The following is a 112,554-nucleotide window of genomic DNA, read 5'->3' as shown; positions in this document are numbered from 1 at the left end:
CCAGCCCCGTAAGGCGCTCTCCTCGGCGATAACGGCGTTCATCGGGCCCGGCGGCGCAGCGAGTGCGAGGCCAAACAGGACCCCGCCGAGGGCTGTCGGGACAAGCGAGAGCGCACCGAGCTGGAGCAAGCCGAGTGAGTGATGCATCTATGTTCAGTGAAAACAGAGAGAAAATCCTGCAGACTTACAGCTTGCCGGCCTTCTGGAGCTTCATCAGGTCCTCGGTGTCGAGGGTCTCGCCTTCCTTGAACTTCTGATAAATCTCCTCTGCTTCCTCGCGAGCGGCTTCCTGCTTCTCCTCGCGCTGGGAGCGCTCCTGCTCTTCTTCCTTCTTGTCGAGTTCGCGGAGGCGCTTCTGGACGCGGACGAAGTCCTCGTGGTGCTGGTCGGCCGCTTCCTGAGCATCCACGAACTCCTCGTGCTTCTCGTCGGCCTCGTCACGGATCTCGTCGGCCTCGCGGTAGGCCTCGATCATCTCGTTGTGGTGCTTCTGGGCCTCGTCGGCCAGTTCCGTGACCTTCTGGTGGTGCTTTGAGGCTTCAGAGCGGACCTCTTCTGCTTCCTCTTTGAGCTCTTCGAGGTCGCCGCCCTGATCGAGCTTCTCCTGTTTCTCCTGGAGCTTTTCGCGCTTGGTCTCGATCTTCTCGATGAGCTCCTTCTCGTCTTCCGAGGAGAGCACTTCGGTCTGTTGCTTGAACTCGAGGTCCTCGATTTCCTCTTTGAGTTGTTCGACTGACGTCCCCTCATCGAGTTCGAGGTCGTTTTTCAGGTTGTCGACCTTGTCGAACAGCTCGTTTGCTTCCGCATTGAGCTCGTTACGCTGGTCTTTGTGTTCTTGGACCTGCTCGTTGAGTTCGTCGCGCTTCTCGCGGTGTTCCTGCGCTTCGTCGACCTTCTCGCGAGTCTTCGCGTTCAGGTCGTCTCGGGCGGAGGCCCGCTCGGACGCCATCTGGTTCAGCTCGTTCCGTCGGTCACGAAGCTGGCCGGCGAGTTTGATAAGCTCGCCTTTCGATTTGTTTTCAAGATCCTCTTCTGTTACTGTAACGTTCTTTGATTCGTCTATCGAGTCTGCCATTGTTGAATCCTCTATGCCATCACCGCTTCAGCACAGACAGTTGACCCACTACTGAGGGGCTGACACCAATAACAAGGGTTCCCTCTCATGTTGGGCTGAAAGCGATACTGCCTGAACGCGGAAGCGTTCTGGTGTCTACAAATAGAGGTGGATATTGTTTAAACATTCCGGTGCATTGAATACCGCGTCAACGTCTCACACGCCATAATTCAGGGGGTGTGACGGTCACTATCGCACCGAGCTTCCATGGTATATCACGCACCTGTATTACTCGCTAATACGGTACTCATTCTTGACGACAGTCTGGCCGTCGGTGGCTGCAAGCGTCACATCGTCACCGGCTGAAAGGGTGAGTGTGTCGACGGTGACGCGGGCAAACGGGCCGACAGTGTGTTCGGCCTGTTCGCGGTCCCCGTTGCAGTCCCACTCCACAGTGAGGTCCGCTTTTTCTGGACGGTCGTGGAGGACAACAATATCTTGCTCGCCGGGCGCTGCATCCGAGAGTATCACCTGTGTGGGCTCGTAGCTGTCGGCAAGAACACTGAACGCCGCCTTTTCGGTCCCATCAGCGGTGAGCAGGCCCATGCCCGCATCACCGACATCTCGAAGGCTGTCAACGACAATGAGCGGCGCGTTGCGTCGCCGGAGCGACTCGGCAACCTCACGGACGACACCGGCCTGATACGCCTGCGATGCTTCGACTCCGCCGTCGACGTGGCGGTCGTGGCAGGCACTATCGAACCCAGGACTATCGCCTGAGCCCGGCGTTCCCAGCGCACCGGCGCCAAAGCCGGCAACGGCATCGCTGACGTTGAATCTGGAATAGAGCCACGGGAGGTCGGCTGCGTCGCCGTACCGCCACCCTGGGTACAGCGTGGTCGCGTCGGGGTCGATTCCGGGCGGGCCGACTACCGGGAACGTTGGGACGGAGTCAACAGCCGACGCCACCGATTCGGCGTCCGCGCTGTCGTAGCCGACTCGCCAGGCACGCCACCGGAATCGAAGCCTGTCGAGGAACCCAGAGCCCAGTCCGTCAGCATACGGCGACACTGGCTCGTCGTGAACACCGACCGCTGCGAAACTGGGATGCTGTGCGTAGGTCGCAGTGAGCCGCGCTGCGAGGGCAGTTCCTCGTTCGGTGTCGAACGAACCGGGGCCCGACAGGGGAAGGTCCTGCCAGAGCAGGACGCCGTGGTCGTCACAGGCGCGAGCCACCTCTGGCGACGTTCCCTGTGCTCGAACCCGGACGAGATTCGCGTTAGCGTCAACGGCCCGTGCGACATCCTCGACGGTCGGATCGCGCAGCGTCACACCGCGTACCGGCACGCTTTCGCCGTTGACCCGCAGGCCACCGTCGTACGAAACCGTCCGCAGTCCCGTCGTCACCGAGTGCTCGTCGTCCCCGAGCTTCGCCCTGAGAACGTAACGGGACTGCTCGCCGCGGTCGTGGGGCCACCACAGCGACGGGTCGCGCACGTCCATCGTGTAGGTCACTGTCGCCGTCTCCTCGTCGGTCGAGACGCGGGCTCGGTCCATCATCCCGCCCCCGCGAACGTCGCCCTCCGGCCGAAGCGAGAGCGTAATCCGGTCGTCGAGTGGCTCTTCAGTCAGGATGGTCGCCGACACGTCCACCGACGCGTCGGTTACGTCTGCTTCGGATAGCTGTGGCTGGACCGAGAGCTCGCTCACACACGGGTCCGGTCGGGTTTCGAGGGTCGCGTCCCACCAGATGCCCGGGACACAGCGCTCCGACGGAAGCTGGTCAGTCGCGTGCAACCCGCCGAAGCGGTCCTCGGGTGCGCGACACTCCACGACGATCCGGTACTCTTCGCTCTCGGGGAGTCGGACCCGGAGCGGTTCGAAGTAGGCGTCGTGGCTGGTGAGCAACTCACCGTTGCACCACACGCGTGTGTGCGCGTAGGTTCCACTCAGTACAAGCAGGGTGTGTGCGTCGCTCTCGTCCCGTGGGTCCGAGAACGTCGTTTCGTAGGCCACGGCCTCGGCACCGGCGAACTGTCCGGGCCGGCTGGGAACCGATACTGGTTCCCACGCCTCCGGGGACGGCATCTCGTCGTCCGGCGCAACCGCCGCGCCGCGCCACTCCAGCGACATACCTTGTGGCCCGTTCCGTGGGGGCATATCCTTTGCCCCACGCCTTCACTTTCACTTTCACTCCGGGGATGGCTCGCTTTGACATAGGTAGCCACCTACTATCCAGATATGTTCACCGAATTGCACGAGGCGGCGACACCGACCTGTGAGGCCCAGCACTGCGAGCGCTCGCTCGGAGAGCCGGCGCTGGTGTTCGAGACCGAGGCCGGCCGCCGCGAAGCCCACGAGTGTGCCTGCGGTGCGGTGACGGTTACTGTCGTCAGGCCGGAGTCGTCCCGCTGAAGTACGCCCGGCAGTGACCGGAAAGTATGACACTCGAGGAAGTGGTCCGTGCACAGGGCCACGAGAACGTCTCCGGCGAGCACGCCAGCACGCTGGAAGTGACGAGCGACGACTTTCTAACCCCTGCAGGTGACTGTATCCTCGCTATCGAGGCCGACCGTGTTCCTGCCGACTTCGACAGCGAGTTTGTAACGGCCTGCCAAGATGCCGACGCGACGATTACAGCGACTATCGAAGCCGGCGAGCAGACCGTTACTGTGACCGGAACCGGCCATCCCGACCTCTCCTTCGAGAACGACCGGAGCCACGTCCTGCGGACGAGCGACTACGTCGATGACCGGACCGTGATGGTGAACGCCGACGCGGCAGCCGGCGACGTGGACCGGGACCTCGTCGAAGCGCTCGCTGACGGCCACGATGCGACGCTGACGCTTTCTGTCGAACCCAGCGGCGACTGAGCGGTAGTTTCTACAGCGGTCGCGCCGCTCTCTGGCGCAGTCAAAAGAAAACAGATTGTGAACACTTGCGGCGATGCCGCTCGTGTCGAGGTCGCGTTGCGACCTCGCTTAGCTCGACGAGATAACGTCGTCGATACGGACGATCATCGTCGCCGCCTCGGTGGCGGAGTCGACCGCTTCGCGCTTGACCGCGGCGGGGTCGAGGATACCGTACTCGACTGGGTCACCGACGACGCCAGTCTGGCCTTCGCTGATGATGCCAGCGATGCCCTCGCTCTCGTGTTCTGCGCGGAGGTCGACGAGCGCGTCGATGGCGTCGAGGCCCGTGTTCTCCGCGAGGGTTCGGGGCAGCACGTCGACGGCGTCGGCGAACGCTTCGACGGCGAGCTGCTTGCGGCCCTCGATGGACGCCGCTTCGGAGCGGATGTGGTCGGCGATGGCGATTTCCGTCGCGCCTGCGCCGGGGACCACACCGCCGGCATCGAGCGCGGCGATGACGGTGTCGAGCGCGTCGTTGAGCGCGCGTTCGAGCTCATCGACGACGTGTTCGGTGGAGCCGCGGGCGATGACCGTGACGGACTCGGCGGTCGCGCCGCCGGTGATGAACGTCACGTCGTCGTCGCCCTGCTTCTCGACGTCGACGCTGTCGGCGTGGCCGAGCGAGTCCTCGTCGAGGGCTTCCAGCGAGCCGACGCGCTTCGCGCCGGTGGCCTCGACGATGTCCTTGGCGGTCGAGGAGCCGATGCTGTCGGCGACGAAGACGCCTTCCTTGGCGAGCTGGGAGGCGACGCGGTCGGCGACATCCTCGGTGACGAACGCGACGTCAGCGCCGCTTTCGAGGACATCCTCGGCGTAGCCCTGCAGTTCGCCCTCTTCGGCGTCGAGCGCGGCGTTGAGCTGGTCGACGCTAGAGACGTTGTACTCGGCGTCGATGTTGCTTTCGCGGACGTCGAGTTCGGTGTCGATGACCGCGATGGACGCGTCCTCGACCGAGGTCGGCATGTTGTCGTGGACGGCCGTCTCGTCGACGATGACGCCCTCGACAAGCTTGGTCGCGGAGGAAGCCGCACCCGTCTGGGTGTGGACTTCGATGTTGTCCCGTCGGACGCCGTTGTCGCTCTTGGCGTGGCGGACAGCGTCGACGACGACTTCGGCGAGTTTCTCGGCCTCAACGTCACCGGTGCCCTTACCGGTCATCGAGGATTCGGCGACTTCGACGAGTGTCTCGTCGTCGAGGTCGACGTCGAGGACGAGCTCGTTGATAGCGTCCTGTGCGAGTTCAGCCGCGGCAGAGTACCCCTCGACGATTGTTGTCGGGTGGACGTCGTCGTCGAGCAGGTCCTCGCCTTTCGTCAGCAGTTCCCCGGCCAGCACGGACGCCGTCGTCGTTCCGTCGCCCACTTCGTCCTCCTGAGTCTGAGCGACTTCGACGATCATCTGGGCCGCGGGGTGTTCGATGTCCATCTCGGAGAGGATGGTCGCCCCGTCGTTGGTGATGACCACATCACCGTCGTCGGAGACGAGCATCTTGTCCATGCCGCGGGGACCGAGCGTGGTCCGTACAGACTCGCTTACGGCCTTTCCGGCGGAGATGTTCGATGACTGTGCGTCCTTCCCGTGTGTGCGCTGGGCGTCCTCATCAAGGATGAAAAGAGGCTGGCCGCCCATGCGTCGCTGGCCAGATGACATATGTGTTGAACCTCACTTAAGACAAGGCAAGCGGTTCTATATAAATCTTTCTAACGGCGTAGACCGCTTGTCGGGCGACAGCGCCGTGCTGTCCCCGTAATCCGAGCCGGACCTGCACACCTTTTAATATGGGAGTATACACACCGTATAGTAGATGTTGGAGCTGGAGCACGGGTTTCGGGTCGTTGACGTGCACGCACGGTTGGAGCCCGACGAGCATCGCCGGCCCCGAGACGGCATGGGTGACCCAGAGCAACTGGAGCGGGAAATGCACCAGGCCGGTGTCGTCCGCTCCGTCGTCTTTCCCGGTGAGCGGGACGGTTCATATCTGAAAGCGAACAACGCTGTCGCCCGGATGACCGTCGAGCGACCGATGGTCGCCTTCGCCAGAGTCAACGGCGCTCGGGACCCGGGAAGCGGCCCCGGGTCGACCCTTCGCAACCTCGCAAGTAGTCGCACGGACGACCACACGTCCCCGGAAGACATCGAGCAGTACGCATACGACAACCGGTTCTACGGCTTCAAACTCCATCCGCCGACCGACGGGCTGCCAGACGAGGACGTGCTCGCAGAACTAGAGTCGGTGTCGCTGCCTGTCATCGTCCACGGTGGCGAAGGGTTCCGACCCGAAGCTGTTGCTGAGTCGCTGCTGGCGTATGACTTCCCGGTTATCCTCTCACATTTCGGCGCGCACCCGCTCCGGAAGGACCTGATGGAACGGGCTATCGACCTGCTGGAGACCCACGATAATCTGTATCTCGACACCAGCGCGGTCCGCTACCGCGGGCCGATGGAACGGGCGGTGTTAGAACATCCCGACCGCGTTCTCTTCGGGAGCGGCGTCCCTGGCGTCCACCCGAACGTGGCCGTGATGGAGATTCTGACACTGGACGTTCCCGAAGACGCGATGCGAAAGGTGTTTTCGAACAATCCCAACCGCGTCATTGAGGCGCTGGCCCCCTGACCACCGTACTCCTGCCCAGTCGAACGGTTGCGACCAGTACCAGTTATCGCCAGTCGTACACAGTCACCGCGCGGTTTGTGCGCGCAGAGCGACCGTTCGGGTTCCGACAGGGTGTCCGATCAGTTATACGTGCGCGGACGCCGTCGACGATTCCTGACCCGACGCCGCCGAACACGTCCTGCCCAGTGCCGAGCCACTGCGACGGCGTCGTCTCCCCCCGCACGACATCAAATAGCGCGTCCTTCGCGTCACCGACCGCGTGGCTGAGGATTCGCCGCACCACGGTCGGCCGGACGTTGTAGTTCTTCACCAGTCGGTAGGCGAGCGAGCGGTACTTCCAGTTCCAGTCGGTCTCTGCGATACCGCCGTCGGCCTCGAACTCGCGGCTGACGCACATTTCCGTGCTCCAGTCGACGCCGTACTCACCGGCGGCCATCCGGTGTGCGAAGTCCCGGGCGCTGCCGACGTTCAGGTACTCGTCAAACCCGTCGAGCGCTTCCACCACCTCGGCATCGAACGCGACGTTGCCGGGGTTGAAGTACGTCACGTCGCGGCCGGCGATTGTCCGCGTTTCCTCTGTTTCGGTCGTCATCCCGGCCCACAGTTGCTGGTGTGTGGGCCCGGTGATAGCCTGGGCAGCCCCAGAGAGCCCGTCTTTCACGGCGTCAGCCCAGCCGGACTCGACTGAGAGTGACTGATGAACGAGCGCGATAACGTCCCCTGTTGCCCGGTCGATTCCGGCGTTGCGGGCGACCGTAACGGAGCGGTCGGCGATTTCGACGAGAAGAGAAACGTCGTCCCGGTCGCGGACCATGCCAGTCGTGCCGTCAGCTGACGGGCCGTTGACGACAATCACTTCCGCATCGGGAACTTGCTCGGTGAGTGCGTCCAGACAGCCGGTCAGCTCTTCCCGGCCGTTCAACGTCGGGACCACTACCGAGATATCCATACCTCTGGGTAGGACGGCGAAGGCGCTTAAAAGTCGCGGGAGACGGACGGCGACGTTCCGATACAAGAAACGGGTCGTTCGAACAGCGCCACGCTAGACGTGAGTGTTCCAGTACGACACTGAGGCCAGCTTTTCGCAAAGTGGCGTGCCGCCAAGCGCCGTATCGAGCGACCGGAACGAGGCGGCCAGTTCGTTCGGAATCTTCCGGTAGAAGCCGTACGGAAGCAGCCAGTCGTGGTTCGCGTCAGTCAGTTCTAGTCCGGCTCCGTCTAACAGCCGGTCGATTTCCCAGCGCGAATAGAGCCGCGACCCCATCGGGAGCGCCCAGTTGTATATCGACCGGGTCGAAAACCGGTTGAACGTATCGAAGAAGACCTGTTCCTTCGAGACGCGGCGCATCTCCGCGAGAAACGCCGCCGGCGTGTCCGCCAGATGGAAAAAGCGCATCGCAAACACGGTGTCGAAATGGTCGTCCGGGAACGGGAGCCGGGCGGCGTCGCCCCGCATGAACTCGACGCGGTCGTCGACACCAGTCGCCTGTGCCTTCTCACGGCCCTGCTGGAGCATCGGTCCTGAGATGTCCAGCCCGGTGATGTTCGCGCCGCGCTCAGCCAGCATCACAGTGAACCGTCCAGTCCCGCAAGCTACCTCTAACACGTCTTTATCGGCCACAGGGCCGATTGCATTGAGGACGGCCTGTTTCTCACGTCGGTCGATCAGCCGCCCGCCACGGGAGAACCGCTTGGCCTCGTACTCTTCGGCCACGGTGTCGGCCTGATACCACTCCTGCCCTTTCACGGTCTATTGCTCACCCCGCGGGGGATAAAACGATACTGGAATCCCCTTTCGTCGGTCGGACTGTTTTCCCTACCAGACCGACTCCGGTCACGCTCGCTGCCCTGATAGGTCTGGGCGTGACTTTGTGATAGAGACAAGAACCACACGATGACGGCCATGTATAAGGACACATTAAACACTTCATAGAATCTGTATTGTTTGGTCATGCATATAGCCAAGTTTTACCAGTAAGTCTTGAATATCAGCCACTATGAGCGCATTAACTGAAAACGCTGCACCAGCACCTTTCACTGACGAGGAGTTCCGCGACACCCTGCGTGAACTCCCGCCGAGCGCGAAGCTCGTCGCGAAGGTACTGGAAGACGATGCCCCGTTGTCACAGGGCGACTTAGCCGAGAGTTCACTGCTCCCGGACCGCACTGTCAGATATGCACTGAACCGGCTGGAGGAGTCCGGTCTGGTCGATTCGCGGTACAGTTTCACCGACGCACGCAAACAGGTTTATTTCCTCACGGTCTGACCCATCGGCATGGACTGGCACCGGGCCGACGTGTCCGTCCCGACACGGGCACCGACCGGCAGCACGGCAGCATACGTTTGCGGCGATGAGGCCGCTCTTCTTGTGGACCCTCCGGACGCCGGGGATGCGCTCGATTCGCTTCTCAGCGACCGTTCCCTCGCTCACATTGCACTCACGCACCACCACCCTGACCACGCTGGTGCTGTTGCACACTACGCCAGAGAGACAGGCGCGACGGTCTGGGCGCGCCGCGGTCGGGCGAGCGCGTTCGAAGCCGCGACCGGCATTACCCCGGATAGACTGTTCAGCGGCGGGACGACGATTCCAACCGGTGCCGGCCCAGTGACTGTCATCGATACACCGGGGCACGCGCCGGAACACGTCGCCTTCGCCACGGATGGAGCCGTTGTCTCCGGTGACCTCGCCGTTGCTGAGGGTACCGTCGTCGTCGGCGCACCCGAGGGCGACGTTCGGGCCTATCTCGCGTCACTGCGGCGACTCCACGCCAGAAACCCCGACGTGCTGTTACCGGGCCATGGCCCGCGTATCGAGACGCCGCGGGAGACCTGTGCGCGCCTCATCGATCACCGACTGGCGCGCGAGCGGCGTGTTCGGGACGCTGTCCACGACGGGGCCGCCACGCTGGATGAAATCCTTGAGGCCGCCTACGAGAAGGACCTCACCGGCGTGCGCGATTTGGCCCGTGGGACAGTGCTGACCCATCTTGAAAAACTGGCTGTCGAGGGCGCTATTTCATGGGACAGCGAGCGGGCCGCACCGAATCCGGCGGAGTGACGCCTTTTTGCCCATCCGCCTGCTATCAGGGCTGTGGACTCTCTGGAAACCGAACTCGAACGGGCCCGTGCCCTTGAGGAGTCGGAACTGGCCGACGCAATCGAGACTATCGGGTTCGAATGCACCCGCTGTGGGGCCTGCTGCAAGGCCGAGTCGGCGTGTGGCGAAGGCGGAGAGAGTGCTGACGAGGCCGTCGATGCGCCCGACGAGAACGCTGACTCGGCCGAAACCGATGCCGAACCCCACACTGCGACGGTGTTTCCTGACGAGATTCGGCAGCTACAGGCGGCCGGGGAGTACGACTTCCGCGATGTCGCTCGGCCGATGCCGTACGGACTGGCCGACGGCCCTGAGGGCCCCGAAGGAGAGACCTTCGAGTGGGCGCTCCAGACCGACGACTGCGGCGACTGCACATTCTACGCTGAGGGCGATGACGGTACGGGTGCCTGCACGGTCCACGGCGACCGCCCGCTCATCTGTCAGACTTACCCCTTCAGCGTCGCGCTCGGTGGGACGAGCCAGCCGATGGGTGAAGCTGTCGACGAGGAAGGAGTCGTTCGGGCCCACGAGTGTGAGGGGCTCGGCCGGGATATCTCCAGAGCCGACGCCGAGGAGTTGGCTGCAGCGCTCAAAGAACGCGCCGTTCGAGAACTGACGGAAGCAATCGGCGTCCGCGACACCTATCGACCTGTCGACCCATCAGCCGGACAGGTCGTCGTCCACGACTCTGAAGGGGCAAAGCGCCCCGACGGCAGTCCCTATGAGTAGCGTCACACGTCGTCGATGATTTCGCCGACCGCGAAGTTCGACTTGACCTCTGTGACTTCGATCTTGACTCGTTCGTCGATTTCGGCTCCTGGGACAATAATGACGTAGCCGCGCTCGACCCGAGCGATGCCGTCACCCTGCTTCCCGATGTCTTCGATCTCGACGTAGCGCGTCTCACCCGGTTCGACCGGCGGCTGTGGCTGGTCCGGCGGCGTGTCTGACACCGTCTCCTCGTCCGTCTCTGTCTCCTCATCTGCGGAGATGAGCGCAACGCGATAGGTACTGCCTGAGTCGACTGCGCCGGTCTCGACCTCTCGACGCGGGACCTCCACGACGTACCGGTCCCCCTCGTCGCGGATATCGGCACTGAACAGACACAGCAGTTGATCCGAGATTTCCAATGTGATAGACCTCCGTTCGGCCACAAAACGGCCCATTATTAAAGAACTGCCGGAGCGAGCGATCGCTGTCGTTCAAACTGCGAGGCGACGACGAGCAGCGATGGTGTTTCCCGCCTGTACCAACCGGGCTCCGCGTGGCCCAACTCGCGGCAGTATCCCCGCTTCGAGTGAGGGAAAACCGCCAGAAGGCGAGCCGTTAACCGTCTGTACCAAATCCAATAAGGGTGTCTCGGTACTGTTGATAACTGTACAATGAGCGCCACCGCACAAACCCCCAACAGTCCGCTCTCGGACAAGCAGCGACGTATTCTGGAGTATCTCCGTTCCAATGCTGACGACCAGACGTATTTCAAATCGCGACTCATCGGCGACGAACTCGGCCTTTCGGCCAAAGAAGTGGGCACGAACATGACCGCCATCGCCGACGGCGACCACGATCTGGCCGTCGAGAAGTGGGGCTACTCTTCCTCGACGACATGGATGGTCGAGGCCTGAACCGGCGCTGACTCCGACGCGGATATATCGGGACTCCCACCTGACCGTCCCCACGGGCCCGTGATGTAGGGCTACGTAGAGAACAGTCGGTGTCGTCGCTCACTCTTCGTTTCAGCCCCTTCACGTTGATTTTTCAGGATATATTGGAAAAACCGAATGTCTATATTGATAACCGTTGAGGCCATAGTCAATCGCATCAATGGGCGAGGCTGGTTCCGCCATCCGGGTGCTTCACGTCGACGACGACCGGCAGTACGCAGAGACGACAGCGGCGTTCCTCAAGCGAGAGCGGGTTGCGTTCGATATCGAGATCGCAACGAGTGCCCGAAAGGGCTTGCGTCTGCTTGAAACGGCAGCAGTCGACTGTATCGTTTCTGACTACGAAATGCCCGGCCAGAACGGTATCGACTTCCTCGAATCTGTCCGCGAAGACTATCCTGACCTCCCGTTTATCCTGTACACAGGCCGTGGTAGCGAAGCTGTCGCCAGTGATGCTATCTCCGCAGGTGTCACTGACTATCTACAGAAAGCGCCCGACACCAGCCACTACGCCCTTCTTTCGAACCGAATCGTCAACGCCGTCAAACAGTACCGGTCACAGCGCGCCCTCGAAGCGAGTAAAGACCGGCTCTCGCTGTTTATCGACCAGTCGCCGCTCGGGTTCGTCGAATATAATCAGGACTTCGAGATCGTCCGCGTCAACGAAACTCTCACAGAGATATTCGGCTACACCGAAACGGAACTGCTCGGGGAAACGTGGGAGACATTCGTGAGCTCGGAGAGCTACGACGATGTCGATGCGGTTACGTCCGCTCTCAGCGAGGCCAGTGGCGGCTACCACAGCGTCAATGAGAACGTCCGGAAAGACGGCGAGCGCATCGTGGTCGAGTGGCACAACCGCCTCGTTACCGACGATTCGGGCGATGTTGTCACCATCTTCTCACACTGTCAGGACGTTACGGAGCGCATTGAGCACGAACAGAACCTTGCCCAGTTACGGGATTTCTTCGCCGAGGCGGAGGAACTCGGCGCCCTCGGCGCTTGGGAGTACGACGAGAGCGGAATGTCGACCTGGACAGCGGGTACCCGCCGCATCCACGAGGTCGACGACGACTTTGACCCGACAGTGGAGGACGGGCTGTCGTTCTACCATCCAGAGGACAGAGAGACAGTTTCGGACGCCGTCGACGCGGCCCTCAATGATGGAGATCCGTACGACCTCGAGGTCAGGCTCATCACCGCCAGAGGAAACCACCGGTGGGTCCGGACCCGCGGCAAACGCGTCGAGGGCGCGGAGAAGCCGACCGTTCGGGGGTTCATTCAGGACATCACCGAACAGAAGGAGCGTGAACGCAGGCTCCGCGTTCAGAACGAGCGGCTGGACTCCTTCGCCAGTGTCGTCAGCCACGACCTGCAGGGACCACTGACAGTCGCACAGGGGCACCTGGAACTGGCCCAGCAGGACGTGGCCAACGACCACCTCGACAGTATCGATGCCGCTCACGAGCGGATGCAGACGCTCATTGACGATATCCTGACGCTGGCACGAGAGGGACGCGAGGCAACGACTACCGAGCCCGTCAACCTACGGACCGCCGCGACTGCGTGCTGGGAGACTATGGAGACGGAGAGTGCGGCTCTAGAGACTGATACCGACAGCGTCGTTCTTGCTGACCTCGGCCGGTTGCAGCGCCTGTTTTCGAACCTGTTTCGGAACTGCGTGGCACACGGGTCAGAATCTTCGCCCTCTCAGGTGCAGCAAGACAGCATGGAGCATGGCCAGATGGGGCAGCCGGGACAGTCCGGCGAGGCTGTCGAGAACGGTGGCGGGGTAACGGTCACTCTCGGAGATATCGACGACGCAAGCGGCTTCTACGTCGCTGATGACGGTCCCGGCATCCCCGAAGACGAACGAAACACAGTGTTCGAAGCGGGCTACTCGACCGCATCTGAAGGCACCGGCTTCGGCCTCGCAATCGTGGCCGATATCGCCGCCGTCCACGGCTGGGATGTCAGTGTGACCGACAGCGAATCGGGTGGTGCCAGGTTTGAAATCACCGGTGTCGACAAAGAAATGTAACGGCGACACAGACCCAAGTGGACCAATAGCGAGCGATCACCGGCGCAAGCGTCACGGGTCGTATCGCAGCAGCGAATCGGCCTCGCCGGCCAGCGCGGCAACATCGTCACCGAACGAGTCGGCATACCGAATAAGCAGCGTCAGCACTGTCTCTGGCTCAGTAACTGCGTACCCGTTTTCTCTTGACAGGAGCCCGGCTGACTCCAGGTCAGCGGCGTAGTTGCTCACTGTCGGTCGTGAAACATCAAGCTCGCTTGCCAGTTCCGACGCCGTCACGTCCGGGCGGCGGAGGAGCGTGACGAGCATCCCGCGGGCCGTCGAGCGCCGCAGGTAACCAAGCGCCACCTGTTCGAACTCGGAGAACTGGTCGGCCGGGAAGTACCGTCGGTAGTCGCCGTCTTTCTGTGACGTGACAACGGCCTCGTTTTCCAGTCGGTGGAGGTGGTGCTGGGCCTCACCGGTCCCGAGTTTGAGGTCGTCACGAAGCTTCGAGAAGTGCGTTCCGGGGTGTGCCGAGACGTACCCGGCGATGGCATCGGGTGCATCGCTCTCGCTCCCGCTGTCGCCGAAGCGGGCAAACGGGCTCGCTGCACCGAGGGCGGCAAAGCGACGGAGCGTCGCTCGCTTGTCCTCGTCCACGTCGCCCTCACGTGTCATTGCTACCGAAAAGGTGGGTTGGTAATAAAACGTCTTCGCCTGATTCTCAGTTGGCTCTTACATAACTCAGCGAAACACGTTGACGACGAAGCAGTCAAGAAGGCCGTGTAGTGGTGCTCCAGCGAGGTTTAACGTCCGTACGAACCCGTAGGTTCGGACGGACTGCTCCAATCCAGGCTTGGAGAGGCCGCGGAACTTCTGTAGCCATGGATTCACTAGCGACCAGAGGCATTCGACTTGGTTGATGTGGACGCCGTCATCAGTGACAAATTCTTCGGAGTGAACAACGGTCTGCTCGTTCTTGTAGACGAGTGGCGCGTACCCGCGCCACCCGTCGTGCCAGACCTCATCCAGTTTCCCTGAGAGAATCTCTACCTCATCAAGTGCTGGTTTGAGTTCTTCCGGTTGAGCACCTGGCTCGGCGCGAATTACACGAAGTACATCACGACAGGCACCGATCAGCGTCATGGTATCGCCAGGTGCTCCTTCCCACCGTGATCGCCCCCCTTCCCCAGAGCCGCCGCGGGAAAGCCCATCCCGCGGCGGCGTCTGTCCCTTGTAACCAGAGCACTTGTGGCCGGTTTCGTCGATCTGAGTTGGGCCGTCGATAGCGTGTTGGATGCGCTCCCAGACGAGGTAGAAGCCGCGCTGGAAGGCGGCTTCTACCTCTCGAATCGTGGAATGAACCGTGTCGTAGACCGCTTCGAAGAGCTGGGTGATTTGGTGGATGCTGAGAAGTGTGTCGGCATAGAGGACGAACGCAATGACGATTTCGCCAGGAGAGAGAGTGCGGCCTTCGAAGGGCGTGTTGCGGGTGTAGGAGAAGACATAGCGGCAGTTGGTGCACCAGACCCGGGGACTGCCGTCCCCGGACTGGATGGCGGTTTCACCACACTCCGGGCAAGGAGCTTGTTCCCATGCCTGCTTACAGCGCCGCTCGATTTCCTCATCGAGCGGCTCTGGGCGCAACACTATTGACGTGAGCTCAACAATATCCTGTAGCATCCCGCCGAAGGCTGTTTGATTGTACATAGCAACTAGCCTACGGCGGGATGCTGTAATTCTCGGGGTACTGTTTCACTCAGTTCGGTAAGAGCCCTCAGTTAATTGTCCTTGTCGACTTCCGACGTTCGCGTCGTGTCGTCCGGACCGCCGGCCACGTCAGTCGTGCCCGGGTCGTCGTCTATCTCGGCGTCCATCTCTTCGATGACGTCGTCAGCGTTGTCGAGACCACTGTCCTGCCCCTGTTTGATTTTCTGGGCCTCCTCTTCCATCGCCTCGACATCGACCTCAGCTTCCTCATCGATCTGTCCGAGAATCTTCTCAATGTCGTCCAGACCGAGCATTTCGCGGGTCTCGTCGTCGAAGTCAAGCGCTTCCAGCGAGTGGCCGTTCTCCTTGACGTCCGACCCCTGGAGGTGCTTGCCGTAGCGGCCCACCAGCGAGGTGAGCTCCTGCGGGAGGATGAACTTCGTCGACTCGCCCTGCCCGATCTCGGCGAGCGTCTCCATTCCTTTGTCGATAACGGCGCGTTCACCCATCGATTCGGCGGATTTCGCACGCAGGACGGTCGAGATTGCGTCACCCTGGGCTTCCAGAATCTGGCTCTGCTTTTCACCCTGTGCGCGGATGATGTTCGATTGCTTGTCACCTTCCGCCGTCTCGATGGCGGAGCGCCGTTCACCCTGGGCTTCCAGAATCATGGCACGGCGTTTCCGCTCGGCGGAGGTCTGTTGCTCCATGGCCTGCTGGACGTCCTTGGACGGGTTGACCTCGCGGACCTCGACGCTCTCGACGCGGACACCCCACTCGTCGGTGGGTTCGTCGAGCTCTTTCCGGATGCGGGCGTTGATTTCGCCCCGCTTGTTCAGCGTGTCGTCCAGTTCCATGTCACCCAGCACGGCACGGAGGGTCGTCTGGGCGAGGTTGGAGACGGCACGCTCGTAGTTGTCGACTTCAAGGAACGCCTTCTTCGGGTCCATCACCTTGATGTAGACGACGGCGTCGGCGGTCACCGGCGAGTTGTCGCGGGTGATAGCCTCCTGCCGCGGCACGTCAAGCGTCTGGGTACGCATATCGAACCGCGTCACGTCGGAGACGAAGGGATAGATGAAATGAATCCCCTGGTCGAGGACGCCGCGATAGGTACCGAGGACCGTGTAGGCACCTTTCTGGTACGGGCGGATGATCACGACGCTGGAATACACCAGCGCGATGGCGATCAGGAGGAAGATGACGGTAACGAAACCGACGAGTCCTCCCAGACCTTGCAGCGGTGCTGTCGCGGGGAACATGACAATGAGAACTCCGGAGCGCGCAAAGAAAAGGCTTCGGTGTCCCTGTCACAAACTACCGAATTACACACCTACGCCCGCTCGGACTCTCGTTCTGGTTCAGTGTCCGCATCGCTCCGGTTTCGGTCACGTTCGAGCGCGCGGTCGATTTCATCAGCACCCGACTCAACCGCTTCGACTTCCAGAACGTTCCCACCGCCGGGGTCGATGACGATGACCTCCGCTCCCTCTTCGATGGGGTCGCCGGAACTGCGAGCCTGATAGTACGGATTGAACCCGCCGTCTTCCAGTTTGACCTCGCCGTCGCTCCGGGTCACGCGCTCGGTAACGGTTCCGAACTGGCCCGTAAGCGAGTCAGAACTGAGCGTCTGGCCGCGGCCCGGCGCAGCGAAATCGAGCTTTCGATATCCCCAGAGCGTGACCGCTGTCGTTGCAAGCACGACGACAGTAAGGATGAGTGGCGCGAGGATACCCAGGCTTGCAGGGATGAACAGCCCGACTAGCCCCGCCGTCAGCAGGGCCACGCCGAGCACGAAAAAGTGGGTCCCGGGAGCGAGCGCTTCGCCCACGATGAGGCCCGCGCCGGCCAGAAACAGCAGGATGGAGAGCGACATACCTAACAGTGGTTCGGCCTGCAGTGGGGCAACCGTCGCCAGCGGGTTTACCATGCACGGACTTAGTGTCGGAGCAGGATTAAGTGTCGGGGTGGAGAGCGCACCGCTTCCGTCATCGGTACAGCCTCACACGTCGCTCGTCCGGACGAAGAACCCGTACAGAACTGCGGTGCCGAGCGCAACGGACAGGACCACGCCGCCGAGTGTAGACGGCGTGTACATCTCCGCCCCAAGGAACATCCGCCCGAGCGCGAGAATCGCGATACAGACTCCCAGCGCAACGAAAATCACATTTTCGGGCTTTGGCGCGTCGGGTGTCACCTCAAGATCCGGAGCAAAGGAGCCGGCGACTGCGCCCTCCTCGTCGGCAGCCACGTCACCGTCGGGGTCGTCTTCGACCTGAATCACGTCGGCGTCCGTCGCCAGTTCGTACTCCTCAGTGAACGTATCACCCGTAGCGGCCGCATCGTCCTGTGCGGCCCCGTCGTCATCCATGTTTCGCGGTACGTGCCGTGACTACAAAAGCGCTGGCGACTGTGGTTACTTGATTCGCGTCCCCAGCGGAGCGTCCTCGTGGGTCGTCAGCAGGTCCGCCTCGTCGCCGGCGGCCAGCACCATCCCGTTGGATTCGATGCCGAACAGCTCGGCTTTCTCCATGTTTGCAAGGAGGATAACGCGCGTCCCGGGAAGCTTCTCGGCGTCGTGGAGCTGTCGCAGGCCGGCGACGACCTGTCGGACCTCGTGGCCGATATCGACTTCCAGGCGCAGGAGCTTGTCCGCGCCCTCGACCGGCTCGGCGCTGCGGATCTCGCCGACGCGCATGTCGACGCCCTCGAAGTCCTCGAAGCTGATGCGGTCCTCGACGAGTGGCTGGAGGTCGGCGGTGTCCACGTCGCCGTCGTCCACTTCGTCTCCGGCGGCTTCGCCGCCTTCATTCGAGGCTTCTGCCGAAGCCTCGCTGGCCTCCTCGACCCGTTCCTGCAGTTCCTCGTTCAGCGCCTCGATGTGGTCGTCCTCGACCTGTTCGAATAGCTCCGCGGGCTCGCCGAACTCGGCCGGCGGCGCTTCGAGCGCGCTGTCGAGGGTCACGTCAGCGACGGAGCCCTGTTCGCCGAGCTGGCCCCAGAGGCGCTCGGCCTTGCCCGGCAGGACGGGCTGCATGAGCACCGCAACGGCCTTGGTCAACTGAACGCAGTCGCGGATGACCTGTTCGGCGCGGTCGGGGTCGTCGTCGACGAGGTTCCACGGCTCGTTGCGCTGGATGTACTCGTTGCCGTAGTTCGAAAGCTCGATAGCGATTTCGGCCAGTTCGCGGATGTCGTACTCTCGGACGGCTGCCTCGAAGTCCGCAATCGCGTCCTCGATTCGCCCGCGCACGTCGTCGCTGACGGCAGCGTCGGGCGTCCCGTCGTAGTTGCGCTCGGCGAACAGCAGCGAGCGGTAGATGAAGTTGCCGACGTTACCGACGAGTTCGCCGTTGACCCGCTCCTGGAAGCGGTCCCACGAGAAGTCCACGTCGGTGTCGATCTGTGCGCCGGTGGCGATGTAGTACCGGAACAGGTCGGGATGGAACCCGGCGTCGAGGTACTCGTCGGCCCAGACGGCGCGGTTACGCGAGGTTGACAGCGCGTTGCCGTCGATGCCGACGAACCCGGTGGCCAGAATCGACCGGGGCTCGTTGTACCCCGCGCCGCGAAGCATCGCGGGCCAGAACACCGCGTGGTGCTGGATGATATCGCGCCCGATGACGTGGATTATCTCGCCGCTGTCGTCGGCCCACTCGTCGTCCCACTCGGTGCCGTGGCGCTCCTCACTGTCGATCTTCCAGACCGCTTCCCAGTCGTACTCGTCGTCACCGACGCGCTCGGTGTACTGTTTCGTCGAGGCGACGTACTCGATTGGCGCGTCGACCCAGACGTACAGCACCAGCTCGTCGCCGCCGTCAACGTCTTCGGGATAGTCCACGCCCCAGTCCATGTCCCGCGTGATACAGAGGTCCTGCAGTTCGCCCTCGATCCACTCGCGGGGCTGATTCTGGGCGTTGTCGGTCCCTTCTAGACGGTCAAGGAAGCCCTGAAGGTACTCCTGGAAGTCAGCAAGCCGGAGGAACTTGTGTTCGCGGGTGCGGTACTCGGCGGGGTTCCCGGTCAGCGTCGACACCGGGTCCTCGATTTCGCCGGGTTCGAGGTGGCGCTGGCACCCTTCGTCGCACTCGTCGCCGCGGGCCTGTTCCCCGCAGTAGGGACAGGTCCCTTCGACGTAGCGGTCGGGGAGGGGCTGGTCCTCCTCGGTGTCCCAGGCGACCTCGATCTCCTTCTCGTGGACGTGGTCGTTTTCGACCCACGAGCGGACGAACTCCTGGGTGAGTTCGACGTTGGTCTCGTCGTCGGTATGCCCGTAGTTGTCGAACTCGATGTTGAACTGCGGGAACGTCTCGGCGTAGGTTTCGTGGAAGTCGAGTGCGAACTCCCGCGGTGCGACGCCCTCTTCGGCGGCGTTGACCGCGACTGGCGTGCCGTGCATGTCCGACCCCGAAACGAACGCCGTCTGCTGGCCGATTCGTCGGAGGGCGCGCGACAGCGCGTCCCCGTCGACGTACGTCCGGAGGTGGCCGACGTGCAAGTCACCGTTCGCGTAGGGCAACCCACAGGTCACGACCGCCGGCTGGTCCGTCGGAAACTCGTCGTTGCTCATACCTGTTCGTGTGCCACCGACGGGTCAAAAGGGGGTTGGTTTCGGCGCGCTCGGCCACGCTCCGGGTTACAGCAATGCCAGTGTGCCACCGGCAAGCCCGAGTGTCACGACAAGCCGCCCGGCACTGCCGAAGAATGTCGCTGCGCCGAACCGATAGTAGTCGCGTTCGAGAACGGTAAACGCGTAAATAGAGATGGTGTCGGGGAAGAAGGGCACACAGAGCGCAAGCGCCAGTCCAACGTAGCCGTACTTCCGTGCAAGCTGTACCGTCTTTCTTTCAGACCACTCGATGAGATTGAACCGTGAGCGCTTGATCCAGCGCACGAGTGGGCCGTACTCCTTTGCCTCCTGACCGATATGGAAGGCAACGAGACTGCCGAACGCCTTCCCGAGACCACTGACGAGGATAATCGCCACCAGATTTCCGTTCGTTGATAGCCCGAGTCGAAGGGTTTCGGCCGGAACCAGTACGACTTCGCTCGGGAGCGGGAGAATAAACGCGATCAAAAACGAGTACACCGCGATAATACCCAGGCCGGTGGGACCGGTGGCCGTACAGACCCCCTCTTCCAGTGGTGACAGTGGTGTGCCGGCGGTTGTACAGTCGCCGAGGAAGGCAATGAACGATGCGGTCGGTACTACCAAGTCCACGCCTGCCTGTAGCAAACAGGCACTTCTAAACCTTCGTATGTCTTCTCGGGAGCGCTCAATACCAGTATGTTCGAGAGCGGAGACCGTGATTCAGTACTAACCGATATCTGCGACTCAGCGCCTGCCGAGGGCAGCGACTCAGTACCAGTCGAGATCCGCGACGAACGACCGTAGCATCGACCGCGTGACGTGGGGCATACACACGACGCGCATCTCGCCGGCACCGGTCTTTGAGACTCGCCAGCCGCGGTCCCTGAGTTCGTCTGTCATTGGCATCGAGAGGTCAGCCGCAACGAGGGGGAGTTCCGGGCCAACAACGTCGTGGCCCCGCGCAGATAGCTGGTCGGCCAGCCAGTCGGCGTTGGCCATTGACGTTTCGTACTGCTGTCTGTAGCCCGCCGGCCACAGCGACTCCATCGCCGCGACAGCCGAGGCCACGCCGGCACCCGACCGCGTGCCTGTCAGCGTAAGCTGGTCCGTCGATTCCAGATACGGCGTTTCGACAGCGAGCTCATCGAGCAGCGTGCGGTCACGAGCGAGTAGTCCGCCGGCAGGAACCGCCGCCTGCCCGACCTTGTGGGGGTCAATGGTCATCGTGTCGATGTCCGCGTGGCCGAAGTGCCAGTCGTGGTCGGTGAACGGGAGGTAGAAGCCGCCCCACGCGGCGTCGACGTGGCAGAGGGCATCGACCGTCTCGGCGAGGTCGGCGATGGCCGGAATCGGGTCGACGTAGCCGTACTCGGTCGAACCAGCGACGCCGACGACACACACCGTGTCCTCGTCGACGAGTTCCGCCATCGCCGCCATGTTGACGCGGTAATCCGCCGCCGGCGCGGTCCGGAGTTCCACGCCAAGCACGTCGGCGGCCTTGGTAAAGGAGAAATGCGCGTGAACGGGCGCAACCACGTTCGGGTCGTCCGTGTCGGCGCGGTTCCGAGCGATGCGTATCGCCTGTAAATTAGCCTCCGTCCCGCCCGAGGCGACGTAGCCCGCGGGGTCCGAGAGCCCGGTGATGTCGCCGAGATACTCGACGGCCTCACGTTCCAGACCGGCGATGGTCTCGTACGTGCCCGGGTCTCCGGGGTTCGTCGCGAGGAAGCGTTCTGCCGCTTCGCGTGCCGATGGATGCGGCACGGTACACATCGACGAGAGGACGCGCTCGAAATCCTGTGGCTCTGCCCGCTGAAGCATCTATCGGGTGTATAGCGGGGGAGTGGTTTAGCCGTTGTGCTCGTGCGTATCGTTGTCTGCTGTTTATTCGCTCCAGTGGCAGAAGACTGGCCAAGACGGGCTAGCTATCCGTACGCAGTCCGTTCACGTGCTCACCGACCGAATTACCAGTTCGATGGCCCGATCTTCTTCGTCGCTTTCGCACGAAAGCCCGTGGGACCGATCAGCGACTCGAAGACGGTCTGGCGCTCAGTGTCGAGCGCGCCGCCGAAGGAGCCGACCCGCATCGTTCGATACGTCTCGAACCCCTTGTCGTTGGAGTAGAAGTAGACGCTGCCGTGCAACAGGCCGTGGATGAGCTCGTCCGACCGCACGTCGCTCGCCGGGCGGTTGAGTTTGACGAAGGCCACGTTCCCCCAGTTGACGACTGCCTCTCGGAGCCCCATGAGGAATGCCACCTCGTGGTTCTGGGGTAGCCCGAACTCCGTCGCCCGTTCGAGATCGGTCAACGAATCGACGACGATGAGCGTCGCTGCGGCGTCGCTCACCCGGTCGCTGATGTCGGTAAGCAACTTTTCGAACGTCTCTTCGGGGGCCTCTCGCTCCGGTGGCTCCGCGTCGGGCTGTTCGATTTCGGTGTCGCTCCGTCGAGCATCGAACAGCGGCTCGGGGACGGGCAACAGCTCCATGAATCGCTGGGAGAAATCCGCGACGGTCATATGCTCCGTGAGTGCCTCGAACTGGTAGCCGTCGAGGACGGCGTCGAGTTCGCTGTAGACGTGCTCGCGGTCGTGCGAGAGCGTGATATAGGTCACCGAATCCGGAATTGCCTCGCTACGCCGGGCGATGCTGTTTGGGACCATCTCGGGGCGGTGTTTCGCAAGCATCAGCGTGGCGAGGCTGGTGTAGGTGAAGGCGTCGCCCCCCGCGTCGGAGGCCCCGGCCAGCAGGACTGTGCTCCCGGTTGGAATCCCCCGAACCTGTCCGTCCAGCCCGGGGATGCCGAAGGGGATGTACGACACACCGGAGCTGATACTCTTGGCTTCCGGTGTCGATTCGGGTGGCATACCGCAACGAGGCGAACAGCGCAAAAAAGTCTGCTGGCTACGTCAATCGGCCGCGGTCTCAGCGGACCGATTCCAGCAGCAGCCGCTGTTCGACGCGCTTGACCTCGTGTTGCACGTCACGGACGGCGTCGATGTTCGGCGAGATGGAGGTGACTCCTTCGTCGACGAGGAAGTCCACCATCTGTGGCTTCGAGGCGGCCTGCCCGCAGATACTCGTGGCGACGTCGTGCTCACGGCAGGTCCCGATGACCTGGCGCATGAGTTCGAGAACGGCCGGGTGGAGTTCGTCGAAGCGGTCGGCGACGTTCCCGTTGTTGCGGTCGACGGCCAGCGTGTACTGGGTGAGGTCGTTCGTCCCGAAGGAGACGAAGTCGATGCCGGCTTCGCAGATGCCCTCGATGGACAGCGCGCTCGCCGGCGTCTCGACCATGACACCCCAGTCGCGCTTCTCGGGGTCGATGCCGACCTCCTGCATCAGCGCCTTCGCCCGCAGGATGTCCTCGGCGTCGGTGACAAGCGGGAGCATCAGCTCGACGTTGTCATAGCCCAGGTCGTACAGGCGCTCGAACGCGCGGAGTTCGAGCTTGAACTCGCCGGGGCGGTCGAGCGACCGTCGGATGCCCCGGTAGCCCAGCATCGGATTGTGCTCGCTGGGCTCGTCTTCGCCACCCTGCAGCTGGCGGAACTCGTCGGAGGGAGCATCGAGTGTGCGGACGCGGACCGGGCGCGGGTAGAACGCTTCGGCCACCGAGCGGACGCCCTCGACAATTTCGTCGACGTACGCGCGCTCGCCGTGGTCTTCGACATAGCGCGAGGGCGTCTTGTCCGTCGAGAGAATCATGTGCTCGATGCGCAGCAGGCCGACGCCGTCGGCCCCCGTTGCGGCGGCCCGCTCGGCGGCTTCCGGGATGGAGACGTTGACCTTGACCTCCGTTCCGGTCATCGGCTTCACCGCCGAGTGTGTCTCGACTGGCCCGGCGTCCTTGTCTTCCTCAGTCGTCTCGGGGACATTGGCCCCTTTCTCGACTGTGCCCTTGTCGCCGTCCAGCGTTATCGTCTCGCCGTCCCGGAGCTTCTGTGTCGCGTCCTCGGCTCCGACAACAGCCGGGACGCCGAGTTCCCGGGAGACGATGGCGGCGTGACTGGTCATCCCACCCTCGTCGGTGATGATGCCGTTTGCGCGTTTCATCGCTGGTACCATATCCGGGGTGGTCATTTCGGCGACGATGATGTCGCCGTCCTCGACCTTATCGAGATTGTCGAGTTTGTCGACGATGCGGACGACGCCGGTGACCCGGCCCGGTGCGGAGCCGATTCCGGAGAGCCGAACCGCCTCGGACTGGCTCTCCATCGCCCCGCCGTCGGCGACACCCGATTTGGCTCCCGGCGGCTGACTCTCGGCTTCGTTGGCCGAACCGGCGCTTCCTTCGGGGTCGTCGATAGTCGTAATCGGGCGGGACTGGAGCAGATACACCTCGTCCTCGTAGACCGCCCACTCCACGTCCTGTGGCGTGTCGTAGTGCTCCTCGACGCGTTCGCCGACCTCTAGAAGTCGGTGAATCTCCTCGTCGGAGAGGACACGCTCGTTGCGCTTCTCCTCGGGGACGGAGCGTTCGATGGTCTCTCCGTCTTCACCCCGAACGCACATCACCTTCTTGTCGGCGACGGTCACCTCGTCGATGGTCTCCGTCTCGCGGTCGATAATGTAGTTATCGGGCGAGACTGCGCCGGAGACGACCGCTTCACCCAGCCCCCACGCGGCCTCGATGATGGCTGTCGGGCCACCGGTCGAGGGATGGCTGGTGAACATGACGCCGGATTTCTCCGCGTCGACCATCTGCTGGACGACGACAGCGATATCCACGGCGTCATGCGCGAAGTCGTTCTCGTTGCGGTAGTAGATGGCCCGCTGGGTGAACAGTGACGCCCAGCACTCCTTGACCCGCTGCAGGAGGTCCGTACGCGAGACGTTCAGGTACGTGTCCTGTTGGCCGGCGAAGGAGGCGTCCGGGAGGTCCTCGGCGGTCGCTGAGGACCGCACCGCAACGTCCTCGTCGCCCATCTCGTCGTAGGCGGCCAGCAGGTCCTCGCGGACTGACGGCGGGGTGTCCGTTTCCAGGATCAACTCCTGGGCGCGTTCGGCCGCCTCGGCCAGCGCCTGCGAGTCATCGCTGTCGACATCGACGGCCTCGAACAGCGGCTCGTCGATTCCAGTTGCTTCGATGAACGACCGATACGTGTCGGCGGTAACGACGAACGCCGACGGAACGGGCAGGCCCGCTCCGGTCAGTTCTCCGAGAGACGCCGCCTTGCCGCCGACCCGCGCCAGGTCGTCGGCACCGATTTCGTCGAGCCACAGTGTTGGCATGGACTCATTCGTACCATCTTCAACGACAATTAAGGAAGTTCCGGTTGCCATCAGTGAAAAACCGCTCTTCACTCGATTTCGAGTGAATTAGGCAGTCACGCCGCCGGTGCTGTTGTGCGGTCACGCCTCGATGATGTCGTCGTCGTCGACAGCAGGGACGGTCACTGTACCGTCCAGTGCAGTGACGGCGCGCCCGCCGACCCACACCTCGGTCCCGTCGGTATCAACTGACACCGTCCCGGGCCGGTCGCGGAAGTGCCCACCCTCGGCGATGATCTGTTCGATAGTGTCATCGAGCGCCCCGTAGCGACGAACGAACGCCGCGCAGGCCCCCGACGCCGCCGCGGTTACTGGTTCCTCGGTCCGGCTCCCGGCCCGGAAGGCGCGGCCGTGGAACGTCGACCGGCGCGTCGCGTCGGCACCGACGGTATCGAACGTGAACGGATATACGCCGGCCGCGTCCACGCGGTCACAGAGCGAGTCGACGGCAGCTACGTCCATGGTCAGCCCGCTCAGATGCTCGAAGTAGTTGACCGGGACCATGAGCCACGACTCGCCCACGCCGGCCGTCACGAGCGGGAGGTCAGCACCCACGTCTTTGAGTGTGGCCGCGTTGAGTCCGAGTGCGTCCGCAACATCGCTGTATGGGATATCTACTTCGGTGATGTCGGCCCGTCCTTGCTCGACCCAGACCATCCCGTTCTGTTTCGTCTCGACAGCGACGTCGCCCCTAGCGGTGGCGACCGTCCACTCGCTGTCGTCGATTTCACCACGCTCGTAGAGCGCCGCATGAGCCGCGACCGCGGCCGTCTCCGCCTGTGCCAGTTCCTTTGTTGGCGAGAAACAGCGAAGCCGGCGGTCGGCGTCTTCTGCCGGCAGGACGAACGCCGTCTCGGTGGCCCCCAGTTCGCTGGCGACAGCCTGCATCTGGTCGTCGGTCAGTCCGTCGGCTTCGGGCACGACGCCGGTCGGTGTGCCCGTCGTCGGCTCTGCGGCGAACGCGTCGACAAGCAACGCCTGTCGGGTATCCATGGCACGGAGTTGTGCTGACCCGCAGATAATCTTTTCCGGAGTCGTCGGTGGTGCCCGACGACGAGCTCCGATGAGATACGTGACGTTGACCGGGACACGCCCCTGACGGACGACTTTAGTACAGGGAGGTATCACTGGAACGTATGAGTGAGGACGTCGACCTCCCTGAAAGCCACCCTCGCTACGAGTCGCTTCTGACCCGCCACCGTATCGAAGCGGGCGTCGACCGCGGTATCACCTCCCGGCAGGGCCTCATCGCCCAGGGCCGCGGTGAGGCCTTCGACTACCTGCTGGGTGAGCGTACTATCGACAGCGCCGACGACGCCGAGCGCGCCGCTGCGGCACACCTTCTGTCCGCCGACCACGCCGTTGTCTCGGTCAACGGCAACGCTGCAGCCCTCGTCCCCGGCGAACTCGTCGAACTCGCCGAGGTGACCGGCGCAGACCTCGAAGTGAACCTGTTCAACCGGACCGAGGAGCGCATCGAGGCCATCGCCGAGTACCTCCGCGAACACGGCGCGACAGACGTGAAAGGGCTGACTGCTGACGGGCGCATTCCCGGCCTTGACCACGAGCGCGCGAAGGTCGACGCCGACGGCATCGGCGCAGCGGACGTGGTGCTGGTGCCGCTGGAGGACGGTGACCGCGCCGAGGCGCTCGGCGAGATGGGCAAGACGGAACTCGTCATCGACCTCAACCCTCGAAGCCGCTCGGCTGAGGTGGCAACAGTGCCCATCATCGACAACATCATTCGCGCGATACCGAACATTACCGAGCACGCCCGCGACCTCCGTGGCGACCCGGACGCCCAGCAGGATGCCATCGACACGTTCGACGCCGACAGCGCCCTGACCGCCGCCGAGCGGACGATTCGGGAGGGAGACCTCGAATGAGTCTGCCGCCGTACATCTACGCCGACCGCCGGGTACCAGACGAGGAAACCGTCAGAGAAACCCTTGACCAGCGGACGATGACGGCCTTCGGCGACACCGAGCAACTGGAACGCCTCCATCGGGTGTTCTATCCGGTGTTCAAGGTCGACTACGAGTACGAGACCGGGAAGGGGAAGCTGCTCGGGACGACGACGAAGTCTGAGACAGCGTTTCTCGACGGACTCTGGGCGGACAACGACCGGGCCGTCTCGCAGTACGTCGACGACACCGACGCGGTGGTCCGCCGAGCGACCAGCGACTACGATTTCGGCCGCAGCGACCCGGTGCTTGGCCGCTCTGTCCTGCTGCAGTTTCAGGTCACTGACGACGACGCCCGGTCGCTACTGCCCCAGCGCGTTGCGGAGTACCGCGACCAGCAACAGGACGCCGCCTCTGGCACGGCCAACGTATTCCTCCGGAAACTGCGTGAGTCCTACGGCCTGCCCGGAGATTTCGACCCCGACGGGTTCGACGGCGTGACCGGTGTCGACCGCCTGTATCTCCCCTTCTGGCTCGCCGAGTACCACTCGCCCGACAGCACGGACGTCAAGCTCGTCACGTTCCGGGACCCAGACGCCTCGACCGAGGAGCTACAGCGCCACGGCTGGCTCGCGGAGTTTTTGAGCGCCGAACCCCGCCGGCTGGCCGAGTACGGCTACGAGGTCAACCCGGACCGCCTCGAACGGAACATCCGGGAGCGGATCGACCAGTCCGACGAATCCGGCACGGCCGGGATGGGCGGCGATTCTGGCTCCGACAGCACCGACGGCGCGCCCTCGATAAACCGCGAGCGGCCCTCGGACGACGGGACGGTGGTCCAGCCCGACGGCGTCGACATGGAAGCCGACGGTCTGGTCGACCCGGACCCATCCCGGAGCTTCGCCGACGTGGGCGGGATGTCCGAGCTACTGGAGACGCTCAACCACAAGGTCGTCCGGCCGTTGCAGGACCCGAGCGCCTTCGAGGAGTACGGCATCGGCGTCGTCAACGGCGTCCTGTTGCACGGCCCGCCCGGCTGTGGGAAGACCCATGTCGCCGGCGCGCTCGCGGGTGAGGTCGACCACGCCTTCATCGAGGTCACGCCGGCCGACGTGACGAGCAAGTACATGGGCGAACCCGCACAGAAGGTCGAAGAACTGTTCCAGATCGCCCGCGCGAACGCGCCTTGTATCCTCTTTATCGACGAAATCGATGGCATCGCCGGCGCACGCGACGGTGACAGCAACATGAACAGCAGCGAGCAACAGCTGGTGAACCAGCTGCTCACCGAACTCGAAGGCATCGCAGACGAGGACGTGGTGGTGCTCGGGGCGACGAACCTCGTCGAAGACGTGGACGACGCCATCCGCCGCTCGGGCCGGTTCGACGAACGAGTCGAGGTCCCGCCACCGGACCCCCAAGCTCGCAAGCAGATTCTGGAGATTCACCTCGCTGGCCGACCCACTGCGGACGACATCAACCTTGACCCCGTCGTCGAGGAGACGGCCGGCTTCGCGGCCAGCGACATCGAACTTCTCGCCGAGGACGCCGCCCGAAAGGCGTTGCGGGCGGATGCCCCGATCGGGACGGACCATCTGCTGCAGGCTGCCACAGAGACCGACACCAGCATCCCGGACTGGGTGGACCCCGAGATGGTCGCCGAGAATGGCGTCGTCCAGCCCGACGGCGTCGACCTGCAGGCCAGTTCGCTGGTCGAGACTGACCCGGGACGCGACTTCGCCGACGTGGGCGGGATGGGCGAACTGAAGGACCGGCTCGAAGACACGGTCCTCGACCCACTGGAGAACGCCGACGCCTACGCCGAGTACGGTATCGACGTGCTCTCCGGGCTGTTGCTGTATGGCCCGCCCGGCTGTGGGAAGACCCATCTCGCCGGCGCGCTCGCGGGTGAACTCGGGCATAGCTTCGTCGAAATCAGCCCCGCGGACGTGACGAGCAAGTGGATGGGCGAGCCGGCCCGCAACGTCGCCGAGGTGTTCGAGGTGGCCCGCGCGAACGCCCCCTGCGTGCTGTTCATCGACGAGATCGACGGTATCGCCGGCTCTCGGCGCGGCTCGATGAACACAAGCGAGCAACAGTTGGTCAATCAGCTGCTCACCGAACTCGAAGGCGCGGCGGCCGACGACATCGTCGTGGTTGCGGCGACGAACTTCGTCGAGGACATCGACACGGCGCTACGGCGCTCGGGCCGCTTCGACGAGCGCGTGGAGGTCCCGCCGCCGGATGCCAAGGCTCGCAGGCAGATACTAGAGATCCACCTGCAGGACCGGCCCGTTGCCGGCGACATCGACTGGGATGCCATCGTCGAGCCGACGGCTGGCTACGCCGCCAGCGACCTCGAACTCGTCGCCGAGGACGCGGCTCGCCACGCCTTGCGAGACGGCTCGGAAATCACGCAGGAGCACCTCGAAATCGCCGTCCGGGAGACCCATTCGAGCATTGCCGACTGGGACGACCGCGACCGCTATCAGGGGGCTGAGGGCACCGCGGACCTGGGGCTCGGGCCCTGAGGACGGCTCACTCTAGCTCCTCGTCGAGGGCCACAGCAACCCGCTCGGTGAAGGCCGGTGACTCGACAAGCGCGCCCGCGGCCTCTATGTCCTCGTGGACCGGGCGGTCAGCCGTCAGCTTTGGGACCACCGCGCGGACAGCGTCGTAGGCCTCGGCCGACCCGACGCCCAGTTCGAGGTCGTTGTCGACGAAGTCGGCGGCCTGCGCCCCACAGCACAGCTCGACGCCGAGAATCGCGGCGGCGTTTCGCGCCGTTTTCCGGGCCAGATAGGCCGACTGCGCGCTCATGCTGACGTGGTCCTCCTGATTGCCGCTGACAGGGGTGTTGTCCATCGAGGGCCGGCCGAAGGACCGACATTCGTTCAACAGCGCCGCAGCGGTATACTGGGCAATCATGTAGCCCGAGCGGACGCCGCTTCGCTCGGTGAGAAACGGTGGGAGGTGTGGCTCCTGCAGAGTGGGGTTGAGCATCCGGTCGGTCCGGCGCTCCGAGATGGCTGCGAGTTCGGTGAGCGCGTTCGTCAGATAGTCGAGACGCATAGCGAGTACCGCGCCGTGGAAGTTCCCGCCGGACAGCACGCCCGCGCTATCGGAGCCGGAGGCCCGGTCGTCGACGCTCACAACGCCTGCCTCGCGGCCCGCCTCTCGTCGGTCGCTCCCGCTCGCTTGGTTCGAGGACTCACTACGCTCGGCCTCGCGGGGGAACACCAGCGGATTGTCGGTCGCGCTGTTGAGTTCCACCTCGACGGCCTCCCGGAGGTGGGCGACAGCGTCACGGACTGCGCCGTGGACCTGCGGCAGGCAGCGCATCGCATAGGCGTCTTGCACGCGGTCGCAGTTGCGGTGGGACTCGACCACATCGGAGTCGGCCGTCAGCCGCCGGATGTTTCGCGCACTCGCGGCCTGGCCGGCGTGGGGCCGGACGTCGGTGATGGCTTCGTGGGACGGTACTGTTGAGGAGAGGGTCACCTCCGTCGTGAGCGCGCCAGCGATGTCGGCGGCAGTGACCAGTCGCTCAGCGTCGTCGAGCAGGAGCGCGGCGACGCCGACGGTCAGTTGCGTCCCGTTGATGAGCGCCAGCCCCTCCTTTGCCCGGAGCGTCACCGGTTCGAGGCCGACTGCGTCGAGCGCCTCGTCGCCGGGGAGTCGGTCCCCTTCGACCTCGGCTTCCCCCTCCCCGATGAGCACCAGCGACATATGTGCGAGCGGGGCGAGGTCACCGCTCGCACCGAGGCTGCCCCGCGACGGGACGACCGGGTGGACACCCGCGTCGAGCATCGCCACCAGCAGATCGACGACGGACTCACGGATGCCTGAATACCCCTTCGCCAGCGTGTTCGCCCGTGTGACTATCATCGCCCGGACTTCCTCGGTCGTCAACTCCCGGCCGACCGCGGCGGCGTGGCTCCGCAGGAGGTTCCGCTGGAGGGCATCGAGGTCCTCGCGTGGGATGCGCTCGTCGACGAGGTCGCCGAAACCGGTGGTGACGCCGTACACCGCCTCGCCGCTGTCCAGCACGCTCTCGACGCGCTCGCGGGACTCGCGGATTCGCTCGCGGGCGGTGTCGGCAACGGTGACGGTCGCGCCGTTCCGGGCGACGGCGACCACGTCGGCGGGTGTGAGAGATTCGCCGTTGAGGACGACTTCGGCGGTCATGGTTGCACCTCCCGGTCGTATGACTCATGTGTTGGGGTGCTGACGACCGAGCCGTCTTTCAGGACGGCGTCGACGACGTTGGTCCCGTACTGGTAGGGAATGTGGACGTGACTCGGCGCGGCAAGGACTACGGCGTCTCCGGGCGCGCCCTCCCGGAGCGTCCCCAGTCCGTCGGTCCTGTCCAGCGCAAGCGCGGCGTGTTTCGTTCCAGCGATTAGCGCTTCGGCCGGCGTCAGTCCCATCTCGACGCAGGCCAGCGACAGCGCAAAGCCCATGCTGTGGCTGTGGCAGTTCGGATTGAAATCCGTCGCTACCGCGACGGGCGCACCCCGGTCGCGGAACGCCGTCGCGTCCGCGTACGCTGCGTCGAGACCGAACGCCGTTCCGGGGAGCAACACCGGCGTTACGGCAGCGTCGACAAGCGCGTCAATGTCTTCGCCGGTCGCGTGCAGGAGGTGGTCGGCACTGGCCGCGCCCACGTCCGCCGCCAACTGCGTCCCGCCGATGTGGGCCAGTTCTTCGGCGTGGACCTTCGGCGTCAGCCCGGCGGCTGCGCCTGCTTCGAGGACCCGTCGGGACTGCGCGACCGAGAAGACGCCCTCCTCACAGAACACGTCGCAGAACTCGGCGATGCCCTGTGACTCGACCGCTGGAACCTGCTCGTCGACGACCGCCGCGGTGTAGTCGTCTGTGTCCCACCCCTCGGGGACCGCGTGTGCGCCCATGAATGTCGGGACCACGTCGACGGGATGGACCGCGTCAGCGCTGTCGATAACCCGGAGCATCTGTAGCTCTGTCTCCGTGTCGAGCCCGTAGCCGGACTTCACCTCGACTGTCGTCGTCCCGTGGGCGAGCATTGTGTCGAGATGGGCCAGCAGGTTCGACAGCAGCGTTTCCTCGTCGGCGTCCCTGACCGCCCGGACCGTTCGGAGGATGCCGCCGCCTTCGGCGAGGATGTCCTGATAGGGCTGTGTTGAATCGCCATAAGGCGGTGGAATTCACTGTTTGACGGCACGTTTGATGTTATAGACGACACACATCAGGGCGATTTCTCGGAACTCACGAAACCAGGAACGCGCTCGCACGGCGAAGCCGAGCGAGCGCTTCACGGCCGAATTAACGGTCTCAGTCATAGAGCGCTGATTGTAGCGTTGTTTGTCGATTCTGGCGTTGTGAGCGTGGTCGTAGGGAGCGAAGATGCGGTGCTTGATGAGCGGTCTGATGCCGAGTTCACGCAGTGCTTTACGGAGCGCTTGCTTGTCGTAGCCTTTATCGGCCGCTAGAGACCGCAGATCGCCCGCGTTCCGGCGGACGATCTGCTCAGCGAGGTCTGCGTCGCTTCCTTCCCGAGTCGTTGAGCAGTGTACGTCAAGGATTGCTTGGGTCTCTGTATCGACGAGTTTCGTGACTTTCAGCTTCTGGACGCGGTAGCTTATGCGCTGGCAGTAGTGACGGCTCGCTGCTGAGCGTTCGTAGAATGTAGCGTCGATAGCAGCGTGTTTCGATGGGTCGTGCAGCTGCGCCGACTGGCGCAGCAACACTCGGCAGACGCTCATTTCGATTCGGTCGAACGCTTTACACAACGTAGATGGAGAGGGGAGATCGGCCGCGCTGAGGCCGATCTCCCCGATTATTTGTGGCATCTCTTTGAGCAGGTCAATCGTCATCCGGTAGGATGTATCAAGATAGATCCGCAGACAATGCAGGGAAACGATGGCATAGTCGGCGAATCCGCCGCCGCCTTCCGGGGCGGCGGATTCGTCTCCATCACCGGTAACAACTTGAGCAATCGGCACAATCTCACCAGTGAAGCGGGAGATTTGTGTCATAGGCAACCGAATCATCCCGCTTCAACTCCTTTGATTTAGCGACCTATCCCGACGCCGTCTAGTGATTCAACAGAGCCCCTGATAGGACTTCCCGCGCAGTTTGGCGGCGAACTCGTCCGAGCGGTCGCCGGCGAACAGCGCGTGGGTGTGGGGGTCGACAAAGCCCGGAACGACGGCCTGACCGCTGGCATCGATAGCGTGGCTAGCGCTCTCCGGCGGGTACTCGGCGGTTACGTCCGCCGTCGGGCCGACAGCCGCGACCGTGCCGTCCACGATAGCGACCGCGCCATCCTCGTAGGTCTCCAGTCCGCGGCCGTCTGCCGCCGGGCCCGCGACGAGTTCGGCCGCGCCGTAGACCACGGCATCGGGGGCTGTCATCGGTCACCTCCCAGGCCGCTGAGGAAGTGCGCGATGGCGCGGGCCCCGACACGCGCGGTCCGGTTCCCAGCGTCAAGCGGCGGCGCGCACTCAACCACCTCAAACCCGGCGACACGGTCGTCGGACGCGATGCGGCCCAGCATCCGGAACAGGTCTCGCGTCGAGAGGCCGCCCGGTGTCGGTGCGCTCACGCCCGGTGCGGCCGCGGCACTGAGCACGTCGAGGTCCAGACTGACATAGACGGCGTCGACGTCGCCGAGCGCGGCAAGCGCATCGTCCACCGCGCCGGCAGGGTCGCCGGCCACCGACTCCGGCGGCAGGACCGTCCCGCCCTGCTCGGCGAGGTAGTCGTGGTACGCTGTCGAGGTTTCGAAGTGGCGCGCGCCGACAACGGCCAGTGCGTCGAGGCCTGCATCGTGGAGCTGTCGGTACGGCGTCCCGCTCGTCGGCTCGTCCCGAACGGCGCGGCAATCGAGGTGGGCGTCGAAGCTGACTGCGCCGACCGTTTCGTGAGCCAACAGCGGCGCGGCGTTCGGGAACGTCAGTGAGTTGTCGCCACCGAGAAACACCGGCACTGCGCCTGTTGCGTGAATCTCGGCCGTCATCGAGCGGACAGCGCTCTGGACCCGTTCGACGCCGCCGGCCGGAATCTCGATGTCGCCGAGGTCGGCGACCGAGCGGACCGGTCCGCGTTCGATGTGATGCGTCTTCGTTCCGCCGAGTTCGCGCCGGAGGGCCGTCGGGCCGGCACGCGCGCCCGGCCGTCCGATGACGGCTCCGTCGTACGGCTCGCCCACCAGCACGACGTCGTACTCGTCAGCGGCCACGAGTGTGGCCGTTTCGACGACGTCACCGAACTGCTCGTCGTTCGGGTCGCCGGACGGCCCGGTCCACGGCGACGGGTCTGTCAGGTCGGTCATTGGTTGCGGTTGCGGTCACGCATCGGGACCGCGAGGTCGTTCTCGTCGGCCATCTCCCGTGCGATTTCGTAACCGGCGTCGGCGTGGCGAATGACGCCCATCCCGGGGTCGGTCGTGAACACGCGTCGTGCCTTCTCAGCCGCGAGGTCCGACCCGTCGAGGACGACGTGGTTGTTCGTGTGGAGGGAGTTGCCGATGCCGACGCCGCCGCCGTCGTGGACGCTGACGATGTCCGCGCCGGCGGCGCAGTTCAGCAGGGCGTTCAGAATCGGCCAGTCGGCGACGGCGTCGGTCCCGTCTTTCATCGCCTCGGTTTCGCGGTTCGGCGAGGCCACGCTCCCGGCGTCTAGGTGGTCCCGCGTGACGACGATGGGTGCCGTAATCTCGCCGTCGGCGACGAGTTCGTTGATGCGGAGCGCGAGGCGGGCGCGCTCGGTCAGCCCGTCTTCTGTCGCGTACCCAAGCCAGCACACTCGCGAGGGAAGCCCCTGGAAGGATACCTGCTCCTGGGCGAGGTCGATCCAGCGATGAAGGTCGTCTTTCTCCGGGAACAGCTCCTTGACCGCGTCGTCTGTCCGGTGGATGTCCGCGGGGTCGCCCGAGAGCGCGGCCCAGCGGAACGGTCCTTTGCCCTCACAGAACAGCGGGCGGATGTACGCGGGAACGAACCCCGGGAAGTCGAATGCTGTGTCGAGGTCGCGCTGGTCCTCGACCTGCCCCCGGATGTTGTTGCCGTACTCGAAGGCGATAGCACCCCTCTCCTGCAGTTCGAGAATGCCTTCGACGTGGCGCTTCATCGTATCGAGACTCTCCGCGACGTACGTCTCGGGGTCGCGTTCGCGGAGCCGGTCGGCTTCCTCGACAGTGTAGCCAGCGGGGTAGTACCCTTCGAGTTCGTCGTGAGCGCTCGTCTGGTCGGTCACTACATCGGGGACGAACCCCGTCTCTAACATCTCAGCGAGCATGTCAGCGGCGTTCATGTGGACGCCGACGCTGTAGGGCTCACCGTTCGCCGCGGCCGCCTGTGCGCGTTCGATGGCCGTCGCGAGGTCGTCGGTTTTCTCCTGGCAGTACCTCGTTTCGATGCGCCGGTCGATACGGTCTTCGTCGACTTCGGCCGCGATACAGACGCCGTGGTTCATTGTTACCGCGAGCGGTTGCGCACCGCTCATTCCGCCGAGGCCGCCGGTAACGACAATCTTCCCGCGGAGGCCGTCGTTGTCGGGGTAGTGTTCCCGGGCGAGCGCGGCCAGTGTCTCGTAGGTCCCCTGGATGATGCCCTGTGTGCCGATGTAGGCCCACGAGCCGGCAGTCATCTGGCCGTACATAATCTTCCCTTTCGCTTCGAGTTCGTGGAAGTGCTCCCAGGTGTCCCACTTGCCGACGAGGTTCGAGTTCGCGATGAGGACGCGCGGGGCCTTCTCGTGGGTCTCGAACCGACCGACTGGCTTGCCGCTCTGGACGAGGAGGGTTTCGGTGTCGCCGAGTTCACGGAGTTCGTCGACGATAGTATCGTAGGCGTCCCACGACCGGGCCGCACGCCCGGTCCCGCCGTACACGACCAACTCTTCCGGCTTTTCGGCGACTTCAGGGTCGAGGTTGTTGTTCAGCATCCGCAGCGCGGCCTCCTGTCGCCACCCTCCACATTCGATGTCGGTGCCGGTGGGCGCACCCTGGTATTCGCGCCACTGTTCTGAGGGCGTCCCGACGTCGTGGTCGGTGTCTGGGGCAGACTGCTGTGCCATACCCTCCTGTTCGCCCCCCGGCGTGATAGCGGAGACTTTCCGTGCGGAACTGTTTTTATATATGCATGTGAATTGGTTGCTATGTACGAGGCGGTGTTCCGGGTGGCCGGTGACGGGGCCTATGAGGCGGCGACCGACGGAACCGGCACGCGCATCGAACTGTGGTGTACCGACCACAGCGACCTCCTCCACCTCCGCGGTGGGGATGTCGAGCCGGTCGTCGAACAGGTCTGCGGGACTGTCGGCGTCGCCGAGCGCCTCGAAACGAATGACGGGCAGGTTCTGGTCACCGAGGCGTGTCTGAAGGCCCACATAGCGGACACCGTCGAGCGCTATTTGGCCGACGAGGGGTGTCTGCTCGTGCCGCCACTTCGGTACGCGGAGGGGCACAAACTCGTTCGGGCGCTGGGGCTCAGTTCCGACGCGCTGTCGGCAGTGTACCGGTCGTTAGCGTCGGATTTCGACGTCACTGTCGAGTCGAAACGCGAGGTTGGGTCAGTGACGCCCGACGCGCCGCTGGTGACTGTTGGAGACGTGGTACCGTCTCTCTCGCCACGCCAGCGCGAGGTGTTCCTGACAGCGCACGAGGAAGGGTACTACGAACTGCCGCGCGGGACGACGACGGCGGCTATCGCGGACCGCGTTGGTGTCCAGCGCCGAACCGCGGAGGACCACCTGCGGCGCGCCGAAAAGAAACTGGCTGACGCGCTGGTAGCGTACCTGTAGCTGCGGTGGTCGTGACTGGTACGCTGCCCTAACAGCACCCAGTTCGGGGCTGGTGTCGATGCCCGCAGTCCGGACACGTCGCACTGAACGCCGTCGCATCGTACTCGAACCCGGTGTCACACTGCTGGCAGACGAGTAGCTGTGCCATAGCGAGGACACAGGACTGCGCCCATATGAGTGTCCCGCCGCCGCTGGCGGGGTGTACTTCCGTGTCCGGGCTAAGGGCCGGGTATGGACCTCGACCGCTTTACCGACGACACACCGGCCGACGACGCACCCGGTGGGGCCCGGGTCTGTGTCGTCGCCGCACAGACGGAGACGTTTGAACGCTGTCGACAGGGCTTCTATCCGTCGCCGGAGTCGTATGACCGAACGACAGAACCGTTCGACTACATGGCGTTCTACCGGACTGCGCCGGTGTCGGCAGTCACGCACTACGCCCCGGTGACCGCCCGAACGGACCAGACCCGTGGCGGTCCGGGGCCGATGGACGCGGATGACTGGGCGGCCCTCATTGACCCGTTCTCGGAGACAGACAACGTCGTGGTGTTCGAACTGGACGACCTCGTGCCGCTCGAAGCTCCTGTCGAAAACGACCAGCACGGCCTCCGAGGCGCGTGGTACTGCACTATCGACGACCTTCGGACCGCCGATACGCTCTCGGCACTGGCCGCGACCGCGACTACCTGAACGGGGGCCGATAGCCCACGCAGCGTCCCGGTATCGGTGCCGAGGGTTCAAACGGGAAGCGCCCGTACAGATGACGAATGCCGATCTACCCCTCGGTCCGAGATCACGGCGTCTCGTTGTGCGAGCGGGCCGGCTACGATGTGGCGGTACATGACGACAGCGGCGGACCGTCTGCGCTCGCGACGCCGAACGACGACGCGGTCGGCCTCGTAGATGCGACAGACCCGCGGCCAGTCGCTGTCGAACCGCTGACCGAAGCCAACGTCGGCCCCGATGGACTCATCCCCCGGTTTGTCAACGCGGTTCGAGAGGGACGGGACTGCCTGTTCGTGGTCCCGTCGACGGAGGCGATGGGAACGACACTGACCCAGATGGTCGCCACCGTTCTGGGTGAGCCCGCCTGTCTGGCCGCCGACGGCCCCGACGGGCGACAGTTCTACAACGGCCCCGACCGCGTCCCGCTCTCTGATGGTACATACGCCTGTGCGCGAGCACCGGCAAGTGACCTCCAGTGGCGCGAGGTCAGAGTCGACCAGGGCCGACCCAGACTCGAACTCGGTGTCGGGACGGAGGTGGTCGCCGTTCTCGAACACGTCGACTCGCTCGCCGATGCCGGCCGCCACGCCTTCCAGCACGCCTATCGCCGAGCGGATAACGGGCAGTTCGAGGTGACAGCCGGCGGCGACGTAATCGAACGGTTCCCCGGCCCGACGGCCATGCGGCGCGGCGGCTACCCACCTGTGCCGATGCCGCTGGTCCCTGAGCACCTGTTTCCCGAAGACGCGGACCACTCGCGGTGGGCTGTCTGCCAACCCGATGGCGGCACGGACGTACTGACCGCCGATGGACTGAGCGCCTGGGGCTGACGGCCGTCATTTCTCCGTGATACTGTGCGAACAGCGACTGGTCTCTGCATCAGAACGACTATGTACCACCAAGAGATATTACTAGGTGGTATGAGCGATTCCGATTCATTCGAACAGTTCAGTGATGTCGGCGAAGCAGAGGTCACACGCGCAATTGGACAGGAATGGACCGAGGAGTTCATGGATTTCTCGGACTCCGATGTCATCATCGTCGGCGGTGGCCCATCGGGGCTGATGGCCGCGAAGGAACTCGCCGAGCGCGGTGTGCAGGTGATGGTCGTCGAGAAGAACAACTACCTCGGCGGCGGCTTCTGGCTTGGCGGCTTCCTGATGAACAAGGTTACCGTCCGCGACCCAGCACAGCAGGTGCTGGACGAACTCGAAGTCGACCACAAGCGGTCCAAAGACAGCGAGGGCCTCTACGTCGCTAACGGGCCGGAGGCCTGTTCCGGGCTCATCAAGGCCGCCTGCGACGCCGGCGCGAAGATGCAGAACATGACCGAGTTCACGGACATCGTCATCCGCGAGGACCACCGCGTCGGCGGCATCGTCATGAACTGGACGCCGGTCCATGCGCTACCCCGCGAAATCACCTGCGTCGACCCGATTGCCGTCGAGGCCGACCTCGTCATCGACGCGACGGGCCACGACGCGATGGCGGTCAAGAAACTCGACGAGCGCGGCGTTCTCAATGCGCCGGGCCTCGAAGACGAAGCCAGCGGCATGGACCAGACCGACGACGACACCTACGGCGCGCCCGGCCACGACTCGCCCGGCCACGACTCCATGTGGGTCGGCGAGAGCGAGGACGCTGTCGTCGAACACACCGGTCTCGCCCACGACGGCCTCGTCGTCACCGGCATGGCGACGGCGACCACCTACGGCCTCCCGCGCATGGGCCCGACGTTCGGTGCCATGCTCGTCTCCGGCAAGCGCGCCGCGCAGGTCGCGCTGGATGAACTCGAGGTCGACGCCGAGCCGGTCGACGTCACGAGTCGCGACGCAACCCCCGCTGACGACTGAACTCCTCCCCACATCCCTCTGGTTTTAGTCGACCGCTTTTTACCGCTTTAGCTGCTCATTCAGGCTAGAATATCGCACTAATACAAACAATTATACAAGAGTATGGTGGATATGTTAGTGATTTCCAACCAATGTCCGAAGAGATGCAGCGGAGCGACAACCACAGGTCCGACGAGTCAGTTGGCGGTGAAATTGCGGTCCACCTCTGGAGTCGGCGGCCGGTCTGTGGCCCCCGAACAACAGCCATTGACCGGTTCACCGAACTCGCCGCAACGGGCGTTATCGATGACTTTGATATCCAGACGTGGCCCGAGGAAATTCCCGTGTCCCAGCGAAGCGAGCACGGCGAGGTGCTGGCGACTGTCGACCGGTACGAACAGTTGGCAACGGAGCGCGGGCTGAGTCTCCGACCGCCGTTCGAGACGCGGACCTCGTCGCTACTCGTCGGCGGCAGTACGGAGGTGCTGCGACTCCCGATGATAGCCGTCGCCGTCTACGCGGACGACGACTTGGTCGGGGTGTACCCGTGTACAGACGGCACCACGACGTGGTCCGTCACCGATTGTATCGACGCACTCACGACGGAACCGGCTGGGCTTCCCCACCAGCCCGAGTCCTGACACACCCCTTCGGAAAACACACTCTGTCGCCGATGGCAGCCGATATCGCACTGCTTTGCCGATACCATCCCTGATTCTGGAGCGCCAGATTGACCCGCCTGTTTTGGTTCTCTACTCCGGCGACCTCTCAACAGGGAAGAGTCCCTGAGACACAAATTGTATTACCTGCCGATACCACTGACGAATACAATGGAGTCCGTGACGCTGTACCGCGCTCCGACAGCGGTCGCCGACACCGACGCCATCGCCGACTGGCTCGACGCGCGGATTGAGGCTACCGTCTCCGTCCGGGACCGGTTTCTCTCGCTGCACGGCGACTCGGAACTGGCGGAGTCGTTCGCCGAAGCGCGGGTACTCTCGCCGTACGACCGCGAGACCGGGAACACGATGCTGGGTATCGTCCGGTACGAGGAACGAGCGCTGGAGTCGCCCGAGCGGGCCGGCGGCGTCATCTACGACGGGCTGGCGGTCCAGCAGGCGCTCCACGAGCGAATCCCCGAATCCGAGCGGTCGCTGGACCACCTTCACGTCCCACTGCTGGACCGCGTCGTCGGAACCTGGGGCGACCACGACGGTCGCTGGCACAAGCGCGTGAACGTCCTCGGCCAGCCCGCTATCGTCTCGGTCCCGGGGCTGTACGAAGCGCCTGCAAAGCCCGAACAGTACTACAAGGAACAGCAGAAACACGCCCTGCTCGGCGGCGGCGCACCGCCCCGGGAAGTGCTAGAAAACGAGGTCGAAGGCGAGTTTCTCGTTGAGGACGACCCGCGGACGACCGAGGCTATCAAGGGGTACGTTCTGCAGGCGTACCACTACCTCGACACCGGCGAGGCGTTCTGCGACGAGGACACCTGTAGGCTCCACAATCCGCACCGCCAGCCCGGCGTGGTCGCCGCGCAGCTACGAGCGCCCGAATTCTGTCCTGAGCACGCCGAACGGTATTGCACATAGCAGCCCGACGCACCACTCCCGTTACCGCACAGTTCCACTCAGCAGGCCGACGAACCCGCCGGCCATCGTCTCGTAGCGCCGCGCGACCGTCCGCTCGGTAAGTCGCTCGCGGGCCGCCCGTACCCGCCGCTCGAACGCGCTGGCGTGTGACCGTCTGGACAGGCGCGTTCCCGGCGCGGAGAGGCGGACGAACCCCTCGAACGCGAGGTTCAGCGGTGCGGCGAGGGCGCTGGGGCTCCGCTGGAAGTTCAGCAGGGCGACGCGGCCGCCAGGGCCGACGCTGTCACACCACGCGTCCACCGCCGCCGCAGGGTCCTCGAAGATGCCGGCGACGAACGTCGCCAGAACGGCATCGGCCTCTCGAATCGGCGGACGGGCGGCGTCAGCTTGCACGTAGTGTACGGCTCCGCCGCTTCTGGCGGGCCGTTCGCGTGCACGATCGAGCATCTCCCGTGTCACGTCGATACCGACGACTTGACCCGACGGGCCGACTCGCTCGCGGAGCGCCGGCACATTCGCGCCAGTGCCACAGCCCATCTCGACGGCGGTGTTGCCGGGTGCAAGCGCCAGCGAGTCCACCGTTCGGTCGCGCCAGGACGCCACACCGGGCGCATTCGCTACCCAGTCGTACACCCGCGCCCACCGGCCGTAGAATGATTGCGCGTCGGTCACAGGATTTCGCGCGCCGTTTCAGCGACTGCGACGGCGTCGTCCCCGAGCAGGTACACCACTGGCTCGATCCCCATCGCGCCGGTGTGATAGAGCACGTCGACTGCCGGGTCGTCAGTCAGGGCGGCCGCAACGGCCGGCTCGACGCTCTCCTCGGCGTCGAACTCGACCACAGTCCGACCGGCATCTCGAAGTGCGGTCACGACGCCGTCGTCGTAGCGGACGTTCAACACTGCGCGGGCGTCGCTCCCGGCGGCCCGCGCCGCCAGCAACAGCGACGCGACGTGCTCGCTGACGCCGAACTCCGGGTCCGCCGGAATCGTTGCCCGTCCTTTCACGTCGAGAATCCGCCCCGGGACGGCGGCCACGTCCTCGATGCTATCGGCCTCGGGGAGACACTGGACGAGGTTCGACCCGACCGCCGGAATGAGCATCGCGAACCCGCTGGTGTTTTCCAGCACGCTGAGTCCGCGCCGCACCGACGCGAGCGTCCGCTCGGCCGACCGCAGCTGCGAGTCGGGGTCGTGGACGGCGAACTCGTCGTCGTAGTCGCCCAGTTCCGGGACCGCGTCCTCGTGTAACTGCGCGAGCACGCCGCCCTGTTCGAGTTCGCGGATGAACACCTCCGTTTCGACCAGCGCCTGAACGGGGCTCATATCGCCGTCTGCCAGCCCGTCGGCCAGTCGCTCGACGAGTTCTTCCAGCCCGCGATGGGCCAGCAGGTCCTCGTGGCGCGCCACGTCGCCGTGGACGTACTTCGACACCGCGCTCTGGCTGATACCGAGCAGGTCGGCGACCTCGGACTGTGTCAGCCCGCGCTCCCTGAGAGCGTCGGCCAGCAGCGAGCGAAACGTCGGCAAAAAGTCGTCGACGACGATCTCCTCGATGAACCGCATCTATTGGTCGCCTCCGAATTCTCTATCTCCCTGTATCTTGCTCGCCTGCGGCCCGGACTGACCCTGGTACTTTGAGCCGCGCTCGGCCCCGTACGGGCGGTCTGCAGCGGTCTTGAGTTCCGTGAACGTAAGCTGTGAGATTCGCATTCCGGGTGTGAGTGCAACGGGTGCGGTGCCGAGGTTCGACAGTTCGAGCGTGATCTGGCCCTCGTAACCGGGGTCACACAGGCCGGCCGTCGCGTGTACCACAATCGCCAGGCGGCCCAGCGATGAGCGGCCTTCGACGTGGGCGATGAGGTCGTCGGGGATGGCGACGCGCTCGTGGGTCGTCCCCAGCACGAAGTCGCCGGGGTGGAGGATGAACTCCCCGCCTTCCTCGATGACCGTCTCCTCAACGTAGTCAGAGACTTCGTCCTCGGAGTTCGGATGAATACAGGGGATGTTGGCGTGCTGGAACTCTAGGAACTCATGTCCGAGGCGGAGGTCGACGCTGGCGGGCTGAATCTGGATGTCCGGGTCGTCGAGCGGTTCGACGACGAGGTCACCCTGCTCCAGTCGTCGGAGAATATCCGCATCTGAGAGTATCATGAGAGTGGCGTGTGCGGCCGGAAGCCTAAACTCCCCGATTCTCATGCTGCTGGCTGTAACTGTTTTAAGATATTCGCGGTGGCACAATTCCTTACAGACAGACAGCCGACAGCGTCAGGCGGCTATCACAGGGAGCGTCGCGGCGATAACAGCGATGGCGACCGCCGCATACCTGCTAATCTCGTGGACGACCCGGAGGCCGCCAGCCCAGACGTACGCCTGCCAGGCTGCGGTTCCGACCTGTATTGCGAGAAAGACAAATCCTGAAAGCCCATTCTGTAGACGCCGAACCTGTTCGAGCAGCAGTTCCGGAGAGGACGCGGAGAGATCTGTGCTGGCCGCGAAAAAGACGAGCGCGGCACCGCCGGCGGCGACGCCGACGACGGACGGGAGCAGCCCCCAGGCAGCGACTTCCGCCGTCTCCCCGAACCGGCCGGAGCCACCGGCTACCTTTGCGCCGACATACAGGAGGACAAGCAGGCCGAGCCAGACGATGATAAAGCCGACGAACAGCCCCGGGAGGACCTCGGTCGCCTGGTCCCAGACGAGCGACCCGATTTCGACCGTTCTCGTCGCGGGTTCGTCACAGCCGGCGACGGTCATCTCGCCGACGCCGTCCTCGCACAGCTGGTCCGGCGGCCGTGCGGGGTTGTCTCGCTCTACAGTGCCGGTGAACTGGGCGGCGAACAGTCGGAGCGCGACGCCGAGAACGGCTGTCACGGCGACGGCGATACCGAGGGCGAGGCCGCCCCCACGGACGCCGCCCAGCCGGTCACGTCGCTGTTCGAAGAACGCGCCCGGTCGCAGGAGAAACGTTCGGATGGTGGAGGGCATCTCCGGGGTGTGCTCGGCCACGGCGTATGTACTCTGTGGTATGTGCAACCGTGGAGGGAGTCCGACGGGAGTTTAAGTACGGGTGGCCATGTAATTGTATGAAGCAGGCTATCGTCGCGCGGGCCGACATCGGTATGGGCGAGGGCAAACTCGCCGCCCAGGTTGCCCACGCCTCGCTGTCGGCCTACGAGGACGCCGGCCCGAAACCCCGCAAAGCCTGGAAGGGTGCGGGGCAGAAGAAAGTCGTCCTGAAGGCCACCAGCGAGTCCGAGCTGTTCGAACTCGCGGACGTGGCCGAGCGCGAAGGCCTGCCGCATGCGGTCGTCCGAGACGCCGGCCACACACAGCTCGACCCGGGAACCGTCACGGCCCTCGCCGTCGGTCCCGCCGAGGACGAGCTGGTGGACCGCGTCACCGGCGACCTGCCGCTGTTCTGAGGGCAGCGGCCCGCGATACGGTTATATAAGAGCAACCCTAACCTCAGGTGAACAACAACACGATACATTATGCAAGGAAACGAACAACAGGCCTACGACCGCGGGATTACCATCTTCTCCCCGGACGGACGCCTCTATCAGGTCGAGTACGCACGAGAAGCCGTCAAGCGCGGAACCGCCAGCGTGGGGGTCCGCACCGAGGACGGCGTGGTCATCGCCGCTGACCGCCACGCCCGGTCGCCGCTCATCGAGCGCGACAGCATCGAGAAGATCCACGAGATCGATTCCCATGTCGGTGTCGCTAGCGCGGGTCACGTGGCCGACGCGCGCCAGCTTATCGACGTGGCGCGCCGGCAGTCACAGGTCAACCGCCTGCGCTACGACGAGCCCGCCTCCGTCGAGTCCCTGACAAAGGAGATCACGGACTACATCCAGCAGTACACGCAGACCGGCGGCGCACGCCCGTTCGGTGTCGCGCTGCTGGTCGCCGGTATCGAGGACGGCGAACCGCGCCTCTTCGAGACGGACCCCTCGGGGACGCCCTACGAGTGGCAGGCAGTCGCCATCGGCGGCTCCCGCGAGGACATCCAGTCGTTCCTCGAAGAGGAGTACGCCGAGGGGATGGACCTCGAAGGCGGCATCGAACTCGCGCTCCGGGCGCTGGCCTCGGTCAACGAGGACGGCCTCGACGCGACCGGCGTCGACATCGCCACCATCGACGTGGAAAGCAAGCAGTTCGAAAAGCTCGCCGAGGACGACATCGCCGAGCGACTTGAAGAGTTCGAACTCGGAGGTGAGGAATAATGCACGACCCTGAGAACCGACTGACTGACGCGTATGAGCCCGAGGTCGGCAACCTGCCGAACGAGGACAGCGGCCGCGACGAGGAGAACGTCGTCAAGACCGGCACGACGACTGTCGGCCTCTCGACGGAGGACGGCGTCATCATCGCGACAGACCGGCGCGCCTCCCTCGGTGGCCGCTTCGTCTCGAATAAGCAGGTCCAGAAGGTTGAGCAGATTCACCCGACGGCCGCGATGACGCTGGTCGGCAGCGTCGGTGGGGCACAGTCGTTCATCCGCTCGCTGCGCGCCGAGGCTGACCTCTACGAGGTCCGCCGCGACGAACCGCTCTCGATTCACGCGCTGGCGACGCTTGCGGGCAACTTCGCCCGCGGCGGCCCGTACTTCGCGATCAACCCCATCGTGGGCGGCGTCGACGAAGAGGGCAGCCACGTCTACAGCGTCGACCCCGCTGGCGGCGTGCTTGAAGACGACTACACCGTCACCGGCTCCGGGACGATGGTCGCAACAGGGACCATCGAAGGCCAGTACGACCACGGGATGAGCCTCTCCGAGGCCCGTGACCTAGCGATCCGCGCGGTCAACGCCGCGGCCGAACGCGACACCGGGTCCGGTAACGGCGTCGTGCTCGCCGAAATCACTGACGAGGGCGTCGAAATCGACGCCTTCGACGACTACGAGTCGGCCGAATAACCCGGCTGTCTCGGTTTTCGCTTTCTTTGCGGTTTGTTGTCCCCGGTCAGTTGCTGCTCAGTCTCGCGGCACGACCCGCATCGGATAGTCAGACTGCCGCATGATATCTTGGGCGACGCTGCCGAAGATGAGCCGGTCGGTCTGGCTCCGCTTGCGGACGCCGATGACGAGTTCGTCCGCATCGACCTCTTCGGCGATGTCGAAGATATCGTCCGCCGGGCTGTTCCCCCGGATTATCTGGTATGTCTCGACGGACACCTGGTCGCCCAGACGGTCCGAGACGACTTCGAGCGCGGCCTTCCCGTCGGCAACCGCATCCGGTGGCGTCCTGTCTCCACCCGGCTGTGAATTAACTGCGTACACACTGTCTTCCAGGTCGAGAACGCCTTCGAGGTACGAACACAGTGTCTGGCTGACTATCTCGGAGTTCGTCGCGAGCACGAAGGTCTGCATATAAGATGTCCGTCACCCATCATGATAAGTATGTGTCCTGTTACCACGAACCATTTTATATTCACATTCTCAGGCCGTCGGGTTACTCGGTCAGGACCAGCCAGCCGACGGCGAGAAAGACGGTGAGCACGAGCAGAATCGACCCCCAGGCCAGCGCCGCGAACGCGGTTGACCCGAGCGCGGCGAGGGGGAGGACGGCTGGTAGAGTCATTGCTCGGACCCCCCATCAGCCACCGGGTCGTCAAGCGCGCGGACCTCCCGCCCGAGGCTGTCGAGGTCGGCGTCGGCTCCACCGAGAACGGTCGCCGCGACGGTGAGAGCGGCCGAGACGAGCGTCGCGCCGGCGAAGGCGAGCAGGAACGACGGGGTCGGCAACAGACTCCCGACGCCTGGCACGGCGGCGACGAGCCCACGCAGCGACGGGAAGTAGGCGAACCCGACGAGGAGCCCTGCAATGCCCGAGACTACCGCGCCCGGACCGGTGAGGCGCTCAGTGTAGAGACCGGCGAGGAAGGGCACGAAGACGCCAGCGGCCAGCAGGTCGGCAGTCAGGAACAACTGGAGGACGCTGTACCCCTGCGCGCCGATGAACATCGCGGCGAGCGCGACAGCGACTGTCAGCCCGCGGCCACCGAGCCACAGGGTCCGCTGGTCGGGGTCATCGAGCAGTCGAGCGAGGTCGGCGGTGACGACGCTGGCGATGGCGTTGAACATCGTGTCGGCCGAACTCATCACCAGCAGGACGGCGAGGACGACGACGGCCAGAGTCACCCACGTCGGGAACGCCTCTGCCAGTACGAGGAAGAAGGCAATACTTGCGGACCCAGACTCAGTGAGTCCTAGCCCCGCGGCGGCGATGCCGAACAGGCCTGACAGCAGAAGCATTGGGACGACGACGAGGGCAGCGATGCCCATTCCGCGACGGAGAGCGCCCTCGCCGTCGGCGGCGTACACCCGCTGCCAGACGCCCTGATTCAGCATATTCGCGCCCAGAAGCGCGAAGGCGACGTACAGCCCGAACTTCAGGCCGGGACCGAACGTCGGGTCGAGCAGCGTCGGGTCGGCCGACACCACTGTCGCGTGGAACTCGCTCGTGCCACCAAGCGAGAGGAGTGCGCCGCCGAAGCCGACGGCTAGCAGTGGGAGGATGACCAGCGTCTGGACGGTGTCGGTGACGATGCTGGCGAGCAGCCCACCGTAGGTCGTGTAGACGAGGACGAAGCCGCCGATGAGCAGCGAGGTCTGCCAGAGCGGCACGTCCGCGACGAGGGCGAGCGCGCCGGCGATGCCAGTCATCTCCGCAGCGAGGAAGATGAACATGTAGAACACCGAGACGAGCAGGACGAGCAGGTACATCCCGGAGCCAAAGCGAGCGTAGGCGAACTCCGTCAGCGAGTGGCCGGCGGGCATCACCTCGCGGATGCGAGCGCCGACCGGGATAAAGAGGAGGAGCGGAATCGCGCTGCCGATGGCGTAGCCCAGCACGGCGGGGAGTCCGCCGAACGCGGCCCCGGCCTCGGCCGGGCTCAGCAGAATCCAGACGCCCATCATCGACGCGATGACCGTCGCAGCGAGGGTTCCGCTGCCGGCTGAGTCGCGGGCCGAGATGTACGTCTCCACCGAGTCGATGCGACCGCGCGCGGCGAAGAGGCCAATGCCGGTGAACACGAGCACGGTCGCCGCGGTCAGGCCGAGGACCACAGCCGAGGAAACCATCTACGGACTCACCTCGTGGTCGGGCGTCTCGGTGGTTTCTCCGTAGGCCGCCTCGAAGAACTGTCGTTCGAGCGCGACCGTGCGGTCGAACAGCGACGCGACGCGGGCTTCCCGGCGGGGCGAGAGCGACGGCCCGATGGCGTCGAGTTCGCCCCGGAGCCAGTCGACGAACGCGACGAAGGAGTCGACGGCGTGGAGGTCGACCCACTCGGCGAAGTAGAACGGCAGGCCCATCCCCGCGCTGGGAAGCCCATCGCTGTCCGGGTCGCCGTGGGTCGCCGCGGCCGCCGTCGCCCACGATTCGTATATCCACTCCGCCGGGACGAGGACGGCCAGCGTCTCGGCGTACCCGCCCTCTCGGGCGGCGCGACCGAGCAGGTCGACGAACGCCGCCGTCGCGTCCGTCGGCTCGGGGTCTTGCCAGCGCGAATCTTCGACGCCGAGTGCGGCAAAGGAGCGCTCGAAGTAGTCGTCTTCTTCGTCGGTCACGGTATCGAGGAACTCCACAAGCCGTCGTTTGGCGGCCATATCCGGTGCCTGTCCGACCGCGTAGCCGAACGTGCCGACGAGTTCGTCGACGAACGCGTAGTCCTGTACCAGATACTCGGCGAACGCGTCTTCGTCGAGCGTGCCGGCCCCGAGTTCCTCGACAAACCGGTGTTCGACAGCGGCGTCCCAGTCCGGCTGACTCTGCTCTCGGAGCCAGTCGGTGAATCGGGGTTCGCCGGTTCGCTCGGCGTACGCAGAGTATGTTTCGGCCGTCGTCATAGCTCCCACCCCTCCTGCGTGTAGGCCATCTCCCAGAACCGGTGTTCGAGTTTCGCGCTCGTGCGGAACGCGTCTTCCATGGCGTCGTGCTGGCCGGAATAGCGCTCGCCACAGCGGTCGACGTACGCTCGACACCAGCCCGTCGCCTCGCGGAAGTCGTCGCTGGTGTACATCTCGATAAAGGGCGTGTACCGGTGTTCGCCGTCGGCCAGGTCGGCCATGTGTTCGGCCACGTCGAGATAGCCCTGCATACAGGGGTACAGCGCCGCGGCAATCTCGGCCTCATGTCCCTCGTAGGCCGTCCGAACGAGGAAGTTCGTGTACGCCAGACACGTCGGAGCCTTCTCGGTCGACTCCAGCTCACGCTCTGAGATGCCGTAGTCCGATGCGAACTCCCGATGCAGGTCCATCTCGGTGTCGAGCACCTGGTGGGCGACCCCGAGCAGGTGCGTCATCGTCGACTCGTCGCCGGCCGTCGCCCCAGCGAGCGCGAACAACCGTGCGTAGTCTTGCAGGTATCGGTAGTCCTGTTTCACCCAGTGTTTGAACGCCGCCTCATCGAGCGTCCCGTCGGCCAGTTCGCGGACGAACGGGTGGTCCTTCTGTGCGTCCCAGATGTCCTCGCCGATGTCGAGCAGGTGGTCGCTGAATGCCATTGGTAGCCAAGACAACAAACTCCGACGTATTATATCCTGCTAATACAACTTGGTTGTATCCAGTCTGACGGTCGGGACCGAGCGAACGCCCCGGCCATGCATGACGCCATCACAATCTCATGCCTGTCGAACAGTCCAAACTGCTAAGCGCACTACGGCCCACATTCTCGGCAATGACACTGCAGTTACCGAGCGAAATCGTGGTCGAGCGGTTTCTCCCGACAGCCCGGGCGATGCTTGCCACGAGACTCGACGAGGAGGGATGGACGCAGCAGGAAATCGCCGACCAACTCGGCGTGACACAGGCCGCAGTAAGCAAGTACGGCAGCGGCTCGGTCACCATCGAGGAGCGGTTCCGCGCGGACGCCCGGATGCAACAGACCATCGAGCGGATCGCCGACGGGCTGGCTTCGGGTGAGATGGACGAGTACGCGGTGCTGGACGAACTGCTCGCTCTGGTGCGGGAATTCGAAGACCGGGGGCCCATCTGTGCGGTCCACGAGGAGGAAATGCCGGCGCTACAGGGGATGGGCTGTGACCTCTGTGTTCGGGGGACAGACACCGCGGTTCAGGCGGAACGGACCGTCCTGTCGTCGGTCCGGAGAGCCACGCGACTCCTAGCCGACAGCGACTTTGTCGCCGACGCCATCCCGAACGTGGGGATGAACGTCGGCATGGCACTGCCGGACGCCGAAGACGCGCTCGATGTGGCCGCAGTCCCCGGCCGGATTCACGACCTGCGGGGGCGGGTCAACGTCCCGTCGAACCCCGAGTTCGGCGCGTCGGAACACGTCGCGGGGACGATATTGGCTGCGATAGCGGTCGATTCCTCGCGCCGAGCGGCGCTCAACCTGACGACCGACGAGGCATTTCTCGATGCTGCTCAGGAACAGGGTATCGAGCCGCTGGAGTTCGACGCCGGCTACGAGGACCGGGACGAACGGCTCGAAGCCACCTTCCGCGAACGCGGCGAGGTCCCTCGCGTCATCTACCACAGCGGCGCGTTCGGCATCGAGCCGATAACCTACGTTTTCGGTGAATCGGCGGTCGAAGCTGCTGACCTCGCGATCGAACTCCTCGACGCAGCCGACACGTAAGGCCTCTCGGCCGCCGAGACCGTCAGAACCAGCCGGTCTCGGGGTCGATGGGATTCTCGGGCTGCTCGCCCCGCAGTACCCGGATGACATCTTCGGCCACGGTCTGTGTCAGCTCGACCCGGGACTCCTCGGAATACCACGCGACGTGGGGACTACAGACAACGCTGTCGAGGTCGTGTAGCGGTGAGTCTCCCGGCGGCTCTGGCTTGCGCACGTCCAGCCCGGCCCCGCCGAGATCGCCGCTGATGAGCGCGTCGTACAGCGCCGTTTCGTCGACAAGCCCGCCTCTGGCCGTGTTCACGAGCAGTGCGTCGTCGTGCATTCGGTCAAGCGCGTCGGCGTCGATCATCCCGCGCGTCTCGTCGGTCAGCGGAGCGTGCAGCGAGACGATATCGGAATCGCCCAGCAGCGTCTCGAGCGTGACCGATTCGACGCCGAGGTCACCCATCCGGTACTCGGGCGCGTACGGGTCGTAGGCGATAACATCGATATCGAACCCACGAAGCTTCGCGGCGAACCGGCTGGCGAGCTTGCCGAAGGCGACGAGGCCGACGGTGCTGCCGGCGAGGCGACGGATCGGCTGTCCGACAGCCCACTTCCACTCGCCACGCTTGACCGAGCGGTCGAACGTGGGTATCCTCCGAAGGCAAGCGAGTATGAGTGCGAACGTGTGGGTCGACACCTCCTCGACAGAGTAGTCCGGAACGTTGACGACCGTTACGCCGGCCGCAACCGCCGCCCGAACGGCGATGTTGTCCATGCCGATGCCGGCCCGGCCCACCACTTTGAGCGAGTCGGCGGCCTCGATGACCTCGGCCGTGACCTGCGTGCCGGCGTCGACGATCAATGCGTCCGCACCGTCTACTGCGCGTGCGACGGCCTCCGGCTCTTTCGCCGCTATCGTTTCGACGGTCGCATCAACCGCATCCAACACCGCCGCCCGTGTCTCCCCGTCCATCACTTTGGTGTCAGAGACGACGACTTTGTATGACATACGCTGGCTTGCCTCGGGCTCGAAATAAAATCATCCGTCAGGGTCGGTGCAGTCATCGGAACCGCGTCACAGGACCATGGCTGTGTAACGGTGACCGGCACAGAACTGACAAAATAATAGCAAACTTTTATGATATATTCGTGAGGAGGTGGCAACAGCATGTCAGCTAATAACACAGGCGAAACTGCCCTCGAACGTATCGGCTATCGACTCTCTGCGTGGGTGGAACGGTGGATGCCAAGCCCGTTCCTGTTCGCGCTCATCCTCAGTTACGTCGTATGAGCGTGTCATAGAAAGCGCCACATGCAAAGCAGCAGGGTGCGGAAAGTGTGTCCAACACAACCGCGACCCTGCAGGACGTAGGTTCGGTTAACGACTTCTTGAATGCGGCGGCTACCGAGACAGTACCGCTGTTCGAGCATCTTGAGTTCGAGTTTCTGCTGGAGTACGACGTGTTCGCCCCCTCGGGGCGGGGGCGAACACGAGTCCATGAGCCACCAGACCTCTTTCGCGGCTTTCTACACTGCTACTACAAGGATGTATACGGCACACGTCCAGTCACACGAGAACTCCAGCACAGCCTCGTCTGGTACTACTGCGGACTCGACAAACCACCATCCAGAGACACAGTTGACCGGTTTCTTACCGATCTCGAACACGTCATCGATGATGTCTTCAAGAGACTCGTCGAGCAGGCCGCCTGCCGGGGCCTGCTCGACTCGACGTACTCCATCGACTCAACCCACATCGAAGCGGTCCAGTACAACGACGCCGCCTCGTGGAACTACGACCCAACAGCTGAGGAACACTACTACGGCTTCGGCTGTACGATCGTCTCGACCGGTCCAAAGATTCCGATAGCAGCGGAGTTCACACAGAGCAAACAAGCGGATCAAGAGACGGCGATGCGCGTCACGTGTGACGCGCTCGCCGTCGATACACCCATCTGGATGCTTGGAGACAGCGCATACGATATCCTCGATTGGCACGACCACCTGCTGGCCGCAGGGGTCGTGCCAATTGCCCCGTACAACCCGCGAAATACCGACGATCCGCTCGATATCGAGTATAGGGTCGAAGATCGTATCACCGAACACAGTGAGGAAGTTCTGCTCAAACAGTCCATCTTGGACGAGACGTACAACCACCGGATAGGAGTCGAACGAACTAACGATGCCGTCAAGGACTGCGGCCTCGGGCACGTCCGCGCCCGAGGCCGCGTCCACGCTCGAACAGAAGTGTTCGTTGCGCTCTGCCTACGGCTCGTCGTTGCAATCACCAACTACGAGCGAGGAAACGAGCCGGGCTGTGAGATGCTATGAGATGGATTCTATGACACGCTCTCGTATTTCTGGCCGGCGTCGGCCTCACCGGGGCCGGTCCCGTGGAGATGGTCGGGTTCTGGTACGACGGCTTCTGGGCCTTCCTGACGTTCTCGATGCAGATGGTCCTTATCCTGATGACGGGCTTCGTCGTCGCGTACCACCCGCGTGTCAACGCCGGCATCCGGCGGCTGACAGAGATTCCCAGCACCGGAAAACAGGCGGTTGTCCTCGTCGGCCTGTTGACGATGCTGCTTGGCTGGGTCCACTGGGGACTGAGCCTCATCCTCGGCGCGATTTTCGCCCGGGAGATGGGCAAGACCGCCCACGAGAACGGTATCGATGTCCACTATCCGGTCCTCTGTGTGGCCGGCTATCTCGGTCTCGGCCTCACTTGGCACTGGGGGCTGTCCGGGTCCGCGCCGCTCCTGCTTGCGACAGAGGGCAACGAGTTCATCCAGCAGGGCGTCATCGACGTCGTCGTCTCCGCCTCGGAGACCATCTTCCACCCCTACGGCCTCATTCTGACCGGCCTGTCGATAGCCTACGCGCTCGTCGTCCTCTACGTCATCACGCCGACTGGTGACCAGGCGCGGGGCATCACGCACTACATCCCCGAAGACGATTTGTTCGAGTCCGCGAGTGACGGCGGTGTTGAGACGACTGCGACCACCAAGCAGGTCCCGGCCGAGCGTCTCAACCACAGCCGCGTTCTCGGCGGGATTATCGGTCTGACCGGTATTGCGCTGGTCGCCTCGCAGTTCGTTCAGTCCGGCATCGACGCGCTCGGACTGAACATCGTCAATTTCGGCTTCCTGACGATTGGGATCTTCATCTACATGGACCCACAGACCTACCGGGAGAAGTTCGGCGAGGCGGCGACCGCCGCGTCGGGCATCGTGTTGCTCTTTCCGTTCTTCGCTGGCATTCAGGGGATGATGGCTACCTCCGGGCTGGCGCAGCTGATGGCCAACGCGCTCATCTCGGTCTCGACACCACAGACGTTCCCGGTCATCGCCTGGCTCACTGGTGCCACGGTCAACATTTTCGCACCGTCCGGCGGCGGTGAGTGGATCATTCTCGGGCCGCCGATTCTCGAAGCCGCGCAGAACCTCGGCGTCCCGGCCGGGCAGGCGACGATGGCCTACGCCGTCGGTGACGCCCACACGAACCTCCTGAACCCCTTCTGGGCGCTGCCGCTGCTCGCCATCACCCGCATCAAGGCCCGGGAGATGTTCGGCTACGCCATCGCAATGTTGCTCGCGCTCACGCCATTCCTGGCTGTCGTGCTGTTCGTCCTGCCGTACTGAACAGGGACTCCGGCGAGACAGTACGGCCGATTGCCCCTTCTTCGAGCGTTAAGTTGGTGGGGAAACTGCACTCCGATAATGGCAACTGAGACAGGGGTCGACGAGGACGTAGACCTGCTCGATTCCTTCCGGCAGTTCTTTGCGCTGGAGCGGGACGTACTCGTCCTGTCGCTGTCGATGTTGGCGTTCAGCCTCGCGTTCCAGATGACCAGCCGATATATTCCCGAGTATATGCGGATTCTGGGAGCCAGCGCCGGCGTCATCGGCCTGTACGGGAGCGTCGGGAACCTCATCAGCGCGGTGTATCCCTATCCCGGTGGCGCGGTGTCGGACCGCATCGGCTCGCGGCTGGCGCTGACCGCCTTCGCGACGCTGGCGACGGTCGGCTTCGGCATCTGGTATCTCGCCTCGGTCATCGGCGACATTTCGCTCGGCGCGACGACGCTGCCGGCCTGGACGCTCGTGTTCGTCGGCCTCTTTCTCGCACAGGCCTGGAAGTCCTTCGGGCTGGGCGCGACCTTCGCTATCGTCAAGCAGAGCGTCCCGCCACAGCGGCTGGCGATGGGGTTTGCCAGCACGGAGATGTTCCGCCGCATCGGCTTCCTGCTCGGACCGCTCGCCGCCGCGGCGTTGCTCGCGACGACCGCGACCTTCGTCGACGGCTTCCAGCGCGTGCTGCTGGTCGCCCTGGCCTGTGGTCTCGTCGCCACCGTTGCACAGCACTTCCTCTACGACGCCAGCGAGGACACGCTCGGAAAGTCCTTCGAGGGCATCGACCAGATACTCGCCGACCTGCGGACGATGCCGGCGACACTCCGCCCCCTTCTGGTCGCCGATACGTTCGTCCGCTTCGCCAACGGCATGGTGTACGTCTTCTTCGTCATCGTCGTCACCGAGTTCCTCTCTGTTGGGTTCACCGGCTTCGGTTTGCAACTGCGGCCCGACGCCTTCTTCGGCGTCCTGCTCGGCGTCGAGATGGTCGTCGCCATCCTCTCGATGGCTCCCGTCGCAAAGCTCACCGAGTGGGCCGGCCTCAAGCCCGCCGTCGCGCTCGGCTTTCTGGTCTACGCCGTGTTCCCGCTCTTGCTCATCTTCGCGCCGGGCAACCAGTGGGTGCTGGTGCTCCTGTTCGCGTTCTCCGGCCTGCGCTTTGCCGGCCTGCCCGCCCACAAGGCGCTCATCGTCGGCCCGGCAGAACAGGACGCTGGCGGCCGCGTCACCGGGACGTACTACCTGCTTCGGAACACGCTCGTCATCCCGAGCGCCGCGCTCGGCGGCTGGCTCTACGGGAGCGAGTGGGCAGTGTCTGTTGGCGATGTCGTCATACAGGCCGGTCCGGAACTGGCCTTCGGCGTCGCTACGGTCGTCGGCCTCGTCGGCGTCGTCTACTTCGCTATCTTCGGCCGGGAGTTCGAGGCGTACGAATGAACCGCTGTGCCGGCCTACCACTCCTCGCGTGGCGGGAACTCTTCGCCACAGCGCGGGCAGTACCGCATCGGTGCGCGGGACTCCTGGCCGTCCCTGTCGAACGTAATCTCTCGTCCGCAGCTCTTACATGCTAGCTTTGGCATCGTGGTGCTCTCCGGTCGCCCGCATAGCCACGACCTGTGGCTAGATAGAGTATGTCCCGTGATAACACTAGGTATCGGCTGAGAGACGGACCCACGCCGAGTCCGCAAACGCCAATCATAAGCGCCGAGCCGCGAACAGTCGACCAATGCAAGCGGCCCACCCAATCGAGCGGGCGGTCGGTATGGAGTATTACGTCAGCGACGCCGACGGGGTGGGCGGCCGCCTCCGCTCGTCGCCCGCGGACTTCCGCGTCCGGGAACTGGAGGCGTTCGACACCGAACCGGTCGACGCCGACACCGGCGCGTACCCGCATCTCGTCTTCCGGGCGGAGCTACGGAACTGGGAAACCAACGACTTCGCCAGCAAGCTCTCCGACCGCCTGGGCATCTCCCGCGAACGGGTGTCGTGGGCGGGGACGAAAGACAAGCGCGCGGTCACGACCCAGCTATTCTCGGTGAAAGGGGTCGCAGCCGGGGACCTGCCGGAAATCGGCGGCACGGACATCAAGGTCATCGGTCGCGCCGGCCGCCCGATTCTCTTCGGCGACCTGGCGGGCAACGCCTTCGAGATAGTCGTCAGAGACACGGAAAACACCGACAATGCCGCCAGCGTCGTAGCGGACCTCCGGGCGTTCGCCAACGGGGACGACTCAGTGACGAGCGAAGGCCGGTCCAGCGACGCCACGCTGCCTGACGGCGACACGACGGTCGGCGTGCCCAACTACTTCGGCCAGCAGCGGTTCGGGTCGCGCCGACCGGTCACCCACGAGGTCGGGCTAGCCATCGCCCGTGGCGAGTGGAAAGACGCGGTTCTCGCCTACGTCGGAAACCCGAACGAGCGCGAACCAGAGTCAACGCAGGAGGCGCGGGGATACGTCGACGAAACCCACGACTGGGCCGGCGCGCTGGACAGGCTGCCCGGCGCGCTGGGCTACGAGCGCTCTATCTGTCACCGGCTGGTCGAGAACGGGGCCAGCGAGCCGGCAGACTTCCGCGAGGCACTGGAGGCGCTGCCGTCGAACCTCCAGTCGCTGTTCGTCAACGCCGCCCAGTCGTACGTCTTCAACCGCATCCTTTCCGAGCGGCTGGAACGGGGCCTCCCCTTCGACCGGCCCGTGGAAGGCGACGTAGTCTGTTTCCGTGACAGCGACGCGCCCGAGGACTTCCCGATTCCGGACGCCGACCGCACCCAGGAAGTCACTGCCAAGCGGCTGTCGACCGTTGAGCGCCACTGCGAGCGCGGGAGAGCGTTTGTCACCGCGCCGCTGGTCGGGACCGATACCGAGCTGGGCAGTGGCGAACCGGGCGATATCGCTCGTGAAGTCCTTGACGACGTGGGCCTCGAACAGGGCGACTTCGACCTTCCCGGCGCGTTCGACAGCGACGGGACGCGGCGGGCCATCCTGCTTCGGACTGAACTCGGTGTTGAGCGCGATAGCGCCGACCTGACGTTCTCGTTCTCCCTGCCAAAGGGGAGCTACGCGACGGTCCTCCTCCGGGAGTTCCGGAAAGGCGACCCGGACGCGTAGCGGTTCAACCGTGCTCGGCAACTGATGCGGAATATGCAACGGTTAAGTCCGGCCACACACGCCATCTCGTATGGGCGAGCTACCGGATGAGTTCTCGTGTACCATCACCGACTGGGAATACATCTACGGCCTCTGTCGAGACGTGGCTGACGACGTGAAGGCCGCCGAGTTCGAACCCGATGTGGTCGTCGCGCTGGCACGGGGCGGCTGGTTCGGCGGGCGCTGTCTCTGTGACTTCCTCGGGCTGGACGACCTGGCGAGCCTGAAAGTCGAACACTATGTCGGGACCGCGGCGAAAGGCGAGGAGGCACAGGTGAAATACCCGCTGGCTGACGGCGCGGTCGAGGGGAAAGACGTGCTGGTCGTCGACGACATCGCCGACACTGGCCAGTCCATCGAAACGGCCGCCGAGTGCGTGCGCGACCGAAACCCGAGCAGCGTCCGGACAGCGACGCTCCAGTTGCTCCAGACCAGCGACCACGAGCCGGAGTTCGTCGGCGAGCGCCTTGAGGAGTGGACCTGGGTCGTCTACCCCTGGAACTTCGTCGAGGACATGGTCGAACTCGTCGCAGGCGTGATGGAAAAGAGCGACCAGCAGACCCATAACGAAGACGACATCCGTCAGCTACTGCGGGAGTACCACGGCGTCAGCCGCACGAATTTAGAGATCGCACAGCCGAACCGACTGGGCGAGGTCACGACCGAGATGGAGCGGCGCGGCGTCGTCGAATCGGTCGGCGACGGCTGGCAACTCACCGACGACTGAACCGGGCCACAAAGTGGCCCAACAGGTATCGCTCAGATCCGCTAGTCTCGTCGCTCACCATCGCTAGGCCCAGTACGCGCCTCCGCTAGCCAGGATAAAAATACGGTTAGCGACGCGTGCGACCGTCGTCCCGGACGTACTCTAACGCGCTGACGAACTGCTCTTTGTCGACCCGGCCTTCTGCCTCTTCGAGTCGCTCACGAATTTTCGTCGGAGTCATGTGTGTTGGTAACATGGGCCTACGTGGATATAACTCTTTCTCACCAGCTAACAGATTCGACACGGGGTGCGGGTCTGAAGTAGAGAGTAGCCCGTCCAGTAAGCCGTCAAACCGCTGTACTGAGACGAGAAGTCTGTCGAGGGAATATATTTAATACCCTGCTTACCCAACGGAAACTATGGCCGCTTACGGCCGGCCGTCACTTCGAGACCTGTTCGATGAATCACCGACGCCGCACATCGCGCATCCGCCGCGGAGTCACCATCGAGACTTCTACGTTGCCACAGACGGGTCGTTCAGGCCCCACGGCGGCACGACATCGCCCGACAGCGATTCGGACAGCCCGACAGGGGGGCTGGGTGTCGTCGTCGAAACGCTCGACGGTGAGCGCGTCGTCAGGCTGTCTGTCCCAGACACCTGCCCCGACAACAACGTCGCGGAGTACCGGGCGCTCCATCTGGGGCTCGACGTGCTTGCGAGACGGGCCCCGCCCAACGCCCGCGTCGGCCTGCTCATCGACCACGACCAGCTCGCCGAGAACGTGAACGCGGAGGTGCTGGCCTCCCATGGCTCCGCTTACGACCCGCCACACTCCGTGTCGGTCCCGCCGGCAACGGGACTGCACTGGCGCGGAATCCAGGCACGTATCAATGGGTTCGGCGAGGTCCGTGCCGCGCGGATCTCCGGCGACCGCAACCCCGCTCACCCACTGGCAAACGCCCCTGACCAGTACGCACACGTCAACGGCGAGCCGGACCGGTGCGTTCTCCCTGACGCGCCGACCGTAAACGAACGCGTTCCACCGCCGTCACGCGCAGAGCGTGGCGGGGCGTCGGACTGACGGAACCCGTCCAGCAATCGGCGACCGGCGACATCGTATTCTTTCACATCGCTGTCAGCAGTGGCACGTAGCTGTTGTAACGCCTTGCTCAGTATACGGCTATCGTGCTTGAAATATCACATACGACTGCGGTTCTGAGAGAATACTTGACTACAGATAGAAATACCTGTAGCCGAGGGCTACAAGGCTCTCCGTCAGTCGTCTTTCACAGGTAATAATCTCCATAAGTTATGAAAATAGTTGCAACTATTATCACGTACGTTTGGGCAACGTCACACAGACCAAATTTTATGTATTAGAAATAGGATAGTATACAGTGGGAGGTGAGCTACGTTGAGTACCAGAACTGACGGACCGGACGGTTTCAGCGGACAGTACGCCGAGCAACTGTTGCCGCATCAGTCGCCGACGCGGCACGACCTCGTACTCGCCGTCATCCCCGCGGTGTTCATCTTCACACTCGCCGCCGCGGTTGTTCTGGGCCTCTCGCTTCAGGCGGCAATCGCTGGCGGCGCACTCGTCGGCGCTGTGGCGGTCATCGATGCGCTCTTTATCCACCCACCGACTCGTGGTCGACGGCGAGACGGTACGTGACATCGCGTTCCGGCGACGGGCCCGAACGCTGGTTTTTCGAACTGGTTTCAGTGCGAAGCGCGCTCTCCGCGTTCCGCAGTAAACGCGTAAAAAAGACAGCTATATCGGTTACTCTTGCTGTGCGTCGACGACGGCGACGCCCGCAAGGTTCACGATATCTTTGACCTCGTCGCCACGCTGGAGGACGTGGACCGGCTTGTCCATGCCGACGAGCATCGGTCCGATGGCCTCAGCGCCGCCCAGTCGCTGGAGGAGTTTGTAGCCGATGTTCCCGGCTTCGAGGTTGGGGAACACGAGGACGTTCGCGGGGTCATCGAGTTCGGAAAACTCGTAGGTATCTTGCAGGATATCCTCGACGACAGCGGTGTCGGCCTGCATCTCGCCGTCGACGGGGAAGTCCACACGGTCGTCGTCCTGCAGGCGCGAAACCGCCCGGCGGATCTTCTTCGTCCCGAGGTTGTCGACGCTGCCGAAGTTCGAGTACGACAGCATCGCCGCTCGCGGTTCGACGTTGAACCGACGGGCCAGTTCCCCGGTGTGCCGGGTAACCTCCTCCAGCACATCCGTGTCGGGGTCCTGATTAACCGTGGTGTCCGCACAGAAGATGACACGGTTCTTGAACGTCAGCATGTACACGCCAGCCGCGTAGTCGGCGTCGTCGGCCGTCCCAATGACCTGCAGCGGCGGGCGCAGGGCCGAAGGGTAGTGATGGGTCAGGCCGGTCAGCATCGCGTCGGCATCGCCCATTTCGACCATCACGCTGCCGAGATAGTTCCCGTCCCGAATGAGTTCGTCGGCCTCGCGGCGTGTGACGCCTTTCCGCTGGCGGAGTTCGTACAACCGGTCGGCGTAGTCGGCCACGTCGGCTGTCTCGGGATCGACGACGACGGGGTCGAATTCCAGCCCGAACTTCCGACGCGTGGACTCGATGCGGTCGGCGTCGCCGATGAGTATTGGCTCGGCGATGCCCTGTTCGACCAGCTGGTAGGCCGCGCGGATCATCTTCTCGTCGTGACCCTCAGCGAGCACGACCCGCTGGGGGTCGCTCTTGGCCTTGTTGAGCACGACACGCATCATCTCGCGGGACTTGCCCAGCCGCGCTTCGAGTTCTTCGACGTAGGCCGCCGTGTCGAGTTCCGTCCGTGCCGCGCCGCTCTCGATGGCGGCTTCGGCGACTGCAGGCGTCACCTCGAACAGGACCCGCGGGTCTAGCGGTTTCGGAATGATGTAGTTGGGGCCGAACTGCAGCGGCTGGTCGCCGTAGGCCTTGACGACCTCGTCGGGCACGTCCTGCCTTGCGAGGTCGGCCAGTGCGCGGGCCGCTGCCACTTTCATCTCTTCGTTGATTTCGGTCGCCCGCACGTCGAGCGCACCACGGAAGATGAACGGGAACCCGAGGACGTTGTTGACCTGATTCGGATAGTCCGAACGGCCGGTCGCCATAATCACCGTGTCGTCGCGGGCGGCCTTGGCGTCCTCGTATGCGATTTCGGGGTCCGGGTTCGCCATCGCGAAGATGATGGGGTCGCTGGCCATCGACCGCACCATCTCCTGGTCGACGATGCCGCCGACTGAAAGGCCGACGAACACGTCCGCCCCGTCCATCGCGTCGGCGAGGCCACCCTCCGGGATGTCTCGGGCGAACTCCTGTTTGAATCGGTTGAGTTCCTCGTGGTTGGCTCGTTCCTCGGTGATAATGCCCGAGGAGTCACACATCGTGATGTTGTCCTTCGAGACGCCAAGGGAGACGTAGAACTTCGCCGAGGCGATAGCTGAGGCCCCGGCCCCGGAAAAGACAACCTCCAGTTCATCCAGCTCCTTGTCGGCGATGTCGGCCGCGTTGACGAGCGCCGCACCGGAGATTATTGCGGTCCCGTGTTGGTCATCGTGGAACACCGGGATATCGAGTTTCTCGCTGAGTCGGCGCTCGACCTCGAAACACTCCGGAGCGGCGATATCTTCGAGGTTGATACCGCCGAAGGTCGGCTCCATCGCCTCCACTGTCTGTATCATCGCCTCGGCGTTGTCCGTGTCCAGTTCCACGTCGAACACGTCGATGTCGGCGAACCGCTTGAACAGCACGCCTTTTCCTTCCATGACCGGCTTCCCGGCTTCCGGACCGATGTCGCCGAGGCCGAGCACGGCGGACCCGTCGGAGACGACGCCCACGAGATTCCCTTTCGCGGTGTACTCGAAGGCCTTCTCAGGGTCTTTGTCGATCTCCTCACACGGCGCGGCCACGCCGGGCGAGTACGCCAGCGAAAGGTCCCGCTGTGTGTTTGTCGGCTTCGTTGTCGCAATCTCTATCTTCCCCGGCGGCTTGCTCCGGTGGTACTCCAGTGCATCCTCGTCAAGTCCCATATCCGGATGTCGAACCCTACTGTAAAAAAGACAAGTTTACCGTCAACGGACGAGCGGTACAACGACGGTTGTCGAATGTCGGCTTGTTGCAGCGGTTTTTGCCCCGGTCGTGTCCCATCAATTGGAAAACAGCCGCCGCCGGGGACCCGCCCGATGGACCGGCCGCGGACCTCAGTTCGTGTTGGTGAGTTCGCCGACCCGGTCGGTCAGTTCGGTGACCGCGTCTTCCTGTCGGTCGGTGGCCTTGACAATTTCCTTCGTTGCCGTTTCAGCCTCTTGGGCATGGTTCTGTGCGTCTTCGACCATCGAAGTCACGTTCTCGATAGCGCTCGCCTGGTCGTCGTTGGCGTCGGCGACCTCCTGGATGCCCCGTGTCGCTTCCTCGACGGCGTCGGAAATCTCGTCCAGTGCATCCAGCGCATCTGCGATCTCGGTCTCCGCACGCTCGACCTGTTCGTGGGAGGTTTCGACCATTTCGGCCGTCTCGGTCGCCTGATCCTGAATCGTAGTGATGCTCGTCGAGATCTCGGAGGCGTACTCACCTGTCTCGTTAGCGAGTGTCTTCACCTCGTCGGCCACGACAGCGAACCCGCTCCCGCTTTCGCCGGCTCTGGCCGCCTCGATGTTGGCGTTCAGCGCGAGCATATTCGTCTGCTCCGCCACGTCAGCGATTATCTCAACGATCTCGCTCACCTCGTCCATCTGGTCGTCAAGGTCAGTGACGGTGTCCACGAGGTCTTCGCTCGTCTCGGCGAGCCCGTCGGTAACGTCCATAACTGCTTCACCGGCGTCTGACCCATCTTCTGCGGCCGCCTTCGCGCGCTGGGCCGCCGACGCCACTTCGCTAGACGTCGCGGCGACCTCCTCCATCCCGGCCCCGATTTCTTGGATGTTGTCGGCCGCCTCTGTGAGGGAGTCCGTCTGCTCGGTGACCCGGGCCTCGACATCCTCTGCGGACGAATTCGCTTGCTCGATAGTGACTGCGAGTTGCTGTGCCTGCTCGTCCACCTGATCCGCCAACTGCTCGACCTGTTCGGCCATATCGTTGAGCGAACCGACGACCTCGTACAGCTGGTCATCAACGTACTGGCCAACGTCGGTCCGGTCGAACGACGCCCGGGCATCGAGGCGCCCGTTCTTGAGTGCAGCCATAGTCGATTTAACCTCGTCAACCAGGCTCGTCACGGCCTCATGACGGTTGGCCTCGTCAGTTCGGTCCTGAACCATTTCGACAACCGCGATGAGTTCGCCGTCGTCATCGTAAATCGGGGCAGCGCTGAACGAGATGTGGCGTTCGTTCCCGTGCTGGTCGGCCATCACGCTCGTGTCGCGATACAGTGTGAAGTCCTCGTCCTCGACTTTCGGCACATCGTACTCTGTGTGGGTCGTCTCAGGGGCGTCGAGAACCTTGTCAGCGAGCGTCTGTCCGCGCCGGCCGTCCGGATAGAACGCCATGCTCGCCATCTCCATCTCCTTTGCTTCGGCCTCGGAGACGCCCGTGAGGTTTTCGATCGAACTGTTCCAGCTGAGGATATCGCCGTCCGGATCCAGAACAAAGAGCGGCGTTCCAATATGCTGCAGTATGTCGTGATAATCGAATCCACCGCTGGAGTTGCTATCTGCCGTAGAATCGGTGAATGCGCTGACGCCAGCCTGAGAGACAGACTGCGTCGTTTGCAGCCCGTTGTGAAGCTCCGCCTCGACAGCGTCGATAGCGGCCTGTGCGTCCGGGCCGAGTTCGTCCCGGAGCTGGTCGAACGCACCTTCGACGAGTGATTCGGTAACAAAGCTCTGTGTTGCGACGAACTCGCATTGGCTGATCCCGGCGGCTTCGTAGTCGCCGATCAGCGCCTGAACTTCGTCAGGGCCGAGTTCGAACTGCCGCTCGACGTGCTGGGTCCCAATAGCGGCCTTATCTGGGTCCTCAAAGCAATCGTCGAGATGTGGCGAGTCTGGGTCAATGGCGTCGGTCAAAAAGCGAGTCCGTCCGTCACTCGCGACGAATCCCCCGTCCGCCCGCCGGGCCGTAGCGTCCGAAGAACGGGACCCCTGGCCGTAGATGTAGGTGCGGATCTGTTCGAACATAAGCTAGCTATGTTCCATTCCAACACACCTGTAGATAAAGATGACTCCGGGAGTATCAGCAAAGATAATTGTACTCGTGGGTAGAGCGGGAAAAGAGAGCATAAGTACGTGCAACCGAAGTGCTAGATATGACCACCCGTTTCCGCCGACTGGTGGCGACGACGACGGTGCTGACGTTCGCACTCATCCTGCTCGGCGTGTACACCGGCGCTATTGGTGCCGGGCTGACCTGTGAGGCACGCTGGCCGTTCTGTGACGGCTGGATGGGGCTGTTCCCCGCAAACTGGGCGAGTTTCGTCGAGTGGTTCCACCGTTTAGTCGCAATGGTTACCGGTTTCGGCATTCTCGGTTCGACGGTCGCCGCGTGGCGTGGTGAGTACAGCCGGCGGATCAAGCTCGCAACAGGCGTCGCCACGGTCGTGCTTCCGATGCAGATTCTCCTCGGCGCAAACACCATCTTCAACTTCGGTGCCACGGCGCAGGTGCTCCACCACGGTGCTGCACAGCTCATCTTCGGCGCGATGGTCGCGGCGACGGCGTGGGCCTACACCGATACGGCGGAGTCGCCGTCGGTGCAATCGGCCGATACCCAGCACACAGCACGCGCTGACGATTGAATACGAGTACCACCCCCGTGGTTAACACGTAAGATATATTCCGGTCTGTCGTGTGGTGAGGACTATGTCAGACGACGGCCTTTCACGACGCCAGTATCTCTCCACGGTCGGTGGAACCGCAGTAACCGTCTCACTTGCCGGCTGTTTCGGCGGCGGTGGCGGTAACGGCGGCGACGGCAGTACCGAAATCACTGCCGGAACTGCACCGGGGTTCCCCCCGTTCGAGATGAAGCAGGACGGCGAACTCGTCGGCTTCGACATCGACCTGCTCGAAGCGGTCATCGACGAGACCGACTACACCCTGGCCGGCTGGGAAGAGTTCGAGTTCAAGTCCCTGATTCCGGCGCTGACGAATGAGAACATCGACGTAGTCGCCGCAGGGATGACGATCAACGACGAGCGCGACGAGACCATCGACTTCACTGACCCGTACTACAGCTCGAATCAGGCGATTGTCGTCCGCGAGGACGGCGACTTCTCGCCGGCGTCCCTGTCGGACCTCTCCGGACGCCCTATCGGCGCACAGAAGGGGACAACTGGCGAGACGACGGTACAGGACGAACTCATCTCGCCGGGGAACCTTGATGAGTCGAACTACAACTCCTATGGCAACTACGTGCTGGCTGTCGAGGACCTCCAGAACGGCAACATCGACGCCGTCGTCATCGACGAGCCGGTCGCACAGACATTCGCCGCCCAGCGCCCGGTCACCATCGCCTTCACCTACGAGACGGGCGAGAACTTCGGCTTTGGCGTCCGCGATGGCGACGACGAGTTCACGCAGGCACTCAACGACGGCCTGTCCACCGTCAGGGATGGCAGCACCTACCAGGACCTGACGAACAAGTGGTTCGGCCAGCAGTAACCGATGCCACCCCTCCCGTTGCAGAGTGACTGGGCGTTCGTCATCGGGAACCTCGACCTGCTACTCGTCGGCACGGGTGTCACGGTCGCCCTGACAGCGACGAGCATCCTGCTTGGCTTTCTGCTCGGGTTTCCGGCGGGAGCCGTTGAGGTCTACGGGCGCGGCCCGCTCAAACGCGCCGTCGAGACGGCCGGCGTCGTCCTCCGCGGGACGCCGCTGCTCGTCATCATCATCCTGCTGTTCTTCGGCCTCTCGGTGTCGAGTAGCGCCTTCGTGACGGCGACTATCGCGCTCGGCCTCCGGAGCGCCGCCTATCAGTCACAGATATTCCGTGGCGCGCTCCAGAGCGTCGACGAGGGACAACTGGAAGCCGCTCGTGCCGTCGGTATGGGCCGGCTTCAGGCGATCCGCAGCGTCGTTGTCCCGCAGGCGCTCCGCCGAAGCGTGCCCGGCTTCCAGAACGAGTTCACGATCGTCCTGAAAGACACGAGTATCGCCATCGTCATCGGCCTCGGCGAACTGCTGACCATCGGCCAGAACCTCTATCAGGGCGGTCAGAGCACCGCTGCGCTTGAGATTTTCCTGACTGTGAGCCTCATCTACTTCGTTCTCACGTTCGTGACGAACCGTTCGCTTGACTACGTCGACGACCACTTCAGCATCCCCGGCGGTGAGCGTGCATGAGCGACCCGCTGCTGGAACTCGACGACGTGTACAAGTCATACGGTGAAGAGCAGGTGCTCTCCGGCGTCAGTTTCGAGATGGACGCCGGGGACGTGGACGTGGTTATCGGCCCCAGCGGGAGCGGCAAGTCAACGATGCTGCGCTGTGTGAACCGCCTCACCGAGATCAACGGCGGCGATATCTACCTCGACGGCGACTGTGTTACCGACGCCGACACCGACGTGAACGAACTCCGAAAACAGGTCGGGATGGTGTTCCAGGATTTCAACCTCTTTGCTCATCTCACGGCACTCGGAAACATCACGCTCGGCCTGCGGAAAGTCCGTGGCATGGACAAAGCGGCGGCACAGGAGAAGGGGTACGAACACCTCGAACAGGTCGGGCTTCTGGACCAGGCTGACTCTTACCCCGCCGAACTCTCAGGCGGCCAGAAGCAGCGCGTCGGTATCGCTCGCGCGCTCGCCATGGACCCGAAACTCCTCCTGTTCGACGAGCCGACCAGCGCGCTTGACCCCGAACTCGTCGGCGAGGTCGTCGAGGTGATGCGCGACCTCGCCGCCGAGGGCATCACGATGCTCGTGGTTAGCCACGAGATGGGGTTCGCGCGGTCGGCGGCATCGGACATCATTTTCCTCGACGATGGGCGTATCGTCGAACACGGCCCGCCGGAACAGCTGTTCGAGAACCCTCAGGCGGCCCGGACCGGGGAATTCCTCAGCCGCCTCGAGACGGCCCACGAGGAGGAGTGACCGATGGGGACGCCGGAGTCCACGACCGCCGGGCGAACGCTCCGTGCCCGTGCCGCCGGGCTGACCGACCAGCCGCTGACGCTGCTGACTGTCGGGGCCTTCTGGACGTGGCTCGTCGTGCGCTGGACGAACGACTTCCTGCTAGACGGCGCGCTCATCGAGCGCAACACGTCGTTTTTTCCCGACGGCACCGTTCGAGGCGGCCGCGTCGACACTTGGCGGTCTCGCGGCGAGTCTCGGTCCGGTCGGGGTCCCCGTCGGCTGGGTCGCCGGCTTCTTCGAGTTCCTGGCGGCGTCGATTCCGTACCTGCCGCCACTGGCGACCGGCGTGTGGGCGACCATACTGCTGACGCTGCTGGGTATCGCGCTCGGGTTCTTTATTGCCGTCCCACTCAGTGTGGCTCGGGTGTACGGCGGGACGCTCACCCGCTCGCTTGCACTGGGATACACCGAACTGTTCCGCGGGACGCCGCTGCTCGCCCAGTTATTCGTCCTCTACTTCGCGACGCCGCTGACGACGATTATCCGTGAACTGCCCACGGTCGGGGCTGGATTCATTCCCGCACAGGCGTTCTGGGTGGCCGTCATCGCGTTCACGCTTAATAGCGCCGCCTACCAGTCGGAGTACATTCGGTCAGCGCTGAACTCCGTCCCGGAAGGGCAACTCACTGCCGCTCGTTCAATTGGGCTCTCGAAAGTCGATGGGATACGGCACGTGGTCCTGCCGCAGGGCCTGCGCTACGCGATTCCGGGCTGGTCGAACGAGCTGGTGTACCTCATCAAGTACTCGTCGCTGGCGAGTTTCATCACCGTCCGCGAACTGTTCGAGCGAACCGACGCGATCGCTAGCGAGACCTACCGGTACACGGAACTGTTCGTCCTCGCCGGCCTGTTGTACCTTGCGCTTGTTATCTCGGCGTCACTGGTGATGGAATACGTCGAAGACCGGGTCGCGATTCCCGGTCTCGGCACGACCAGCCGATGACTACATAAAGTCAGAAAGACCGGACTGCTGGTCGTCGTCTTCGGCGGCTTCGCTCGCTGTTTCCGTCTCGTCGTCGGTAGCGGTGCCGTCACTGGTGGCGTCGGATTCAGCGCCGTCGTCCGCCGCAAGGGTCACCTGCTGGTCACCGCTCTCCTCGCCAGCATCGGTATCTGGAGCATCGCCATCTGCATCGCTGTCCCCGTCACCACCGTCAGCACTCGCACCCTCAAAAACCCCGCCGGAGTGTTCGACGGCGGCTTCCTCCTTGAGTGCCTCTGCGTCGGCGACGATGTCCTGTACCTTGTTCGTGTCCTTGCCCGACCCGGTGACAAAAGAGACGTGCTCGGCCTCCATATCGTAGGTCGCTGCCATTGCCACCGTTAGCTCCCGGTTTCGGCAGTGGTGCGTCATCGTTGCGAGGAACGGCATGATCTCCCGGCGGGCGGTCCGCATCGAGACGCCATCGATAGCGGCTATCTGCTGGGCGACGTAGTCTCGTGTGTTCCGGGTCCCTTTCGACCGGCCGAGTTTCGACCAGTAGCTCGGCGGGCCGTAGCGGGTCCAGCCACCCTTCGTTCCGTCTCGGGCCGCAGCGACGCCAGCGGTCATGTTGTCGCCAGCGTACCGCCAGAAGGAGTAGTTCTGCGTCTCGCGCACGCGGCCGAGCCACTGGTCAGCGTTCGAGAGGAACTCGTAGGCGCGGACCAGTTCGGTCCCCTCGTAGTCCTTGGGCATATTGTCCTCGATCCAGTTGATGAGGTCGTCCGGCGTCTCGTCCACGTCGTAGCTGGCCTCAAGCGCGTCCTGCGCGCCGGCCTCCTTGAGCACCACGTCGAGGTACTCGAAGATGCCCTCTGTCGTATCCCGCTCGCCGGTCACCACGTCGTCGGCGGTCAGGCGCTCCGTCGTCTCGGCGATGGCCTGGAGGTCCTTGACCGCGCCCCGCAGGTCGCCGCTGTTTTGCTCGGCGAGTTCCTGTAGCGCGTCGGACTCGTACTCGACGCCTTCCTGGCGACAGAGGTCACGCAGGACGGGGACGATAGAGCGGGGCGAGACATCCCGGAACTCGATGTCCTGGCAGTTGTTCCGCAGGCCGTTTGACATCTCGTAGTACTCGTTGGCGATGAGAATCATCGGCTGGCTGGCCTCCTTCACGAGGGCCGTTATCGCTCGTGCGCCCCCGCGGTCGGCGTTGCCGTGGATGTTGTCCGCCTCGTCCATGATGACGAGGCGACGGCCACCACCGCCAGCGGTCAGCGTCCCGGATTTGGCGGCTTCGCCGGCCACCCGATTGATTACGTCCTTGGTCCGGGAGTCGCTGGCGTTGAGTTCGATGGTCGGCCACTCCATGTCGTTTGCCAGCGCGTGGGCGGCCGAGGTCTTCCCGATGCCCGGGGACCCATAGAGGATGACCGCCTCGCGGTGGTCGTCCCACGTCTCCGCCCACTTTTTGAGTGCGTCGCGGGCCTTGTCGTTGCCCCGCACCTCCGACAGCGTCGTCGGGCGGTACTTCTCCGTCCAGTCCATCAAATCACCATTACGTTATCTTTACGTCGTGCGGTTTCTATACAATTCAACATGGCAGAGTCGAAGTTAGTCCAGATTAAGGTGGATTCTGATAGACTGGAAGCTTGGGATAAATTCCACTCTGAGAACCCTGAGTTTGACGACCGCTCAGACCTCATCAGAAAATCGGTTGAGCGAACCATTTCTACTGACAACGAGGAGCAGGAGTCTAAAGACAGTATCGGACGGGCGGAAGCACTCGAACAGTTTGAACGTATGGAAGGACTTCTGAATGAGCTTGAAAGAGAGGTCAGCTTAGTTCAAGAAGACATCGTAACCGAGGACACAATGGATGACCTCGTACTCCAGAGAAGTTACCAGTCAACAAAGCAGGTTCTGGAGAACGCTGGTATCATAGGTGATGAGGATGACGGCGAGTAAAATTCAAGAGTGGGTCAAGGAAGATGGGGAGACACCCGAATGGGTAGCAGAGCAACCTGAAGATACAAGAAAACACCTACACGGATACTGGAAAACGTCGATTGTCGATGGGAAGAAAGACACTGTAAAGAACAGAGCAACGGCGGTTAGACAGTTCACTGAATGGTTTGATGGAGATATTACCGAAGCTGAGACTTCAGATATAGACGAGTGGAGGGAAGAGTTGGTTCTACAAGACTACGGGTACAGGTCAGTCCGTCAGAAAATCTACGCCCTCTCAACCTACTATAACTGGTTACAGGACAGGGAAGGGTTCGAGAAGAATCCTGTTGATGATGTGGATGTTGAGAACTACGAGAAGACGAAGCAGGACGAACATTTAGACCGTCAGTACGTAACGAAGGAAGAATTTGAAGCAATGATGGATGCCTGCGAAAAGACACGAGAAAGGCTCGTGTGCCGTTTGTTCTGGGATTGCGGAGTTCGAGTGGGCGAAGCTGTTGAAATCAAGCTCAACGACATCGACCGTCGTAACAAGTCAATCACCTTCGAGTCGGGTAAGACCAAGAAGATGGAGAAAGACGACGAGCGTACTGTCTATTACAGTCAGGCAATGGAAAACATCCTCATAGAATGGCTGGAGAACGGAGATAGAAATAGCTATCTCGGTTCCAAGGGCGATTATCTCATTTGTTCACGTGAAGCTGAACAGATGTATCCAGGGAGTGTATCCGATATTGTTAGAGACGTTGCCGACCGTGCGGGAGTTCTAAAGGAAGTTTATGAAGACCAAAGCGAGCGTACACGGTACTTCCCGCACCCACACGCAATTAGGAAGAGCTACGGTGTGTATCGAACTCAGAGAGGAATGCCAATCGCCTACCTATCCGAACTTATGGGACACGCTGATATTGAGACCACCCGAGACAAGTATCTCAAATTCAGAGACGACGATATTCGAGAAGCTGATAGGCGGTACAGACCCACGGTTTAGACTAGTGTTATCTAGTTGTCACTAGTCGATGTTGAGAACCGAGAACGAATGGGAAGAGTGAGCGTTAAGCAAGAACCGACATGGTGTCGCCCTGTGGTCGCTGCTCGCTCTATTGTAGCACTGTAGCACTGCTGGATGAACCAGCACTAGTGTAATTATTTTGTTACGTTAAATAATCACCGCAGATGAGAAGCAAGGAGAATTATTCGAGGGCTCTTACATAACTCAGCGAAACACGTTGACGACGAAGCAGTCAAGAAGGCCGTGTAGTGGTGCTCCAGCGAGGTTTAACGTCCGTACGAACCCGTAGGTTCGGACGGACTGCTCCAATCCAGGCTTGGAGAGGCCGCGGAACTTCTGTAGCCATGGATTCACTAGCGACCAGAGGCATTCGACTTGGTTGATGTGGACGCCGTCATCAGTGACAAATTCTTCGGAGTGAACAACGGTCTGCTCGTTCTTGTAGACGAGTGGCGCGTACCCGCGCCACCCGTCGTGCCAGACCTCATCCAGTTTCCCTGAGAGAATCTCTACCTCATCAAGTGCTGGTTTGAGTTCTTCCGGTTGAGCACCTGGCTCGGCGCGAATTACACGAAGTACATCACGACAGGCACCGATCAGCGTCATGGTATCGCCAGGTGCTCCTTCCCACCGTGATCGCCCCCCTTCCCCAGAGCCGCCGCGGGAAAGCCCATCCCGCGGCGGCGTCTGTCCCTTGTAACCAGAGCACTTGTGGCCGGTTTCGTCGATCTGAGTTGGGCCGTCGATAGCGTGTTGGATGCGCTCCCAGACGAGGTAGAAGCCGCGCTGGAAGGCGGCTTCTACCTCTCGAATCGTGGAATGAACCGTGTCGTAGACCGCTTCGAAGAGCTGGGTGATTTGGTGGATGCTGAGAAGTGTGTCGGCATAGAGGACGAACGCAATGACGATTTCGCCAGGAGAGAGAGTGCGGCCTTCGAAGGGCGTGTTGCGGGTGTAGGAGAAGACATAGCGGCAGTTGGTGCACCAGACCCGGGGACTGCCGTCCCCGGACTGGATGGCGGTTTCACCACACTCCGGGCAAGGAGCTTGTTCCCATGCCTGCTTACAGCGCCGCTCGATTTCCTCATCGAGCGGCTCTGGGCGCAACACTATTGACGTGAGCTCAACAATATCCTGTAGCATCCCGCCGAAGGCTGTTTGATTGTACATAGCAACTAGCCTACGGCGGGATGCTGTAATTCTCGGGGTACTGTTTCACTCAGTTCGGTAAGAGCCTATTCGAGTTCACTGCTAAGGTTTTCTATCAGTTCCATGTGGATACTGCTCTGCTGCTGTAAAACGAAAGTATTTGATTTACTGCCTTTGTCGATTATTTCCTGTATCTTCTCGTTCCTCGCTTCCTGCTCTTCCAGACCATCAAGTTCTTCGATGTCGTCTTTCTCAACCATACACACGTTCGCAGCATTCATACGCTCAATCTTGTCTTTATCACTCTCCCTATTGTTATCTTCAAGGAACTTGACAAGCTGCTCCTTCGCATTCAAGCACCGTTCCATATAATCTATGCTCTCACCGTCTTCTTCATCTTCGCCAGAATAGTCTGGAAGCTCAATCTGTGGAAGATACTCGTTCTCGACATATGACTCAGATACGTTGAATACTTTCGTAATGAGAGATACAGCAAGCTTCCTCGGCATCTCCATCTCTCGTTGTTCGGCATGGCGGTCCAGTATTTCCGCTGCCACGTCTATCTTAGTCTCCAGTGGAGTATTTGAGTCAAACTCTTCCTCTGCCCTATCGATTATATCATTGTAGCTGAGGTCACCAGCTAGCCACCATTTGTCCTCTTCGAGTACGCTGTGGAGGTCTGAAGTCGTGTACCTGTTCGCACTCCCTTCGACTATTGACCGAGCGACTTCGTGGTCTGGATACTCGTCGTCCTCAATGTATGCTATCAAATCCTCCTTACACTGGTAGCGGTCATACCGAGACTCAAAGGCTGAATCAATGTAGTCAATAACGAGGTCGTCAACTTTCTCTGCCCAGTATCGCTGTCCCCATTCATCCTCCAAATGCTCCTGAACGCTAACTGGTAAATATATGTTAATTAGCGAGTCAGTCAGGTCGTCATTTGGGTCTATGATGCTCTGACTGGGGAAACTACCATCCTCATTGCGAACCTTGACAGAATCCACTCCACATCTGAAAGAGGTGTCTGTGTGGGATTCAAGACGTTCATTTACTCTTTCTTCTTTCTCTTCGATTTCATCAGTAAGAGAGTCTGAAAACATCATTGCCATCTCATAGAGGAGCATGCCACGAGTTACAGACCGAACGGAATCTGAAGCTTCGTCTGAGAGGTATTCAAACGTCGATTTAGTTAGCTTGAGTTGCTTTCTATCCATATCTTCGTTACGTAATACAGTTCTGAACATCGACATATCAATAACTAGACTACTATCCCATATATCTTACTCATAAATATATACTGCTTAGAAGAACAACTGTTCTAAACAGTTATCTTTAGACCTGTTTAGCTTAGTAGATAACTGTATCACGTCGTACTGTAACTTCAAAACAACTTCACGTCGTATGTAGTTCTGTCAGTACAAGCCCCCACGGTCGGAAATAAGAATTTCCTCCCTCTGGTTCAAACTTCACACAGACACCCTTCTCCAGTGTGTAACGAATCTCATCAAGGTTCAGAATCTGGTCTCATATCGACGGTTCGGACTGATAGATTACTACATCTCTATGGTAATCAGTCTCGAATCAGAGTCAGAATCCCACCACCAGCGACAAGCAGACCTCCAAGGAGGACCCACGGGTTCAACAATGCCAATGGTGCGAATAGCATCAGCGGTCCCAGAATCACTACGAATGCCAATCCAATCTTGACAATACCCGCAGCAATCTGAACACCGAAGCGTACAGTAATCCAGCTGAAAATCAAGAACGCAGCTACGCCTACGATAGGGTCTAAAATCTCACCTCCGACCAAGTTACTCATGGATTGCCTGAAGGTCGTTCTCCAGCCGCTCTTTCCGTCGCTCTAACGAATCTCGGTCGAGCTCTTCCAGATATTGATATTCAGCAGGGACGCACTGCTCAAGATGAAGTTCGTTGAAATTGCTCCAATCTCCCGTATCCCGTTTGTTATCTTGTATCGCCAACACCTCCTTTATCGCTCTAATCTCTCTTTCCAGCCTCTCTTTCTCAGATACCATACGTAAACCTGGCAAATCATCTAGGATAAAGGTCCCGAATCGGGTATCGTCTACTATCTTTGTAGTTTCAATATTCTTATGTCTAGTCACGAAATGAGTTGTAACGATATGTGTGTGTGCGTAAGCACATAGATAGCTCTCAGAATCGACTGAGCTACGAAATGAGAGGAATGATTGTAGAAAGAGTGCTATTCATCCACCGTAACGAAACCACTCTTGAACTTACCGCCAGTAGCCAAATCCTCAGCGTGTTCGATGTTTCCTCGATATAGTTCTTGTTCAACGGTCTCCTCAACAGTTGAACGTGGGACACCTGTAAGCTCGCAGATGTCGTCTATCGTCCAGACTCCATCTATCATCGCATCGACTCCAAATCTGACATATGCTGGCTGTGATAGACGCCCTTGCTTTTCTTCCATATCCTCTATCTTACCTTGGTAGAACTCCTGCTCTCGGTCTGATACTCCTTCTACTTCTGACGCAGAACGGATTTCGTCAGTCATAGCAAATCACCACCACTGCGGTTCTGTTCTATGGCTGCGTCCTGTAACTGCTGATGGTTGTACTGTCCATGATGTAGCTGGTGGACAACATCTCTAACTGCTTCCTGATGTGGACAGGTTTCGTGATAGTCTGAATACGTCCCAGTACACTCGTATCCACTTCCTGTGTTGCGTACTATCTGACTCTTATCTTCGTCAGGATATTCTACAATATACTCGTTACCTCTATCCTCCACAATGACAGTCCAAACTCTACCGTCATTGCCTGATACAACCTGATACTTAGCGGGCTGGTCTTCGGTCGATTCTTGTATTTGCTCAACCATGGCAATTCAATGTTATGTCTGTTGGTTTAAATACTTTTCCCGTATATATGGGATAAGTCTAATGGGATTTGGAATCAGTATAAAATATATGGGAAGTAAGAGCGAATTTCCGCTTATGCCGCAGACAGAAAAAGATAAAGAAAAATTAGAATTACGCAGAAAGTACAAGAATGTCGGTGGTGAGCGTGTTCTATTCCTGGATGAATGGATAGACGCAGATAGCGTCGATGTTGGAGACAAACTCGTCTGGGATGAAGAAGATGTCAAGAGAGTCGAAATTCTTGACCCAGAGCGTCGAGATGAATATTATCGAGTTGTGGAGGTAGATGAGAGCGTAGAAGGAACTGGTTGGGTTTGCTATGCCAATCTGAAGCTCACTGGTCAGTACAATTTCGATGAACTCTGATTCTGGTTGGCCCTAGTGTCACTGTATTGAGGGGTGGCTAGCGCCACACCCATGTCGGAACTGGTTAAATCCTATCAAAATTTTAATAGGACTAGTCAAATTTTTGTTAGGTATGACGCAGGCAAAGCGTGATAATCAGCACAAGATTCTGAGGTTCCTGTATATGAATAGAGGTGAAACTAAAAGCACATCTGAAGTTGCTCATGGTACTGACTTGTCTAAGGGTCAGGTGTTCTACGCTCTGGATGACTGGTTGAGGAAGTTCTTGAAAATAGAGAGTGGTGATACTTCTGGAGACATTGAAGACGCAAATGAGTACATCATAAACAAGCGTGGGCGTAGGTATGTCCGTGAAGAGATTGATGAAGTGTCTCAAGACCTTCAAAACGCAGAGAAATTGGATAAGCACGACAAGGAGATAATGAGACTTCGAGCAGGTCTGAATGACGTACAGGACGATTTAGAGGATTGGAGTAAGTATTCGACCGAATGGAATGAGACAGCTGAAGAGAGATTTAGAAGTATCGAAACCCGTTTAAAGTACTTAGAAGACGTTCTTTCTGACCATTTTTCTGAGGATTAGTACTCGGCAACTTTTTCGAGTTCTTGACTCTGATGCTGCTCGCTGAAATCTGTGAGGGCTCTTACCGAACTGAGTGAAACAGTACCCCGAGAATTACAGCATCCCGCCGTAGGCTAGTTGCTATGTACAATCAAACAGCCTTCGGCGGGATGCTACAGGATATTGTTGAGCTCACGTCAATAGTGTTGCGCCCAGAGCCGCTCGATGAGGAAATCGAGCGGCGCTGTAAGCAGGCATGGGAACAAGCTCCTTGCCCGGAGTGTGGTGAAACCGCCATCCAGTCCGGGGACGGCAGTCCCCGGGTCTGGTGCACCAACTGCCGCTATGTCTTCTCCTACACCCGCAACACGCCCTTCGAAGGCCGCACTCTCTCTCCTGGCGAAATCGTCATTGCGTTCGTCCTCTATGCCGACACACTTCTCAGCATCCACCAAATCACCCAGCTCTTCGAAGCGGTCTACGACACGGTTCATTCCACGATTCGAGAGGTAGAAGCCGCCTTCCAGCGCGGCTTCTACCTCGTCTGGGAGCGCATCCAACACGCTATCGACGGCCCAACTCAGATCGACGAAACCGGCCACAAGTGCTCTGGTTACAAGGGACAGACGCCGCCGCGGGATGGGCTTTCCCGCGGCGGCTCTGGGGAAGGGGGGCGATCACGGTGGGAAGGAGCACCTGGCGATACCATGACGCTGATCGGTGCCTGTCGTGATGTACTTCGTGTAATTCGCGCCGAGCCAGGTGCTCAACCGGAAGAACTCAAACCAGCACTTGATGAGGTAGAGATTCTCTCAGGGAAACTGGATGAGGTCTGGCACGACGGGTGGCGCGGGTACGCGCCACTCGTCTACAAGAACGAGCAGACCGTTGTTCACTCCGAAGAATTTGTCACTGATGACGGCGTCCACATCAACCAAGTCGAATGCCTCTGGTCGCTAGTGAATCCATGGCTACAGAAGTTCCGCGGCCTCTCCAAGCCTGGATTGGAGCAGTCCGTCCGAACCTACGGGTTCGTACGGACGTTAAACCTCGCTGGAGCACCACTACACGGCCTTCTTGACTGCTTCGTCGTCAACGTGTTTCGCTGAGTTATGTAAGAGCCCTGTGAGATAATGATCTCTGAACGTCCTCCAGTCGTCGTGTCCTGACCACTCCATAACCTGTAGCTCTTGGACGTTGTTGTCGAGCATGTTGTTGATGAACGTGGCACGTCCATCATGAGGGGACAAGTGCCGAAACATCTCGTCTTCCTCTTCTGCTAATTCTTCTCCGACTTGGGAAATGTGTCGTCGGAACGTCCGCATTGATTCCTGTACTACTCGGTCACTTGGTTCAAGCTCGTCGTCTGCTTCCTGCGTTGTCTTGATTCGGATAGCGTGTCTGGTCGGGATTGGCGTCTCTCTGTACTCATTCGTCTTCTCGTTCTCTTCATAGACTCGAACTACCCAATCGCCAGTTTCTCGCTTGATGATGTCCTCGAACCGAACTCCTGCGATTGAGTGAGTACGGAGTCCGCAGTAGCTCGCAAGTATCCAGCCAAACTCGCTGTCACGGACCTCTAGATTTTCCAACACTAGAGCACGTTCATCGTCCGTGAGTGAGAGCTTGTACCCGTCTTCGTTCTCGTAGTTATCTGCTATCATTGTGAACCACCTTCGGTTTCCAGTTCTCTTTCTCTCTTTTCATGCTCCTCTTGTTCTTGGATGTGCTCTTTCCAAGCCTCAATCTTAGCCTCGTAATCGTCAATCTCCTCAAATGTATCAGCTAACTCTTTTTTCATCCGTGCTTCCTGCCAGCTGTTATAGGTAGCTACGCCAGTAACGAACGTAGCTACACCTGCGAACAGCGATATTAGAACAGCATCAACTGTAACTACTGACAAAACTCCTATGGTGAAACCGATTAAAACCTGAATCATCCAACCTAGTATTGACAGTAATCCAACAAATACCGCAACTGCTCCGACCAGCATAAGGAAACTCTCAACTTCTTTCTGTCGACCAAGAGGATTGTTCCTACTCATCGTTATCACCTATCCATCCGTTCTAGTCTAACTTGATTCGGCTGACAGAGATTGTGCCAGAGCTGGTGATACATCTACGGTGAATAACTGGCGCTGAAGATTCGATCTGCTCGTGTGTGACAGCCTGAACTTCTCTCAGGAGGAAGAAGCACTGAATTGCCCATCTGGACCGAGTAGCGCAGCTAACCAGCGACGCGAATCCAGCGTTCTCGCTGGATTACGCGAGCTTGGCGTCAAACGAGTTGTACTGTACCTCCTCAAGCAATAAGGTACGGTGAGCGTTCGGGTTCAATCCGTCGTTCATCAGCGATTTGACGAGACTTGGCGTCTCATAGCCGAGTCGCCGAGCGACTCGGCGGAGTATCCGATCATTCCGGCGGCTCACAGCCTTTGCCCAGCGCTCTCGTGGCAGCAGTGACGACGGCTCAATGTCGTCGTCACTGCAGTTGTCTTCGAGAATCTCGATGAACAGTTCTCGAAGTGTCCGGCTCACAACGAGTGAAATGAGGCTGATCAGAATGAGCGCTTCAACGACCTCTGGTTTGGTTGTATCCATCTTGTCAAGGGCGTATGTAGTCTTGAGTTCACGGAAGAGAAGCTCTACTTCCCATCTAGCTTGGTAGAGCTTTGCGATATCTGAGGCAGCGTAGTCGTCAGCTGGAAGATTCGTGATGTAGAGGTGGTACTGCTGTTGGTCCTCGTTCCAGACACCAACGACGCGAAACGTCTCAACGGCACGGCTGCGCGTGCCGTTGTAGACGCGTCGCTTGAACTCGACCTCGCTCTTGGCATCAATCACGTCACGATGCAGATCGTCCAGAATATCCTGAACTTTTTCTCCCTCCAGAGAAATGGCGTTGCCACGCCATTCCCTGAGTTCGTCGACGATCTTCGGTTGTGCGTTTGGCTTCAACCGCGTCAGGAACCAGCCGCCGTTAGTGTCGATCAAGTCCATCGTCCGGTACTCGAAGTACGCCTGATCGTACAGCAGCAGTGCGTTCTCCAGCCATGGTCCAGTCGACAACTGCGTTGACTCGTGCGTGCGAGCGTCTGTGATAGAAAACTCGGTAGGGAGGCCTGTACTGGTTGATTCGACCACGTGGAGCTTCGCTCCAGCGTGGTCGTCACCAAAGCCAGGGAACTCATCAAACAGCTCCTGGAACAGCGTAATGACTGTCATATCCACGATGAAGACTTCACGGAACTCCTCAAACCGTCCTTGGAGACGGTCGCTCTCGTGATCGAGGTCCTCAAGGGCCTCCTTGAGGACCTCTCGAAGGAATGTACACAGTTCAGGCGTGAACCACTCGTAGAAGGATGAGTACCTGATCGTGCCACCAAAGGTATCGATGTAGGTTTGGCGGAACGCTTCGATTGTTCTGTGCCCGGCTGAGAGAAATCCGAGCGCAAGCGCCCAGAACAGAGCGTCAGCTTCCAACTTCCCGCCGTCGCGCTGCACCAGTCCGGTTGCGCGAGCCAGCTCGCGCAGCCGGCTGTTTGGAAAAGTATTCACCAACCGCTCTTCGATTACCTCATCCGGTGGTAGTTTCATTCACTTTCCACCGGTTTCTCATCCCGGTAACATCTGGTGGTTTTCCTGCTAACTCAGCCTTAGCCTAGAACGGATGTCACCTATCTTGTATTCGATAAACATCACTAATGAACCGATTAGATGAATACTCATAAATCCTAAAACAATTCCAATGAACAACTCAGGCAATACATCATACGCTACCTCATAACTCTCAACTTTCCTTGTCAGAATATCTCTACTCATCGTTATCACCTGCCTCGCTCGGCTCAATCAGGTCGAATCTCTTTTCTGCTGAACTCTTAGTTATGTAAAATTGATTGATTTTGTAAAACCAACTATCGTAGTATTTACGATATACTATCTCGGATACGACCTGAACTCGTCCTTTATATCTTACTTTATCATTAGGTTCAAACTCAAACTCAGGAACCTCTATTCTACCTCTTGTATAGTCTGATTTATTCACCTCCATGCGTGTCCATCTTTATTGCTAATCGGACAAATAAGTGTCGGACTAGTTACATTTTGGTGTGATATCGTGGTCTAATCGGTGCTATGACGGGTCGAACCCTACCCTAAACTATGCTGTTTGTCCAACTATACAGGAAAGTCGGACACTACAAATCATCCGTAGGAACGAGACAAGAAACATGGACTTCTTCGCCGTTCACATCTGCGTTTTGAGCAAGCAATACTCGACCTTCTTTTGTTAGGTCGGCAGGGTCAGCTGGCAAGGGTCCAGTTTCAACTACTTTTACTATATCTCCAAAATCACGAACGACCACCACTTCCTGTCTTGTATCTATATTCTCTAGTATGTCACCTAGATTATACATAACAGAAGAAATCAACTCAAGGTCTCCCTAAAGATATTTCTGGTAGATAAAATTCCATTCAATCCGTATTTAAAGGACGCATTTGAGCTTTTTCCGCTATCATATTGTTATGCCCATCCGACAGAACCGCCCTCCAACAGATGAGTTCATAGATGATTTTCAGGAAACGATTGTTCCTTCATCAATTCCTTCAGACGAGTTCATCGACTGGAATGGAATCGAGGACGAGATTGAGAACTACGAAGTTCAGATTGAGGCGATTCTTGACTTAGAAGACGTTTCCGAAGATGAGTTTGTCGAAGGACTCGCAGACGCTCTGATGGCTGCGGATGATACTCGCAAATGGATTGATTTCTATTTTGAGATTCTTGGCGAGAGAGGTAACAAATACAGTGCGTTGGAAGGTCTCTGGAAGTTCTACGATATTCAACGTGCGATTGACTCTGGTGATAGAGAAGCCGCTCGGGATTTAGCTGATATTCTCCAAGAAATCGGTCTCCAGTACGTAGTGGACAAAGCCGACATTCGAGACCACTACCGAGGGATGCTCGTAGGCATGGAATCCCACGCTCGAAAGAATCGGCAAGGAGAGTGTTTCGAGAACTTGGTCGGAGAAAAGATAGGTAGCATCGCAGACCGTCTGAACGACGCAGGATACTCTGTTGAAATGGATGACGAATATACAACTGAGTACAACGACGATTCAGGGCAGAAGAAAACTGTGGACTTTGCTCTTTTCGAGGATGGAGACCTTCGACTGGTGGTTGAAGCAAACGCCTACAAAGTTGGTGGTAGCAAACCTTCAGAAATCAGACGGTCGTATAATCACGTCGCACAACGAATGAGAGACGATAATATAGCTTTCGTGTGGATTACAGACGGGCAAGGATGGGCAAAATCTCTGGAGAATGTTCTTCGAGAGAGTTACAACGATATCACCGATCTGTATAATCTCCACCAAGCTGAAAGTCAGCTTCCAGACGATGTGGAGCGATTCTTCGAGACGAAAGAAGTATAATCAATCCTAGAAATCTGCGAGTCCTTGCTGACCTGCTCTCTGACGTTCTTCAGGTGTAATGTTCGTAGCGATTATCTCATCTACTTCGTCCCGATTATCTCCATCGCTGTTGATAGAACGGGTCGCACCTTCAACCTCGACGTGGAATCCTGCTTCGTCGTAAATCTCATACATCACGCCACTATTGCTAAGGATGACATTCACACCGTTTTCATTGAGTTCTTGTGCTACGTCTCGCAGATGCTCTTGGTCTTCCTTTCCAAATCCTTCAGCACTATAATCAGTAAAGTAGGCAGTCGAACTCATCGGTTTGTATGGTGGGTCAAAATAAACTAAATCGCCCTCCTCCGCTACTTCAGTAATATACTCGAACCCTGTGTTCCGAATATCGGTGTCTTCGAGGACTCGACTGGCTTTTCTGATTTCGTCTTCTCGAACCCAATCAGGATTGCTGTACCGTCCTATGGGTACGTTGAATCCTCCGCTACTGTTCTCACGGTAAAGACCGTTGTAGCAGGTTCTATTGAGATATAGGAGGAGTGCGGCTTCTTCGAGCTCATCGTATTCGTCACCGTGTGGGCGGTTGTTGAATAGTTCCCGCTGCTGGTAGTAGTAGTTCTTAATCTCCTTTCCCTTACGGTTGGTATCTGAGAATCGACGGTTAGAATCTGGGTCTGACTCAGGGTCGTCGAATGACTGTAGGAGATTAATTAGTTCGTCTGGATGGTCTCGGGCTTGTTTGTAGAAGTTGATTAGGCGAGTGTTCGTGTCGTTGATCGTTCCGTTATCTGGCTCAATATCAAAGAACAACGCACCCCCGCCGAAGAATGGTTCGTGGTAGTGAGAATAAGACTCTGGGAACCGACTGTATAGTTCATCGAGGAGTTGCCGTTTCCCACCAGCCCACTTCAGAATCGGTTTGACCATGTTATTGGCAGTTGTGGCTTCGGGTTTAAACTTACCCTTTCAATACGTATTGAACGGACCACGCTCCTGTACGTTTAAACCATCTCCTTCGCAATGATTCTCTGTGCCTGACGACCGTGATGAGGAATCTGGAAAGTTCACTCAACAATATCAGAGTGAAGCATTCCTTGAAGCGGTGAGTTCTATTAACAATGCTACTACTTCACGAATTGCGGATGAGGTTGGATGTTCTTACGACCTTGCGTATCGCCGTTTGAAGAGTTTGGAGGAAGAGGATGAGATAAAACGTGAGGAAGTCGGTGGTTCGTTCGTCTGGATGATATAATTCAGCCGTTCGTTTCGTTTCATCCACCCCTCTCTAACACGTGCGCGTATAGAGTCAGATTCTCAGCGGTGGCGAATGAAACGATTTTCAGTCATATCGGTTAGCTATTTTGCTGACTTGACCCTTGCTCAGTCCGATAGCATCGGCAATGTCTTGGAAGGACATATCAGTATTTTCGTGGAGGTTATTGATTCGCTCAGACATTTTTCTCTTCTCACGTTCGATTTTCTTGGAACCTCGGTCATCATCGCCTTCATCATCCTCATCATCGACATCGTGCTCCCATTGTCCACGGGCTAGTGTATTATAATCGACACTTGTTGGTGGCACATTCGTAGTTTTAAACTCGACATCCACGGGGTTTCCTTCCTTATCGACGTTGTTAGCGAACAGCATCTTATTTGGCTGCTCGTCGTTCGGCTTGTGGCGAATCTTGAAACGGTTACGAATGTCTGGAGCTACCTGCCTCTGCGAGGTCATCAGTATGTGAGCGTTGAATTTTCGGAATAGCTTGATACGGTCCCCCAATGCTCGACCTGCCACCTGCGACTTACCGAATCCACCGAATAGCTGGTCTCCTTCGTCAAGAACAACGATTAGCTCTGTATCTTCTCTATAGTTTTCTTCTGTCAGTTCATCCAGTGAGCTTGTCGATGAGACATGGTAGAACGCATCCAGATTGGTCGTCTTCACGTCAACATCTACATTACTGATTCCGATTACTCGCTTGTCTGTCTCCTGCTTAATGACTCTCGGAGCAATTACGAAGCCTTCTTCGAGGCTATAATCGGTCTTACCCGACCCTTCATCGCCATTTACGAGGACTTTCATCACGCCCTGACCGTCTATTAACGACTTCCATTGGTCACGAATATACTCAGTAACATTGAAATATGTATCATCTGAGGTATCTATACCTTTGTGATATCCCACCTTGCCGATGTTCCCTTTCTGAATACCGTCGTGGATAGATTCAGCTGTGCTATATCCAGAAATCGCAGAAGCTAATGGAGTAGTCTCGAACCCTGGAAGTGAATCATCTGTATCGTACGCCTGTATGACCGTGCTCACGGCTTCACGTGCGATTTCGTCGTCTATGTCCACGACCAACGGGTGTGGTGCGGGTTCTCCGTCTCTTCTCCTTCGTTTCAAGTTCTCACGCAGATGACCCTCAACAATACCGTCTCGTTCGATATCTTCGCTCATCTTCTACCACCCTCTTCTGTTGAGGTATCTATATTATCAAAATCTCTAGGTTCTTGAGATTCAGCCATCTCTCGAAGTTCATCAAGCTCTTTCTGTTTGCTTAGTTTGTCCTCAAGGGTCTGCTCTTTGTTCTCGTAGGTAGATATCATATCGGAAAGCACGCCTTCAACTGATGAACCTGACAAGGCACGGGACAGACCTATTGCTATTTCCTTAGCTTCCTCAATCCTGATTTTCTGCTTAATCATCGGCATATTCTTACGCAGCTTCCTACCTTTCTCAGCTTCAGGAAGAACAGTATCAACCCAGTCTTTCAGTGTGGTTTTGTCTGCTATAATCTGGTCATGGTCTGCTATGTCCTCGAACCCTTGCGTCTCCGTCAGAACCCAATCAGCTTCGTCCTCTGGGTCATCATTCTTGCGTAGGTCTTGGACAAGGGCATACCGTCTGCCTGCTACATCTATGCCTTCACGGTACTGACTAAGCGATTCTGAACCTTCTATACGCACGTGTTCATTTAGCTTGGATATCGTTTCTGGGTCTGTTTTCCAGACGCCGAAATCCTCTCCTGTGGCATCAACATAAGCCACATGTGCCCATTCCTTACTGTAAATCTCGTCTATAATCGCTCGAACCCTACCCCATACGGTCGTAATACTCACAAGAACCGCCACTATCACCGTTACTATCGCATCGTAGTATGGCATATTCTCCAACTCAGACACGAATGGAACATCTATGATACCGAGTAGGTGGAGACCGAGTACAAGCCCAATGACGAGATAGATATCTCTGCTCTGGATGAGTGAGAACAACAGGGTCTTCGCACTACTGGACTGGTCGGTATTCTTGTTCTCCTGTACTGTACCTTTGAGATTGTTATTTGTTTCAGACATAAATATCACTTATTCTAGGGGTATAAATTCGTTTACGCCAAGCTGTTCTTTGTTGCGGATGTGTCGGATAATCATAATTACAATCGAACCCGCACCCGATATAGCTGCGAGCGGAATCATCCACCATTCCAATTCTCGAAATAGACCTCCGCTGTCTGGACTATCTCTGAATATCGTATTACCCTGCTGTGCGTCTGCGTCCGCTATGGATATCGCCTGCGAGTATCTGTTTCCAATCTGCTCCTCTTGAGCTTCGAGAGTGAATCTTTCAACACCTACAACAGTCTCAGTTCGATACGAGAAACCGCTTCCTCCGACCGTGCCGCCTAGGTCCTGTAATACTATTGTCGTTCTCTCATCCGCTTCTACGGCAATCTCAACCGTCTCGTTCAACTCGTCAAACTGATAGCCTACTACTTGAACATTATCGCTTATTCGCTTCGTTCCGCTCAAATCCTCTTGTGCTTCCTGATTGCTCTCTTCTACATCGTTGATGAAGCCCTGAGCTTGAGACCGTAGCTCTGGATAATCATTGGAACGGTCTGACTCTAACCAAGCTCGAACATCATCCATCTGAGATTCGAAACCATTGTTGACGATGCTCAAAATCTCTTGCTCGCTTGGAACGTCCTCTTGTGCTTGCTGTGCGACCACGGGCGACACTGGAACGACTAATACCATCACCAGTGACAAAATAACAACTAGCCTATATATCATATTTACTATATATTGGCGATACGGCAAAAAAGTAAGGTACGTTAGTCGTTCAAGACGACCAGCACGACTACCGCACCAGCGATTACTAACAGAATCATCGGACTGAATGGTAGCCCATTATCTGGGTCGGTTGGAACACCAACCGTGCCAGGGTCGTCAACCGTCTTGCGTGTAACCTCAGCTTGGTCGGCAAGCCGCTGTGCCTGACCACCGAGGTCAGTACGTTCGAGTCCATATTCACGCACGTCTGCGGACTCCTTACCTTCGATTAGCGTTACTTCTACGTTGCCCTCAAGGGTGTTCGTCTCACCCGTGTCCTGCGATACGATGAACGTTCGATTCGTAACCGAAACGTCGAACGTGTCGCCTTCCTCAACTTTGTCGGGACTGCTCGTCTGTTCCATCAGAGCGGACATATCTGTGCTAAACAGAGCACCTGCGTACTGGTCCCCATCCTCTTCTTCGACATGGATTACGTCAGTCGAAGGCAGCGTTGTGCCCTCATACAGACCTGTGTACTGAATCGTAACCTGTTCAGGCTCCTCAGGAGCAGGAGTTGTCAACTGTCCTAGGTCTTGACTCAGGTTCTCATTGTCTGCTAAGGTCTTGCTCTCGTTGGAAGCAATATCAGCGATGTACTTGCTCCATTGCTGAGACGCATAGCTGCTTACCGCACTGTATGACTCAGACATGATATCATCCGTCGTAGTGAGTTGGTCATACGCACGAGCGTAATCGACAGGCTGTGCGTAATCTGATACCCCTGAAGTAGGTGTCTTGATGGCCAATGTCTGACCAGTTCCATTCGGGCCGACAAGCGGCTCACCAGTATCAGCCGTGTAAGGTGTGGCGAATCTAACTGTGTTGTTCTCGCCCATGTACGATGGGTCGAGACTAACGTTTATCGCAGGTAGAGATACTGTCTGGTTGTTCTGCGTAAACGTTGCCATCGGCACATCAGACGCATTGTCGAACCTGCTATTTTGATTAGCTATCTCAGTAGCACTGAATGTAACAGGGTCAGGGCTAGCCAATAAATCGTGTTTGCTATCTACAAACTCAGCGCTGGATACCCTATTGCGAGGGTCTCCAGCGTCATACGTCGTAGATTCGTTGTAAACGTCTATTGATCCACCATTAGTGTCGTAGTAGTCTCCACCTGACGTACTAACAGTCATGTCTATGACATTTACTTTTGCGTTAGTTCCGTCAGCATAGTGCCCTACTAAACTCGCCCCTTCTCCGATGTACTGACCATTCTTTACAATTATATTGGACTTGCCACTCGATGCGTCTGCTGTTACGAGGGCATCAGGATCGCCGCTACCGTTGAGGGTTATCTTGTTGTCGTTGAGATCGACTATAACTGTCTTATCTACTGGATCGATGGGAACTAATGCGGATCTGGTGCCATCTATATCTGTTATATCTGACCCGTTAGCGACTATATCATCAGTAACATCAATCTCCATGAAGTCTGAGGAGGATGATATACTACTGAACTCTGATGCGCTTGATACGTCAAAGGAATCTATCGCACCTATGTCCTGCTCGTACTGAGCAGTAACTAACTGTCCATGGTACTCTTTAGCAGATAGAGCCATAAAGTTGTGAGTCTCGATTAGGTTGCTCTGCCGCACCTGACCGAACTCAGACGCTGCTCCTTCTGCGATATTGATTAGCTCAGTCTCACTCGTAACGTTGTTACCTTCACGGAGGATAGCCTGCCCTGCTCGCTGTTCTATCTGACCCTCGATTGTCGTGGCATCGTTGTCCACGTTATCCAAGAATCCGATATTCGTACCTTCAGAAACAATGGCATTCGAGTGGACAGCTTGACGAAGCGTGTCGTTCGCAGCCTCCTCTATCGTCGTGTTATATTCATCACTCAATTCGTTGCGAATCTGGTCTTGTGTAGGCTTGAGGAAGTCGTTAACTTGCCATCCGACTGCTCCACCAGTTACACCACCAGCCAGCAGAGCACCACCATACACGATAGCAGGTGCGATTGCCTCTGACCGACCATTGTGGTCAGGTTCAAACGGACTGTCAGCCATCATATAGCTAACAGGTCCGACTGTAACCAGCATCACCAACATAATGGCGATACTGGCTTTCATACCGTAATTTCTGATTTTGTTTTTCATAATTTATATCACCTAGATTATATTAGTCCTGCGAACTGATTCCGAAGTACGTTGCTGTTGTAGCGACTATTGAACCGAATCCGAACCAGTAGTTGCTGTCAATGGCATTGAGGACAGCACCTATCTCGAACAAGTAGGCTAAGTGAAGCACGACCGTACCTGCGACGAGAACCGTCAACCCAGTCGGGATGCTGTTTATCCATCCCATCGGGTCGAAGTCGTTTGCTCTACCGTAGCTGACTGCTGAATCGTATATCTGATATAGCATCAGAAGCGTCGATATAAGCAGTCCTACTGTTACAACTGCTGTGCCAAGTACGGGAAGCGAGAAGTTAGCAACAACATCTCCCATCGTAACGATGTTTGAACCAGTTTCGCTCGGAAGCGGAACCTGAACATCGAAATTGCTCAAGAAAGACGCTGCTCCTACGAAATATCCTGTACTGGATACTGCTTCAAAAAGCGACACATTTCCTAAGTTGAAAAATTCTGTACGTCCACGGGCATCTGATAAATATCCCATATAACCATAATTTAATTGATATGTTAAATGCGTTGTGCGTGGGTGCGGTCAGAGCTTAGCATCATTATAGTGATAATATCTACTGTAAACACCACCAGCGAGACCGACAGTAGAAATGATTGTGATGTTATTCATGACTGCCGCAGATGTGATTACGTCAAGCGATACGAGAGCCAGCACAATCAGCAACAGGTCGTTTATTAGCCAAATCAGATTCATGGTTGAATCTTCCATACAACCACGATTCTGCTAGTATGTCAAATAATTTAGGTTATGTGTGGAATAACGCCATAAGTAAGTACATCGTAATGATTAACTATATTACTGCTCCGTCCAATCCATTTGATTGTGGTTGGCGCGACCGGCGTTTAGTGATTGCGGAGCAGTACCGGTCTACTGCTGAGGTTTTTATCGGAAGCAACGGGCAGCGTGTCCCACCAGTGGCCGGACGAAACCTCTCTCGTGACCCTCGTGGCGTCAGTCCCGTCATCGGCGTGGTCCTCATGCTCTCGATTACTGTCTTTCTGGCCGCGGCAGTCGGCGGATTTGTGGTCACTGCGAGCAACGACCTGAACAAACGGACACCCACCATCGCCCGCTCGACCGGAGAGTTCGTGACTGGTCCATCGGGTGGATGCGGCGTCAACACGGTGTCGATTCGACACGCCGGCGGTGATCCGGTTCCGGCCGACGAACTGGAAGTCGCTGTTGCACTCCCCGACAGCGACGCTCGCATCGTCGACCTGCCAGTCTCCGGGACGGCGCTGGCAGCGAGCAACATTGACGACCCGGACAACCTCATCTACGACTACTGTGTCGGCGGTGTCATCGCCAATGGCGGTCAGCGGTGGTCAGCGGGCCGGGCCATCACGTTCCAGTTGAACGCCGGTGGCGGGACTGTCGGACCGGGCGACACCATCGAGGTACGCGTCGTTCACGTCCCCACAAACGGTGTCCTTGCTACGGTTGAACTGACCGCCCGCCGGTAAGCGCCCGTGGTTCCGATACCCTTTTATTCGCGACCCTCCAGCGTGTGAACTAATGGCAGGGGGCGCACGCGATGACCTCGCGGAAAAAATGGCGGGTGAGGTGGCACTGAGCGACGACCCAGGGGCGACCCTGCGGAAGTGGCGCACTGACTTCGACGTTGCACAGACCGAACTCGCCGACGAACTCGACGTATCCCCGTCCGTGGTCTCGGACTACGAGAGCGGCCGGCGTGACAACCCCGGTATCGGCGTGGTCCGGCGACTCGTCGTCGCACTGCTTGATATCGACGAGAACCGCGGCGGTGACCACATCCGCCAGCACGCCCGCGTGCTCTCGGCCGGGTTCGACAGCGACGTGGTCCACGACCTCCGTGAATACTCCGCGAATGTGGGCGTCGAGCGCGTCTACGACGCCATCGACGCTGAAGAACTGTTCCGGGGCAGTCAAGACACCGTCGCCGGCCACACCGTTATCAACTCCATCGCCGCCATCACGCGCCTCTCCTCGGACGAGTTCTACCAGCTGTACGGCCAGTCGACGAACCGTGCGCTCGTGTTCACGAACGTGACCCGCGGCGAGTCCCCGCTGGTCGCGCTCCGGGTCGTCTCGCCGACGCCCAATGCGGTTATCCTCCACGGGCTTGAGGACGAGGCTGTCTGGGAGCACGCACAGGACCTCGCTCGCATTGATGACTTTTCGCTTGCAATCACTGATATCGAACTGGAAGACCTGCTGGGCGGCCTGCGAGAGCTTCCCTGAGCGCGTCGGCTCTGGCCGTGCTGGTTCGCGCCTGTCGACACGCATTCTGGAAAACGACTGTTGTCGTGAATGCGATCTCTTTGTTCACCACGCAGCGTGACAATTACTCTGTAGGGCCGTGAAATTGTCAATGGGTACTACTTTGATATCGGGGGAGTCATCTCTGTGCATGGTGCAATTTGGCTTCCTTCTCGTATTGGCGCTCGCCAGTTTCGGATTTGTTGTTGCTTCCTCGTTTGTCGGTACGATGCTTGCGCTTCATTACTACGACAGTGGTGGGACTCTCTCTGTTTCTCTCGATAGCATCATTAGCCGCCTCAACAACGATACCCGATAATAGGCTACCAGATACTGTTCACCACGGCATCAATAGGACTCTGCGTATTCACGACACCTGACAGCGCGCTTTTTGTTACTCCCTACGGTCGTGCCCCTCGCTAGTCTCCACGGCCCATCTCGCCGCTCCGATTCGAGGGCCGCGCTTCCTGCGCCCCTCGCTTACTCCACGTACCGATATTTCCGCTCACCCATCCGGCCCCAGCCGTCGAAGGCGAATTCCTTTTCGGGCGCGGTGAACTCCTCGACATCGGCCTCGGTATCGTGATTGTGGACGTTGTGGACCTGTTCGTACTCCGCAAAGGTGAGCTCGTGGCGGTTCTGGATCTGCTCGTCGATATCGAGCGCGCCGATCTCCTCCTCCCAGCCGGGGACAACGGTTTCAGCGTGGACTTCCGCCTGTGCGCCGGACCCGTAGGAGGCAACTAACAATTTCGCCTCGTCCAGATCCAGTTCGCTCTCGCGGGCGTGTTTCAGCCCAGAGGCACGGGCGATGTGGACAGAACCGGTGTACCAGTTCCCGACCTCCCGGGAAATTTCGAGCGTCGGCTCGATGGTATTGGCGTACCAGTCCTGATAGCGCTCGGTTTCGGTGAGTGCGTCCGTGTACTCCTTGATGGCCGCGTGGAACTCGTCGTCGGTCTCGAAGTCCGAACGCATGGGCTGGTGGCCGATTTCCTCGGCGAGCAGGTCGCCGACGTCTGTGCCGCGAACGATGTGTCGGTAGCCAAGCGCTGCGGCCTTCCGGACCATGCCCGGGAACGGCGTATGGAAGGGAATCATCTCGTAGTCGCCCGGGTGGATGTCGCCGGCTACCTCAGCGAAGTCCTCCAGCGCCTCGCGCATACGGGCGAGGTAGACGTTCACCGAGCGCTTTCCGTCGACGGACGGGAACTGCTGATTTGGTTTGAGGAAGTCGGTTTCGTCGGCGCTCCCGTACCCCTGCTCGGTCGAGAGTTCGACCAGATTGGGGTCTTCGTCGACGAGCATCGCCACCGCGCCGGCCCCCTGTGTGGCCTCGCCGGGGTCGTCGCGGGCATACAGTGCAGTGTCAGTTGCGATGACGAGCGCGGCCCGACCGCGGTTCCGTCCGGCGCGGATCCAGTTGTAGGCGTCGTCGAGGCTCTGTGTCCCGGAGATACAGGCGAACTTCCGTTCACCCTTGTTGGCGTGGTGGAAGTTTTCGTCGTACACCTGTTCGAGACAGCCTGCGATGTACGTCGAAACGGGCTTCGAGTTGTCGAAGGCGCTCTCAGTCGCCACATCGATACGGCCGATATCCTCGGGCGTCAGCCCCTTGCGCTCCATCAGACGATGGGCCGCGTTCGCCCCCATCGTGACAATATCCTCGTACACATCTGGGAACGATGATGCACGCAGGCCGAGCCCCTTCGTATACTTCCCCGGATCGTCCCCCTGAGCCGGCGCGAACGTCTCAGCGAGGTCGAGTTTGAGCTTTCCGGTCCAGATCTCCATGGCGTCGATACCGACTGCAGTCATGAGTCTAACGTCAGCGTGGATGTATATGGGCTTGTCGACTGGTATTTCGACGGTTGACTAGTATTGCGCCGATAGGACGCGAACCTGCTGTGAGACAGTTATCCGCTGGTTGCTGGTTCCGTGCTGAAAGCGAAATCGACGATGCATTCGCCTTCAAGAACGTCGTACGGCTCATCCGGTGACGGAACAGCACGCGACCAGTCGGTGTTGTTGACCACGAGCCGATACGTTCCCGGCCCGATGGTAATCTGGTTGTCGCGGATGTTCGTCTGATGAAACCGCGACACTTCACCGGCGTACCGGGCCCGGTAGCGGCTCTGGAACGCCCGATATTCTTCTTCGGTGAACAGAATGACATCCACGGCCGGGCCACGCCGAACGATGAGGTCGTAGGTGAGCGTTGTCTGGTCAGTCGCTTCGACCGTGTAGTCCTGGTATTCGTTTTCCTCCAGCCGGAACGACGTATCGACAGACCGGTGGTTCGGTTCGGGTGTCGGCGTCGGCGTCTCGGTTTCGACCTGGAGACGTGCCGACGTTTCCGTAGAGTTGTTCGTCTGCGACGCCTCGGCGCGCTGTGCTGTTGACGTGTTTGCCGGAGCAGCACTATTCGCCGCTGGCGTCGAAGCAGTCCCGACGCGATCAGTTGTAACAGTCTGCTGTGACGCTGCCGGCTCCGGGACGGGCGTCGTCTCGGACTCTTGATCAGGTCGACTCCCAAGACAGCCAGCGGAGAGCGCGGCGAGCACCGAGGCCCCGAAGCCGCGCCGCGACAGGTCACCCATACCTCAGGACACTCACCCACAGTAAAGATGTTTACGGGCGGGTTTTCGCCGCTGGTAATCGGAGCGTCGATACTGTCCAAACATATTTGTGGAGAGAGAGCCGAATCTACGCCGTTCGAGCCGGTTCCGAGATAACTGTATTGCAAATATCATTTCTCGGAACGGTACAGGAACGTATCATATGAACAGATCGGTCATCACATTTGGTTTGGTAGTTCTGGCGGCACTCAGTGTCTCGGGACTCACAGGAATAGCGGTCGAGGGGACGCTTGGTCCAGACGCGACCCAGTCAGCGCCGACGGAGTCCACGGACGCGCCGCCGGCAGCGACTCCCCAGACGAGCAGTTCGCCGTCGGCGACGCCGAGTCGTGTCGGGGCTGCAAGCGCCATGACGCAGTCCGAAGAGCCCACTTCAACGCCGGATGCGGCACAGACCACATCAGCAGATACACAGACGGCCATCGATACAGACCGCCTCGAAAACCGGCTCATAGCGGCAATCAACGATCGACGTGGCAACCCGATTGCTAACGACGCCGTTGACGGCTCCCTCTCGGATGAGAGCAAAACCGGCCAGACGCTGTCAGCCATGGCCGGCAACCACAGTGAGCGAATGGCTGCACAGGGGTTGGCCTCCCCGATTGCGAACGGGTCAGACACGACAGACCGGTATGCGGCCGCCGGACTGTCCGAGCAGTGTCGCCTCCGCCACGAAGGCAATGCGTATATCCGCCCGGTGACCGACCTCGAACTGGTCACGAGTATCGACCCGAACGGGGCGAACGCGACCCGGACGGCCAACGCCGTCGCCGACCACTGGTTCGACCTCTCCGGCCCTCGTGACACGCTGTACGTGGCGAACGCGAACCACATCGGCGTCGGCGCGGCGACTGCCGATGGTGTCGTCTACATTACCGTGAATCTCTGCTGAACTGAAGCAGGGTTGGTTCACCCAGAATTGTTCATCAGGGGGTGCGACAGCGCAGTCCTCTCTCGTCTATCAGGTCTGTGTCGGCGTTCCTGATAGTCCCTTCACAAATGTGTGTATTCCCGCTATTGTCCACTAGCGTGATTTCTACGTTCACTCGGCTATTGCTACCGCTGAGAACATTCTTTGCCCCCAGATTGAGCTTATAATCAACCAGTGAACCACTCGATGGGTTTCTCGTTACCGAATTCAATTCTGTGCCACTCTCATCCGTTGCAGTCAACTCCACGCTATCGATTCCAGATTTGTCTGCAACGCGGAACTCGAACTGAACGTCGTCGTTGTTGTTCCCCGTGTTGTCGTTGTGTTTCACCGACCCGAAATCGGCCACGGGAGGTCTAATATCCGGGTCGGACTCGCTATAGTCACCAGTCACAGTGAACGCGGATGCCCGGGTTTCTCCGTTTGGGAACGTGTATGTAATTGTCTGTGTAACGCTCTTGCCGCTCATATCGACTGCGTCGTTGTTGCCCGGTCGGAATTCATAGAGATAGACCTCCCCGTCGGACTGTCCAGATACTTCCGGGTTGCCGTCTCTCTCAAACCCATCAATGTCGATATCTATGTCTACCGGAAGATCAGTGCCACCGTCGATATCAGTGTAGCCGTCACGGATATCGCCATCAATGTATAGTTCGGTGCGTTCCCGCTGGTCGTTGGGTGTCACCTGATCCGAAATGCGGTTAACATTCGTGCTCTGACTCGTCAGACTAATGTCTGTGATCTCGACCTGCTGGTCGTGTGTGTTGGTGAAGCTGTACTGAATGCCACCGGGAATCGTATCAGGGTCGTCGTTGTCCAGTGCCAGGGCATCATAATTGTAAGCCAGCCCGATTTCTTCGTTATTACCGTTGGTCCCGCCATTCCCGGACCCGGCAGTCACCTCTACACTGACGCTCACGTTCTTCGGTGTCTCTCCGTCGAAGGATGAGTCAAGGCTCTGTAAGCTGAAGTTCACCTGGTTCGTGGCGACCGGTGTGTTTGAATCGGTGTTGTACTCGAACGTTACCTGCCCGTCGCTGTCGGAGGACTCCGTGTTTGTCGCGAGCGCCCCCGCGTCGTCCGAGCCGTTAACTTCGATACCGCTTACGGGGTTGTTATACGCGTCCCGGACCTCCAGCACGATCTCCTTGTTGTTACCCCTCGCGACAGTAATCTCCTCGCTGCCGACGGTCGTGAGGTACGCTTCACTTTCGTCGGTGTCGCCCGATCCGACGCCCGCTTTCGCCATCTTCAGGCGATACGTGGTGTCTCGTTCGAAAACGATAGTGATGTTATAGAGCGAGCCCGGTCCCTCGGCTCCGGTGACGCTTGCGACGTACTGTTCATTGCCCTTGTCGCCTGGATTCGGGTCGATTTCGTTGTCGAGAAGCGCTCTCCATTCCGACGCCGGAAGCCGAGAAAGGAACGATACCGAGACGTTCGATGTCGACGTCGTATTTGTTACGCGGACCGTCCGGGAGGACTGGGACTTTGGCTCTACGTCGACCGTGACCGAATCGCTCGTCGAGCGGCTCATCGACCCGTTGAGTGTGACGAGCGTGATGTCCCGCCCGTCGACCATCGTCTGTTCCGAGAGCGTGATGTTCCCCTCGCGGAACTGGTTGTAGACGACCGAGTGCTCGTAGACAGTCTCCGGCGCCTCCCCGTAGACGTTGTATTCCGGCTTGTAGGCGATAGCCCCCGTGTTGTAGTGCCGCGGTGTGGTTCCGTCCCAGTAATCTGCCGTTTCGGGGGTGCGTGCCTCGGCGTTGCGAATCGTGAGGTTTTGGGACTCGTTGCTGGTCCCATCTGTGTACAGCAACCCTGACGGTGGCCCGGGATTCGTTGCCACTAGCCGACTCGGGTATCGCGTCCCCAACTGGACCGAGACGGCCTGCCGGCTCGGCTGCCCCGGCACGGAGACGATGGCGTTTCGCAGGTCCTGCAACTGCGTCTGGACCTGCTGATTGTGATTGAACTCCACCTCCTGATTTTGCTCCGGGACAGCAAACGCCTGATACGAGGAGAAGGCGATGATAAGCACGCCGAACAGCAGTACAGCCCCGACCTGTACTGACTGCGCACGCTCATCGCCCATGAAAGTCATGGCGATGAGTTGCGGAGACGGCGATAAAAACCTGACTGCCGAATTATCAACTCTCGTCTTCTTCGACGACTTCCGGGTCGCTCATTGCGGTCTGGAGACTGTCAAGTCCGTTGACCCACTCGGAGACGAGTCCGTATTCGAGGTCCTCAGCGACCTCCATCGGGAGCTCCGACCCGCCAATGATCTGCGTGCCGGCCTGCACACAGTAGCCCAGTGCCGCGTCGAGGTCCTCTTCGGCTTCCGCGTCCGCGGCGGCTTCGATGTAGTCCGTGATGGTCGCATCGTCCGCAGCGCCTTCTGCGACGAACTCCTCGGCCGCATAGAACACGCACAGCAGCGATGTCTGGACGCCGTCGATCAGCATCACGGTCTCCTCGTCGTCGATGTCGATGTCGTCGAGAACGATCTCTCGGACGCCGGTAAGCTCATCGAGCGTCGCCTCTTCGTCGAGCGGTCCGTCCTCGTAATCGGTGAGAATCTTCGCGACCGCGATCGCGGCGTCGTCCTGAAGGTTCAACAGGAGCCGCGCTGAATCCTCATCCTCAGGGTCGACGTCTTCTTCCTCGATGCGGTCTAGCCAGTTCTGCCAGCGTTCTTCGGTGTAATACTCCCCCGGCGGAGTGCTCATACCAGTCCGTTCGTGCCGTTGGGGATAGTAGTTTCGACCGGCGGTCGCTCTGTCGTGGAGTCCCTACCGCCAGGACGAAACAGCGAGCCACTATTTTAACGCTTGAAACAGCTTTTCTGTGGGTTTCTTGGATCGTCTGTGCACTCCGAGCACATATCACGGTCCCCGTCGAGGAATGGACTTTTATGTCAGTCTCTCATGTTATGTATTGGCATGTCACAGCGACGGCCAGTTCCGACCTACGTCGGCCCGCTCGACCCGGCTGCAGTCGCCACGCTGGCCGAGCGTGTCGGTCTGGCGCTTGTCGCCGCGACGCTGCCGGTCGCCGTTGGCACATTCGCCGGTATGGTTCTCATGGCCGGGTCGCTCCCGGCCGCGACTGATGCCGCAGCCGCCGCGATGAGCGGACTGCTGACAACAGAGCAGGGACTGTCCTGGCTGTTCTACGTCAGCACGCTCGGGACCGCACTGGGATGCTGGATTCTCGGACTGGGGCTCCTTCTCGACGGCCTCGACCTGTAGGTCAGCCGTCGCCGTCCGGACGCATCTCCACACCGCCTTCCAGCGACTTTTCGTCCGCCGCGTCCACGCGGTTCGAGAGGGTCCGCTGTGGGAACGGGATCGCGATGTCTTCTTCGTCGAAAGTGGCTTTCACACCCCGGACGACCGCCGAGATGGCGCGCCACTTCCGCGGTGGCGTCGGGTGGTCGATCCAGAAGCGGAGTTCCATCACCACAGCGGAGTCCCCGAAGTCCTTCGGAACGACGTCCGGCGTCGGTGAATCGACGACGTGCTCGATGTCTGTCATCGCTTCGCGGGCGAGGTCCATCGCCCGGTCAACGTCGGTATCATAGTCCACACCAATGTCCACCGTGAGGCGCAACAGCCCCTTCCGGCTGCGGTTCGTCACCGCGCGGTCGCTCACGCGGTCGTTCGGAATGATGACGAACTCGCCATCGAAGTTCTCCAGCCGCGTATTGAAAACAGTGATGTCCGTTACGATGCCCTCCTGCTCGCCAATGAGCACCCAGTCGCCGATAGTGAACGGGCGAGAGAACATCAGGACGAAACCGGCGATGAGCGAGCCGAGCGTCTGTCTGGCAGCCAGACCGACAACGATACCGAGGAACCCGGCCCCGACGAGCAAGCCACTGAGGTCGATGCCCCAGACGGCGAAGATCGTCGCACCGATGGTGACGAACACAGTGACCTGCCCCAGTCGGAGAAGGATCTCCTCCTGGTGTTCGGTGAAGCCGGTAACAGCTTGGCTGAACCGGCCGATCCACCGCTGCATCTGGTCGGACAGGACAAAGGCCAGCATGACGAGAACGATCGTCTGTATCGTCGCCAGCACTGACTGATCGCTCCCGTCGAGGTACGGCCCGACTGTCTGGACGATGTCAAGAACGCCCCAGACGATGAGAAACGAGACGACAACGAGAACGACCATCGAGAACTGGGCGATCCGGAGAAACACGCCTCGGATGGTCGTCGGCGTGTAGTCGGCCATGACCTGCAGCCAGTCGCCGGCTCGGTCCGACGTGACAGACCGAAGCCGGGAGAGGGCTGCTGGAACGATGACGACGCTGAGAAGGAGGACGACGAGAAGGATGAGCGTCGCGACGAGTCGCCCCTGTGTCGCGACCAACTGGTCCAGCGACCGCTGTAACACGGTAAAGAGTTCCAGAAGGCCTTCACCGGTGTCGTTGGCCGCTGGCGTCGGCGTGGCCGTCCCCTGCACAGCCACCTATCGCCGCCGTAGGAACTTGTGTCTTCGTCTTTGAGCGTTCGTCTGTAAAAGCGGTGATAGCGACGCCGAAAACTGACTGGTCGCGGTTCCCGTTAGACGCCGCGACCCTGCAGCTGCTCTTCTTCGTCCAAGTCCGCGTTCGCCTGGCCTTTCATCCCCTTGCCGGGGTTCTTCGCGATCTCCTTGAGCTGTTCGGGGTCGTCGTAGTTGTTGACCGCCGCGACGACGGACTCGCCCATCGCCTGCGGGTTCTCCGCCCCGAAGATGCCCGAGCCGACGAAGATGCCGTCACAGCCGTGTTGCATCATCAGTGCGGCGTCGGCAGGCGTCGCGATGCCGCCGGCCGCGAAGTTGACGACGGGGAGCCGGCCGCGGTCCGCCGTCTCGTGGACAAGCCGCCGAGGCGCACCGTGTTCGCGGGCCCATTCGTCGCGCTCCTCGTAGGCCATCCCTTCGAGCTTGCCGATGGAGCGCTGGATGTTCCGCTGGTGCGTGACGGCTTGGTTCACGTCACCAGTGCCCGCCTCGCCCTTCGTGCGAATCATCGCTGCGCCCTCATCGATACGGCGCAGCGCCTCGGCGAGGTTCCGCGCCCCGCAGACGAACGGCGCGGTGAACTCGCGCTTGTCGATGTGATAGCGGTCGTCAGCCTGCGTCAGCACTTCTGACTCGTCGACCATATCCGCGCCAGCGGCTTCCAGAATCTGGGCCTCGGCAGTGTGGCCGATACGGGCCTTGCCCATCACCGGAATCGACACTTCCTCAATGATCTCTTCGAGTTTGCTGGGGTCAGCCATCCGGGCGACACCGCCCCGCTTGCGGATGTCGGCCGGGACCGACTCCAGGTGCATCACGGCGACCGCGCCGGCGTCCTCGGCGATTCGGGCTTGCTCACGGTTGACGACATCCATGATGACGCCGCCTTTCTGCATCTTCGCGAAGCCGCGCTTGACGAGGTCAGTCCCGCGACGGAGGTCCTCGAGGTCGGTCTCTTCAGTCATTACCCAGACTTAGGACTGGATTTACTTAACGCGTGTCCTTTTGCAGGACAGAACACCGTTTGACCCGCCCGAGGGAGACCCGATATCGGGCCAGCGGCAGCGATATTCTCCAGAGGACGGGGCTGAGACCACTACCGTTTTCATCGCGTCTCCCCACTGCATCGACATGGCTCCGGACGAGGGTGTCGGCGGGCGCATCGACGCGGTTGTCGCGCGGGTGTTCAGCCGGCGGCTCCCCGACGCCGAAGGGCTTCCGCAGTACGTTGCGCCGTTACCGGCGTGGTTGGAGAACGTCGGGCTCAGACTTGCCTGGCCGATCGCGCTCGTCAATCTGGTCGGCACGCTGTTTGGCTTCTGGTACTACGCCGGCCGGCCGCTGAACACAGCGCCGCCGCTCGTTGAGGGTCAGCTGGGCGCGGCCCCACTCGCCGCGTACCCGCTGATTCCGGACTCGCCCGTGGCAACGATGTTCATCGGACTTTCACTGGTGGCCTGGCGGCTCGACTGGGACACGCAGTGGCTCCACATGCTCGGCTTCTTCGGCTGCATCAAGCTCGGCCTGTGGACGCCGTACGTCCAGCTCGCTCTCAACGGCCCCGGCGGGATTCCGCTGTGGCTCTACTGGTTTCTGATTCTGAGCCATCTGGCGATGGCCGCCGAGGCATTTCTCATTCACCGCTATGCGAGCTTTTCGGTCATGTCCGTTGCCGTTGCGGTGTTCTGGTACGGCTTCAACGACGTGGTCGATTACTTCGTCCCGATTCTGGATGGTCCCCACCACACCTGGCTCCGGGCCGAGCCGATTGTCGCTGCCGGCGGGTTCGACCACACGGTGCTTGCCCACGACCTCGCGGCGGGCTGGGCGGTCGTGTTGACGCTCATAGCGACGTTTCTCGCACTGGCGACGCGTGTAGAGAAGGTAAAACGGCAAGCCTGACCGGCGCTGTCCTTTGCTTGCGGTTCTGGTGGCGTCTCAGGTCGTAAATCCGTCCTCTGCCTCGCGCTCGTCGAGGACCCACTCCAGTTCCTCGATAGCGCGCAGGATGGCGACCTCGGCCTCGTCTTCTAGCTCGGTCGACGGCGGGTCGTGCTTGTCGTACTCGTCCTGCAGCGCCTCGATTCGGTCCCGAATCGTTTCCTCTGTTCGCATGGTTTCAATGACCGGACCCGCAGGTCTTGATGCTACTGGTCCCGGCGATGGGTGCGAACGCAGTGAGTCTGTGACAGAAAAAACGCAGCGATCCTACCGAACCACGACGACGGCGCTCTCGGTTTCGGTCATCTCGCCCTCGCCGGAGTAGGTCCGGGACTCCTCGACAGCGAACATCTCGTCGTCGAGTTCGACGCCAGCGACCTGCAGCGTGTCGCCGTCGATCTCGTAGTCACCGTCCTCGATAGCGGCGTCAATCGCGCCGACTTCGCTGCCGAACTCGGGACCGACGAGCGAGTAATCGAGGTCGATGCCGCTGATTTCCGTCGTGATGTCCGGGGCCTCGTCGTAGGTGTCCAGTTGCGCCACGTGCATCGCCTCGGCGACGGCGTCCTCGAAGCCGGCGATGTGGCCGAACACCTCGACGTGGTCGAGGTCGGCGTTCAGCGGCAGTCCGTTCTCGGTCTTGTACCGCCGGAGCGCGGAGACGACCTCCATCGCCGTCTCGCCCGCTTCGAGGTCGGCATCGTAGCCGCCCGAGGTCGGCCAGTCCGTCGTGTGGATTGGGCTATCTTCCTCGTAGCACCGCTCCCACAGTTCCTCCGTGATGTGCGGGAGGAACGGCGCGAACAGTTGCAGGAAGGTCCGGTGGGCCTGCAGGAGCGTGAACTCGGTCGACACAGCTTCCCCGTCTGAAAGTCGCTGCTTGGCGATTTCGAGGTAGTCGTCACAGAACGTGTTCCAGAAAAAGGACCGGAGTTCGTTCCGGGCCTTCGAGAACTCGTAGTCCTCGAACTTCGCCGTGACCGACTCGACAGTCGCGTCCAGTTCGGCCAGCAGCCACTCGTCGACCGCGGCCAGTTCCTCGGGCTCGTCGGGCCGGGCGGCCGGCGTGAGCTGGTCGACCAGCCGCGAGGCGTTCCAGAGCTTCTGGAGGAGCCGTTCACCAGCTTCGAGGTCTCCCTCCTTGTACGGGAAGTCGTCGCCGATGGAGGTGCCGGCGGCCCAGTAGCGGGTGGCGTCGACCGGGAACTCTTCAAGCACCTCGCTGGGCGGGATGACGTTGCCCTTGGACTTGGACATCGCCTCGCGGTTCTCGTCCAGCACCATCCCGTTTATCATCACGTTCTCGAATGGCACCTCGCCGGTGTGCTCGTAGCACTTGACGACGGTGTGGAACAGCCAGAACGAGATAATGTCGTGACCCTGCGGGCGCAGGTCGAAGGGGTACAGCTCGGGCAGTTCCATGGTGAACGACTCACTGTCCGCGTCCCAGTCCCAGCCGGCGTTCACGAGCGGCGTCAGCGACGAGGTTGCCCACGTGTCGAAGACGTCCTCCTCGGGCGTCAGCGAGTCGTGGCCACACTCGGGGCAGCTATCGACCGGCGGGGCGTCCGACAGCGGGTCAACCGGCAGCTGCTCGCGCTCGGCCATCACGGGCTCGCCGCAGTCGTCACAGTACCACACCGGGATCGGGATGCCCGAATCGCGCTGGCGGGAGATGCACCAGTCCCATTCGAGCCCCTCAATCCAGTGCTCGTAGCGGGTGGCCATCTTCTCAGGGTACCACTCCATCTGGCGGCCGGCCTCGATATACTCCTCTTTCTTGTCGAGCAGCTCGATGTACCACTGCTCGGTGACGAGATACTCGACCTCCTCTTCACAGCGCTCGTGGACCTGCACGGTGTGGTCGTGGTCGCGGCTCTCGAGCAGCGACCCCTCCTCGCGCAGGTCCTCGATGATGGCCTCACGGGCCTCGGTGGTGTGCATTCCCTCGTACTCGCCGGCCACGTCCGTCATCGTCGCCGATTCGTCGATTGCGAGCCGCAGCGGCAGGTCGTGGGCCTGGTACCACTCGATGTCGTTCTGGTCGCCGAACGTACAGCACATGACGATGCCGCTGCCGGTTTCCATGTCGACGCGCTCGTCGGCGATGACGGGAACCTCCTGCTCGAAAAGGGGCACTCGCGCACTGCCACCGACGAGGTGCTGGTTCTCGTCGTCGTCGGGATGGACGAAGACGGCGACACACGCTGGCAGTAGCTCGGGGCGGGTCGTCGAAATCGTAAACGTCGCGTCCTCGTCGGCCGGTCCCTCGCCCGTCTCGACGAGGTCGAAGGCAATGTCGTTGAACAGCGTCGACTTGTCCTTATCCTCCTGCTCGACCTGTGAGATGGCCGTTTCACAGTCCGGACACCAGATGGTCGGCGCGCGCTGACGGTACTCCCGACCCTGTTCGTAGAGGTCGAGGAAGGATAGCTGCGAGACCCGCTGGACGTCCGGCGCGATGGTCTTGTAGGTGTTGTCCCAGTCGATAGAGATCGCCAGTGACTGGACGTCCTGCGTGAACTCGTCCTCGAACTGCGTACACACGTCGCGGCACTTCTCCTGGAACTCCCGGCGCGGGTAATCCTGATGTCGGATGTCGAGTTCGCGCTCTGTCAGTCGCTCCGAGGCGATGCCGTTGTCGTCGTAGCCGAAGGGGAAGTAGACGGTGTCGTCGCGCATCCGGTGGAAGCGAGCGACGAAGTCCTGCAGCGTGAACTGGTAGAGGTGGCCCATGTGGAGGTTCCCCGACACCGTCGGCGGCGGCGTGTCAATGGTGAAGCGGGTGTCAGCGTCCTCGTCGTAGGCGTAGGTCTTGTCCGCGACCCACTGGTCCTGCCACTCCGGCTCTATCTCGCGGGGGTCGTACTCCCCGTCGAGGGCGTCTGCTGATTCGCCTGCGGTCGATTCGTCCTGCGGTGGGTCCTGTGTATCACTCATATTCAAGCGGTGGGTGTAACACCCGGGTAGCATCTGACTGCGGCGTGGTTATCAGCGGTGCGTACGTCGATTTGGAGCGGTGATGTGGGGCGTGGGGACCCCTACACCGACGGGCGCGAGAACCAGCGTTCGGGAGAGTCGACGCAACATCTGTACAATACTCGACCTACGGCAGGATTAATGACTTCGGTTTTCGCCAGCGTCCCGACGGGCTCATACCAGCGACCAGCTCACGGCAGGTCGGACTCGCGGTGCTCGCGGTCCTCGGCGGAGTGGGCGCGGACCCACAGTTGCCCGATGCGGGAGAGCGTCGTCCGGTAGGATTTCCCGTGTTCCTCCTGCTCGATGTACCCTTTTCCACCGGGGCCGAGCCGGTCGACGTTGTAGATGACCTTCGAACGGAAGGAGTCGGTGTACTCCTCACCGAGGTCCCGGGCCAACTGCTGTGCTAGCTCGGAGACGGACTCGAACTCGCCGTGTTCGCCCAGCGTGAAGAGGATGACCTCCTCGAAGGGCTTGACGTTCGAGAAGGAGGCGACGGGAAGCTCGACCACGTGGGAGCCGTCGATCTCCTTCGCGCCGATGGTTGTCCCCCGCTCGTCGAACTCCGATAGCAGGTCCCGCGCGGTTTCGAGTCGGTCGTCAATTCGCTCGTCGACTTCTTCGCCCGTGCGCATGTCCTCTAGCATGTCGATCTGCTTGCGCAGTTCCTCGGCGAGTTCCGTCTCCAGATACTTCTCGGGGACCGTGTAGTAGGTGTGGATGCGGTCCCGGTCGCCCTCGCGTTCGACCATAATCGAGTGGGCCGCGGTCGCAAAGGCAAAGGAGACAGTCCGGGGCATCGCGGAGACGTTGACCCACACCTCGCTGCCCGCGTCGAGTTCCGCGTTGATGAGTTCGAAGGCCTGCTCGAAGGCCTCGTCGTAGTCGTACACGTCGGCGACGACGAACCGCTCGGTTTCCGCTCCGAGCAGGTTCTGATAGTCCTTTTCCAGCTTCTCGGCGAGATTGCGCGAGTACTCGACGTTGGCCTCGCTGCCGACCGCCCCCTCCAGCAGGATGACGCGGTCAACGTCGAGTTGCTCGCGCACCAGCGGCGCGATGAGCCGGTCGTAGTCGAACCCGACCGGGACGATGTGGGTCTGCATATGTGAAAGACTGGGACGGTGATTATAAAAAGAACCAGACTCGGGCTGCTGAGCGTTTATCCCGGCGCGTTACTCGCAGGTCTCGTGGACGATAGCGCCTTCATCGTTCGGCCCACGGCGCTCCCCGGGAACGATAGGGTCCTCGCAGACGGCACAGGTCAGCTCGCCGCTGGCGTGGCCGTTCGCGGTTTCGGTGTCGTCAGCGGACGTAAAGTCTACGCTCACGTCCGTCGACTCGTCGGCTGCCGGCTCGTCGTCCGCGCCGCTCGGTGCAAACACGTCGTCGTCGCTCCCGCTCGTCGTGTCGATGTCGAGCGTGTCGTTGAATCCGCAGTAGCCCGTCGAGGCGTTGAAGCCCAGGCCGAGCGCGCCGATTCCAGCGAGCAGGCCGCGCTTGCGCTTCCCGCTGCGAAGCCAGCGCAGGGAGACAATTGTCAGGACGACTGCCAGCACCGCTCGGATCAGGCGGTCGCGACCGCCGACGTTCTTATCGGAGTCCATACCTGTGTATTGGACTGGATGCTTTTGTAGGTTTACATGTCCGACGGTGGCCGCCGTCCGGTGGTTGTCACGGTGAACGGTCGGTACCGGACCGAACGCGTCTCAGTCGCTTTCGACGCCGGAGACGGCGTATGCGGTGCGGTCCTCGGTTGCCGCGGGGGCAGTCATCAGCGAGACAGTGACCGTCAACACGAGACCAACCAAGATGCCCACGATGCCCGGCGTCCAGCCTAAGTACGCCGTCGGCAGGGCAACGTCGAGACCGAACAGCCCTCCAACGGTCGCAAGCACGGGGAAGACGTGCAGGCCGTAGAACACCTGACTCCCGACCACGCCGGCGTACATCCCCGAGCGCGTCGTTCCCTGCCAGTACAGCGCGAGTGCGACGGGAACCGTAAGCTGTGCGAAGCCGCTGAAAGCCGTGTCACCAATCTGGACCAGCGTCCCCGGCGTGTAGAGGCTCGCAACGAACGAGAGGGTGGCAAACACGACAACGCCGACGCGGGCGACGAGTGCCTCGCGGCGGTCAGTCTCTTCGTCGCTGGCGTCGCCGCGGCCGGTCAGCGGCCGGTAGAGGTCCCGTGTGAGGTACGACGAGCCCGACAGCAGCATCGAGTCGCTTGAGGACATCATCGCGGCCATCGCGCCGGCGATGACCAGCGCGGTGAACCACGTCGGCGTGTACTCGCCCAGCAGCGCCGGGATGACGTTGCCGCCTTCCGGGACAGTGACGCCGAGTCCGGCCGCCCACGCCCCCAGCATGAACGCCGGAACGAACAGGAGCAGGACCAGCACCGGCCAGAGTGCAAAGGTACGCTTGAGCACCTTCTTCGACCCGGCGGCGAAGAAGCGCTGATTGATTTGCGGGAACATCGTCACGCCGAAGGCGATGCTGACCGCGGTCGAGATGATGTACTGCGGCGTGTAGAGCCCGCCGCCGAGGCCGACGAACGCGGGCTCTTCGGACGCCAACAAGGCCGTCGCTTCGCCCGCACCGCCGACAGCGGAGAGGACCCAGGCGACAGCCACCCAGATCAGCGAGAGCATGAACAGCCCCTGAAGCGTGTCGGTCCAGGCGACGCCACGCATTCCCGAGAGCGCGACGTAGAGAATCATGAACAGCGTGATGCCGCCGGCTCCGACCCAGAACGGGACCGCGCCGTTCGTGAGACCGACGATGGCTTGCCCGGCCCCCTTCTGCTGGAGCATCACGTACGGGAACAGCCAGACGAGGCTCACAGCGGCGACGACAACCCGGAGCGCCGTCGACCCGAACCGGTCGCCAAGCATCTCACCAAGCGTCACGTAGCCGTGGCGCTTGCCGACCAGCCACTGCTTGTATCCCAGCACGTACCAGAGGACGGCGAAGATGATACCGTCCATCAGTCCCATCACGAGAATCCACTCGGGGCCGGCGCTGAACGCGAGGTTCGGGCCGCCGAAGAAGGTAAACGCCGACAGTAGCGTCGCGAAGGTGGTAAACAACAGCACGACCGTGCCGAGCGTCCGGCTTGCGAGGTAGTAGTCCTCGGCGGTGCGCTCGGTGAGCCGGTAGGCGACTGCGCCCACCGCGAGCGCGACGACCATGTACGCGCCGACGATACCCAACTGGAGCGCAGTATCGGCCACGTCAGTTCACCTCCTCGACGCCGAGGCCCCAGTCGGTGCGCGCAAAGACAGCAAAGACGACGCTCGCAAGCGCCATCCATCCAACGTGCCACCACAGCCATACGGGCAGTCCGGCCGCGACCGTGCTGGTGTCCCAGAGGAACCACGGCACTGCCAGCGCCATCAACACGAGCGCGACGACTGTCCACCCAGCGGCCCTGACTGTACTCATATTACGACAGGCTAGCCGCTGGCGGTACTAATGGGTAACGAACCTTCACCGACAGCCGTTGAAGAACTATATTCTTCAATACACGCGGGTCCCGGGTTCGACGTCCCGTTCGGGCGTCAGGTGGACGACGCCGTCCTCGCTGTCGACCCCGGTCACCAGACACTCGCTCTCGAAGCCGGCGATTGAGACCGTCCCGAGGTTGACGACGGCAACGACCTGCGACCCGAGCAAGTCCTCCGGATCGTACACGTCTGTCAGCCCTGCGGCGGACTGGCGCGTTTCGTCGCCAAACGCCACGTCGAGCTTGTACACGTCTTTGCGGGCTTCGGGGAACGGTTCGACGTCGACGATTTCGCCGATACGCATCTCTACGTCTTCGAGGAATCGTGCGGGATCGATCTCGGTTTCAGTGAATCCCATGCGTCCCGGTAGTCCGTCCAGTTATTTTATGACAGCGTTCGCAACAACGGTATGGAGACAGCGATCCAGCTCTGGACGCTCCGCGAACTCCGGGAACCGCTATCGGACGTACTCGACCGCATCAGCGCCGCGGGCTACGACGGCGTGGAGTTCGCCGGCATCGGCGACCCGGGCGCGTCCCGGCACGCGCTCGACGAAGCGGGACTCGGCGTTGCCGGCGTCCACGTTCAACTGGAAGACCTGCAGTCCGACACCCGCACCGTTGGCAATCAGGTCCGGACACTTGACGCGCCGTATTTCGTTCTCCCGTATCTCGATGACGATCACTTCGCAAGTGAGAGCGCAGTCGAGTCGACGGTGACGCTACTCGAAATGCTTGCGGCGGAGTTTGACCGACCGCTCCTGTACCACAACCACGACCACGAGTTCGTCCCGCTCGGCGACGGGACCGCCTTCGACGCGCTCGTCGACCAGACGACGATCGGGTTCGAGTTCGACGCCGGGTGGGCGCACGCGGCGGGACAGGACCCTGTCGCACTGATTCGGCGACTCGACGGGCGCGTTCCAGTCGTCCATCTCAAAGACATGACCGCGGACGGAGAGCCGACGGCTCTCGGTGACGGCGTGGTGCCGCTCCAGGGGGTGGTCGATGCAGCCCGTGAGGCGGGGACTGAGTGGCTGGTCTTCGAGCACGACAACCCCGAGGACCCGGTTGACGCCATTCAGGCCGGTATCGACGGCATGACTCCGCTACTGAGGTGAGTGGCCGACCTTTCGGGAATAGAATGGTATACAGAGGCAGTGTCGGAGCGCCGCGTACCTGCGGGAAGGTTTGATTTCGACTCGCGTGCGCAAGGTTATTCTGCCGTACTACCCAACATCAGTATAGTGACAGCAGTCCGTCGGAACACCGGTTGACGGGCTGGAAAACAGGACAATCATGCAAGATACGGCGAAATATTTGATACATGCCGACATCACGGCGGCGGGAGTCGTCGAACGGAGCGACGTCGTCGGCGCGGTGTTCGGCCAGACGGAAGGATTACTCGGCGACGAACTGGATCTGCGGGACCTGCAGGACTCGAAGAAGGTCGGCCGCATCGACGTGGAGATACGCTCCGAGGGCGGACAGTCTTTTGGAGAGATTACCGTCGCGAGCGGCCTCGACAGGGTCGAAACAGCGATCCTCGCTGCGGCACTGGAGACCATCGAACAGGTGGGGCCGTGTCGTGCCGAGATCGAAGTTTCCGAGATCGAGGACGTACGGAGCGCCAAGCGGCGCGAAGTCGTTGAGCGCGCGACGGAACTCCTGAACGACTTCGAGGAGAAGTCCATCCAGACCGCGGACATCGTCGAGACGGTCAGACAGCAGGTCCGAGTCGCCGATGTGACCGACTATGAAGGACTCCCAGCTGGACCACGCGTGGCTGACTCCGACGCGATTGTCGTCGTCGAGGGGCGCTCGGACGTGATGCAACTGCTCAAATACGGCATCAAGAACGCTGTCGCAGTCGAGGGAACTGATGTCCCCGACGCTATTGCGGATCTGACAGCCGGTCGAACGGTCACGTCGTTCCTCGACGGTGACCGCGGTGGGGACCTCATCCTGAAGGAACTCGCGCAGGTCGGCGACGTGGACTACGTCGCCGTCACTCCCAGCGACAAGTCCGTCGAGGACCTCTCACGCAGCGAGGTGATGTCGGCACTACGGGACAAAGTTCCGTACGAAACGGTCGCAAGCGCCAAGAGCCTCGACAGCATCCGCGAGGAGATGTCTCAGGCAGGGGAGTCGACCACTGCCGACGGCGGTGCCGTGGCGGCCGCGACATCGGATGACGCCGCTGACAACCAGCCATCGCCCAGCTCACAGACAGGGTCGGCGAAGGTCGAGACAACCGATGGGACGACGAGCGTCGTGGACAACTCAAACGCAACCGCTGTGGCGGATGCCACGACCGACGAGGAGACGACTGAAAACGGCGACGGACCGACTATCCCCTCGCTTTCGGACCACATCGAAGCCGTTATTCAGACCCACAGCGGAACCGCCAGGCTGGTCGACGAGGATGCGACGCTGCTTGCGGAGGGTGACGCAGATGCCGTTGTTTCATTGCTTGAATCCACCGAGGACGTTCCCAAAACTGTCGTCATCGATGCCGACTGCTCGCAGAAGCTCCTCGACGTTGCCGCCCAGCGCGGCGTCGATGTCGTCGTCGCTGCCGGCCACGGAGAGTACGTCAAACAGCCGACGGCCGTGCAGGTCCGTATCGAGAGTTAGAGGTCCCGAACGAACAGCACCCCGTCGCCGTCGTCGTAGTGGTCGGGGAGCTCGTCGGCGACCGAGAATCCGAACCCGTCGTAGAATGAGCGTGCCCGGTTGTCGTCTGCGCGTGCGGTGAGTCTCACTGTTTCGAACCCACTAGTCCGGAGCCTGTCCAGCAGCCCGTTCATCAGTGTCGTCCCGAGGCCCTGCCCCTGTTTGCCGGGCGCGATGGCGAACTCCGCTAAGTATGCGACCGGATGATCCGGCACGACCAAGGCGTAGCCGAGCGGTTCGCCGATATCGAGAACTAGCACGAGCGGCGGGCCATCGATTCCGACGCCGAGGAGTTCCGGCCACGGCTCATCGAGCGCGCTCGTCTGAATAGCCCGGAGTCGAACCTCGTCTTCGGAACGAGCCTCCCGGATCATAGGAGGCCGGCGGTCAGCACGACGCCAGCGCCGGTCAGCGCGGCCGCCAGGGTTGCGAGCATATTGACGCCCTGATTGCCGACGACCGAGCCCTCGACAGTCGCACCCAGCAGGCTGTCGACGGTCATGCCGACCAGCCCACAGAGGAGGATGACGCCGCTGCCGACTGTGCTGATGTCCTGCGTGAGCGCGGCGATGCCGGCGATGATGCCCGCGCCGGCGGCCCCGGCGGCAACGCCCTGCCAGGTCACGCCGCCGTCAGTACCCGGTTCGACGGGCCTGAGCGTCGTGATGAGCCGCGGGTTGTCGTAGAGCCCGCCGAACTCGCTGGAGAACGTATCTGTCATCGCGGCGGCGACGGCTCCGGCGAAGGCATAGAAGAACAGGAGCGGGTCGACGGCGATATGGCTTGGACTCGCCGCCGCCGCGACGACGGCGAACAGCGCGACGATGGAGTTCGCGAGCACGTTCCCGCTCCCGCGTGCGCCCTCGTTCTCCTCGGCGATGCCGCGGTCGAGTTTCTCGTCATAGCGATACTTCGTCGAGAGGCCACCGAGCCCGAAAAAGGTTATGAGCATGGCGAACCAGCCGAAGCCGCCGAGCACGATGGTCAAAAAAGAGAGGAGAACGCCAGTGAGCATCCCCGGCAGGGATGCGGTGTCAAGCGCGTACGAGAGATAGCCGAGCAGTACTGTCACGGCGAGTGCGATGACGACGCGCCGTGCCGTCACCGACGGGTCGAGTTCGAAAAACAGCCACAGCAGCAGTCCCACGGTGAGCATCACCAGCGGGTCGTCCCGCTCAAACAGGACCGAGCGAAGCAGTGCGGCGACGAACGCACCGCTGGCGGCAAGAAACAGCACGAGCGGGAGGTCGACGGCGGCCGCTCCCTCACCGACGGCCGCCTGAATCCGCGTTCCGAGCACCTGCCCCGCGACGCCGGCGACGAAGCCGACGAGGACGAAGCCCGCGGTTGCGACCACTTCGTCGGAGCGGACGGTGTATGCGAGCCGCTGGCCGAGGTTTCCGTAGGCGACGATGACAACGACGCCGACGAACATCGGCACCGGCAGACTGAATCGGACGGCAAGTAGCGCGAGGCCGGCGGCGGCAAGCGAGAAGGCTGCCAGCCCGTACAGTTTCCCGTCCTCGTAGTCACCGGGGCGCGCGAACAGGTCGAACAGCCGCGAGTCCTGCCCGATGACCGTCACGCCGAGCGCGGCGACGAGGACGAAGGGGGCGATAGCGGCGACAGTCGCGAGTTCGAGCGAGCGAAAGCCCGTTGCGGCCGGAACGGCGACCGCGAGGGTCCCCACGGCGGCGAACGCACCTGCCCGACGGACTGTGCCAGTCACGTCCCACCGGTATCCCCGAGAGGCACTTACCCTTTCCGAACTGTCGAAGGGACCGTGGGATTTACTGGGGCTGTCAGCATACCGGCGGACGTGGGACTATATGACCGATATCTCGCAACGCGCGTTCGGCGCAGCGACGCCGACCTGCCCGAGACGGTCGCGCTGGTGATTACGGAGCGGGATCTGCTTGGAGACGGCGCGTACCGGACCTTAGAGCGTTTTTTCGACTGGGCCGTCCAGTACGGCACCGACACCGTCGTCGTCTACGTGAGTGTCCTCGACGAGGAAGCGATCCCGACGCTGCAGCGTGAACTCGAAAGTGTCACCGCGCCACGGGAGATAGCGGTCAGAGTACCGGACGACGAGACGACGGCCGACGCCCCGATTCAGATTTCAATCGGACTCGGCGGCCAGTCAGAGTTCGCGACGGCCGTCCAGAAACTAGCAGAAGACGTCGATACGGGCTCACTCGACCCGAGCGACATCGACGAGGCCGCGGTCGAGGAGCATCTCGTCTTTCCGACCGACCCGGATCTGGTGATCAAGACCGGGGCCGAGCGGCTCTCCGATTTCATGATCTGGCAGTCCGTGTATTCGGAGCTGTATTTCACTGACGTGAACTGGCAGAACTTCCGGCTTCGGGATTACTTGCGGGCGTTGCGGGATTATCAGGAGCGACAGCGGCGATTTGGCCGCTAGGAGGTCAGTCCGCGAGGTCGTACTCTTCGTCGAGTTGCTCGCGTTCGGTACTCGGGAGCGCGTCACGGAATCGCCCGAGCATCCGCTTGGCCGTCGGTAGCTCCGATTGCTCGATGGCACGAACCAGTGCCAGCGACCGCTCGGCACGGGTCGTCCGCCAGGAATCCTCGCGGTTCTGGTACGTTCGGATCGCTCGCAGGAAGTCGACCTTCCGGAATTCGGGCCAGTAGGGCGTACAGAAGAACGTGGCGGCCTCGTTGCCGTTGGCGTGCCACGGCAGGAAGTTCGAGGTGCGTTCGTCACCGCCGGTTCGAACGATGAGATCAACGTCGCGGGTCGGCCCCTCGTAAAGCCGCTCTTCGATGGTTTCCGCAGAGACGTCCGTCGGGTCAAGGGTCTCGTTCTCGACAGCAGCGGCAACGTCGCGGGCCGCACCGAGCAACTCGGCCCGGCCGCCATAGGCCAGCGCGATGTTGAGATTGAGCTGGTCGTACTGCGCCGTTCGTCCCTCAGCGTAGTCGATAGCGTCTCGGACCCGGTCGGGTAACATCTCCGTCTCGCCGATGGCGCGGATACACACGCCGGCCTCGTGGACCCGGTCGGCGTCGGCAAATGTTCGGAGCTTCTGTTCGACGAGGTCGAAGATGTGTTCGCGTTCCTCGGGGTCGCGGTCGAAGTTCTCCGTCGAGAACGTGTACAGCGTCACCTCACGAATGCCGAGTTCGTCGCACCAGTTCAACAGTGCCTCCGTCGTTTGGGCTCCTTCTCTGTGGCCTTCCTGTTTTTTTGTGCCCTGCTTTTCAGCGTATCTTCGGTTCCCGTCCATAATGACTGCGACGTGGTCCGGCGTTCCAGACAGTTCCCACTGGAGCAATCGCTCGTAGGCTGCATATCCCAGTCGCTTCCCCCTCGATAGCATCGTTGTATACATTTCAACCACTCAATAAGGGCTTTGTGGAAGGGACCGGGTACAGTTATTTCCCGCCTAATCTGTCGAAATATATGCGCATAGTTTTAATATACCACGGCGTCACATTCGAATTGCAATGGCGACCGGTACGGTAGACTTCTTCAACGACACAGGCGGTTACGGTTTCATCGATACCGAAGACTCCGACGAGGACGTCTTCTTCCACATGGAGGACATCGACGGTCCTG

General features: G+C 60.9%; 115 protein-coding genes and 4 pseudogenes (2 of these 119 only partly in view). 49 read left to right on the top strand and 70 right to left on the bottom strand.

Features of this window, described 5'->3' with window-relative positions:
• From BDK61_RS14115 to BDK61_RS14105, 3 genes are all read right to left on the bottom strand, one after another.
• Positions 1–147 carry the 5' end (the start) of a LysE family translocator gene (locus BDK61_RS14115; protein WP_007188810.1) on the bottom strand. The gene continues 552 nt to the left of window position 1, outside the view, so 147 of the gene's 699 nt are visible here — the first part of the coding sequence; it begins with the start codon at positions 145–147; its stop codon lies beyond the left edge, outside the window.
• Positions 148–184: 37 nt separating this feature from the next.
• Positions 185–1,075: a coiled-coil protein gene (locus BDK61_RS14110; RefSeq protein WP_004957913.1), complete on the bottom strand. Its 891-nt coding sequence runs from the start codon at positions 1,073–1,075 to the stop codon at positions 185–187.
• Between the two features lie 267 nt (positions 1,076–1,342).
• Complete coding sequence (locus BDK61_RS14105; RefSeq protein WP_121303549.1) at positions 1,343–3,187, bottom strand: glycoside hydrolase family 2 protein; 1,845 nt, start codon at positions 3,185–3,187, stop codon at positions 1,343–1,345.
• Positions 3,188–3,295: 108 nt separating this feature from the next.
• On the opposite strand from BDK61_RS14105, the gene BDK61_RS23475 reads away from it, so the two are divergent.
• Positions 3,296–3,469: a hypothetical protein gene (locus BDK61_RS23475; protein ID WP_004957909.1), complete on the top strand. Its 174-nt coding sequence runs from the start codon at positions 3,296–3,298 to the stop codon at positions 3,467–3,469.
• A gap of 26 nt (positions 3,470–3,495) precedes the next feature.
• A complete protein-coding gene (locus tag BDK61_RS14100; RefSeq protein WP_121303548.1) occupies positions 3,496–3,927 on the top strand; it encodes a DUF371 domain-containing protein in 432 nt (143 codons plus the stop codon).
• A 108-nt stretch (positions 3,928–4,035) separates the two neighbouring features.
• On the opposite strand, the gene thsA is transcribed toward BDK61_RS14100, so the two are convergent.
• A complete protein-coding gene (gene thsA, locus BDK61_RS14095; RefSeq protein ID WP_004957905.1) occupies positions 4,036–5,595 on the bottom strand; it encodes a thermosome subunit alpha in 1,560 nt (519 codons plus the stop codon).
• A gap of 175 nt (positions 5,596–5,770) precedes the next feature.
• Here thsA and BDK61_RS14090 point away from each other — a divergent pair, with 175 nt between their 5' ends.
• Positions 5,771–6,580: an amidohydrolase family protein gene (locus tag BDK61_RS14090; RefSeq protein WP_121303547.1), complete on the top strand. Its 810-nt coding sequence runs from the start codon at positions 5,771–5,773 to the stop codon at positions 6,578–6,580.
• A 43-nt stretch (positions 6,581–6,623) separates the two neighbouring features.
• On the opposite strand, the gene BDK61_RS14085 is transcribed toward BDK61_RS14090, so the two are convergent.
• A complete protein-coding gene (locus tag BDK61_RS14085) occupies positions 6,624–7,529 on the bottom strand; it encodes a glycosyltransferase family 2 protein (RefSeq protein WP_004957901.1) in 906 nt (301 codons plus the stop codon).
• Between the two features lie 93 nt (positions 7,530–7,622).
• A complete protein-coding gene (locus tag BDK61_RS14080; protein ID WP_121303546.1) occupies positions 7,623–8,327 on the bottom strand; it encodes a class I SAM-dependent methyltransferase in 705 nt (234 codons plus the stop codon).
• A gap of 250 nt (positions 8,328–8,577) precedes the next feature.
• Here BDK61_RS14080 and BDK61_RS14075 point away from each other — a divergent pair, with 250 nt between their 5' ends.
• From BDK61_RS14075 to BDK61_RS14065, 3 genes are read left to right on the top strand one after another with little or no spacing between them, the layout of a single operon-like run.
• Positions 8,578–8,847 (top strand): MarR family transcriptional regulator, encoded by a 270-nt coding sequence (locus tag BDK61_RS14075; protein ID WP_007188815.1) that lies wholly within the window; start codon positions 8,578–8,580, stop codon positions 8,845–8,847.
• 9 nt (positions 8,848–8,856) lie between these two features.
• Entirely contained in the window at positions 8,857–9,642 is a 786-nt protein-coding gene (locus BDK61_RS14070; protein ID WP_121303545.1) for an MBL fold metallo-hydrolase, read from the top strand.
• Positions 9,643–9,675: 33 nt separating this feature from the next.
• On the top strand, positions 9,676–10,410 hold the full coding sequence (locus BDK61_RS14065) for a YkgJ family cysteine cluster protein (RefSeq protein WP_049938924.1): 735 nt from the start codon (positions 9,676–9,678) through the stop codon (positions 10,408–10,410).
• A 2-nt stretch (positions 10,411–10,412) separates the two neighbouring features.
• On the opposite strand, the gene BDK61_RS14060 is transcribed toward BDK61_RS14065, so the two are convergent.
• A complete protein-coding gene (locus BDK61_RS14060; RefSeq protein WP_007188818.1) occupies positions 10,413–10,811 on the bottom strand; it encodes a TRAM domain-containing protein in 399 nt (132 codons plus the stop codon).
• A 252-nt stretch (positions 10,812–11,063) separates the two neighbouring features.
• Here BDK61_RS14060 and BDK61_RS14055 point away from each other — a divergent pair, with 252 nt between their 5' ends.
• Positions 11,064–11,306, top strand: coding sequence for a DUF7123 family protein (locus BDK61_RS14055; RefSeq protein ID WP_004957888.1), 243 nt, complete (start codon positions 11,064–11,066; stop codon positions 11,304–11,306).
• A 199-nt stretch (positions 11,307–11,505) separates the two neighbouring features.
• Positions 11,506–13,386, top strand: coding sequence for an ATP-binding response regulator (locus BDK61_RS14050; protein WP_121303544.1), 1,881 nt, complete (start codon positions 11,506–11,508; stop codon positions 13,384–13,386).
• A gap of 51 nt (positions 13,387–13,437) precedes the next feature.
• On the opposite strand, the gene BDK61_RS14045 is transcribed toward BDK61_RS14050, so the two are convergent.
• The 11 genes from BDK61_RS14045 to BDK61_RS13995 form a co-directional block, all read right to left on the bottom strand.
• Entirely contained in the window at positions 13,438–14,043 is a 606-nt protein-coding gene (locus BDK61_RS14045; protein WP_004957885.1) for a winged helix-turn-helix transcriptional regulator, read from the bottom strand.
• A 66-nt stretch (positions 14,044–14,109) separates the two neighbouring features.
• Positions 14,110–15,075, bottom strand: a complete 966-nt coding sequence (locus BDK61_RS14040) for an IS1595 family transposase (protein WP_121302811.1) — start codon at positions 15,073–15,075, stop codon at positions 14,110–14,112.
• Positions 15,076–15,146: 71 nt separating this feature from the next.
• Positions 15,147–16,337 carry an SPFH domain-containing protein gene (locus BDK61_RS14035; protein ID WP_007188820.1) on the bottom strand — a complete coding sequence of 397 codons (1,191 nt, stop codon included), beginning with the start codon at positions 16,335–16,337 and terminating at the stop codon, positions 15,147–15,149.
• Between the two features lie 71 nt (positions 16,338–16,408).
• Positions 16,409–17,005 (bottom strand): NfeD family protein, encoded by a 597-nt coding sequence (locus BDK61_RS14030; RefSeq protein ID WP_004957882.1) that lies wholly within the window; start codon positions 17,003–17,005, stop codon positions 16,409–16,411.
• Between the two features lie 72 nt (positions 17,006–17,077).
• Complete coding sequence (locus tag BDK61_RS14025) at positions 17,078–17,446, bottom strand: DUF7312 domain-containing protein (protein WP_121303543.1); 369 nt, start codon at positions 17,444–17,446, stop codon at positions 17,078–17,080.
• Between the two features lie 45 nt (positions 17,447–17,491).
• Positions 17,492–19,645, bottom strand: coding sequence for a methionine--tRNA ligase (gene metG, locus BDK61_RS14020; RefSeq protein ID WP_121303542.1), 2,154 nt, complete (start codon positions 19,643–19,645; stop codon positions 17,492–17,494).
• Between the two features lie 66 nt (positions 19,646–19,711).
• Positions 19,712–20,296 carry a YqaA family protein gene (locus BDK61_RS14015; protein ID WP_004957875.1) on the bottom strand — a complete coding sequence of 195 codons (585 nt, stop codon included), beginning with the start codon at positions 20,294–20,296 and terminating at the stop codon, positions 19,712–19,714.
• A gap of 138 nt (positions 20,297–20,434) precedes the next feature.
• Positions 20,435–21,487, bottom strand: coding sequence for a tyrosine decarboxylase MfnA (gene mfnA, locus BDK61_RS14010; RefSeq protein ID WP_007188823.1), 1,053 nt, complete (start codon positions 21,485–21,487; stop codon positions 20,435–20,437).
• Between the two features lie 143 nt (positions 21,488–21,630).
• Positions 21,631–22,533 (bottom strand): RAD55 family ATPase, encoded by a 903-nt coding sequence (locus BDK61_RS14005; protein WP_121303541.1) that lies wholly within the window; start codon positions 22,531–22,533, stop codon positions 21,631–21,633.
• Positions 22,534–22,591: 58 nt separating this feature from the next.
• On the bottom strand, positions 22,592–24,901 hold the full coding sequence (gene ppsA, locus BDK61_RS14000) for a phosphoenolpyruvate synthase (RefSeq protein ID WP_049939163.1): 2,310 nt from the start codon (positions 24,899–24,901) through the stop codon (positions 22,592–22,594).
• 120 nt (positions 24,902–25,021) lie between these two features.
• Entirely contained in the window at positions 25,022–25,933 is a 912-nt protein-coding gene (locus BDK61_RS13995) for a PhzF family phenazine biosynthesis protein (RefSeq protein ID WP_121303540.1), read from the bottom strand.
• A gap of 143 nt (positions 25,934–26,076) precedes the next feature.
• On the opposite strand from BDK61_RS13995, the gene BDK61_RS13990 reads away from it, so the two are divergent.
• Positions 26,077–26,826, top strand: coding sequence for a 4-phosphopantoate--beta-alanine ligase (locus tag BDK61_RS13990; RefSeq protein ID WP_121303539.1), 750 nt, complete (start codon positions 26,077–26,079; stop codon positions 26,824–26,826).
• Positions 26,823–29,375, top strand: a complete 2,553-nt coding sequence (locus BDK61_RS13985; protein ID WP_121303538.1) for an AAA family ATPase — start codon at positions 26,823–26,825, stop codon at positions 29,373–29,375. The genes BDK61_RS13990 and BDK61_RS13985 overlap by 4 nt, the downstream gene beginning before the upstream one ends.
• 7 nt (positions 29,376–29,382) lie before the next feature.
• Here BDK61_RS13985 and hutH read toward each other — a convergent pair whose 3' ends face one another.
• The 6 genes and pseudogenes from hutH to hutU all read right to left on the bottom strand — a co-directional run bounded on the left by hutH (position 29,383) and on the right by hutU (position 35,904).
• Positions 29,383–31,032: a histidine ammonia-lyase gene (gene hutH / locus BDK61_RS13980; protein ID WP_121303537.1), complete on the bottom strand. Its 1,650-nt coding sequence runs from the start codon at positions 31,030–31,032 to the stop codon at positions 29,383–29,385.
• Positions 31,029–32,003, bottom strand: a pseudogene (gene hutI / locus BDK61_RS13975) (imidazolonepropionase); the annotation flags it as partial. The gene hutH and the pseudogene hutI, both read right to left, overlap by 4 nt.
• A 27-nt stretch (positions 32,004–32,030) precedes the next feature.
• On the bottom strand, positions 32,031–32,861 hold the full coding sequence (locus BDK61_RS13970; RefSeq protein WP_121303441.1) for an IS5 family transposase: 831 nt from the start codon (positions 32,859–32,861) through the stop codon (positions 32,031–32,033).
• 78 nt (positions 32,862–32,939) lie between these two features.
• Positions 32,940–33,239 (bottom strand): annotated as a pseudogene (locus tag BDK61_RS13965) (imidazolonepropionase-like domain-containing protein); the annotation flags it as partial.
• Complete coding sequence (hutG, locus tag BDK61_RS13960) at positions 33,236–34,159, bottom strand: formimidoylglutamase (protein ID WP_121303536.1); 924 nt, start codon at positions 34,157–34,159, stop codon at positions 33,236–33,238. The pseudogene BDK61_RS13965 and the gene hutG, both read right to left, overlap by 4 nt.
• Positions 34,156–35,904, bottom strand: coding sequence for a urocanate hydratase (gene hutU / locus BDK61_RS13955; protein WP_121303535.1), 1,749 nt, complete (start codon positions 35,902–35,904; stop codon positions 34,156–34,158). The genes hutG and hutU overlap by 4 nt, the downstream gene beginning before the upstream one ends.
• Before the next feature lie 81 nt (positions 35,905–35,985).
• Here hutU and BDK61_RS13950 point away from each other — a divergent pair, with 81 nt between their 5' ends.
• From BDK61_RS13950 to BDK61_RS13925, 6 genes are all read left to right on the top strand, one after another.
• Positions 35,986–36,630, top strand: a complete 645-nt coding sequence (locus tag BDK61_RS13950) for a helix-turn-helix domain-containing protein (protein WP_121303534.1) — start codon at positions 35,986–35,988, stop codon at positions 36,628–36,630.
• A gap of 231 nt (positions 36,631–36,861) precedes the next feature.
• On the top strand, positions 36,862–37,320 hold the full coding sequence (locus BDK61_RS13945) for a hypothetical protein (protein ID WP_011223841.1): 459 nt from the start codon (positions 36,862–36,864) through the stop codon (positions 37,318–37,320).
• Between the two features lie 77 nt (positions 37,321–37,397).
• Entirely contained in the window at positions 37,398–38,186 is a 789-nt protein-coding gene (locus tag BDK61_RS13940) for a hypothetical protein (protein ID WP_004957850.1), read from the top strand.
• A 90-nt stretch (positions 38,187–38,276) separates the two neighbouring features.
• Positions 38,277–39,209: a sulfide-dependent adenosine diphosphate thiazole synthase gene (locus tag BDK61_RS13935; protein WP_004957848.1), complete on the top strand. Its 933-nt coding sequence runs from the start codon at positions 38,277–38,279 to the stop codon at positions 39,207–39,209.
• 131 nt (positions 39,210–39,340) lie between these two features.
• A complete protein-coding gene (locus BDK61_RS13930; protein WP_121303533.1) occupies positions 39,341–39,829 on the top strand; it encodes an HTH domain-containing protein in 489 nt (162 codons plus the stop codon).
• Positions 39,830–40,018: 189 nt separating this feature from the next.
• Positions 40,019–40,780 carry a DUF7001 family protein gene (locus tag BDK61_RS13925; protein WP_121303532.1) on the top strand — a complete coding sequence of 254 codons (762 nt, stop codon included), beginning with the start codon at positions 40,019–40,021 and terminating at the stop codon, positions 40,778–40,780.
• A gap of 21 nt (positions 40,781–40,801) precedes the next feature.
• Here the strand turns inward: BDK61_RS13925 and BDK61_RS13920 are convergent, their stop codons facing one another.
• The 4 genes from BDK61_RS13920 to BDK61_RS13905 all read right to left on the bottom strand — a co-directional run bounded on the left by BDK61_RS13920 (position 40,802) and on the right by BDK61_RS13905 (position 43,767).
• The gene (locus tag BDK61_RS13920) at positions 40,802–41,452 is read right to left on the bottom strand and encodes a class I SAM-dependent methyltransferase (RefSeq protein WP_121303531.1); all 651 of its coding nucleotides are present in this window, start codon (positions 41,450–41,452) and stop codon (positions 40,802–40,804) included.
• Positions 41,449–42,345 (bottom strand): thiamine-phosphate synthase family protein, encoded by an 897-nt coding sequence (locus tag BDK61_RS13915; RefSeq protein ID WP_121303530.1) that lies wholly within the window; start codon positions 42,343–42,345, stop codon positions 41,449–41,451. Before BDK61_RS13915 ends, BDK61_RS13920 begins: the two co-directional genes overlap by 4 nt.
• The gene (gene dcd / locus BDK61_RS13910; protein ID WP_004957838.1) at positions 42,346–42,933 is read right to left on the bottom strand and encodes a dCTP deaminase; all 588 of its coding nucleotides are present in this window, start codon (positions 42,931–42,933) and stop codon (positions 42,346–42,348) included.
• Between the two features lie 114 nt (positions 42,934–43,047).
• The gene (locus tag BDK61_RS13905; protein WP_244209798.1) at positions 43,048–43,767 is read right to left on the bottom strand and encodes a YIP1 family protein; all 720 of its coding nucleotides are present in this window, start codon (positions 43,765–43,767) and stop codon (positions 43,048–43,050) included.
• 98 nt (positions 43,768–43,865) lie between these two features.
• Between BDK61_RS13905 and pth2 the strand changes: the two genes are divergently transcribed.
• The 3 genes from pth2 (at position 43,866) to psmB (ending at position 45,700) form a co-directional block, all read left to right on the top strand.
• A complete protein-coding gene (gene pth2 / locus BDK61_RS13900) occupies positions 43,866–44,204 on the top strand; it encodes a peptidyl-tRNA hydrolase Pth2 (RefSeq protein ID WP_004591375.1) in 339 nt (112 codons plus the stop codon).
• A gap of 69 nt (positions 44,205–44,273) precedes the next feature.
• The gene (psmA, locus tag BDK61_RS13895) at positions 44,274–45,008 is read left to right on the top strand and encodes an archaeal proteasome endopeptidase complex subunit alpha (protein ID WP_121303528.1); all 735 of its coding nucleotides are present in this window, start codon (positions 44,274–44,276) and stop codon (positions 45,006–45,008) included.
• Positions 45,008–45,700, top strand: a complete 693-nt coding sequence (gene psmB / locus BDK61_RS13890) for an archaeal proteasome endopeptidase complex subunit beta (protein WP_011223831.1) — start codon at positions 45,008–45,010, stop codon at positions 45,698–45,700. The genes psmA and psmB overlap by 1 nt, the downstream gene beginning before the upstream one ends.
• A gap of 57 nt (positions 45,701–45,757) precedes the next feature.
• Here psmB and BDK61_RS13885 read toward each other — a convergent pair whose 3' ends face one another.
• The 5 genes from BDK61_RS13885 to tenA form a co-directional block, all read right to left on the bottom strand.
• Positions 45,758–46,153, bottom strand: a complete 396-nt coding sequence (locus BDK61_RS13885) for a universal stress protein (protein WP_121303527.1) — start codon at positions 46,151–46,153, stop codon at positions 45,758–45,760.
• Positions 46,154–46,235: 82 nt separating this feature from the next.
• Entirely contained in the window at positions 46,236–46,364 is a 129-nt protein-coding gene (locus BDK61_RS24220; RefSeq protein WP_279629716.1) for a hypothetical protein, read from the bottom strand.
• Positions 46,361–47,869 (bottom strand): sodium:solute symporter family transporter, encoded by a 1,509-nt coding sequence (locus tag BDK61_RS13880; protein WP_121303526.1) that lies wholly within the window; start codon positions 47,867–47,869, stop codon positions 46,361–46,363. Before BDK61_RS13880 ends, BDK61_RS24220 begins: the two co-directional genes overlap by 4 nt.
• Complete coding sequence (locus tag BDK61_RS13875) at positions 47,870–48,637, bottom strand: TenA family protein (RefSeq protein WP_121303525.1); 768 nt, start codon at positions 48,635–48,637, stop codon at positions 47,870–47,872. It lies immediately after the preceding gene.
• Positions 48,634–49,293, bottom strand: a complete 660-nt coding sequence (tenA, locus tag BDK61_RS13870; RefSeq protein ID WP_007188845.1) for a thiaminase II — start codon at positions 49,291–49,293, stop codon at positions 48,634–48,636. Before tenA ends, BDK61_RS13875 begins: the two co-directional genes overlap by 4 nt.
• 173 nt (positions 49,294–49,466) lie before the next feature.
• Here tenA and BDK61_RS13865 point away from each other — a divergent pair, with 173 nt between their 5' ends.
• Positions 49,467–50,390 carry a thiamine-phosphate synthase family protein gene (locus tag BDK61_RS13865; protein WP_049938920.1) on the top strand — a complete coding sequence of 308 codons (924 nt, stop codon included), beginning with the start codon at positions 49,467–49,469 and terminating at the stop codon, positions 50,388–50,390.
• 22 nt (positions 50,391–50,412) lie between these two features.
• Here BDK61_RS13865 and BDK61_RS13860 read toward each other — a convergent pair whose 3' ends face one another.
• The gene (locus tag BDK61_RS13860; protein ID WP_121303524.1) at positions 50,413–51,384 is read right to left on the bottom strand and encodes a C-terminal binding protein; all 972 of its coding nucleotides are present in this window, start codon (positions 51,382–51,384) and stop codon (positions 50,413–50,415) included.
• A 159-nt stretch (positions 51,385–51,543) separates the two neighbouring features.
• On the opposite strand from BDK61_RS13860, the pseudogene BDK61_RS13855 reads away from it, so the two are divergent.
• The 4 genes and pseudogenes from BDK61_RS13855 to BDK61_RS13840 all read left to right on the top strand — a co-directional run.
• Positions 51,544–51,663, top strand: a pseudogene (locus tag BDK61_RS13855) (TIGR00366 family protein); the annotation flags it as partial.
• 50 nt (positions 51,664–51,713) lie between these two features.
• The gene (locus BDK61_RS13850; RefSeq protein ID WP_121302489.1) at positions 51,714–52,706 is read left to right on the top strand and encodes a transposase; all 993 of its coding nucleotides are present in this window, start codon (positions 51,714–51,716) and stop codon (positions 52,704–52,706) included.
• Between the two features lie 29 nt (positions 52,707–52,735).
• On the top strand, positions 52,736–54,016 hold the full coding sequence (locus BDK61_RS13845) for a short-chain fatty acid transporter (RefSeq protein ID WP_121303522.1): 1,281 nt from the start codon (positions 52,736–52,738) through the stop codon (positions 54,014–54,016).
• A 78-nt stretch (positions 54,017–54,094) separates the two neighbouring features.
• A complete protein-coding gene (locus BDK61_RS13840) occupies positions 54,095–55,444 on the top strand; it encodes an MFS transporter (protein WP_121303521.1) in 1,350 nt (449 codons plus the stop codon).
• Between the two features lie 14 nt (positions 55,445–55,458).
• On the opposite strand, the gene BDK61_RS24215 is transcribed toward BDK61_RS13840, so the two are convergent.
• Complete coding sequence (locus BDK61_RS24215) at positions 55,459–55,587, bottom strand: hypothetical protein (RefSeq protein ID WP_255458621.1); 129 nt, start codon at positions 55,585–55,587, stop codon at positions 55,459–55,461.
• A 146-nt stretch (positions 55,588–55,733) separates the two neighbouring features.
• Between BDK61_RS24215 and truD the strand changes: the two genes are divergently transcribed.
• The 4 genes from truD to BDK61_RS13820 all read left to right on the top strand — a co-directional run bounded on the left by truD (position 55,734) and on the right by BDK61_RS13820 (position 59,537).
• Positions 55,734–57,116 carry a tRNA pseudouridine(13) synthase TruD gene (gene truD / locus BDK61_RS13835; protein WP_121303520.1) on the top strand — a complete coding sequence of 461 codons (1,383 nt, stop codon included), beginning with the start codon at positions 55,734–55,736 and terminating at the stop codon, positions 57,114–57,116.
• Positions 57,117–57,186: 70 nt separating this feature from the next.
• Complete coding sequence (locus tag BDK61_RS13830) at positions 57,187–57,882, top strand: phosphoribosyltransferase (RefSeq protein WP_014040990.1); 696 nt, start codon at positions 57,187–57,189, stop codon at positions 57,880–57,882.
• 398 nt (positions 57,883–58,280) lie between these two features.
• Positions 58,281–58,943: a ribonuclease H family protein gene (locus BDK61_RS13825; protein ID WP_014040988.1), complete on the top strand. Its 663-nt coding sequence runs from the start codon at positions 58,281–58,283 to the stop codon at positions 58,941–58,943.
• 333 nt (positions 58,944–59,276) lie between these two features.
• The gene (locus BDK61_RS13820; RefSeq protein ID WP_007188851.1) at positions 59,277–59,537 is read left to right on the top strand and encodes a hypothetical protein; all 261 of its coding nucleotides are present in this window, start codon (positions 59,277–59,279) and stop codon (positions 59,535–59,537) included.
• A 108-nt stretch (positions 59,538–59,645) separates the two neighbouring features.
• On the opposite strand, the gene BDK61_RS13815 is transcribed toward BDK61_RS13820, so the two are convergent.
• Positions 59,646–61,898, bottom strand: coding sequence for an NADP-dependent malic enzyme (locus BDK61_RS13815; protein WP_121303519.1), 2,253 nt, complete (start codon positions 61,896–61,898; stop codon positions 59,646–59,648).
• 171 nt (positions 61,899–62,069) lie between these two features.
• Positions 62,070–63,983, bottom strand: coding sequence for a methyl-accepting chemotaxis protein (locus BDK61_RS13810; RefSeq protein WP_121303518.1), 1,914 nt, complete (start codon positions 63,981–63,983; stop codon positions 62,070–62,072).
• A gap of 128 nt (positions 63,984–64,111) precedes the next feature.
• Here BDK61_RS13810 and BDK61_RS13805 point away from each other — a divergent pair, with 128 nt between their 5' ends.
• From BDK61_RS13805 to BDK61_RS13785, 5 genes and pseudogenes are all read left to right on the top strand, one after another.
• The gene (locus BDK61_RS13805) at positions 64,112–64,600 is read left to right on the top strand and encodes a COX15/CtaA family protein (protein WP_004957792.1); all 489 of its coding nucleotides are present in this window, start codon (positions 64,112–64,114) and stop codon (positions 64,598–64,600) included.
• Positions 64,601–64,664: 64 nt separating this feature from the next.
• Positions 64,665–65,465 carry a basic amino acid ABC transporter substrate-binding protein gene (locus tag BDK61_RS13800; protein ID WP_004957786.1) on the top strand — a complete coding sequence of 267 codons (801 nt, stop codon included), beginning with the start codon at positions 64,665–64,667 and terminating at the stop codon, positions 65,463–65,465.
• A gap of 3 nt (positions 65,466–65,468) precedes the next feature.
• Positions 65,469–66,149 (top strand): amino acid ABC transporter permease, encoded by a 681-nt coding sequence (locus tag BDK61_RS13795; RefSeq protein WP_011223817.1) that lies wholly within the window; start codon positions 65,469–65,471, stop codon positions 66,147–66,149.
• Complete coding sequence (locus tag BDK61_RS13790; RefSeq protein WP_007188855.1) at positions 66,146–66,898, top strand: amino acid ABC transporter ATP-binding protein; 753 nt, start codon at positions 66,146–66,148, stop codon at positions 66,896–66,898. The genes BDK61_RS13795 and BDK61_RS13790 overlap by 4 nt, the downstream gene beginning before the upstream one ends.
• Before the next feature lie 3 nt (positions 66,899–66,901).
• Positions 66,902–67,883: pseudogene (locus BDK61_RS13785) on the top strand (amino acid ABC transporter permease).
• Here the strand turns inward: BDK61_RS13785 and BDK61_RS13780 are convergent.
• Complete coding sequence (locus BDK61_RS13780; RefSeq protein ID WP_121303517.1) at positions 67,884–69,410, bottom strand: replication factor C large subunit; 1,527 nt, start codon at positions 69,408–69,410, stop codon at positions 67,884–67,886.
• 51 nt (positions 69,411–69,461) lie between these two features.
• Between BDK61_RS13780 and BDK61_RS13775 the strand changes: the two genes are divergently transcribed.
• Together BDK61_RS13775 and BDK61_RS13770 are read left to right on the top strand one after the other, a co-directional pair.
• Positions 69,462–69,830: a hypothetical protein gene (locus tag BDK61_RS13775; protein WP_121303516.1), complete on the top strand. Its 369-nt coding sequence runs from the start codon at positions 69,462–69,464 to the stop codon at positions 69,828–69,830.
• Positions 69,811–70,824 (top strand): tyrosine-type recombinase/integrase, encoded by a 1,014-nt coding sequence (locus BDK61_RS13770; protein ID WP_121303515.1) that lies wholly within the window; start codon positions 69,811–69,813, stop codon positions 70,822–70,824. The genes BDK61_RS13775 and BDK61_RS13770 overlap by 20 nt, the downstream gene beginning before the upstream one ends.
• Before the next feature lie 225 nt (positions 70,825–71,049).
• Here the strand turns inward: BDK61_RS13770 and BDK61_RS13765 are convergent, their stop codons facing one another.
• From BDK61_RS13765 to BDK61_RS23040, 5 genes are all read right to left on the bottom strand, one after another.
• Positions 71,050–72,015, bottom strand: a complete 966-nt coding sequence (locus BDK61_RS13765) for an IS1595 family transposase (protein WP_121302811.1) — start codon at positions 72,013–72,015, stop codon at positions 71,050–71,052.
• Between the two features lie 65 nt (positions 72,016–72,080).
• On the bottom strand, positions 72,081–73,211 hold the full coding sequence (locus BDK61_RS13760; RefSeq protein WP_148709145.1) for a hypothetical protein: 1,131 nt from the start codon (positions 73,209–73,211) through the stop codon (positions 72,081–72,083).
• 597 nt (positions 73,212–73,808) lie between these two features.
• Positions 73,809–74,033 carry a hypothetical protein gene (locus BDK61_RS13750; RefSeq protein WP_121303512.1) on the bottom strand — a complete coding sequence of 75 codons (225 nt, stop codon included), beginning with the start codon at positions 74,031–74,033 and terminating at the stop codon, positions 73,809–73,811.
• Between the two features lie 188 nt (positions 74,034–74,221).
• Positions 74,222–74,536 carry a hypothetical protein gene (locus tag BDK61_RS13745; RefSeq protein WP_121303511.1) on the bottom strand — a complete coding sequence of 105 codons (315 nt, stop codon included), beginning with the start codon at positions 74,534–74,536 and terminating at the stop codon, positions 74,222–74,224.
• Positions 74,533–74,862 carry a hypothetical protein gene (locus BDK61_RS23040; protein WP_148709144.1) on the bottom strand — a complete coding sequence of 110 codons (330 nt, stop codon included), beginning with the start codon at positions 74,860–74,862 and terminating at the stop codon, positions 74,533–74,535. The genes BDK61_RS13745 and BDK61_RS23040 overlap by 4 nt, the downstream gene beginning before the upstream one ends.
• Before the next feature lie 61 nt (positions 74,863–74,923).
• On the opposite strand from BDK61_RS23040, the gene BDK61_RS13740 reads away from it, so the two are divergent.
• The 3 genes from BDK61_RS13740 to BDK61_RS13730 all read left to right on the top strand — a co-directional run bounded on the left by BDK61_RS13740 (position 74,924) and on the right by BDK61_RS13730 (position 76,939).
• The gene (locus tag BDK61_RS13740; RefSeq protein WP_121303510.1) at positions 74,924–75,268 is read left to right on the top strand and encodes a hypothetical protein; all 345 of its coding nucleotides are present in this window, start codon (positions 74,924–74,926) and stop codon (positions 75,266–75,268) included.
• A 112-nt stretch (positions 75,269–75,380) separates the two neighbouring features.
• A complete protein-coding gene (locus BDK61_RS13735; RefSeq protein WP_121303509.1) occupies positions 75,381–75,851 on the top strand; it encodes a hypothetical protein in 471 nt (156 codons plus the stop codon).
• 122 nt (positions 75,852–75,973) lie between these two features.
• Positions 75,974–76,939: an IS1595 family transposase gene (locus tag BDK61_RS13730; protein ID WP_121302811.1), complete on the top strand. Its 966-nt coding sequence runs from the start codon at positions 75,974–75,976 to the stop codon at positions 76,937–76,939.
• Here the strand turns inward: BDK61_RS13730 and BDK61_RS13725 are convergent.
• The 4 genes from BDK61_RS13725 to BDK61_RS13710 form a co-directional block, all read right to left on the bottom strand.
• Entirely contained in the window at positions 76,895–77,494 is a 600-nt protein-coding gene (locus tag BDK61_RS13725) for a site-specific integrase (RefSeq protein WP_121303508.1), read from the bottom strand. The two genes, BDK61_RS13730 and BDK61_RS13725, sit on opposite strands and share 45 nt — an antisense overlap.
• Positions 77,491–77,874: a hypothetical protein gene (locus BDK61_RS13720; RefSeq protein WP_148709143.1), complete on the bottom strand. Its 384-nt coding sequence runs from the start codon at positions 77,872–77,874 to the stop codon at positions 77,491–77,493. The genes BDK61_RS13725 and BDK61_RS13720 overlap by 4 nt, the downstream gene beginning before the upstream one ends.
• Before the next feature lie 217 nt (positions 77,875–78,091).
• Positions 78,092–79,426, bottom strand: a complete 1,335-nt coding sequence (locus BDK61_RS13715) for an IS4 family transposase (protein ID WP_244209796.1) — start codon at positions 79,424–79,426, stop codon at positions 78,092–78,094.
• A 217-nt stretch (positions 79,427–79,643) separates the two neighbouring features.
• Complete coding sequence (locus BDK61_RS13710) at positions 79,644–79,880, bottom strand: hypothetical protein (RefSeq protein ID WP_121303506.1); 237 nt, start codon at positions 79,878–79,880, stop codon at positions 79,644–79,646.
• Between the two features lie 473 nt (positions 79,881–80,353).
• Between BDK61_RS13710 and BDK61_RS13705 the strand changes: the two genes are divergently transcribed.
• Positions 80,354–81,262, top strand: a complete 909-nt coding sequence (locus BDK61_RS13705; protein ID WP_121303505.1) for a DpnII family type II restriction endonuclease — start codon at positions 80,354–80,356, stop codon at positions 81,260–81,262.
• Between the two features lie 6 nt (positions 81,263–81,268).
• Here BDK61_RS13705 and BDK61_RS13700 read toward each other — a convergent pair whose 3' ends face one another.
• The gene (locus BDK61_RS13700) at positions 81,269–82,189 is read right to left on the bottom strand and encodes a DNA adenine methylase (RefSeq protein WP_121303504.1); all 921 of its coding nucleotides are present in this window, start codon (positions 82,187–82,189) and stop codon (positions 81,269–81,271) included.
• 103 nt (positions 82,190–82,292) lie between these two features.
• On the opposite strand from BDK61_RS13700, the gene BDK61_RS13695 reads away from it, so the two are divergent.
• Positions 82,293–82,514, top strand: coding sequence for a transcriptional regulator (locus tag BDK61_RS13695; protein WP_121303503.1), 222 nt, complete (start codon positions 82,293–82,295; stop codon positions 82,512–82,514).
• A gap of 87 nt (positions 82,515–82,601) precedes the next feature.
• Here BDK61_RS13695 and BDK61_RS13690 read toward each other — a convergent pair whose 3' ends face one another.
• Genes BDK61_RS13690 through BDK61_RS13665 form a run of 6 tightly spaced genes read right to left on the bottom strand, consistent with a single transcriptional unit; the run spans position 82,602 to position 88,237 of the window.
• Positions 82,602–83,720, bottom strand: a complete 1,119-nt coding sequence (locus BDK61_RS13690; RefSeq protein ID WP_121303502.1) for a hypothetical protein — start codon at positions 83,718–83,720, stop codon at positions 82,602–82,604.
• A complete protein-coding gene (locus BDK61_RS13685) occupies positions 83,717–84,616 on the bottom strand; it encodes a hypothetical protein (RefSeq protein ID WP_148709142.1) in 900 nt (299 codons plus the stop codon). The genes BDK61_RS13690 and BDK61_RS13685 overlap by 4 nt, the downstream gene beginning before the upstream one ends.
• 9 nt (positions 84,617–84,625) lie before the next feature.
• A complete protein-coding gene (locus tag BDK61_RS13680) occupies positions 84,626–85,333 on the bottom strand; it encodes a hypothetical protein (protein ID WP_121303500.1) in 708 nt (235 codons plus the stop codon).
• Between the two features lie 41 nt (positions 85,334–85,374).
• Entirely contained in the window at positions 85,375–87,453 is a 2,079-nt protein-coding gene (locus tag BDK61_RS13675) for a hypothetical protein (protein ID WP_121303499.1), read from the bottom strand.
• Positions 87,454–87,502: 49 nt separating this feature from the next.
• Positions 87,503–88,003 (bottom strand): hypothetical protein, encoded by a 501-nt coding sequence (locus BDK61_RS23035; protein ID WP_148709141.1) that lies wholly within the window; start codon positions 88,001–88,003, stop codon positions 87,503–87,505.
• Between the two features lie 48 nt (positions 88,004–88,051).
• Positions 88,052–88,237 carry a hypothetical protein gene (locus BDK61_RS13665; RefSeq protein ID WP_121303497.1) on the bottom strand — a complete coding sequence of 62 codons (186 nt, stop codon included), beginning with the start codon at positions 88,235–88,237 and terminating at the stop codon, positions 88,052–88,054.
• A gap of 206 nt (positions 88,238–88,443) precedes the next feature.
• Here BDK61_RS13665 and BDK61_RS13660 point away from each other — a divergent pair, with 206 nt between their 5' ends.
• Entirely contained in the window at positions 88,444–88,992 is a 549-nt protein-coding gene (locus BDK61_RS13660; protein ID WP_121303496.1) for a type IV pilin, read from the top strand.
• A gap of 52 nt (positions 88,993–89,044) precedes the next feature.
• Complete coding sequence (locus BDK61_RS13655; protein ID WP_004957768.1) at positions 89,045–89,752, top strand: helix-turn-helix domain-containing protein; 708 nt, start codon at positions 89,045–89,047, stop codon at positions 89,750–89,752.
• Between the two features lie 498 nt (positions 89,753–90,250).
• On the opposite strand, the gene hmgB is transcribed toward BDK61_RS13655, so the two are convergent.
• Positions 90,251–91,588 carry a hydroxymethylglutaryl-CoA synthase gene (gene hmgB / locus BDK61_RS13645; RefSeq protein WP_121303494.1) on the bottom strand — a complete coding sequence of 446 codons (1,338 nt, stop codon included), beginning with the start codon at positions 91,586–91,588 and terminating at the stop codon, positions 90,251–90,253.
• A 98-nt stretch (positions 91,589–91,686) separates the two neighbouring features.
• Positions 91,687–92,370, bottom strand: a complete 684-nt coding sequence (locus BDK61_RS13640; protein ID WP_121303493.1) for a hypothetical protein — start codon at positions 92,368–92,370, stop codon at positions 91,687–91,689.
• A 181-nt stretch (positions 92,371–92,551) separates the two neighbouring features.
• On the opposite strand from BDK61_RS13640, the gene BDK61_RS13630 reads away from it, so the two are divergent.
• A complete protein-coding gene (locus tag BDK61_RS13630) occupies positions 92,552–93,301 on the top strand; it encodes a CAP domain-containing protein (RefSeq protein WP_167467387.1) in 750 nt (249 codons plus the stop codon).
• 34 nt (positions 93,302–93,335) lie between these two features.
• On the opposite strand, the gene BDK61_RS13625 is transcribed toward BDK61_RS13630, so the two are convergent.
• Together BDK61_RS13625 and BDK61_RS13620 are read right to left on the bottom strand one after the other, a co-directional pair.
• Complete coding sequence (locus BDK61_RS13625; RefSeq protein ID WP_121303491.1) at positions 93,336–95,447, bottom strand: Ig-like domain-containing protein; 2,112 nt, start codon at positions 95,445–95,447, stop codon at positions 93,336–93,338.
• Positions 95,448–95,493: 46 nt separating this feature from the next.
• Positions 95,494–96,075: a DUF2150 family protein gene (locus BDK61_RS13620; RefSeq protein ID WP_007188863.1), complete on the bottom strand. Its 582-nt coding sequence runs from the start codon at positions 96,073–96,075 to the stop codon at positions 95,494–95,496.
• A 213-nt stretch (positions 96,076–96,288) separates the two neighbouring features.
• Here BDK61_RS13620 and BDK61_RS13615 point away from each other — a divergent pair, with 213 nt between their 5' ends.
• The gene (locus BDK61_RS13615) at positions 96,289–96,597 is read left to right on the top strand and encodes a hypothetical protein (protein WP_121303490.1); all 309 of its coding nucleotides are present in this window, start codon (positions 96,289–96,291) and stop codon (positions 96,595–96,597) included.
• A 1-nt stretch (position 96,598) separates the two neighbouring features.
• Here BDK61_RS13615 and BDK61_RS13610 read toward each other — a convergent pair whose 3' ends face one another.
• Both BDK61_RS13610 and pdxS read right to left on the bottom strand, forming a co-directional pair.
• Positions 96,599–97,822 (bottom strand): mechanosensitive ion channel family protein, encoded by a 1,224-nt coding sequence (locus BDK61_RS13610; protein WP_007188865.1) that lies wholly within the window; start codon positions 97,820–97,822, stop codon positions 96,599–96,601.
• A 95-nt stretch (positions 97,823–97,917) separates the two neighbouring features.
• A complete protein-coding gene (gene pdxS / locus BDK61_RS13605; RefSeq protein WP_004957745.1) occupies positions 97,918–98,826 on the bottom strand; it encodes a pyridoxal 5'-phosphate synthase lyase subunit PdxS in 909 nt (302 codons plus the stop codon).
• A gap of 166 nt (positions 98,827–98,992) precedes the next feature.
• Between pdxS and BDK61_RS13600 the strand changes: the two genes are divergently transcribed.
• Complete coding sequence (locus BDK61_RS13600; protein ID WP_004957742.1) at positions 98,993–99,763, top strand: DUF1405 domain-containing protein; 771 nt, start codon at positions 98,993–98,995, stop codon at positions 99,761–99,763.
• A gap of 36 nt (positions 99,764–99,799) precedes the next feature.
• Here the strand turns inward: BDK61_RS13600 and BDK61_RS23470 are convergent, their stop codons facing one another.
• The 7 genes from BDK61_RS23470 to BDK61_RS13570 all read right to left on the bottom strand — a co-directional run bounded on the left by BDK61_RS23470 (position 99,800) and on the right by BDK61_RS13570 (position 106,651).
• Positions 99,800–99,976: a hypothetical protein gene (locus BDK61_RS23470; RefSeq protein WP_004957739.1), complete on the bottom strand. Its 177-nt coding sequence runs from the start codon at positions 99,974–99,976 to the stop codon at positions 99,800–99,802.
• A gap of 93 nt (positions 99,977–100,069) precedes the next feature.
• The gene (locus BDK61_RS13595; protein ID WP_121303489.1) at positions 100,070–102,742 is read right to left on the bottom strand and encodes a valine--tRNA ligase; all 2,673 of its coding nucleotides are present in this window, start codon (positions 102,740–102,742) and stop codon (positions 100,070–100,072) included.
• A gap of 230 nt (positions 102,743–102,972) precedes the next feature.
• Positions 102,973–103,890 carry an HFX_2341 family transcriptional regulator gene (locus BDK61_RS13590; protein WP_004957733.1) on the bottom strand — a complete coding sequence of 306 codons (918 nt, stop codon included), beginning with the start codon at positions 103,888–103,890 and terminating at the stop codon, positions 102,973–102,975.
• Positions 103,891–103,959: 69 nt separating this feature from the next.
• Positions 103,960–104,391 carry a YgaP family membrane protein gene (locus BDK61_RS13585; protein ID WP_004957731.1) on the bottom strand — a complete coding sequence of 144 codons (432 nt, stop codon included), beginning with the start codon at positions 104,389–104,391 and terminating at the stop codon, positions 103,960–103,962.
• A 102-nt stretch (positions 104,392–104,493) separates the two neighbouring features.
• Positions 104,494–106,020, bottom strand: a complete 1,527-nt coding sequence (locus BDK61_RS13580) for a sodium:solute symporter family protein (RefSeq protein ID WP_049938917.1) — start codon at positions 106,018–106,020, stop codon at positions 104,494–104,496.
• 1 nt (position 106,021) lies between these two features.
• Complete coding sequence (locus BDK61_RS13575; RefSeq protein ID WP_004957724.1) at positions 106,022–106,231, bottom strand: DUF3311 domain-containing protein; 210 nt, start codon at positions 106,229–106,231, stop codon at positions 106,022–106,024.
• 75 nt (positions 106,232–106,306) lie between these two features.
• Entirely contained in the window at positions 106,307–106,651 is a 345-nt protein-coding gene (locus BDK61_RS13570) for a tRNA-binding protein (protein ID WP_004957722.1), read from the bottom strand.
• 51 nt (positions 106,652–106,702) lie between these two features.
• On the opposite strand from BDK61_RS13570, the gene BDK61_RS13565 reads away from it, so the two are divergent.
• Both BDK61_RS13565 and dnaG read left to right on the top strand, forming a co-directional pair.
• Entirely contained in the window at positions 106,703–107,413 is a 711-nt protein-coding gene (locus tag BDK61_RS13565) for a sugar phosphate isomerase/epimerase family protein (RefSeq protein ID WP_121303488.1), read from the top strand.
• Positions 107,414–107,591: 178 nt separating this feature from the next.
• Positions 107,592–108,929: a DNA primase DnaG gene (gene dnaG / locus BDK61_RS13560; protein WP_011223806.1), complete on the top strand. Its 1,338-nt coding sequence runs from the start codon at positions 107,592–107,594 to the stop codon at positions 108,927–108,929.
• Here dnaG and BDK61_RS13555 read toward each other — a convergent pair.
• On the bottom strand, positions 108,926–109,342 hold the full coding sequence (locus tag BDK61_RS13555) for a GNAT family N-acetyltransferase (RefSeq protein ID WP_121303487.1): 417 nt from the start codon (positions 109,340–109,342) through the stop codon (positions 108,926–108,928). The two genes, dnaG and BDK61_RS13555, sit on opposite strands and share 4 nt — an antisense overlap.
• Complete coding sequence (locus BDK61_RS13550) at positions 109,339–110,697, bottom strand: DUF92 domain-containing protein (protein WP_007188872.1); 1,359 nt, start codon at positions 110,695–110,697, stop codon at positions 109,339–109,341. Before BDK61_RS13550 ends, BDK61_RS13555 begins: the two co-directional genes overlap by 4 nt.
• 90 nt (positions 110,698–110,787) lie before the next feature.
• Between BDK61_RS13550 and BDK61_RS13545 the strand changes: the two genes are divergently transcribed.
• Positions 110,788–111,396, top strand: a complete 609-nt coding sequence (locus BDK61_RS13545; protein ID WP_004957708.1) for an undecaprenyl diphosphate synthase family protein — start codon at positions 110,788–110,790, stop codon at positions 111,394–111,396.
• Between the two features lie 4 nt (positions 111,397–111,400).
• On the opposite strand, the gene uppS is transcribed toward BDK61_RS13545, so the two are convergent.
• A complete protein-coding gene (gene uppS / locus BDK61_RS13540) occupies positions 111,401–112,327 on the bottom strand; it encodes a polyprenyl diphosphate synthase (protein ID WP_121303486.1) in 927 nt (308 codons plus the stop codon).
• Between the two features lie 115 nt (positions 112,328–112,442).
• Here uppS and BDK61_RS13535 point away from each other — a divergent pair, with 115 nt between their 5' ends.
• Positions 112,443–112,554, top strand: partial view of a cold-shock protein gene (locus BDK61_RS13535; RefSeq protein WP_004517065.1) — the 5' portion only. The gene runs 83 nt beyond the window's last position; only the first 112 of its 195 coding nucleotides appear in the window; its start codon is at positions 112,443–112,445; the stop codon falls past the right edge of the window.

The organism is Haloarcula quadrata (assembly GCF_003634715.1).
In the GTDB taxonomy this organism is placed as follows: domain Archaea; phylum Halobacteriota; class Halobacteria; order Halobacteriales; family Haloarculaceae; genus Haloarcula; species Haloarcula marismortui.
The sequence above is the reverse complement of the archived record's forward strand: the minus strand, read 5'-3'. Positions and strand labels throughout refer to the sequence as shown.

Bases quoted from the DNA above. Each gene is read 5' to 3' on its own strand.
- BDK61_RS14100 (WP_121303548.1), top strand. From the start codon at position 3,496: ATGACACTCGAGGAAGTGGTCCGTGCACAGGGCCACGAGAACGTCTCC.
- BDK61_RS13575 (WP_004957724.1), bottom strand. From the start codon at position 106,231: ATGAGTACAGTCAGGGCCGCTGGGTGGACAGTCGTCGCGCTCGTGTTG.
- BDK61_RS13700 (WP_121303504.1), bottom strand. From the start codon at position 82,189: ATGGTCAAACCGATTCTGAAGTGGGCTGGTGGGAAACGGCAACTCCTC.
- tenA (WP_007188845.1), bottom strand. From the start codon at position 49,293: ATGGCATTCAGCGACCACCTGCTCGACATCGGCGAGGACATCTGGGAC.
- BDK61_RS13680 (WP_121303500.1), bottom strand. From the start codon at position 85,333: ATGATATATAGGCTAGTTGTTATTTTGTCACTGGTGATGGTATTAGTC.
- BDK61_RS13665 (WP_121303497.1), bottom strand. From the start codon at position 88,237: ATGGAAGATTCAACCATGAATCTGATTTGGCTAATAAACGACCTGTTG.
- BDK61_RS13720 (WP_148709143.1), bottom strand. From the start codon at position 77,874: ATGAGTAGGAACAATCCTCTTGGTCGACAGAAAGAAGTTGAGAGTTTC.
- BDK61_RS13775 (WP_121303516.1), top strand. From the start codon at position 69,462: ATGGCAGAGTCGAAGTTAGTCCAGATTAAGGTGGATTCTGATAGACTG.
- BDK61_RS13710 (WP_121303506.1), bottom strand. From the start codon at position 79,880: ATGGAGGTGAATAAATCAGACTATACAAGAGGTAGAATAGAGGTTCCT.
- BDK61_RS13675 (WP_121303499.1), bottom strand. From the start codon at position 87,453: ATGAAAGCCAGTATCGCCATTATGTTGGTGATGCTGGTTACAGTCGGA.
- BDK61_RS13795 (WP_011223817.1), top strand. From the start codon at position 65,469: ATGCCACCCCTCCCGTTGCAGAGTGACTGGGCGTTCGTCATCGGGAAC.
- BDK61_RS13760 (WP_148709145.1), bottom strand. From the start codon at position 73,211: ATGGATAGAAAGCAACTCAAGCTAACTAAATCGACGTTTGAATACCTC.
- BDK61_RS13815 (WP_121303519.1), bottom strand. From the start codon at position 61,898: ATGGGACTTGACGAGGATGCACTGGAGTACCACCGGAGCAAGCCGCCG.
- BDK61_RS23040 (WP_148709144.1), bottom strand. From the start codon at position 74,862: ATGGTTGAGCAAATACAAGAATCGACCGAAGACCAGCCCGCTAAGTAT.
- dnaG (WP_011223806.1), top strand. From the start codon at position 107,592: ATGCAAGATACGGCGAAATATTTGATACATGCCGACATCACGGCGGCG.
- BDK61_RS24220 (WP_279629716.1), bottom strand. From the start codon at position 46,364: ATGACTCTACCAGCCGTCCTCCCCCTCGCCGCGCTCGGGTCAACCGCG.
- BDK61_RS13990 (WP_121303539.1), top strand. From the start codon at position 26,077: ATGAGTGAGGACGTCGACCTCCCTGAAAGCCACCCTCGCTACGAGTCG.
- BDK61_RS13905 (WP_244209798.1), bottom strand. From the start codon at position 43,767: ATGCCCTCCACCATCCGAACGTTTCTCCTGCGACCGGGCGCGTTCTTC.
- truD (WP_121303520.1), top strand. From the start codon at position 55,734: ATGCAAGCGGCCCACCCAATCGAGCGGGCGGTCGGTATGGAGTATTAC.
- hutH (WP_121303537.1), bottom strand. From the start codon at position 31,032: ATGACCGCCGAAGTCGTCCTCAACGGCGAATCTCTCACACCCGCCGAC.
- BDK61_RS14090 (WP_121303547.1), top strand. From the start codon at position 5,771: ATGTTGGAGCTGGAGCACGGGTTTCGGGTCGTTGACGTGCACGCACGG.
- BDK61_RS13630 (WP_167467387.1), top strand. From the start codon at position 92,552: ATGAACAGATCGGTCATCACATTTGGTTTGGTAGTTCTGGCGGCACTC.
- BDK61_RS13730 (WP_121302811.1), top strand. From the start codon at position 75,974: ATGTACAATCAAACAGCCTTCGGCGGGATGCTACAGGATATTGTTGAG.
- BDK61_RS13830 (WP_014040990.1), top strand. From the start codon at position 57,187: ATGGGCGAGCTACCGGATGAGTTCTCGTGTACCATCACCGACTGGGAA.
- BDK61_RS14110 (WP_004957913.1), bottom strand. From the start codon at position 1,075: ATGGCAGACTCGATAGACGAATCAAAGAACGTTACAGTAACAGAAGAG.
- BDK61_RS13805 (WP_004957792.1), top strand. From the start codon at position 64,112: ATGACCACCCGTTTCCGCCGACTGGTGGCGACGACGACGGTGCTGACG.
- BDK61_RS13915 (WP_121303530.1), bottom strand. From the start codon at position 42,345: ATGCGGTTCATCGAGGAGATCGTCGTCGACGACTTTTTGCCGACGTTT.
- BDK61_RS13970 (WP_121303441.1), bottom strand. From the start codon at position 32,861: ATGACACAAATCTCCCGCTTCACTGGTGAGATTGTGCCGATTGCTCAA.
- BDK61_RS23470 (WP_004957739.1), bottom strand. From the start codon at position 99,976: ATGCGAACAGAGGAAACGATTCGGGACCGAATCGAGGCGCTGCAGGAC.
- BDK61_RS13875 (WP_121303525.1), bottom strand. From the start codon at position 48,637: ATGACGACGGCCGAAACATACTCTGCGTACGCCGAGCGAACCGGCGAA.
- pth2 (WP_004591375.1), top strand. From the start codon at position 43,866: ATGAAGCAGGCTATCGTCGCGCGGGCCGACATCGGTATGGGCGAGGGC.
- BDK61_RS13790 (WP_007188855.1), top strand. From the start codon at position 66,146: ATGAGCGACCCGCTGCTGGAACTCGACGACGTGTACAAGTCATACGGT.
- BDK61_RS13800 (WP_004957786.1), top strand. From the start codon at position 64,665: ATGTCAGACGACGGCCTTTCACGACGCCAGTATCTCTCCACGGTCGGT.
- BDK61_RS13620 (WP_007188863.1), bottom strand. From the start codon at position 96,075: ATGAGCACTCCGCCGGGGGAGTATTACACCGAAGAACGCTGGCAGAAC.
- BDK61_RS14035 (WP_007188820.1), bottom strand. From the start codon at position 16,337: ATGTTCCCCGCGACAGCACCGCTGCAAGGTCTGGGAGGACTCGTCGGT.
- BDK61_RS13555 (WP_121303487.1), bottom strand. From the start codon at position 109,342: ATGATCCGGGAGGCTCGTTCCGAAGACGAGGTTCGACTCCGGGCTATT.
- BDK61_RS13780 (WP_121303517.1), bottom strand. From the start codon at position 69,410: ATGGACTGGACGGAGAAGTACCGCCCGACGACGCTGTCGGAGGTGCGG.
- mfnA (WP_007188823.1), bottom strand. From the start codon at position 21,487: ATGCTTCAGCGGGCAGAGCCACAGGATTTCGAGCGCGTCCTCTCGTCG.
- BDK61_RS14005 (WP_121303541.1), bottom strand. From the start codon at position 22,533: ATGCCACCCGAATCGACACCGGAAGCCAAGAGTATCAGCTCCGGTGTG.
- BDK61_RS14025 (WP_121303543.1), bottom strand. From the start codon at position 17,446: ATGGATGACGACGGGGCCGCACAGGACGATGCGGCCGCTACGGGTGAT.
- BDK61_RS13735 (WP_121303509.1), top strand. From the start codon at position 75,381: ATGACGCAGGCAAAGCGTGATAATCAGCACAAGATTCTGAGGTTCCTG.
- BDK61_RS13810 (WP_121303518.1), bottom strand. From the start codon at position 63,983: ATGTTCGAACAGATCCGCACCTACATCTACGGCCAGGGGTCCCGTTCT.
- BDK61_RS14075 (WP_007188815.1), top strand. From the start codon at position 8,578: ATGAGCGCATTAACTGAAAACGCTGCACCAGCACCTTTCACTGACGAG.
- BDK61_RS14045 (WP_004957885.1), bottom strand. From the start codon at position 14,043: ATGACACGTGAGGGCGACGTGGACGAGGACAAGCGAGCGACGCTCCGT.
- BDK61_RS13840 (WP_121303521.1), top strand. From the start codon at position 54,095: ATGGCAACTGAGACAGGGGTCGACGAGGACGTAGACCTGCTCGATTCC.
- BDK61_RS13725 (WP_121303508.1), bottom strand. From the start codon at position 77,494: ATGATAGCAGATAACTACGAGAACGAAGACGGGTACAAGCTCTCACTC.
- BDK61_RS14055 (WP_004957888.1), top strand. From the start codon at position 11,064: ATGAGCGCCACCGCACAAACCCCCAACAGTCCGCTCTCGGACAAGCAG.
- BDK61_RS13995 (WP_121303540.1), bottom strand. From the start codon at position 25,933: ATGGATACCCGACAGGCGTTGCTTGTCGACGCGTTCGCCGCAGAGCCG.
- BDK61_RS13945 (WP_011223841.1), top strand. From the start codon at position 36,862: ATGGACCTCGACCGCTTTACCGACGACACACCGGCCGACGACGCACCC.
- BDK61_RS13745 (WP_121303511.1), bottom strand. From the start codon at position 74,536: ATGACTGACGAAATCCGTTCTGCGTCAGAAGTAGAAGGAGTATCAGAC.
- psmB (WP_011223831.1), top strand. From the start codon at position 45,008: ATGCACGACCCTGAGAACCGACTGACTGACGCGTATGAGCCCGAGGTC.
- BDK61_RS23035 (WP_148709141.1), bottom strand. From the start codon at position 88,003: ATGGGATATTTATCAGATGCCCGTGGACGTACAGAATTTTTCAACTTA.
- BDK61_RS13625 (WP_121303491.1), bottom strand. From the start codon at position 95,447: ATGACTTTCATGGGCGATGAGCGTGCGCAGTCAGTACAGGTCGGGGCT.
- BDK61_RS23475 (WP_004957909.1), top strand. From the start codon at position 3,296: ATGTTCACCGAATTGCACGAGGCGGCGACACCGACCTGTGAGGCCCAG.
- dcd (WP_004957838.1), bottom strand. From the start codon at position 42,933: ATGATACTCTCAGATGCGGATATTCTCCGACGACTGGAGCAGGGTGAC.
- BDK61_RS13600 (WP_004957742.1), top strand. From the start codon at position 98,993: ATGGCTCCGGACGAGGGTGTCGGCGGGCGCATCGACGCGGTTGTCGCG.
- BDK61_RS13865 (WP_049938920.1), top strand. From the start codon at position 49,467: ATGACACTGCAGTTACCGAGCGAAATCGTGGTCGAGCGGTTTCTCCCG.
- BDK61_RS24215 (WP_255458621.1), bottom strand. From the start codon at position 55,587: ATGCCAAAGCTAGCATGTAAGAGCTGCGGACGAGAGATTACGTTCGAC.
- BDK61_RS13765 (WP_121302811.1), bottom strand. From the start codon at position 72,015: ATGTACAATCAAACAGCCTTCGGCGGGATGCTACAGGATATTGTTGAG.
- thsA (WP_004957905.1), bottom strand. From the start codon at position 5,595: ATGGGCGGCCAGCCTCTTTTCATCCTTGATGAGGACGCCCAGCGCACA.
- BDK61_RS14050 (WP_121303544.1), top strand. From the start codon at position 11,506: ATGGGCGAGGCTGGTTCCGCCATCCGGGTGCTTCACGTCGACGACGAC.
- BDK61_RS13950 (WP_121303534.1), top strand. From the start codon at position 35,986: ATGTACGAGGCGGTGTTCCGGGTGGCCGGTGACGGGGCCTATGAGGCG.
- psmA (WP_121303528.1), top strand. From the start codon at position 44,274: ATGCAAGGAAACGAACAACAGGCCTACGACCGCGGGATTACCATCTTC.
- BDK61_RS13930 (WP_121303533.1), top strand. From the start codon at position 39,341: ATGTCCGAAGAGATGCAGCGGAGCGACAACCACAGGTCCGACGAGTCA.
- BDK61_RS13750 (WP_121303512.1), bottom strand. From the start codon at position 74,033: ATGGTATCTGAGAAAGAGAGGCTGGAAAGAGAGATTAGAGCGATAAAG.
- BDK61_RS13585 (WP_004957731.1), bottom strand. From the start codon at position 104,391: ATGGACTCCGATAAGAACGTCGGCGGTCGCGACCGCCTGATCCGAGCG.
- BDK61_RS13825 (WP_014040988.1), top strand. From the start codon at position 58,281: ATGGCCGCTTACGGCCGGCCGTCACTTCGAGACCTGTTCGATGAATCA.
- BDK61_RS13880 (WP_121303526.1), bottom strand. From the start codon at position 47,869: ATGGTTTCCTCGGCTGTGGTCCTCGGCCTGACCGCGGCGACCGTGCTC.
- ppsA (WP_049939163.1), bottom strand. From the start codon at position 24,901: ATGCCAACACTGTGGCTCGACGAAATCGGTGCCGACGACCTGGCGCGG.
- BDK61_RS14030 (WP_004957882.1), bottom strand. From the start codon at position 17,005: ATGGTAAACCCGCTGGCGACGGTTGCCCCACTGCAGGCCGAACCACTG.
- BDK61_RS13565 (WP_121303488.1), top strand. From the start codon at position 106,703: ATGGAGACAGCGATCCAGCTCTGGACGCTCCGCGAACTCCGGGAACCG.
- BDK61_RS14085 (WP_004957901.1), bottom strand. From the start codon at position 7,529: ATGGATATCTCGGTAGTGGTCCCGACGTTGAACGGCCGGGAAGAGCTG.
- uppS (WP_121303486.1), bottom strand. From the start codon at position 112,327: ATGTATACAACGATGCTATCGAGGGGGAAGCGACTGGGATATGCAGCC.
- BDK61_RS13590 (WP_004957733.1), bottom strand. From the start codon at position 103,890: ATGCAGACCCACATCGTCCCGGTCGGGTTCGACTACGACCGGCTCATC.
- BDK61_RS13740 (WP_121303510.1), top strand. From the start codon at position 74,924: ATGGGATTTGGAATCAGTATAAAATATATGGGAAGTAAGAGCGAATTT.
- BDK61_RS13690 (WP_121303502.1), bottom strand. From the start codon at position 83,720: ATGAGCGAAGATATCGAACGAGACGGTATTGTTGAGGGTCATCTGCGT.
- BDK61_RS13615 (WP_121303490.1), top strand. From the start codon at position 96,289: ATGTCACAGCGACGGCCAGTTCCGACCTACGTCGGCCCGCTCGACCCG.
- metG (WP_121303542.1), bottom strand. From the start codon at position 19,645: ATGAGCAACGACGAGTTTCCGACGGACCAGCCGGCGGTCGTGACCTGT.
- BDK61_RS13935 (WP_004957848.1), top strand. From the start codon at position 38,277: ATGAGCGATTCCGATTCATTCGAACAGTTCAGTGATGTCGGCGAAGCA.
- BDK61_RS13715 (WP_244209796.1), bottom strand. From the start codon at position 79,426: ATGAAACTACCACCGGATGAGGTAATCGAAGAGCGGTTGGTGAATACT.
- BDK61_RS13655 (WP_004957768.1), top strand. From the start codon at position 89,045: ATGGCAGGGGGCGCACGCGATGACCTCGCGGAAAAAATGGCGGGTGAG.
- BDK61_RS13940 (WP_004957850.1), top strand. From the start codon at position 37,398: ATGCCGATCTACCCCTCGGTCCGAGATCACGGCGTCTCGTTGTGCGAG.
- hmgB (WP_121303494.1), bottom strand. From the start codon at position 91,588: ATGACTGCAGTCGGTATCGACGCCATGGAGATCTGGACCGGAAAGCTC.
- BDK61_RS14070 (WP_121303545.1), top strand. From the start codon at position 8,857: ATGGACTGGCACCGGGCCGACGTGTCCGTCCCGACACGGGCACCGACC.
- BDK61_RS13640 (WP_121303493.1), bottom strand. From the start codon at position 92,370: ATGGGTGACCTGTCGCGGCGCGGCTTCGGGGCCTCGGTGCTCGCCGCG.
- BDK61_RS13770 (WP_121303515.1), top strand. From the start codon at position 69,811: ATGAGGATGACGGCGAGTAAAATTCAAGAGTGGGTCAAGGAAGATGGG.
- BDK61_RS14105 (WP_121303549.1), bottom strand. From the start codon at position 3,187: ATGTCGCTGGAGTGGCGCGGCGCGGCGGTTGCGCCGGACGACGAGATG.
- BDK61_RS13985 (WP_121303538.1), top strand. From the start codon at position 26,823: ATGAGTCTGCCGCCGTACATCTACGCCGACCGCCGGGTACCAGACGAG.
- BDK61_RS13925 (WP_121303532.1), top strand. From the start codon at position 40,019: ATGGAGTCCGTGACGCTGTACCGCGCTCCGACAGCGGTCGCCGACACC.
- BDK61_RS14040 (WP_121302811.1), bottom strand. From the start codon at position 15,075: ATGTACAATCAAACAGCCTTCGGCGGGATGCTACAGGATATTGTTGAG.
- BDK61_RS13595 (WP_121303489.1), bottom strand. From the start codon at position 102,742: ATGAGTGATACACAGGACCCACCGCAGGACGAATCGACCGCAGGCGAA.
- BDK61_RS13705 (WP_121303505.1), top strand. From the start codon at position 80,354: ATGCCCATCCGACAGAACCGCCCTCCAACAGATGAGTTCATAGATGAT.
- hutU (WP_121303535.1), bottom strand. From the start codon at position 35,904: ATGGCACAGCAGTCTGCCCCAGACACCGACCACGACGTCGGGACGCCC.
- BDK61_RS13860 (WP_121303524.1), bottom strand. From the start codon at position 51,384: ATGTCATACAAAGTCGTCGTCTCTGACACCAAAGTGATGGACGGGGAG.
- hutG (WP_121303536.1), bottom strand. From the start codon at position 34,159: ATGACCGACCTGACAGACCCGTCGCCGTGGACCGGGCCGTCCGGCGAC.
- BDK61_RS13885 (WP_121303527.1), bottom strand. From the start codon at position 46,153: ATGCAGACCTTCGTGCTCGCGACGAACTCCGAGATAGTCAGCCAGACA.
- BDK61_RS13570 (WP_004957722.1), bottom strand. From the start codon at position 106,651: ATGGGATTCACTGAAACCGAGATCGATCCCGCACGATTCCTCGAAGAC.
- BDK61_RS13685 (WP_148709142.1), bottom strand. From the start codon at position 84,616: ATGTCTGAAACAAATAACAATCTCAAAGGTACAGTACAGGAGAACAAG.
- pdxS (WP_004957745.1), bottom strand. From the start codon at position 98,826: ATGACTGAAGAGACCGACCTCGAGGACCTCCGTCGCGGGACTGACCTC.